The 115,343-nt window shown below is 71.5% G+C and carries 96 protein-coding genes, 3 tRNA genes and 2 pseudogenes (2 of these 101 running past the window's edge); 51 read left to right on the forward strand and 50 right to left on the reverse strand.

The window, feature by feature from the left end:
* The 8 genes from mrdA to H293_RS0102910 form a co-directional block, all read right to left on the reverse strand.
* Positions 1–597 carry the beginning of a penicillin-binding protein 2 gene (gene mrdA / locus H293_RS0102875; RefSeq protein WP_020116373.1) on the reverse strand. It extends 1,653 nt beyond the left edge of the window, so the window shows 597 of its 2,250 coding nt (coding positions 1–597); it begins with the start codon at positions 595–597; its stop codon lies beyond the left edge, outside the window.
* Positions 598–677: 80 nt separating this feature from the next.
* Positions 678–1,355 (reverse strand): rod shape-determining protein MreD, encoded by a 678-nt coding sequence (mreD, locus tag H293_RS0102880; protein ID WP_020116374.1) that lies wholly within the window; start codon positions 1,353–1,355, stop codon positions 678–680.
* 11 nt (positions 1,356–1,366) lie between these two features.
* Positions 1,367–2,314, reverse strand: a complete 948-nt coding sequence (gene mreC, locus H293_RS0102885; protein WP_028807493.1) for a rod shape-determining protein MreC — start codon at positions 2,312–2,314, stop codon at positions 1,367–1,369.
* Between the two features lie 115 nt (positions 2,315–2,429).
* The gene (locus tag H293_RS0102890; RefSeq protein ID WP_004931372.1) at positions 2,430–3,449 is read right to left on the reverse strand and encodes a rod shape-determining protein; all 1,020 of its coding nucleotides are present in this window, start codon (positions 3,447–3,449) and stop codon (positions 2,430–2,432) included.
* Between the two features lie 309 nt (positions 3,450–3,758).
* Positions 3,759–4,172: a nucleoside-diphosphate kinase gene (gene ndk / locus H293_RS0102895; RefSeq protein ID WP_007382017.1), complete on the reverse strand. Its 414-nt coding sequence runs from the start codon at positions 4,170–4,172 to the stop codon at positions 3,759–3,761.
* Positions 4,173–4,236: 64 nt separating this feature from the next.
* Positions 4,237–4,629: a DUF4233 domain-containing protein gene (locus H293_RS0102900; RefSeq protein WP_020116376.1), complete on the reverse strand. Its 393-nt coding sequence runs from the start codon at positions 4,627–4,629 to the stop codon at positions 4,237–4,239.
* A 9-nt stretch (positions 4,630–4,638) separates the two neighbouring features.
* A complete protein-coding gene (gene folC, locus H293_RS0102905; RefSeq protein ID WP_020116377.1) occupies positions 4,639–6,123 on the reverse strand; it encodes a bifunctional tetrahydrofolate synthase/dihydrofolate synthase in 1,485 nt (494 codons plus the stop codon).
* 117 nt (positions 6,124–6,240) lie between these two features.
* Positions 6,241–8,871 (reverse strand): valine--tRNA ligase, encoded by a 2,631-nt coding sequence (locus tag H293_RS0102910; RefSeq protein WP_020116378.1) that lies wholly within the window; start codon positions 8,869–8,871, stop codon positions 6,241–6,243.
* A gap of 136 nt (positions 8,872–9,007) precedes the next feature.
* Here H293_RS0102910 and H293_RS0102915 point away from each other — a divergent pair, with 136 nt between their 5' ends.
* Entirely contained in the window at positions 9,008–10,000 is a 993-nt protein-coding gene (locus H293_RS0102915) for a hypothetical protein (RefSeq protein WP_020116379.1), read from the forward strand.
* Positions 10,001–10,068: 68 nt separating this feature from the next.
* Here H293_RS0102915 and clpX read toward each other — a convergent pair whose 3' ends face one another.
* The 5 genes from clpX to H293_RS0102940 all read right to left on the reverse strand — a co-directional run bounded on the left by clpX (position 10,069) and on the right by H293_RS0102940 (position 14,864).
* Positions 10,069–11,355 (reverse strand): ATP-dependent Clp protease ATP-binding subunit ClpX, encoded by a 1,287-nt coding sequence (gene clpX / locus H293_RS0102920; RefSeq protein ID WP_020116380.1) that lies wholly within the window; start codon positions 11,353–11,355, stop codon positions 10,069–10,071.
* Positions 11,356–11,515: 160 nt separating this feature from the next.
* Entirely contained in the window at positions 11,516–12,196 is a 681-nt protein-coding gene (locus H293_RS0102925; protein ID WP_007382023.1) for an ATP-dependent Clp protease proteolytic subunit, read from the reverse strand.
* Between the two features lie 49 nt (positions 12,197–12,245).
* Positions 12,246–12,854, reverse strand: coding sequence for an ATP-dependent Clp protease proteolytic subunit (locus tag H293_RS0102930; RefSeq protein ID WP_028807494.1), 609 nt, complete (start codon positions 12,852–12,854; stop codon positions 12,246–12,248).
* A 350-nt stretch (positions 12,855–13,204) separates the two neighbouring features.
* Entirely contained in the window at positions 13,205–14,593 is a 1,389-nt protein-coding gene (gene tig / locus H293_RS0102935; RefSeq protein ID WP_020116382.1) for a trigger factor, read from the reverse strand.
* A 194-nt stretch (positions 14,594–14,787) separates the two neighbouring features.
* A tRNA-Pro gene (locus H293_RS0102940) sits at positions 14,788–14,864 on the reverse strand.
* Between the two features lie 628 nt (positions 14,865–15,492).
* Between H293_RS0102940 and H293_RS0102945 the strand changes: the two genes are divergently transcribed.
* Positions 15,493–15,563 (forward strand) — tRNA-Gly (locus H293_RS0102945).
* Positions 15,564–15,617: 54 nt separating this feature from the next.
* Here H293_RS0102945 and H293_RS59815 read toward each other — a convergent pair.
* From H293_RS59815 to H293_RS58305, 3 genes are all read right to left on the reverse strand, one after another.
* Positions 15,618–15,803, reverse strand: a complete 186-nt coding sequence (locus H293_RS59815) for a hypothetical protein (protein WP_020116383.1) — start codon at positions 15,801–15,803, stop codon at positions 15,618–15,620.
* Between the two features lie 67 nt (positions 15,804–15,870).
* On the reverse strand, positions 15,871–16,131 hold the full coding sequence (locus tag H293_RS59820; protein WP_158694387.1) for a site-specific integrase: 261 nt from the start codon (positions 16,129–16,131) through the stop codon (positions 15,871–15,873).
* A gap of 363 nt (positions 16,132–16,494) precedes the next feature.
* Positions 16,495–16,579 (reverse strand) — tRNA-OTHER (locus H293_RS58305).
* A 315-nt stretch (positions 16,580–16,894) separates the two neighbouring features.
* Between H293_RS58305 and H293_RS59705 the strand changes: the two genes are divergently transcribed.
* Positions 16,895–17,227, forward strand: coding sequence for a DUF6083 domain-containing protein (locus H293_RS59705; protein ID WP_259294427.1), 333 nt, complete (start codon positions 16,895–16,897; stop codon positions 17,225–17,227).
* A gap of 936 nt (positions 17,228–18,163) precedes the next feature.
* On the opposite strand, the gene H293_RS0102970 is transcribed toward H293_RS59705, so the two are convergent.
* A complete protein-coding gene (locus H293_RS0102970; RefSeq protein ID WP_028807497.1) occupies positions 18,164–18,358 on the reverse strand; it encodes a hypothetical protein in 195 nt (64 codons plus the stop codon).
* 365 nt (positions 18,359–18,723) lie between these two features.
* On the opposite strand from H293_RS0102970, the gene H293_RS0102975 reads away from it, so the two are divergent.
* Positions 18,724–19,851: an acyltransferase family protein gene (locus H293_RS0102975; protein ID WP_020116388.1), complete on the forward strand. Its 1,128-nt coding sequence runs from the start codon at positions 18,724–18,726 to the stop codon at positions 19,849–19,851.
* On the opposite strand, the gene H293_RS0102980 is transcribed toward H293_RS0102975, so the two are convergent.
* The 3 genes and pseudogenes from H293_RS0102980 to H293_RS0102990 form a co-directional block, all read right to left on the reverse strand.
* On the reverse strand, positions 19,848–20,306 hold the full coding sequence (locus tag H293_RS0102980) for an HD domain-containing protein (RefSeq protein WP_020116389.1): 459 nt from the start codon (positions 20,304–20,306) through the stop codon (positions 19,848–19,850). The genes H293_RS0102975 and H293_RS0102980 overlap by 4 nt on opposite strands.
* A pseudogene (locus H293_RS0102985) lies at positions 20,303–20,755 on the reverse strand (ABC transporter permease); the annotation flags it as partial. The pseudogene H293_RS0102985 and the gene H293_RS0102980, both read right to left, overlap by 4 nt.
* An 18-nt stretch (positions 20,756–20,773) precedes the next feature.
* Positions 20,774–21,955: a PP2C family protein-serine/threonine phosphatase gene (locus H293_RS0102990; RefSeq protein WP_028807498.1), complete on the reverse strand. Its 1,182-nt coding sequence runs from the start codon at positions 21,953–21,955 to the stop codon at positions 20,774–20,776.
* A 168-nt stretch (positions 21,956–22,123) separates the two neighbouring features.
* On the opposite strand from H293_RS0102990, the gene H293_RS0102995 reads away from it, so the two are divergent.
* On the forward strand, positions 22,124–23,353 hold the full coding sequence (locus tag H293_RS0102995) for a GNAT family N-acetyltransferase (protein WP_028807499.1): 1,230 nt from the start codon (positions 22,124–22,126) through the stop codon (positions 23,351–23,353).
* 34 nt (positions 23,354–23,387) lie between these two features.
* Here H293_RS0102995 and H293_RS0103000 read toward each other — a convergent pair whose 3' ends face one another.
* Together H293_RS0103000 and H293_RS0103005 are read right to left on the reverse strand one after the other, a co-directional pair.
* On the reverse strand, positions 23,388–24,197 hold the full coding sequence (locus H293_RS0103000; protein ID WP_020116393.1) for an Fpg/Nei family DNA glycosylase: 810 nt from the start codon (positions 24,195–24,197) through the stop codon (positions 23,388–23,390).
* 207 nt (positions 24,198–24,404) lie between these two features.
* Positions 24,405–24,890 (reverse strand): ribose-5-phosphate isomerase, encoded by a 486-nt coding sequence (locus H293_RS0103005; RefSeq protein WP_020116394.1) that lies wholly within the window; start codon positions 24,888–24,890, stop codon positions 24,405–24,407.
* Between the two features lie 205 nt (positions 24,891–25,095).
* On the opposite strand from H293_RS0103005, the gene H293_RS0103010 reads away from it, so the two are divergent.
* On the forward strand, positions 25,096–26,505 hold the full coding sequence (locus H293_RS0103010; RefSeq protein ID WP_020116395.1) for an amino acid permease: 1,410 nt from the start codon (positions 25,096–25,098) through the stop codon (positions 26,503–26,505).
* Positions 26,506–29,019: 2,514 nt separating this feature from the next.
* Here the strand turns inward: H293_RS0103010 and H293_RS48965 are convergent.
* Positions 29,020–29,790, reverse strand: a pseudogene (locus H293_RS48965) (serine/threonine-protein kinase); the annotation flags it as partial.
* A 239-nt stretch (positions 29,791–30,029) separates the two neighbouring features.
* On the opposite strand from H293_RS48965, the gene H293_RS0103020 reads away from it, so the two are divergent.
* Entirely contained in the window at positions 30,030–30,755 is a 726-nt protein-coding gene (locus tag H293_RS0103020; protein WP_028807500.1) for an LPXTG cell wall anchor domain-containing protein, read from the forward strand.
* Between the two features lie 94 nt (positions 30,756–30,849).
* Positions 30,850–32,127, forward strand: a complete 1,278-nt coding sequence (locus tag H293_RS0103025; RefSeq protein WP_020116398.1) for an FAD-binding oxidoreductase — start codon at positions 30,850–30,852, stop codon at positions 32,125–32,127.
* On the opposite strand, the gene H293_RS0103030 is transcribed toward H293_RS0103025, so the two are convergent.
* On the reverse strand, positions 32,117–32,692 hold the full coding sequence (locus H293_RS0103030; protein WP_020116399.1) for a biotin transporter BioY: 576 nt from the start codon (positions 32,690–32,692) through the stop codon (positions 32,117–32,119). The genes H293_RS0103025 and H293_RS0103030 overlap by 11 nt on opposite strands.
* Before the next feature lie 270 nt (positions 32,693–32,962).
* On the opposite strand from H293_RS0103030, the gene H293_RS61560 reads away from it, so the two are divergent.
* The 8 genes from H293_RS61560 (at position 32,963) to H293_RS0103065 (ending at position 40,889) form a co-directional block, all read left to right on the forward strand.
* Positions 32,963–33,049, forward strand: a complete 87-nt coding sequence (locus tag H293_RS61560) for a putative leader peptide (RefSeq protein ID WP_353963568.1) — start codon at positions 32,963–32,965, stop codon at positions 33,047–33,049.
* Positions 33,050–33,113: 64 nt separating this feature from the next.
* On the forward strand, positions 33,114–34,337 hold the full coding sequence (locus tag H293_RS0103035; protein ID WP_020116400.1) for an ROK family transcriptional regulator: 1,224 nt from the start codon (positions 33,114–33,116) through the stop codon (positions 34,335–34,337).
* 180 nt (positions 34,338–34,517) lie between these two features.
* Entirely contained in the window at positions 34,518–35,585 is a 1,068-nt protein-coding gene (locus H293_RS0103040) for an ABC transporter substrate-binding protein (RefSeq protein ID WP_020116401.1), read from the forward strand.
* Positions 35,582–36,421: an ABC transporter permease gene (locus H293_RS0103045; protein ID WP_020116402.1), complete on the forward strand. Its 840-nt coding sequence runs from the start codon at positions 35,582–35,584 to the stop codon at positions 36,419–36,421. Before H293_RS0103040 ends, H293_RS0103045 begins: the two co-directional genes overlap by 4 nt.
* Entirely contained in the window at positions 36,397–37,122 is a 726-nt protein-coding gene (locus tag H293_RS0103050; RefSeq protein WP_020116403.1) for an ABC transporter ATP-binding protein, read from the forward strand. The genes H293_RS0103045 and H293_RS0103050 overlap by 25 nt, the downstream gene beginning before the upstream one ends.
* Positions 37,119–38,456, forward strand: coding sequence for an LLM class flavin-dependent oxidoreductase (locus H293_RS0103055; RefSeq protein ID WP_020116404.1), 1,338 nt, complete (start codon positions 37,119–37,121; stop codon positions 38,454–38,456). Before H293_RS0103050 ends, H293_RS0103055 begins: the two co-directional genes overlap by 4 nt.
* Positions 38,457–38,470: 14 nt before the next feature.
* The gene (locus tag H293_RS0103060) at positions 38,471–39,367 is read left to right on the forward strand and encodes a TauD/TfdA dioxygenase family protein (protein ID WP_020116405.1); all 897 of its coding nucleotides are present in this window, start codon (positions 38,471–38,473) and stop codon (positions 39,365–39,367) included.
* Positions 39,368–39,479: 112 nt separating this feature from the next.
* A complete protein-coding gene (locus H293_RS0103065; RefSeq protein WP_020116406.1) occupies positions 39,480–40,889 on the forward strand; it encodes an amino acid permease in 1,410 nt (469 codons plus the stop codon).
* Positions 40,890–40,913: 24 nt separating this feature from the next.
* Here the strand turns inward: H293_RS0103065 and H293_RS0103070 are convergent, their stop codons facing one another.
* The 3 genes from H293_RS0103070 to H293_RS0103080 all read right to left on the reverse strand — a co-directional run bounded on the left by H293_RS0103070 (position 40,914) and on the right by H293_RS0103080 (position 43,834).
* Positions 40,914–41,690, reverse strand: a complete 777-nt coding sequence (locus tag H293_RS0103070; RefSeq protein WP_020116407.1) for an SAM-dependent methyltransferase — start codon at positions 41,688–41,690, stop codon at positions 40,914–40,916.
* A gap of 12 nt (positions 41,691–41,702) precedes the next feature.
* A complete protein-coding gene (locus H293_RS0103075) occupies positions 41,703–42,326 on the reverse strand; it encodes a histidine phosphatase family protein (protein ID WP_020116408.1) in 624 nt (207 codons plus the stop codon).
* An 89-nt stretch (positions 42,327–42,415) separates the two neighbouring features.
* On the reverse strand, positions 42,416–43,834 hold the full coding sequence (locus H293_RS0103080; RefSeq protein WP_020116409.1) for an FGGY-family carbohydrate kinase: 1,419 nt from the start codon (positions 43,832–43,834) through the stop codon (positions 42,416–42,418).
* 97 nt (positions 43,835–43,931) lie between these two features.
* On the opposite strand from H293_RS0103080, the gene H293_RS0103085 reads away from it, so the two are divergent.
* Complete coding sequence (locus tag H293_RS0103085; RefSeq protein WP_020116410.1) at positions 43,932–44,975, forward strand: 2-hydroxyacid dehydrogenase; 1,044 nt, start codon at positions 43,932–43,934, stop codon at positions 44,973–44,975.
* A gap of 41 nt (positions 44,976–45,016) precedes the next feature.
* Positions 45,017–46,441, forward strand: coding sequence for an FGGY-family carbohydrate kinase (locus H293_RS0103090; RefSeq protein ID WP_020116411.1), 1,425 nt, complete (start codon positions 45,017–45,019; stop codon positions 46,439–46,441).
* Positions 46,442–46,708: 267 nt separating this feature from the next.
* Here the strand turns inward: H293_RS0103090 and H293_RS0103100 are convergent, their stop codons facing one another.
* Positions 46,709–47,371, reverse strand: coding sequence for a mycothiol-dependent nitroreductase Rv2466c family protein (locus H293_RS0103100; protein ID WP_020116413.1), 663 nt, complete (start codon positions 47,369–47,371; stop codon positions 46,709–46,711).
* Between the two features lie 137 nt (positions 47,372–47,508).
* Here H293_RS0103100 and pepN (H293_RS0103105) point away from each other — a divergent pair, with 137 nt between their 5' ends.
* Together pepN (H293_RS0103105) and H293_RS0103110 are read left to right on the forward strand one after the other, a co-directional pair.
* Entirely contained in the window at positions 47,509–50,124 is a 2,616-nt protein-coding gene (gene pepN, locus H293_RS0103105; protein WP_020116414.1) for an aminopeptidase N, read from the forward strand.
* Positions 50,125–50,330: 206 nt separating this feature from the next.
* Positions 50,331–51,377 (forward strand): hypothetical protein, encoded by a 1,047-nt coding sequence (locus H293_RS0103110; RefSeq protein ID WP_020116415.1) that lies wholly within the window; start codon positions 50,331–50,333, stop codon positions 51,375–51,377.
* Positions 51,378–51,466: 89 nt separating this feature from the next.
* Here the strand turns inward: H293_RS0103110 and H293_RS0103115 are convergent, their stop codons facing one another.
* The gene (locus H293_RS0103115) at positions 51,467–52,651 is read right to left on the reverse strand and encodes a glycosyltransferase (protein WP_020116416.1); all 1,185 of its coding nucleotides are present in this window, start codon (positions 52,649–52,651) and stop codon (positions 51,467–51,469) included.
* A 143-nt stretch (positions 52,652–52,794) separates the two neighbouring features.
* Entirely contained in the window at positions 52,795–53,931 is a 1,137-nt protein-coding gene (locus H293_RS0103120; RefSeq protein WP_020116417.1) for a serine hydrolase domain-containing protein, read from the reverse strand.
* Between the two features lie 287 nt (positions 53,932–54,218).
* Here H293_RS0103120 and H293_RS57040 point away from each other — a divergent pair, with 287 nt between their 5' ends.
* Complete coding sequence (locus H293_RS57040) at positions 54,219–54,383, forward strand: helix-turn-helix domain-containing protein (RefSeq protein ID WP_310591861.1); 165 nt, start codon at positions 54,219–54,221, stop codon at positions 54,381–54,383.
* Here the strand turns inward: H293_RS57040 and H293_RS0103130 are convergent.
* From H293_RS0103130 to H293_RS0103145, 4 genes are all read right to left on the reverse strand, one after another.
* On the reverse strand, positions 54,380–56,161 hold the full coding sequence (locus tag H293_RS0103130) for a TIGR03767 family metallophosphoesterase (RefSeq protein WP_020116419.1): 1,782 nt from the start codon (positions 56,159–56,161) through the stop codon (positions 54,380–54,382). The genes H293_RS57040 and H293_RS0103130 overlap by 4 nt on opposite strands.
* Positions 56,162–56,394: 233 nt before the next feature.
* Complete coding sequence (locus H293_RS0103135; protein ID WP_028807503.1) at positions 56,395–56,841, reverse strand: NUDIX hydrolase; 447 nt, start codon at positions 56,839–56,841, stop codon at positions 56,395–56,397.
* 9 nt (positions 56,842–56,850) lie between these two features.
* Complete coding sequence (locus H293_RS0103140) at positions 56,851–57,732, reverse strand: pyridoxamine 5'-phosphate oxidase family protein (protein WP_020116421.1); 882 nt, start codon at positions 57,730–57,732, stop codon at positions 56,851–56,853.
* A 2-nt stretch (positions 57,733–57,734) separates the two neighbouring features.
* Positions 57,735–58,178: a VOC family protein gene (locus tag H293_RS0103145; RefSeq protein ID WP_020116422.1), complete on the reverse strand. Its 444-nt coding sequence runs from the start codon at positions 58,176–58,178 to the stop codon at positions 57,735–57,737.
* 122 nt (positions 58,179–58,300) lie between these two features.
* Between H293_RS0103145 and H293_RS0103150 the strand changes: the two genes are divergently transcribed.
* Positions 58,301–58,843, forward strand: a complete 543-nt coding sequence (locus tag H293_RS0103150) for a CGNR zinc finger domain-containing protein (protein WP_020116423.1) — start codon at positions 58,301–58,303, stop codon at positions 58,841–58,843.
* A 242-nt stretch (positions 58,844–59,085) separates the two neighbouring features.
* The gene (locus tag H293_RS0103155) at positions 59,086–62,382 is read left to right on the forward strand and encodes a S8 family serine peptidase (protein WP_020116424.1); all 3,297 of its coding nucleotides are present in this window, start codon (positions 59,086–59,088) and stop codon (positions 62,380–62,382) included.
* 73 nt (positions 62,383–62,455) lie between these two features.
* Here H293_RS0103155 and H293_RS53630 read toward each other — a convergent pair whose 3' ends face one another.
* From H293_RS53630 to H293_RS0103175, 4 genes are all read right to left on the reverse strand, one after another.
* Positions 62,456–63,208, reverse strand: a complete 753-nt coding sequence (locus tag H293_RS53630; protein WP_158694388.1) for a hypothetical protein — start codon at positions 63,206–63,208, stop codon at positions 62,456–62,458.
* 2 nt (positions 63,209–63,210) lie between these two features.
* Positions 63,211–63,738, reverse strand: a complete 528-nt coding sequence (locus H293_RS0103165) for an RNA polymerase sigma factor (RefSeq protein ID WP_020116426.1) — start codon at positions 63,736–63,738, stop codon at positions 63,211–63,213.
* A gap of 68 nt (positions 63,739–63,806) precedes the next feature.
* Positions 63,807–64,511, reverse strand: a complete 705-nt coding sequence (locus H293_RS0103170) for a hypothetical protein (RefSeq protein ID WP_020116427.1) — start codon at positions 64,509–64,511, stop codon at positions 63,807–63,809.
* 1 nt (position 64,512) lies between these two features.
* Positions 64,513–65,052, reverse strand: a complete 540-nt coding sequence (locus H293_RS0103175) for a sigma-70 family RNA polymerase sigma factor (RefSeq protein ID WP_020116428.1) — start codon at positions 65,050–65,052, stop codon at positions 64,513–64,515.
* Between the two features lie 984 nt (positions 65,053–66,036).
* Here H293_RS0103175 and H293_RS59830 point away from each other — a divergent pair.
* From H293_RS59830 to H293_RS0103190, 3 genes are all read left to right on the forward strand, one after another.
* A complete protein-coding gene (locus H293_RS59830) occupies positions 66,037–66,162 on the forward strand; it encodes a hypothetical protein (RefSeq protein WP_020116429.1) in 126 nt (41 codons plus the stop codon).
* 39 nt (positions 66,163–66,201) lie between these two features.
* Positions 66,202–66,351, forward strand: coding sequence for a hypothetical protein (locus tag H293_RS58310; RefSeq protein WP_020116430.1), 150 nt, complete (start codon positions 66,202–66,204; stop codon positions 66,349–66,351).
* A 107-nt stretch (positions 66,352–66,458) separates the two neighbouring features.
* Positions 66,459–67,475, forward strand: coding sequence for an aspartate-semialdehyde dehydrogenase (locus tag H293_RS0103190; protein ID WP_020116431.1), 1,017 nt, complete (start codon positions 66,459–66,461; stop codon positions 67,473–67,475).
* Between the two features lie 549 nt (positions 67,476–68,024).
* Here the strand turns inward: H293_RS0103190 and H293_RS0103195 are convergent.
* Entirely contained in the window at positions 68,025–68,498 is a 474-nt protein-coding gene (locus H293_RS0103195) for a DUF1203 domain-containing protein (RefSeq protein ID WP_020116432.1), read from the reverse strand.
* 149 nt (positions 68,499–68,647) lie between these two features.
* Here H293_RS0103195 and pepN (H293_RS0103200) point away from each other — a divergent pair, with 149 nt between their 5' ends.
* Entirely contained in the window at positions 68,648–71,224 is a 2,577-nt protein-coding gene (gene pepN / locus H293_RS0103200) for an aminopeptidase N (RefSeq protein WP_020116433.1), read from the forward strand.
* 162 nt (positions 71,225–71,386) lie between these two features.
* On the opposite strand, the gene H293_RS0103205 is transcribed toward pepN (H293_RS0103200), so the two are convergent.
* The gene (locus tag H293_RS0103205) at positions 71,387–72,634 is read right to left on the reverse strand and encodes a M14 family zinc carboxypeptidase (protein WP_020116434.1); all 1,248 of its coding nucleotides are present in this window, start codon (positions 72,632–72,634) and stop codon (positions 71,387–71,389) included.
* Between the two features lie 314 nt (positions 72,635–72,948).
* Here H293_RS0103205 and H293_RS59835 point away from each other — a divergent pair, with 314 nt between their 5' ends.
* Positions 72,949–74,274 carry a HesA/MoeB/ThiF family protein gene (locus H293_RS59835; protein WP_020116435.1) on the forward strand — a complete coding sequence of 442 codons (1,326 nt, stop codon included), beginning with the start codon at positions 72,949–72,951 and terminating at the stop codon, positions 74,272–74,274.
* Positions 74,271–75,458, forward strand: a complete 1,188-nt coding sequence (locus H293_RS0103215; protein WP_020116436.1) for a hypothetical protein — start codon at positions 74,271–74,273, stop codon at positions 75,456–75,458. The genes H293_RS59835 and H293_RS0103215 overlap by 4 nt, the downstream gene beginning before the upstream one ends.
* On the opposite strand, the gene H293_RS0103220 is transcribed toward H293_RS0103215, so the two are convergent.
* From H293_RS0103220 to H293_RS0103230, 3 genes are all read right to left on the reverse strand, one after another.
* Positions 75,427–76,185, reverse strand: coding sequence for an SDR family NAD(P)-dependent oxidoreductase (locus H293_RS0103220; RefSeq protein ID WP_020116437.1), 759 nt, complete (start codon positions 76,183–76,185; stop codon positions 75,427–75,429). The genes H293_RS0103215 and H293_RS0103220 overlap by 32 nt on opposite strands.
* Before the next feature lie 123 nt (positions 76,186–76,308).
* Positions 76,309–77,652, reverse strand: coding sequence for a sigma-70 family RNA polymerase sigma factor (locus H293_RS0103225; protein WP_020116438.1), 1,344 nt, complete (start codon positions 77,650–77,652; stop codon positions 76,309–76,311).
* Positions 77,653–77,907: 255 nt separating this feature from the next.
* Positions 77,908–78,858 (reverse strand): EamA family transporter, encoded by a 951-nt coding sequence (locus H293_RS0103230; RefSeq protein ID WP_020116439.1) that lies wholly within the window; start codon positions 78,856–78,858, stop codon positions 77,908–77,910.
* A 102-nt stretch (positions 78,859–78,960) separates the two neighbouring features.
* Here H293_RS0103230 and H293_RS0103235 point away from each other — a divergent pair, with 102 nt between their 5' ends.
* Positions 78,961–79,470, forward strand: a complete 510-nt coding sequence (locus tag H293_RS0103235; protein ID WP_020116440.1) for a MarR family winged helix-turn-helix transcriptional regulator — start codon at positions 78,961–78,963, stop codon at positions 79,468–79,470.
* On the opposite strand, the gene H293_RS0103240 is transcribed toward H293_RS0103235, so the two are convergent.
* Positions 79,467–80,915 carry an FAD-dependent monooxygenase gene (locus H293_RS0103240; protein WP_020116441.1) on the reverse strand — a complete coding sequence of 483 codons (1,449 nt, stop codon included), beginning with the start codon at positions 80,913–80,915 and terminating at the stop codon, positions 79,467–79,469. The genes H293_RS0103235 and H293_RS0103240 overlap by 4 nt on opposite strands.
* A gap of 113 nt (positions 80,916–81,028) precedes the next feature.
* On the opposite strand from H293_RS0103240, the gene H293_RS0103245 reads away from it, so the two are divergent.
* Positions 81,029–81,595 carry a TetR/AcrR family transcriptional regulator gene (locus H293_RS0103245; protein ID WP_020116442.1) on the forward strand — a complete coding sequence of 189 codons (567 nt, stop codon included), beginning with the start codon at positions 81,029–81,031 and terminating at the stop codon, positions 81,593–81,595.
* Positions 81,596–81,855: 260 nt separating this feature from the next.
* On the opposite strand, the gene H293_RS0103250 is transcribed toward H293_RS0103245, so the two are convergent.
* The 3 genes from H293_RS0103250 to H293_RS0103260 all read right to left on the reverse strand — a co-directional run bounded on the left by H293_RS0103250 (position 81,856) and on the right by H293_RS0103260 (position 84,501).
* Positions 81,856–82,152, reverse strand: a complete 297-nt coding sequence (locus H293_RS0103250; protein ID WP_020116443.1) for a hypothetical protein — start codon at positions 82,150–82,152, stop codon at positions 81,856–81,858.
* 81 nt (positions 82,153–82,233) lie between these two features.
* Positions 82,234–84,288 (reverse strand): 4-alpha-glucanotransferase, encoded by a 2,055-nt coding sequence (malQ, locus tag H293_RS0103255; protein ID WP_020116444.1) that lies wholly within the window; start codon positions 84,286–84,288, stop codon positions 82,234–82,236.
* Complete coding sequence (locus tag H293_RS0103260) at positions 84,289–84,501, reverse strand: hypothetical protein (protein ID WP_020116445.1); 213 nt, start codon at positions 84,499–84,501, stop codon at positions 84,289–84,291.
* A gap of 211 nt (positions 84,502–84,712) precedes the next feature.
* Between H293_RS0103260 and H293_RS0103265 the strand changes: the two genes are divergently transcribed.
* The 3 genes from H293_RS0103265 to H293_RS0103275 are packed head-to-tail and all read left to right on the forward strand — an operon-like array spanning position 84,713 to position 87,320.
* The gene (locus H293_RS0103265; RefSeq protein ID WP_020116446.1) at positions 84,713–85,246 is read left to right on the forward strand and encodes a PadR family transcriptional regulator; all 534 of its coding nucleotides are present in this window, start codon (positions 84,713–84,715) and stop codon (positions 85,244–85,246) included.
* Complete coding sequence (locus tag H293_RS0103270) at positions 85,243–85,941, forward strand: ABC transporter ATP-binding protein (protein ID WP_020116447.1); 699 nt, start codon at positions 85,243–85,245, stop codon at positions 85,939–85,941. The genes H293_RS0103265 and H293_RS0103270 overlap by 4 nt, the downstream gene beginning before the upstream one ends.
* Positions 85,938–87,320 carry a hypothetical protein gene (locus H293_RS0103275; RefSeq protein ID WP_020116448.1) on the forward strand — a complete coding sequence of 461 codons (1,383 nt, stop codon included), beginning with the start codon at positions 85,938–85,940 and terminating at the stop codon, positions 87,318–87,320. The genes H293_RS0103270 and H293_RS0103275 overlap by 4 nt, the downstream gene beginning before the upstream one ends.
* Positions 87,321–87,410: 90 nt before the next feature.
* On the opposite strand, the gene H293_RS0103280 is transcribed toward H293_RS0103275, so the two are convergent.
* Complete coding sequence (locus tag H293_RS0103280; protein WP_020116449.1) at positions 87,411–87,947, reverse strand: HNH endonuclease; 537 nt, start codon at positions 87,945–87,947, stop codon at positions 87,411–87,413.
* 282 nt (positions 87,948–88,229) lie between these two features.
* On the opposite strand from H293_RS0103280, the gene H293_RS0103285 reads away from it, so the two are divergent.
* The 7 genes from H293_RS0103285 to H293_RS0103315 all read left to right on the forward strand — a co-directional run bounded on the left by H293_RS0103285 (position 88,230) and on the right by H293_RS0103315 (position 96,271).
* On the forward strand, positions 88,230–89,333 hold the full coding sequence (locus H293_RS0103285; protein ID WP_028807505.1) for a mechanosensitive ion channel family protein: 1,104 nt from the start codon (positions 88,230–88,232) through the stop codon (positions 89,331–89,333).
* A 178-nt stretch (positions 89,334–89,511) separates the two neighbouring features.
* Entirely contained in the window at positions 89,512–90,705 is a 1,194-nt protein-coding gene (locus H293_RS0103290; RefSeq protein WP_020116451.1) for an ROK family transcriptional regulator, read from the forward strand.
* Positions 90,706–90,759: 54 nt separating this feature from the next.
* On the forward strand, positions 90,760–92,115 hold the full coding sequence (locus H293_RS0103295; protein WP_020116452.1) for an ABC transporter substrate-binding protein: 1,356 nt from the start codon (positions 90,760–90,762) through the stop codon (positions 92,113–92,115).
* A 2-nt stretch (positions 92,116–92,117) separates the two neighbouring features.
* Positions 92,118–93,059, forward strand: a complete 942-nt coding sequence (locus H293_RS0103300; protein ID WP_020116453.1) for a carbohydrate ABC transporter permease — start codon at positions 92,118–92,120, stop codon at positions 93,057–93,059.
* A gap of 2 nt (positions 93,060–93,061) precedes the next feature.
* Positions 93,062–93,955 (forward strand): carbohydrate ABC transporter permease, encoded by an 894-nt coding sequence (locus H293_RS0103305; protein WP_020116454.1) that lies wholly within the window; start codon positions 93,062–93,064, stop codon positions 93,953–93,955.
* 88 nt (positions 93,956–94,043) lie between these two features.
* Positions 94,044–95,309, forward strand: coding sequence for a 6-phospho-beta-glucosidase (locus H293_RS0103310; protein WP_020116455.1), 1,266 nt, complete (start codon positions 94,044–94,046; stop codon positions 95,307–95,309).
* On the forward strand, positions 95,300–96,271 hold the full coding sequence (locus H293_RS0103315; RefSeq protein WP_020116456.1) for an N-acetylglucosamine kinase: 972 nt from the start codon (positions 95,300–95,302) through the stop codon (positions 96,269–96,271). Before H293_RS0103310 ends, H293_RS0103315 begins: the two co-directional genes overlap by 10 nt.
* On the opposite strand, the gene H293_RS0103320 is transcribed toward H293_RS0103315, so the two are convergent.
* Complete coding sequence (locus H293_RS0103320; protein ID WP_199790129.1) at positions 96,259–96,828, reverse strand: AAA family ATPase; 570 nt, start codon at positions 96,826–96,828, stop codon at positions 96,259–96,261. The genes H293_RS0103315 and H293_RS0103320 overlap by 13 nt on opposite strands.
* A 272-nt stretch (positions 96,829–97,100) precedes the next feature.
* On the opposite strand from H293_RS0103320, the gene H293_RS0103325 reads away from it, so the two are divergent.
* The 7 genes from H293_RS0103325 to H293_RS48975 all read left to right on the forward strand — a co-directional run bounded on the left by H293_RS0103325 (position 97,101) and on the right by H293_RS48975 (position 108,071).
* A complete protein-coding gene (locus H293_RS0103325; RefSeq protein WP_020116458.1) occupies positions 97,101–98,516 on the forward strand; it encodes a hypothetical protein in 1,416 nt (471 codons plus the stop codon).
* A gap of 14 nt (positions 98,517–98,530) precedes the next feature.
* Positions 98,531–99,595, forward strand: coding sequence for a glutamate ABC transporter substrate-binding protein (locus H293_RS0103330; RefSeq protein ID WP_051138053.1), 1,065 nt, complete (start codon positions 98,531–98,533; stop codon positions 99,593–99,595).
* Between the two features lie 56 nt (positions 99,596–99,651).
* A complete protein-coding gene (locus H293_RS0103335) occupies positions 99,652–100,983 on the forward strand; it encodes a hypothetical protein (protein WP_028807508.1) in 1,332 nt (443 codons plus the stop codon).
* Entirely contained in the window at positions 100,980–103,499 is a 2,520-nt protein-coding gene (locus H293_RS0103340) for a serine/threonine-protein kinase (RefSeq protein WP_020116461.1), read from the forward strand. The genes H293_RS0103335 and H293_RS0103340 overlap by 4 nt, the downstream gene beginning before the upstream one ends.
* Positions 103,500–104,819 carry a PP2C family protein-serine/threonine phosphatase gene (locus tag H293_RS0103345; RefSeq protein WP_020116462.1) on the forward strand — a complete coding sequence of 440 codons (1,320 nt, stop codon included), beginning with the start codon at positions 103,500–103,502 and terminating at the stop codon, positions 104,817–104,819.
* Between the two features lie 98 nt (positions 104,820–104,917).
* The gene (locus H293_RS0103350; protein ID WP_020116463.1) at positions 104,918–106,264 is read left to right on the forward strand and encodes a vWA domain-containing protein; all 1,347 of its coding nucleotides are present in this window, start codon (positions 104,918–104,920) and stop codon (positions 106,262–106,264) included.
* A 49-nt stretch (positions 106,265–106,313) separates the two neighbouring features.
* Entirely contained in the window at positions 106,314–108,071 is a 1,758-nt protein-coding gene (locus H293_RS48975; RefSeq protein WP_020116464.1) for an FHA domain-containing protein, read from the forward strand.
* Between the two features lie 23 nt (positions 108,072–108,094).
* Here H293_RS48975 and H293_RS0103365 read toward each other — a convergent pair whose 3' ends face one another.
* Positions 108,095–109,111 carry a methyltransferase domain-containing protein gene (locus tag H293_RS0103365; RefSeq protein ID WP_020116465.1) on the reverse strand — a complete coding sequence of 339 codons (1,017 nt, stop codon included), beginning with the start codon at positions 109,109–109,111 and terminating at the stop codon, positions 108,095–108,097.
* Positions 109,112–109,179: 68 nt separating this feature from the next.
* On the opposite strand from H293_RS0103365, the gene H293_RS0103370 reads away from it, so the two are divergent.
* The 3 genes from H293_RS0103370 to H293_RS0103380 form a co-directional block, all read left to right on the forward strand.
* On the forward strand, positions 109,180–109,593 hold the full coding sequence (locus tag H293_RS0103370) for a globin (RefSeq protein WP_028807510.1): 414 nt from the start codon (positions 109,180–109,182) through the stop codon (positions 109,591–109,593).
* A 217-nt stretch (positions 109,594–109,810) separates the two neighbouring features.
* Positions 109,811–113,005, forward strand: coding sequence for an FtsX-like permease family protein (locus tag H293_RS0103375; protein ID WP_106968249.1), 3,195 nt, complete (start codon positions 109,811–109,813; stop codon positions 113,003–113,005).
* Positions 112,998–115,343, forward strand: the 5' portion of a protein-coding gene (locus H293_RS0103380; RefSeq protein ID WP_020116468.1) for an FtsX-like permease family protein. It continues 435 nt past the right edge of the window; only the first 2,346 of its 2,781 coding nucleotides appear in the window; its start codon is at positions 112,998–113,000; its stop codon lies beyond the right edge, outside the window. The genes H293_RS0103375 and H293_RS0103380 overlap by 8 nt, the downstream gene beginning before the upstream one ends.

Here is a 115,343-nt window from a genome sequence, read left to right on the forward strand (position 1 = left end):
CTTGGTGATCTCCTCGTCGGTGACCGGGGAGAGGTAGCCGAGGACCTGGGCGGTGTTGGCCTTGCCGGGGGCGGCGTAGCGGCGCACGGCCTGCGGCTCGGCGCTGATGCCGGGGAAGTCCTCGGCGCGCTCGCGGATCTGCAGGGCCTGCTTGGGGGTGGCCTCGTCGGTGATGGGGATGGGCTGGTACGGCGAGCCGTTCCAGCAGGGCTGGGGTGTCTTCGCGTCGCAGAGCCGGACCTTGAGCATGACGTCCTTGGCGGACATGCCGAGGACCTTGGCCAGCTTGGTGAGGACGGCCTTGCCGTCGTCCTTCATCTTCAGCAGGTCGGTGCGGGAGGCGGAGACCACGAGCCGGGTCTCGTTGTCCGCCAGGGCCACTCCGCGGGCGTCCAGGATCGAGCCGCGCACGGCGGGCTCGACGACCTGCTGGACGTGGTTCCCGGAGGCTTCCTTGGCGTACGCGTCGCCCTCGCGGATCTGGAGGTACCAGAGGCGGCCGCCGAGGGTGCCGAGGAGGGACAGCACGAGGATCTGGATGACGACGAGTCGGATCTGGACCCGTGGGGTCCGTCCGGTCTCGGGGATATTGGTCACTGCGGCTGCCGCCCCCTCTCAGTGTGTGTCTGTGTCATATCCGGCGAACCTGTGAACGCGGTCCGCCGACTCGCGCGGGGTCACAGCCGCTTGACCCCCTTGATGCGGCCCACCCGCGCGGTACGGGTGCGCGCCTTGGTCTTCAGGCTGCCGAGGCCGCCGCGCTGGCCGCCGATCTTCAGACCCGTGCCCGAGGAGAGCCAGCCCGAGGAGATGTCGGCCGACTTGGCCGCGGAACCGGCCTCGGCGAGCGGGTCGTTGTCGGCGCGGCGGGCGAGCGCCATGATGCCGGGGACGACGAACGGGGCGAGCAGCAGGTCGTACAGGGCGGCGGTGAACAGCAGGCTGGGCAGGCCCACATGACGGGCGGCGGTGTCGCCGACGAGGGCGCCGACCCCGGCGTACAGCAGGGTGGTGCCGATGGCGGCCGCGACCACGACGACCATGGGGCCGGTGGCCGACTTGAGTCTGCCGTTCTCCGGTTTGGCGAGCCCGGCGAGGTAGCCGATGACGCACAGCACCAGGGCGTACCGCCCGGCGGCGTGGTCGGCGGGCGGGGCGAGGTCGGCGAGGAGACCGGCGCAGAAGCCGACGAGGGCGCCGCCGACATGGCCGTAGACGAGAGCCAGGCCGAGGACGGTCAGGAGCAGCAGGTCGGGGACGGCGCCCGGGAGGTGGAGGCGGGCGAGGACGCTCACCTGGAGGACCAGGGCGACCACGATCAGGGCGGAGGACAGCAGGATCCGGTTGACGCGCATGACTACAGCTCCTACTGCTCTTGCTGGATCTGGCCGCCGACCGGCGCATTGGCGGACGGGGTGACGGTGACCGTCACGGTCGGCGTGGGCGTCGGCTTCGGTTTCGCCGGCAGCACCGTGTCGCGCGGATCCTTCTTCGGGACCTGGACGACGATGCCGACGATGTCGAGCTTGCTGTAGCTGACGTACGGCGTGACGTACAGGGTGCGGGTGAGGTCGCCGCTGGAGGGGTCGACGCGGGAGACCACGCCGACCGGGACGCCGGGCACGAACGGCTTGTCGGCCTGGGAGCCGAAGGTGACCAGGCGGTCGCCCTTCTTCACCTCGGCCTTGCCGTTGAGGAGTTCGACGCGCAGCGGGCGGTCGCCCTGTCCGGAGGCGAAGCCGAGCTCGTCGCCGGCCTCCATGCGGGTGCCGACGGTGAAGTCGGGGTCGTTGGCGAGAAGCACGGTGGCGGTGTTGGGGCCGACGGTGGTGACGCGGCCGACCAGTCCGTCGCCGTTGAGGACGGTCATGTCGCGCCGGATGCCGTCGTTGGCGCCGACGTCCACGGTGATGGTCCAGGAGAAGCCCTGGGCCGCTCCTATGGCGATGACCTGGGCGCCCTTGATGCCGTACTGGCCCTCGCCGGCGATCTTCAGCATCTTGTCGAGCTGCTTGAGCCGGCTGGAGTTGCGGTCGTCGCTGCCGAGCCTGGCCTTGAGGGCGGCGTTCTCCTTCTCCAGCTCGGCGAGCCGGTCGTGCCGCTCGCCGGAGTCACGGATGGCGGAGACGGCGTTGCCGACCGGGTCGACCGCGGAGGACACACCGTTCTCGATGGGGCCGAACAGTGCGGCCGCGCCTTGGCGGGCACCGTCGACCGGCGAGTCCTCCCCGCCACGGATGTCCACCGTGATCAGCGCGAACGCGACGGCGATCAGCAGCACCAGGAGCAGCCGGCTCTCTCGTGTGTCCCTCACGTGCGGCGGCCGTGCCCTTCTTATTGAAGTTGCGTTTATGGGAGCTTATGCCTCGATATCAACGATCCGCCGCACGAGAGGAGATCATCCCGTACGGCGGAATCGAAGAGTTACGTCATCTGCGCGGCTGGGCGTCCAGCACCTGCTGGAGCGCCTCGAATTCCTCGACGCACTTCCCCGAGCCGAGCGCCACGCTGTCCAGCGGGTCCTCGGCGATATGGATCGGCATGCCGGTCTCCCGGCGCAGCCGCTCGTCGAGCCCGCGCAGCAGGGCACCGCCGCCGGTGAGGACGATGCCGCGGTCCATGATGTCGCCGGAGAGCTCCGGCGGGCACTTGTCGAGGGTCGTCTTGACGGCGTCGACGATGGCGTTGACGGGCTCCTCGATCGCCTTGCGCACTTCGGCGGCCGAGATGACGACGGTCTTGGGCAGCCCGGAGACGAGGTCCCGGCCGCGGATTTCGGTGTGTTCGTCAGCGTCGAGGTCGTACGCCGAACCGATCGTGATCTTGATCTGTTCGGCCGTCCGCTCACCCAGGAGGAGCGAGTACTCCTTCTTGATGTGCTGGATGATCGCGTTGTCCAGCTCGTCGCCCGCGACGCGGATGGACTGGGCGGTGACGATGCCGCCGAGCGAGATGACCGCGACCTCCGTGGTGCCGCCGCCGATGTCCACCACCATGTTGCCCGTGGCCTCGTGGACCGGCAGGCCGGATCCGATGGCGGCCGCCATGGGCTCCTCGATGATGTGCACCTGGCGGGCGCCGGCCTGGGACGACGCCTCGATGACGGCGCGGCGCTCGACGCCGGTGATGCCCGAGGGGACACACACGACGACGCGCGGCCTCGCGAGATACCGCCGCTTGTGGATCTTCAGGATGAAGTAGCGCAGCATCCGCTCGGTGATCTCGAAGTCGGCGATCACGCCGTCCTTCAGCGGCCGCACGGCAACGATGTTGCCGGGGGTCCGCCCGATCATCTTCTTCGCTTCGGCGCCGACAGCCAGGATTCCACCGGTGTTCGTGTTGATCGCGACGACGGACGGCTCGTTGAGTACGATCCCGCGACCCCTGACGTACACCAGCGTGTTGGCGGTCCCGAGGTCGACAGCCATGTCACGGCCGATGAACGACATTGAGTTCCCCATCAGGATTCGTCTGGCCTTCCTGGGAGCTTTTGAGGGCATTTCAGGTCGGCGAAGTGGGTGCTGTGACGTGAAGGCTTCCATCGTAGACGCGCCTGCACGAACACTGCGCGAGGGTCTTCGCCATTGTCAGCAGATCAAACGCCGCCTCGCTTGTGGAGACGGTCCATAGGGGGCACTCGTTCCCCCGATCGGCACGCATATGCCGAGGGACGGCCGAAAATGTCCGGCCGCCCCAGGTCAGACGCAAGAGCGGGCTGACGCCCCCTCAGAAACTGCCACCAAACCTACGCACGGGACCTATGCGCGCCCGGGGAAGAAGATCTTCACCTCGCGCTCGGCGGACTCCTCCGAGTCGGAGGCGTGGATGAGGTTCTCCCGGACGATGACGCCGAAGTCCCCCCGGATGGAGCCGGGCGCGGCGGCGATCGGGTCGGTCGGACCCGCCAGTTGGCGTACGCCCTCGATGACCCGCTCGCCCTCGACGATCAGCGCGACGACGGGGCCGGAGGCCATGAACTCCACCAGCGGCTCGTAGAAGGGCTTGCCCTTGTGCTCGCCGTAGTGCTGCTCCAGGGTGTCCTGGTCCAGGGTGCGCAGCTCCAGCGCGGTGATCTGCCAGCCGGCCTTGCGCTCGATACGGCTGATGATCTCGCCGGTCAGGCCACGACGGACGGCGTCGGGCTTGAGGAGGACGAGGGTGCGCTGGCTCACGAGGGGCTCCTTGCCTGCTGACATGTGCGGTGGGACGAGATTACAGGGCGTGTCGGCGCGCTCGTCACACAGCGTCAGGTGTAGTGGAGCCCGCCTGGGTGGCCGGGGCGGCCTGATCGGCCTGATCGGCCTGGGCGGCGAATCTCGCCTTCGCCTCGTCGATCTTCCGGCCGTAGTGCACGGAGGCCCACCACAGCGCGGCGAAGATCGCCCCCATGAAGAACATGGTCGGGATGACGAAGCCGGAGGCGATAAGGGCGATCTGGAGCGCCCAGCCGAGGGCGATGCCGCCGGGCCGGGTCACCATTCCGCACAGCGCGAGACACAGGAACATGGCGATCCCGCTGACCGTCCACACCGTGGAGCCGGCCAGGTCGGGGTCCTTCATCGCGACCAGGGCGGCGAAGCCGACGACGAAGAACTCGCCGATGAGGGTCGATGCACAGAGCGTACGCATGGCGGGTGGTCAGCCCCTTCCGAGCAGCAGCCGGGCCTCGCCGACCGTGATGACCGACCCGGTGACCAGCACACCGCCGCCCGCGAACTCGCCGTCCTCCTCGGCCAGCGTGATCGCCTCCTCCAGCGCGTCCGGCAGCCGCGGCTCGACCTGCACGCGCTCCTCGCCGAACACCTCGACGGCGATCGCGGCGAGCTCGTCGGCCTCCATCGCGCGGTGACTGGAGTTCTGGGTGATCACGACCTCGGCGAAGATCGGCTCGAAGGCCTCCAGGAGCCCCCGCACGTTCTTGTCGCCGCTCGCGCCGACCACACCGATCAGCCGGCTGAAGTCGAAGGCCTCGCCGACCGCCTCGGCGGTGGCGCGGGCGCCCGCCGGGTTGTGGGCGGCGTCCAGGACGACGGTCGGGGAACGCCGTACGACTTCGAGGCGGCCCGGGGCGGAGACGGCCGCGAAGGCCTTGCGGACGGTGTCGATGTCGAGGCGGTCCGGGCGCTGGGCACCCACGCCGAAGAACGCCTCCACGGCGGCGAGCGCCACCGCCGCGTTGTGCGCCTGGTACGGGCCGTGCAGCGGCAGGTACACCTCTTCGTACTCACCGCCGAGGCCGCGCAGGGTCAGCAGCTGCCCGCCGACGGCGACCTGCCGGGAGACGACCCCGAACTCCAGCCCCTCGCGCGCGACGGTCGCGTCCACCTCGACGGCCTTCTTCAGCAGGACCTGCGCCGCGTCGACCGGCTGCTGGGCCAGGACGACGACCGCGTCCTGCTTGATGATCCCGGCCTTCTCGACCGCGATCTCCCCGGGGGTCTCGCCGAGCCGGTCGGTGTGGTCCAGGTCGATGGGGGTGACCACGGCGACATCGCCGTCGATGACGTTGGTGGCGTCCCAGGAGCCGCCCATGCCGACTTCGACGACGGCCACGTCGACGGGCGCGTCCGCGAAGGCGGCGTACGCCATGCCGGTCAGCACCTCGAAGAAGGACAGCCGGTACTGCTGCTGCCCGTCGACCATCTCGACGTACGGCTTGATGTCCTCGTACGTCTCGATGAACCGCTCGGCGGAGATCGGGGCGCCGTCCAGGCTGATGCGCTCGGTGACCGACTGGACGTGGGGGCTGGTGTAGCGGCCCGTGCGCAGTTCGAAGGCGCCCAGAAGGGCCTCGATCATGCGGGCCGTCGAGGTCTTGCCGTTCGTCCCCGTGATGTGGATCGAGGGGTACGACCGCTGCGGCTCGCCGAGGACGTCCATCAGGGCGCTGATGCGGCTGACGGAGGGCTCCAGCTTGGTCTCGCCCCAGCGGGTGGCGAGCTCCGCCTCGACCTCGCGCAAAGCCTTGTCGACCTCGGGGTCCTCTGGGCGTGCGGGCACGTCGGCCTCCGGCGGGGCGCCCTGGGTGCGCAGGGTGCGGCTGCCGGCCTCGATGACCGCGAGATCCGGATCGCGGTCGGTCTCGTTCGCGATGATCTCGTCGAAGGGGTCGCTGTCACTCACGGGGCCAGTCTACGGAGGCGAACTGACAGAGTGCCTTCGGTGTGGGGTGGCTGGTGCCGCCTGGCGGGCGCGGGGAGGTTTGTGGCTGGTCGCGCAGTTCCCCGCGCCCTTGGTGGGCTACTGCTGAGGCAGGCCGTCCAGCTGGGCCTGGATCCTCTTGATGTCCTCGTCCGCCTTGGCCAGGCGGCCGCGGATCTTGTCCACCACGTTGTCCGGGGCCTTCGCGAGGAACGCTTCGTTGCCGAGCTTGGCGTTGGCCTGGGCCTTCTCCTTCTCCGCCGCCGCCAGGTCCTTCGCGAGGCGCTTGCGCTCCGCCGCCACGTCGATCGTGCCGGAGAGGTCCAGCGCGACCGTGGCACCGGCGACCGGGAGGGTCGCCGTGGCCGCGAAGGCCTCGCCCTCCGGCTGAAGGCGCAGGAGCTGGCGGATGGCGGCCTCGTGGGCGGCGAGGGGGGTGCCGGTGAGCTCCAGGCGGGCCGGGACCTTCTGGCCGTCCTTGAGGCCCTGGTCCTTGCGGAACCGGCGGACCTCGGTGACGACCCGCTGGACCAGCTCGATCTCGAGTTCGGCGGCCTTGTCGCGGAAGCCGCTGTCGGCCGGCCACTCGCCGACGACCAGGGACTCGCCACCGGTGAGGGTGGTCCACAGGGCGTCCGTGACGAACGGGATGACCGGGTGCAGCAGCCGCAGCGTCACGTCGAGGACCTCGCCGAGGACCCGGCCGGAGACCCTGGCCTGCTCGCCGCCCGCGAAGAAGGTCGTCTTCGACAGCTCGACGTACCAGTCGAAGACCTCGTCCCACGCGAAGTGGTAGAGCGCGTCGGCGAGTTTGGCGAACTGGTAGTCGTCGTAGTACGCGTCGACCTGGGCGACCGTCGTGTTGAGCCGTGACAGGATCCAGCGGTCCGTCGCCGACATCTCGGAGGCGTCCGGCAGCGGGCCCTCGACCGTGGCGCCGTTCATCAGGGCGAAGCGGGTGGCGTTCCAGAGCTTGTTGGTGAAGTTCCGGGAGGCCTTGACCCAGTCCTCGCCGATCGGCACGTCCGCGCCCGGGTTGGCACCGTTGGCGAGGGTGAAGCGCACGGCGTCGGAGCCGTAGGCGTCCATCCAGACCAGCGGGTCGACCGCGTTGGGGTTCGACTTCGACATCTTCTTGCCGAACTCGTCGCGGACCAGGCCGGTCAGCGCGATGGTGTGGAAGGGGGCCTGGCCGTCCATGGCGTAGAGGCCGAACATCATCATCCGGGCGACCCAGAAGAAGATGATGTCGTGGCCGGTCAGCAGGACGTCGGTCGGATAGAACTTCCGCAGGTCCTCGGTCTGTTCGGGCCAGCCGAGCGTGGAGAACGGCCACAGGCCGGAGGAGAACCAGGTGTCCAGGACATCGGAGTCCTGGGTCCAGCCCTCGGCCTCCGTACCGGGCGGCTCCTCGTCGGGTCCGACGCAGACGACCTCGCCGTCGGGGCCGTACCAGATCGGGATGCGGTGGCCCCACCACAGCTGGCGCGAGATGCACCAGTCGTGCATGTTGTCGACCCAGTCGAAGTAGCGCTTCGACATGTCCTCGGGGTGGATCTTGACGCGGCCGTCGCGGACCGCGTCACCGGCGGCCTTGGCGAGCGGGCCGACCTTGACCCACCACTGCAGGGAAAGACGCGGCTCGACCGTGGTCTTGCAGCGCGAGCAGTGGCCGACGGAGTGCATGTAGGGGCGCTTCTCGGCGACGATCCGGCCCTGCTCCTTGAGGGCGCCGACGACCGCCGAGCGGGCCTCGTAGCGGTCCAGGCCGACGAAGGGGCCGTGGACCGTGATGACGCCGTGCTCGTCCATGATCGTCAGGGACGGCAGGTCGTGGCGGCGGCCGATCTCGAAGTCGTTCGGGTCGTGCGCCGGGGTCACCTTGACCGCGCCGGTGCCGAACTCGGGGTCGACGTGGGTGTCGGCGACGACCGGGATGGTGCGGTCGGTGAGCGGGAGCTTGATCCGCTTGCCGATGAGGTGCTGGTAGCGCTCGTCGTCGGGGTGGACGGCGACGGCCGTGTCACCGAGCATCGTCTCCGCGCGCGTGGTCGCGACGACGAGGCTGTCCTCGCCCTCGCCGTAGCGGATGGAGACCAACTCGCCCGCGTCCTCCTGGTATTCCACCTCGATGTCGGAGATGGCCGTCAGACAGCGCGGGCACCAGTTGATGATGCGCTCGGCGCGGTAGATCAGCTCGTCCTCGTAGAGTCGCTTGAAGATGGTGAGGACGGCCTTGGACAGGCCCTCGTCCATCGTGAAGCGCTCACGGCTCCAGTCGACGCCGTCACCGAGGCGCCGCATCTGGCCGAGGATCCGGCCGCCGTACTCCTCCTTCCACTGCCAGACGCGCTCGACGAACTCCTCACGGCCCAGGTCGTGGCGGGACTTGCCCTCCTCGGCGAGCTGCTGCTCGACCTTGTTCTGGGTCGCGATACCGGCGTGGTCCATGCCCGGCAGCCACAGCGCCTCGTAGCCCTGCATGCGCTTGCGGCGCGTGAGGGCGTCCATGAGGGTGTGCTGGAAGGCGTGCCCGAGGTGCAGGCTGCCGGTGACGTTCGGCGGCGGGATGACGATGGTGTACGGGGGTTTGTCGCTCTTCGCGTCGGGAGTGAAGTAACCCTTGTCCACCCAGCGCTCGTACAGCGGCCCCTCTACCTCGGCCGGCGCGTACTGGGTCGGCAGTTCGGTGCTGGGCGCTGTGGGCTGCTGCTGAGCGTTCTCGGTCACGGGGTCAGTTTAGGGGTGTCCCGGGCGTGTCCCGAAACGCGTTTGTTCTGTAACGGTGGGGGCCCCGATGCGGTGTGCCGCCTGTGCCTGAGCCAGGATGTCGGGAACACATAAGCATCTGGAGGGGAACCCAGAGATGAGTCACAACCAGCCGGGCCCGTACGGGCAGCCCCAGCAGCCCGGGCAGCAGCCGCAGCCCGGGCCGTACGGCCAGCCGGGCCCCTACGGCCAGCCGCCGCAGGCGCCCCAGCCCGGCTACGGGTACCCCCAGCAGGCACCGCCGCCCCAGCAGCCGGGACAGCCTCCGCAGCCGGGCTACGGCTACCCGCAGCAGGGTGGCGTTCCTCCGCAGACCCCGCCGTACGGCCAGCCGCAGGCTCCCTACGGTCAGCAGGCCCCGTACGGCCAGCAGCCGCCGTACGGCCAGGCCCCCTACGGCGTCCCGCAGCCCCCGCCGCCGGGCGGCGGCACCGGCAAGAAGATCGGCATCGTCGTCGGCGCGGTGGCGGTCGTGGCCGCGATCGGGGTCGGGGCGTATCTGGTGATCGGCGGGGGCGGGAACGGGGGCGGCGGGTCCGACATCGCGGACGACGGGGCGCACACGCTGACCGCGCCTGCGACCGTCCTCGGCGGGGAGTACAAGAAGGGGTCCGACTCCGCGGCCGCGGGGATGACCGACGACGACATCAAGGACGCGGAGTCCTGGGGTGTGGACAACCCGAAGGACGTCAGCGCGAGTTACACGGCGGGTTCCGGTCTGACCTCGAAGAACCTGACGTTCGCTGGTGTGTACGGCAGCATCGACGACCCGGAGAAGGTCATCGACGCGATGTTCGCCCAGACGAAGTCGGAGGCATCGAAGAGCTCCTCCGAGGGCGAACTCGTCGGCAGTCCCAAGGAGTTCACGCCCGCCGGTTTCAAGAACGGCGTCCTGAAGTGCCAGGAGATCAAGACCACCGAGTCGGGGCAGACCGTGACGATGCCGTTCTGCGTCTGGGCCGATCACAGCACCGTCACCTATGTGCTGTCGTTCGACCTGGCCGGCCTGGCCGCGGGCAAGAGCACCTCCATGGAGGACGCGGCCGCACTGACGGCGAAGCTCCGCGACGACGTGCGCGTCAAGGCCTGACGCCCGCCCGCTCAACACCGAAGGGGCCCCGGTCGGTTGACCGGGGCCCCTTCGCATGTCCGGGACGGCTACGCCGTCTTCTGCTCGCCCGAACCCCGCCCGCGCGCGTCCCTCGGGATGAGCGTCGGGTTCACGTTGGAGTGGACGACGTCCGCCGTGATGACGACGCGGGCCACGTCCTTGCGGGACGGGATCTCGTACATGACGCCCTGGAGGACCTCTTCCATGATGGCGCGCAGGCCGCGCGCGCCGGTCTGGCGGAGGATGGCCTGGTCGGCGATGGCCTCCAGTGCCTCGCGCTCGAAGTCCAGCTCCACGCCGTCGAGTTCGAAGAGGCGCTGGTACTGCTTCACCAGCGCGTTGCGCGGCTCGACCAGGATCTGGAGGAGGGCCTCACGGTCCAGGTTGTGGACGGAGGTGATGACGGGGAGGCGGCCGATGAACTCGGGGATCATGCCGAACTTGACCAGGTCCTCGGGCATGACGTCCTCGAACTGGTCCTTGGCCTCCAGCTCGCGCTTGGAGCGGATCGTCGCCCCGAAGCCGATGCCCTTGGCTCCCGCCCGGGACTCGATGAGCTTCTCCAGGCCCGCGAAGGCACCGCCCACGATGAACAGGACGTTCGTCGTGTCGATCTGGATGAACTCCTGGTGCGGGTGCTTGCGTCCGCCCTGCGGCGGGACCGAGGCGGTGGTGCCCTCAAGGATCTTCAGCAGGGCCTGCTGCACGCCCTCGCCGCTCACGTCCCGAGTGATCGACGGGTTTTCACTCTTCCGCGCGACCTTGTCGATCTCGTCGATGTAGATGATCCCGGTCTCGGCCTTCTTGACGTCGTAGTCGGCCGCCTGGATCAGCTTGAGCAGGATGTTCTCGACGTCCTCGCCGACGTAGCCCGCCTCGGTGAGCGCCGTCGCGTCCGCGATCGCGAACGGGACGTTCAGCATGCGGGCGAGGGTCTGGGCGAGGAGCGTCTTGCCGGAGCCCGTGGGGCCCAGCAGGAGGATGTTGGACTTCGCCAGCTCGATCGCGTCGTCACGGCTGCTGCCGCCGCCGTTCTCGCCGGCCTGGACGCGCTTGTAGTGGTTGTACACCGCCACGGAGAGGGCCTTCTTGGCCGACTCCTGGCCCACCACGTAACCCTCCAGGAACTCGTAGATCTCGCGGGGCTTGGGCAGTTCCTCCCAGCGCACCTCGCTCGTCTCCGCGAGTTCCTCCTCGATGATCTCGTTGCAGAGATCGATGCACTCGTCGCAGATGTACACACCAGGCCCTGCGATGAGCTTCTTGACCTGCTTCTGGCTCTTGCCGCAGAACGAGCACTTGAGCAGATCGCCGCCGTCACCGATGCGTGCCACGGTGTGCTTCCCCTTCGCCTGGGAGACGCCTAGGTCCAGCGGCTCCTGGTGCTGCCTTATGTCCGACGGTACCTTGCCGGGCCCCCCGTTCGGGCCCCCCTTGGCAGGGTTCACTTTGACGTGCACTGTGCCAAGGGGCGGCATATCCTACGGGGCCGCGTCAGCGGACGGCGGCGTTGTTCATCTTCCGGGTGGAGATGATCTGGTCGATCAGGCCGTACGCCAGGGCGTCGTCGGCCGTCAGGATCTTGTCGCGCTCGATGTCCTCGCGGATCTTCTCGATCGGCGTGGTGGAGTGCTTGGCCAGCAGGTCTTCCAGCTGCGCGCGCATCCGGAGGATCTCGTTGGCGGCGATTTCCAGGTCGGAGACCTGACCGCGACCGGTCTCGCTGTACGGCTGGTGGATCAGCACCCGCGCGTTGGGCAGCGCCATGCGCTTGCCGGGCGTACCGGCGGCCAGCAGGATCGCCGCGGCGGAGGCCGCCTGACCCATGCAGACCGTCTGGACGTCGGGCTTCACGAACTGCATCGTGTCGTAGATGGCGGTCAGCGCGGTGAAGGAGCCACCGGGGCTGTTGATGTAGACCGAGATGTCCCGGTCGGGGTCCATCGACTCCAGGCACAGCAGCTGCGCCATGACGTCGTTGGCCGAGGCGTCGTCGATCTGCACGCCGAGGAAGATCACGCGCTCCTCGAAGAGCTTCGCGTACGGGTCGTACTCGCGGATGCCCTGCGAGGTGCGCTCGACGAAGCGGGGGATCACATAGCGGGACTCGGCGCGCGGGCCGGTGTACTCGGCCTCGGTGCGGGCGTAGAGGCCGCTGCCGGGGAAGTCGTTCACTGTCTGTCTCCTAGGGGCTGTGACGGTCGGCTGGGGGGCTCTACGGGGCTCAGGCCCCGGTGCCGCCGCCGCCCGGGATACCGGCGGCCGTGCTGATGACGTCGTCGATGAGGCCGTACTCCTTGGCCTCCTCGGGGTCGAACCAGCGGTCGCGGTCCGAGTCACGGGTGACCTGCTCGACGGTCTGCCCCGTGTGCTGGGCCGTGAGCTCGGCCATGCGCTTCTTGGTGTGCAGCAGCCGCTCGGCGTGGATCTTGATGTCGGAGGCCGAACCGGCCAGACCGGCGGAGGGCTGGTGGATCAGGATCTCGGCGTTCGGGAGGGCGAACCGCTTGCCCGGGGTACCCGCGCTGAGCAGGAACTGGCCCATGGAGGCGGCGAGGCCCATGGCGATCGTCATCACGTCGTTCTTGATGAACTGCATGGTGTCGTAGATCGCCATGCCGGCCGTGATCGAGCCGCCGGGGCTGTTGATGTAGAGGTTGATGTCCTTGTCGGGGTCGGCCGCGGCAAGGAGCAGAAGCTGTGCGGTGATCTTGTTCGCGATGTCGTCGTCGACCGGCTGGCCGAGGAAGATGATCCGCTCGTTGAGCAGCCGGTTGTAGACCTGGTCGCCGAGGCCACCACCGATGGAAGGCTCGCCGGCGGCTGAGGGCATCAGATTCGTCACGTATCCACCTGCTCGTCTTACGACGGCGCCGGGGCCGTCTCACGTGTTCCCGTCCGGGGGCTGGGCAGTTCGAGAAACTTCCCTGCCCTGGTACTCATGGACCCTAACGCGCTGGTCCCCTTGGGGAATCCCGGTAAGGGGGGTGTTCGCCGGGGGCGTAGCGCCGTGGTATCGCCGGTTCGGTGCCGGGCGCGGGCGATTCGCGGCTCGCCGCGCGGTTCGCGGCGCCCTGGGCCGGGTCCTCGGGCCCCATGCCGGAAGGGCCCCGGAGACATGCGTCTCCGGGGCCCTTCGTACAGCGTCCGCCGACGTGCTACGGCGTTCGAGATGCCGTGGGCTCAGCCCTCGGTCTTCTCCTCGGCCTCGGCCGGGGTCTCCTCGGAGGCGGCCTCGACCGTCTCGGCCGTCTCGTCCTCGTCGTCGTCCAGGTCGATGACCTCGCCGTTGGTGTCCTTGACCGTGGCGGCCTCGACCACGACGGCCAGGGCCTTGCCGCGGGCGACCTCGCCGACGAGGAGCGGGACCTGACCGCCCTCGACGACCGCCTGGGCGAACTGGTCGGGGGACATGCCGGAGGAGGCGGCACGGCGCATGAGGTGCTCGGTGAGCTCCTCCTGGTTGACGTTCAGCTTCTCGCGCTTGACGAGCTCGTCGAGCACGAACTGGGTCTTGATGCCCTTGACCGCGGCTTCCTTGGTCTCGGTGTCGAACTCCTCGACCGTCTTGCCCTGGATCTCGAGGTACTTCTCGAGGTCGAGGCCCATCTGGCCGAGCTGGTGGTGCTCCAGGTTGTGCTTGCGGGTGTTGATCTCGTCCTCGAGGAGCTTCTCGGGGACGGGCACCTCGACGAGCTCCAGGAGCTTCTCCAGGACGCGCTCCTGGGCCTGGGTGGCCTGGTCGTACTGCTTCATGTTCTCGAGGCGCTTGCGGCTGTCGGCCTTCAGCTCGTCGAGGGTGTCGAACTCCGAGGCGAGCTGCGCGAACTCGTCGTCCAGCTCGGGCAGTTCGCGGGCGGCGACCTGGGTGACCTTGACGGTGACCTCGGCCTCCTTGCCGGCCGCGGAGCCGCCCTTGAGCTCGGAGGCGAAGGTGGCCTCGCCACCGGCCTCCAGGCCCTTCACGGCGTCGTCGATGCCGTCCAGCAGCTCGCCGGAGCCGATGGTGTAGGAGACGCCGCTGGCGACGCCGTCCTCCAGCACCTCGCCGTCGACCTTGGCCTCCAGGTCGATGGTGACGACGTCGCCGTCCTCGGCGGCGCGCTCGACGGGGGACGTCGAGGCGAAGCGCTCACGGAGCTCGGTCACGGCCTTGTCGACGTCCTCGTCGCTGACCTCGACCGCGTCGACCTCGACCTCGATGCCGGAGTAGTCCGGGATCTCGATGGCGGGGCGGACGTCGACCTCGGCGGTGAAGTTCAGCGTCTCGCCGTCCTTCAGCTCGGTGATGTCGACCTCGGGCTGGCCGAGGACGTCGATCTCGGCCTCGTTGACCGCCTCGGTGTAGAACTTGGGAAGCGCGTCGTTGACGGCCTCCTCCAGCACCGCACCGCGGCCGAACCGCTGGTCGATGACGCGGGCCGGGATCTTGCCCTTCCGGAAGCCCTTCACCGTGACCTGCTGGTTGATCTTCTTGTACGCCGCGTCGAGGCTGTCCTTGAGCTCCTCGAAGGGCACCTCGATGCTGAGCCGAACCCGAGTCGGGTTCAGGGTCTCCACGGCGCTCTTCACGGTTCGGTCTCCTTGGGGGCTGACTTCTTGGTTTCTGCCGGAGCCAGAGCGGCTCCGGCGGATTCGCCGCCCGGAGGACTTCCAGTGGAGATCCAGAGGATGAGGCACACGGGCGTGCAGCTTGCATAGTAACGGCAGCGGCGACACGCCCCAAAGGCGATCACGGACTCGGTCACGCGAGCTGATCGCGCAGGTGGTCGGGGTGGCGGGATTTGAACCCACGGCCTTCCGCTCCCAAAGCGGACGCGCTACCAAGCTGCGCCACACCCCGTCTGGTGCGACACGTAGGGTACATGCCCGCAGGCAGCGGGGCTGCCGCATTTCCCTGGCCGCGGCTCGGGAACGGCCTGACACCGCCCACCTGAGCAGCCTCCGAGCCGTGCGGACCCGACGAAACGAACCCGAACGACACGCGCCGCGGGCGGCCGCCCCGGCACCGACGGACGGCGGGCGGACGCGGTTGCGTACTTCACTTCGCGGCGGGCGCGTCGCACGCCCGCCGCTCGGCCACGGCGGGCGCAGACACGGACACCCAGGCCCGGAGGCCGCCCCGCGGGGGCCGGACCTTGGACGGCATCAGCCTCCGGACCCGCACGAGGTCCCACGGCACGACCCGCGGGCCGACCGCACACGATCCGGTGACAAACCGCTTCCACGGACGTGGCGCACGCCGCCGGCGACACGTCTCGCCTCGGATCCCCCGCACGTCGGCCCAACGGCCGGGGCGCCCTTTCGTGCGCGGGCCGGGGGCGGGGGCGGGTGTGGCCGGTGTGGCGCGAGGGGGGCACGCGTCGCGCGCAGGTCTGTCCGTGAGTCGGACGGAAGGGATGTGCGGCGAGGGGTGACGACCCGGTACGATGCCTTCGTGCCGTCGGTCACCTGACCGCGGCGCGTGCTGTGCGGGCGTAGCTCAATGGTAGAGCCCTAGTCTTCCAAACTAGCTACGCGGGTTCGATTCCCGTCGCCCGCTCTGAACGACGAAGGCCCAGGTCAGGTAGTAAATTTACTACCCCTGGGCCTTCGCTCATTTCCCGAGCCGTTCAGCTCTGCATGCGGACTTTCGATCTTGCTTCTTCTTGGCCTTTTTCGGCTTCGAGGACTTCTTGCGGGCCTGGTTGAAGAGACCGCTCACAGCATCCGCGATCAGCCGGTCACGGTCAGCGCTCGCGTGCTGGTAGATCAGCGCGGCGCGGACGGTGCTGTGGCCCATGCGCGACATCAGCTCCCGCGTGCTGGCCCCGGTCGACGCGGCGAGGGTGTTGCCCGTGTGCCGAAGGTCATGGACGCGTAGGCCCTTGATCCCAGCGATCGAACACGCCTTGTGCAAACACCCGACCGTCGGCGCCGTGTTCGGCGTAGACGTCCAGGTGTGCGCGGATCTCCGGGACAATCGCGGCCGGAATCGCCACGGTGCGTTTGCCCGCCGCACTCTTGGGCGCCTTGATCTCCCGCTGGCCGTTGTTGAGTTCGGCGACGGCCCGGCGGACACGGACGGCCCGATGGTCGAGGTCGACGTCCCGGCGGCGCAGCCCGACCAACTCACCCCAGCGCAGACCAAGTGCCCCTTGGGCCCTGGCCCTGGCCCTGGGGCCGACTCGGCGGGAACGGCCCTTTCTTGGTGGATCGGGAGTATGAGCGGCTTATCCGAGCTATGACTAGCAGGCCCGTACCCCTACAGATCGCGGACTATGAGCGTCGGCTGCGGCGTGAGGCTCATGTCCAGAAGGCGGCGGCGAAGCGCGCTGTACAGCAAGGAAGTACAGCAACCACGGCAACCGTAGCCGTCCGCCACCAGCCTCCCACGGCCGACTGACCTGCCGAGCAGACCTCAGCGACCGCCCCGCCCGCAGGTCGCATCGAGATGAGAGGCCGGCACGGGCCGAGCGGGACGGTGTCGAAGGTGGCCACGGCCCGGATTCGAACCGGGGTTTCCGCGTCGGGGCGAACCCGAGCGCGACGTCTTTGGCCGCTAAACGACTCATGGCCAGGCGGATCGTACCCACTCGGAGGCCGGCGAGCCCGTCACTTTTCGAGGGGTGACGCCTCAGGGCGCCCGCCCAGATCGATCTCATACTGGACCTGGATGGCCATCTGTACCCTTGATCGTCGAATACGTCCAAATCGCGACCTACTCCGATCCAGTCGCATTCGCTCACACTCGAACACATGGGGGCGATAAGGGATCGTGACACGCACGTGTGTCATCGCTGCGGGGTGACGAGCCCCACCGTGCGCGGGCGCGGGCGGATCGATCTCATGGCCAGGTTCTGCGAAGCGTGCTGGAACGTCTTCGCCAACGAGATGGCCGTGGCCGACGGCGCCACCGCTCCACCAAGGCCGGACCCGGATCCCGACGACGTGTCATGGATCGAGCCTCCGACTTGCCCTAGATGCAGCGCATTTGTGCGTATCTATCCGACCACCTACGACCGATGGGTCAGGCTCGCCGCGGTGGAGATGCCCGCCAAGGACGTCCCAGAGCCCTTCCGCTGGCGCCTGATGAAGCTGCCGGACCCGTCCCGCATCACGACCGAGATCGTGGCCGTACGGGCCCGTGGAATCGATCCGCTTCCAGGCGACCTCGTCGTGCCGGCTCACAGCATGATGTGCGTCCCTCAGGGGGGCGAGCCATAGAGCGCGAGGCCGGCTCACAGGCCGCCCGACGTCAAGAGTCTGCGGAATCGTCCCCAGGCCCATTCGGGGGATCCGCGGGCCCGGCGGCTTCGCCCCGACCCGAGGCACAGCCAGGCCCGTGCGTCATCTCGGCCGATCAGGGCGCGGGTGCGCATGTCTCCGATGAGTGCGTAGCCCTCCACCCCCAACGAAAGCATATCGCCTTCGATTCAAAGGAAGGGCACCTTTAAGGAGGGGAAAGAATTTAAAATCTCAGGCAGAAGGCCCCGCCGACCTAGGAAGTTGCCGTTCCGGGCGGGAGTGCGGCAGACTGCGACTTGCGTGCACGACAGCGGTGTTGGGGCAGCGTTCGCGCAACCTTCTGACCTGCGTGGGTGCGGAACAGCACCCACACCATGGCCAGTTGGACAACGACGGCGCTCGGGCGTCGTCGCGCCAAAACAGAACAACGGCACGCCAACGGAACGCTTGCTGACCCTGGAAAGTGGGCAAGCGCCCGATGGCTCCAAGGAAGGCGGCCAGGTGCCTGAGAAGCACGACTCCACCGTTCCCCATCGGACATGGCACCACCATGCCCAATGCGCTGTGGACTGTAGCTACGAGCATGCGCGAAGCGCAAGTGAGACGTCGCCGCGGCTGCCGCGGTGGCCTCAGGTGCTCCGCGACGTGACGAGCCTGGCAGCGGCGGTCTCCCCGATCGTCGCAGCGCTCATCACGAAGAGCTGGTAGCCGGCGGGCATTCGTGCCCCTGCCGTGCCCGATCGGACGGGACACACCGGGCAAGCGCCTAGCAGGTCAGCGGCGAGCCGCATACGCGATCTTCCCAACCAGCTACGCGGGTTCGATTCCCGTCGCCCGCTCCGAGTAGGCCTCCGGCCCGGTCCCCCAGGGGATCGGGCCGGAGGTCTTTCGGCGTGTCCGCCCCGTGTCGCGGGGCTAGAACTGGATCGAGTTGATGGTCTCCGCTATCGAGTCCAGGAAGCGTTGGATGTCGTCGGCCATGCCGGTGGAGGCGAGGAAGAATCCGAAGAGCACCGCGACTACGGCGGGGCCGGCCTTGATGGAGCCTCCCCGCATCAACACCACCAGGATGATCCCCAACAGCAGCACCACTGACAGCGAAATGGCCACAACTGATCACACCCTCGGTCGGTCCCGCTCTCCCGGCCCGGGGACGCGACCCCGCGACCCCCGCCAGAACCATCGTGCCACCAACACGGCCCGCATATGCGGCCGGTGAGGCAACGTTTGGCCATGCCGATACACGCGCCGCACCCCCTGGCCGGTTCCTTTCGGTCTCCGGTCACCGTGTCCGCACATTCCGTCCGCAGGGAATCCGAAGCATCGACACAGTTGTGCGACAGCCATGGTTATGCGGCATTTCAGGGGGATTAATGCTGACAATACAGGCCTGTTGAAGACGGCTCAGAAGTGAACAACCGGCCACGAGACGGCTGGATTTACGGAAACACACAGCCGGGGCTAGGGTGCCTCAGATGTTTCCAGCCGCCGCCGACGCCGTCCCCCGTCCGCGCTCGCCCGAGAGCCCGCAGCCCGTGCCGCCCGGCAGACAGCGCGACGCCTTCTTCGACAACGCCAAGTACCTGGCGATCGTCCTGGTGGCCGTCGCGCACTCCTGGGAGCCGCTCAAGGGCGACAGCCGGATTCTGGAGGGCGTGTACACGGTCGTGTACTCGTTCCACATGCCGGCGTTCATCGTCATCTCCGGCTTCTTCTCGCGCAGTTTCGACATGCGCCCGGACCGGCTGAAGCGGCTCGTCACCGGCGTCGCGGTGCCGTACATCGTCTTCGAGACGGGCTATTCGCTCTTCAAGCGGTACGCCGACCACGACCCCGGCATGGAGATCAGCCTCCTCGATCCGTGGTTCCTGACCTGGTTCCTGGTGGCGCTGTTCATCTGGCGGCTGACCACACCGATCTGGAAGCTGGTGCGGTGGCCGCTGCCGCTCGCGCTCGGCATCGCGATGCTGGCCTCCGTGACCCCGGACATCGGCGACGACCTGGATCTCCAGCGGGTGCTGCAGTTCCTGCCGTACTTCGTGCTGGGCCTGGTCATGAAGCCCGAGCACTTCCGGATGGTGCGCCGGCGCTCGGTGCGGATCGCGGCGGTGCCGGTGTTCGCGGCCGCCCTCGTGGTCGGCTGGTGGGCGGTGCCGCGCATGGACACCGACTGGTTCTACCACCGCAACGCCGTCCAGGAGATGGGCGCGCCCTGGTGGACGGGCCCGGTCATGGTGCTGGCCATGTTCGGCAGTTCGCTGCTGCTGACGGCCTGTTTCTTCGCCTGGGTGCCGGGCCGGCGCATGTGGTTCACCGCGCTCGGCGCGGGCACGCTGTACGGCTATCTGCTGCACGGTTTCCTGATCAAGGGCGCCGGTTTCGCGGGCTGGTTCGACCACGCCTGGCTGCACTGGCCGGCCGGTGAGCTCTTCGTGAGCGCCCTGGCGGCGCTCGCCGTCACCCTGCTGTGCACCGCGCCGGTGCGCCGGGTCTTCCGGTGCGTGATGGAGCCCGACATGAACTGGGCGTTCAAGAAGGACGCTCCCGCCGTGGCCCCGGCGCGCGAGCAGAAGGCTGCGCCTCGCGAGAAGGCCGGCGTCTAGACGGACCCGCGGCTCAGACCGAGAAGAGCACGCATTCCCGCGTACTTCTCGGTCAGTCGTGTGCGGGTCGCCTCGTCGAGGACCGCCAGGCGCGCCGGGTCCGCGTTGTGCGCCAGGTCGGCTTCTTTCACCAGCAACGCGCCCGGGGTCGCCAGAATGCGCCCGGCGTACGCCTCGGGCGGCTCTCCGGCCCGCTTGGTGACGGCGAGCACGATGTCCTTCGTACGGCGGCTCAGCGCGGCCTCGTCGAGCCACCGTGGGGACAGCGCGTCGTCCTCGACGGCGTCGTGCAGCCAGGCCGCCGCGATCTGGTCGTCGTCGCCGCCCCGCGCGCGTACGCCCTCGGCGACGGCCCGCAGGTGTTCGGCGTAGGGCCGGCCGGCCTTGTCGGTCTGGCCCTCGTGTGCGGCGCGGGCGAGGGCCTCGACCTCGGCCAGGGTCAACTCGTCGGTCATTCCTCCAGTGTGTCGCGCCGCAGCGCCGCGCGGGCCGGGAGGCCGGCCGCGGTGAGGCCGAGCGCGATGATCGTGCCCGCGAAGGCGCCGTAGACGAGCGGCGGTATGTACGGCCCCTCCCCCGTCAGCCCGTTCATCATCGGGACGAGGGTGGCGAGCGCGATGGCCGTGCCGAGGACGATTCCGGCGAGGGCGACCAGGAGGGCCTCCCAGCGGATCATGCGCAGCACCTGGCGGCGGGTGGAGCCGATGAGGCGGAGGGTGCCGAGTTCGCGGCGGCGGTCCAGGACGGTCATCACCAGGGTGTTGACGGCGGCGACGGCCGCGAAGCCGCCGAGTACGGCCGCCATCACTGCGTTGGCCCAGGCGTTGAGCTCACGGTCGACGGACTGGGCGGTGGTGTAGTCGGCGCGGTCGAGGACGGTGCCGAGTGCCGTGAGGGTGTGCGCGGTTGTGCTCCACCTTGCCTAGCGCGGCATCGCCTGAGCCGTGGGGCCCTCGCGGCAGATCAGCAGCAGTGCCCGGTCGTCGTTGACGTCCTTCGCCACCGCCTCGATGAGGTGCCAGGCGGCGCCGTGGAAGCCGCCGGCCACATACCGGTCGGCCTCCCCCGTCAGCCGGTCGATGCCCTCGACTATGTCGCGGTCGGACGTCTCCACCAGACCGTCGGTGAAGAGCATCAGGACGTCGCCGGGACGGAGTGATCCCTTGACCGGGTCGAACTGGGCACCGTCGTAGACCCCGAGGAGCGGACCCTCCGCGGCCTTCTCCTCCCAGCGGCCGCTGCCCGCGCTGAGCTGAAGTCCCGGCGGATGACCGGCCGAGTAGAGCTCGTAGTCGCCGGAGTCGAGGTCCAGGACCAGGTGGATGGAGGTCGCGAAGCCCTCGTCCCAGTCCTGGCGGAGCAGATAGCCGTTCGCGGCGGGCAGGAAGGCGTGCGGGGGCAGCGAACCCAGCAGGCCGCCGAACGCCCCGGACAGCAGCAGGGCGCGCGATCCCGCGTCCATGCCCTTGCCGGAGACGTCCGTCAGGACGACCTCCATCGTCCGGCCGCCGTTCGTACGGGCCGCGACCACGAAGTCGCCGGAGAAGGACTGCCCGCCCGCGGGACGCAGTGCCATCTCCCGGTGCCAGCCCTGTGGCAGGTGCGGCAGCTTGCTCTGCACCCGGATGCGTTCGCGCAGGTCGAACAGCATGGTGCCGCCGCGCCGCCAGGGCACCCCGACCCGGCTGCGGAACTGGGCGATCAGCAGGCCGAAGAAGCCGCAGGCGGCCACGACCAGGACCACCCCCGGGGTGACCCGGGACGGTCCCTCGGTGTACGGCCCCAGCTGCACCGACTCCACGATCAGGGCGGTCGCGGCCGCCGCGTACAGGCCGAGCAGGCTCGCCGGGCGCAGCAGCAGGCCGCCGGCGACGATGGGCAGGACCAGCGCGGCCGGTGAGCACCACACCGAGTTCATCAAGGTGACGGCCGTGATCATCGGGACGGTCAGGAGCAGACCGGCGAGCGCGACCCAGTCCGAGCCGTCGCCGCGGAAGTAGTCCACGGCGCTTCTGCGCAGGCCGACGCGGACCCGGTGCCACTGCATCCTCAACCGGGCCGTGAACGTCTCGGCTTCCGCGCGCCGCTCTCGTCCTGCTGCCATTAGTTCGGGACCTTATCCGCCGAACCCCCTGCTTGGCACAGGAGGTACGACTTGTCCCCCGTGCGAGGTCCAACTTCACAGCGGTTCAAGGGCCGTACCCGCCCCGGCTCACGGCGGACCCGGCGTAATTCCCTCGCCCCTCCCGCAACACCCTGGTAGGCATGGTTCATGGGGACAGACTTGCGGGTGCTTCGGCAGGACGACTGGGCCAAGTGGTACGACAGCCTGATCCGCGCCTTCGGCGGGGTTCCGGAGTCGGCCGAGGAGCGGGAGCTGTGGCGTGAGCTCACCGAGCACGACCGCTCCATCGGCGTCTGGGACGGCGAGCAGTGCGTGGGGACGGCGGGGGCGTTCGGCTTCCGGCTGACCGTGCCGGGCGGCGCCTCCGTGCCCGCGGCCGGCGTCACCATGGTCGGCGTGGCCGGCACGCACCGGCGGCGCGGGGTGCTGACCTCGATGATGCGCCGCCAGCTGGACGACGTGCGGTCCTGGGGCGAGCCGCTGGCCGTGCTCACCGCCTCCGAGCCGGTGATCTACGGCCGGTTCGGGTACGGCGTGGGCACCTACCACGTCAACGTCGACATCGACACGACCCGGGTACGACTGTCCGTGCCGCCCGGCACCGACGACGTACGGCTGCGGTACGCGGCGCCCGCCGACGTGCTCGACGCGTGCGAGGCGGTGTACGCCCGGCTCGTGCCCCGGCGGCCCGGGATGGTCGCCCGGATCCCGGGCTGGGAGCGGCTGTGGCTGCTCGACCCGGAGAGCGAGCGGGGCGGTGCCTCGCCGCTGCAGTGCGTGGTCGCGGAGCGGGACGGGGAGGTCGTCGGCTTCGTGCGGTACCGGGTCAAGGCGGACTGGGAGCCGGCCGGACCCAAGGGCACGGTGGTGGTCTCCGACCTGGAGGCGCTGGATCCGGCCACGCACGGCGCGCTGTGGCGGTTCCTGTTCGACCTCGACCTCACCTCACGGATCGACGCCCGGCGGCGGCCGGTCGACGAGGCCTGGCAGTACCTGGTCTCCGACGTCCGCCGCTGCTCGCTGCTGGTGCGGGACTCGCTGCATGTGCGACTGGTGGACGTGGGGGCCGCGCTGGAGGCGCGGACCTATCAGACGCCGGTGGACGTGGTGTTGGAGGTCGAGGACGCCTTCTGCCCCTGGAACACCGGGCGTTGGCGGCTCAGCGGGGACGCGAAGGGCGCGTCGTGCGAGCGTACGACGGAGGCGGCCGATCTCGTCCTGTCCGTACGGGAGTTGGGAGCGGCCTATCTCGGCGGCGTGAGCCTCGCCGCGCTGGCGGGGGCCGGGCTGGTGCGCGAGGTGCGGCACGGGGCGCTGGCCGAGGCGGCGGTGGGGTTCGGGTCGGCGGTGGCGCCCTGGCTGCCGCACGGCTTCTAGGCGACGGCCGTCAGGGCTGCCCTCAGGGCGGCCCTCAGGGTTTCTGGCAGGCCGGGCACCAGAAGAGGTTGCGGGCGGCGAGATCGGCGGTGCGGATCTCGCCGCCACAGATGTGACAGGGCAGGGTGGCCCTGCGGTACACGTAGACCTCGCCGCCGTGGTCGTCGACGCGGGGCGGACGGCCCATCGCCTCCGGGGTGTGCTCGGGGCGGACGGTGTCGATGCGGTTGTTCCGCACGCCCTCGCGCATGAGCTCGACGAGGTCGGCCCAGATCGCGTCCCACTCGGCGGGGGTGATGTCCTTGCCCGCGCGGTACGGGTCGACGCGGTGCCGGAAGAGGACCTCCGCGCGGTAGACGTTGCCCACGCCCGCGATGACCTTCTGGTCCATCAGCAGGGCGGCGATCGTCGTACGGCTGCGGGAGATCCGCCGGTACGCGGCGTGCGGGTCGGCGTCCTCGCGCAGGGGGTCCGGGCCGAGGCGGTCGTGTATCGACTGCTTCTCGGCGGGGGTGATCAGGGCGCAGGTCGTGGGACCGCGCAGGTCGACGTACGCCTCGGTGTTCGCGAGGCGGAGGCGGACCGTGTCGGTGGGCGGGGGTGCGGGGGCCGGACCGAAGGCGACCTTGCCGAAGAGGCCGAGGTGGATATGGACCCAGTCGGTGTCCCGGAAGCCGAGGAAGAGGTGTTTGCCGTGGGCCTCGGTCTGGGTGAGTTCGGAACCGGTGAGGAGGGCGGCGGCGTCGGAGAACTTGCCCTGGGGGCTGGTGACGCGGGGTTCCGTGCCGGTGAAGGCTTCGGCGTAGTCCTGTGCCAGTCGGTGGATCGTGTGCCCCTCAGGCACGGTGGCTCCTCTTGTGCGTGTCGGGGGTGAGCGCCGGGTCTTTCTCGCCCCCGCCGCCCCTGCCCGTCCCATCCTCCAGGGGCGCTGCCCCTTCGACCCCGCAGGGGGCTCCGCTCCCTCCAGGGGCGCGGGGAACTGCGCGACCAGCCCGCACCGGACCCGCACCCGACAGCGAACCCCGCCGCCCGGCCGCCCCGCCGCCGGCGGCTACTGCTGCGGGTGATGCGCCGGGATCTCCGGCAGGTCGCCCGTCGTCTCGTAGGCGGAGAGCATGTCGATGCGGCGCTGGTGGCGCTCGTCACCGGAGAACGGGGTGGCGAGGAAGGTCTCGACGAACTTCGTCGCCTCCTCCGCGGAGTGCATGCGGGCGCCGACCGCGACGACGTTGGCGTTGTTGTGCTGGCGGCCCAGCGACGCGGTCTCCTCGCTCCAGGCGAGGGCCGCCCGGACGCCCTTGACCTTGTTCGCGGCGATCTGCTCGCCGTTGCCGGAGCCGCCGATCACGATGCCGAGGGAGCCGGCGTCGGCGGCGGTGCGCTCGGCGGCGCGGAGGCAGAACGGCGGGTAGTCGTCCTGGGCGTCATAGATGTGGGGGCCGCAGTCGACCACGTCGTGGCCGGCCGCCTTGAGCCAGTCGACGAGGTGGTTCTTGAGTTCGAAGCCCGCATGGTCGGAGCCGAGATACACGCGCATGAGATGAGTGTGACACGGCTGTTTCAGGGCAGCAGCCCCGGGTGTCGGCCAAGAAAACAGTGAACCCGGCAATGGATCCTCAAGGAAACCTCAAGTAACGATCTGGATTCAAAGGTTCACGAATTTCTTTGCCTCCGATTCACTGGACCGGCCCGTACACCGCTCGTACGGGAGCCCCCACACCCGGCACGAAGGAATTCCCCGTATGACTGGTCTCCAAGCCGGACTCAAGAACCGTCACCTCTCGATGATCGCCATCGGCGGTGTCATCGGAGCGGGCCTTTTCGTGGGCTCCAGCTCCGGTATCGCCACCGCCGGACCCGGCATCCTGCTGTCGTACGCCCTCGTCGGCACGCTGGTCGTTCTCGTGATGCGGATGCTCGGAGAGATGTCCGCCGCGAACCCGAACTCCGGCTCCTTCTCGGCGCACGCCGACCGCGCGCTCGGGCGCTGGGCCGGTTTCTCCATCGGCTGGCTGTACTGGTTCTTCTGGGTCGTCGTGCTCGCCGTCGAGGCGACCGCCGGTGCCAAGATCCTCGAAGGGTGGATACCCGCCGTACCGCAGTGGGGGTGGGCGCTGATCGTGATGGTGGTGCTGACCGCCACCAACCTGGTCTCCGTGGGGTCCTACGGCGAGTTCGAGTTCTGGTTCGCCGGGATCAAGGTCGTCGCCATCGGCGCGTTCATCGTCATCGGCCTGCTCGCCGTGTTCGGCGTCCTGCCGGGTGTCGACGCCGACCAGGCGGGGCTCTCCAACCTCACCGACCACGGCGGCTTCCTGCCGCACGGCCCCGGCGCCATCCTCACCGGCGTCCTGCTCGTCGTCTTCTCCTTCATGGGCAGCGAGATCGCCACCCTCGCGGCCGGTGAGTCGGAGGACCCGCAGCGGGCCGTGACCAAGTCGACCAACAGCATCATCTGGCGCATCGCGGTCTTCTACCTGGGATCCATCTTCGTCGTCGTCACCCTGATCCCGTGGGACTCCAAGTCCATCCAGGACACCGGTTCCTACGTCGCCGCGCTCGACTCCCTCGGGATCGCGCACGCCGGTCAGATCATGAACTTCATCGTGCTGACCTCGGTGTTGTCCTGCCTCAACTCCGGCCTCTACACCGCCTCCCGGATGGCCTTCTCGCTCGGCGAGCGGGGAGACGCGCCGAAGGCGTTCGCGCGGGTCAACGGCCGGGGTGTGCCGATGGCCGCGATCCTCGCGTCGGTGGTGTTCGGCTTCGTCGCCGTGTTCTTCAACTACCTCTCCCCCGACAAGATCTTCCTCTTCCTCGTCAACTCCTCCGGTGCGGTCGCCCTGTTCGTGTGGCTGGTCATCTGCTTCTCGCAGCTGCGGATGCGGAAGATCATCCAGGCCGAGGCGCCGGAGAAGCTGGTCGTGAAGATGTGGCTGTACCCGTATCTGACCTGGGCGACGGCCGCGCTGATCGTGTTCGTCCTCGGCTACATGCTGACCGACACGGAGCACGACGGGCGGGAGACCGTGCTGTTGTCGCTGCTCGTCGCGGCGGTGGTGCTGATCATCGCCGTGGTGAAGGAGAAGGTCGGACGCGGGCGGGCGGGTGCCGCGCGGACGGGTGACGTGACGGACAAGGTCTCCGTCTGAACGGATGTGTGAGCAGGGCCCCGTGGCGTGTGCCGCGGGGCCCTTTTCGTGTGCGTTTCCCGTGTGTGCTCACAGGACGGTGAAGCTGTCTTTCACACTCTCGTATGTCTTGAGGGCCTGTGTCTCGATGTCCGGCTGGTACCAGGTGTTGATCTGGTACGACTTGTCGCCCACGTTGAAGCCGAGCAGTTGGGCGTGCCAGGGGACGCCGCCGAGGGTGAAGGTGTACTCCCAGACGACGGCGGGGTGATCGCGGAACGTCGTCTCCTCCAGGCGGATCTTGCGGTAGTCCTGGCCCTGGTGGGCGTTCTGCTCGGAGGTCCTCCAGGTCTCCATCAGGTCCCCTCGGGCGAGGGAGGACTTGGCCGCGAGCTCCTGCTGTCCGTCCGGCGAGGTGTAGTGGACCTCGGCTCCCGTCTTCACGTCCCGCCGCCAGCCGGTGGGGGTCTTCCACGCGAATCCGCCGGCCTCCTCGTGTGCGCCGGGCGGGAGCGAACGGGGGCGGGCGGTGCCCTCGACGGTGGAGGACGGGGTGCCCCCGGGGGTGGAGGCGCCGGGTGCAGAGGAGGAAGCGGAGGCGGAGGCGGACGTGGAGCTGCCCGCCTTGTCGTCACCGGGTGCGCCGGACGTCGTGGCGAGGATGATCGCGACGACGACGGCACCCGCGGCGACCATGCTTCCGGCGGCGACCAGGGCGGTCCGGCGCCGACCCCTGCGGGGGCCGAGGAGTTCGCCCGGGGGTATGCGGTGCGGGTGGGGGCCCAGGATCAGGGCGGGGTCGGGATCGGGGTCCCGGCCGGGGCGGGGTTGTGCGGGGGCACCGGGATCGGTACGGGGGCCGGCGGCGGGTTCGTCGCTGCCGGAGCCGGGGTCGGCGGTACCTCGCGACCCCGATGTGGGGGCGGGACGGGCGAGGTCGGGGTGGTGGGGCCGACGGTGGGTCGGCGGTACCGGACCGACACGGGTGGGAGCGGAGGCCGCGCGCGTGGGGGTGTCCCGGGTCGGCGCGTCCGGCATCGGGAAGTGCTCCGTGGGGACGCCCGCCGCGAGGGAGTCCTGGGTGGGAGCGCTCGCGAGGGGCGTACTGGTCGTGGTGGCACCTGCCCGGAGTACGGCTCCCCCGGAGTTCCCGGGCGGCGTCTCCGACCGAACCTCCGAACGCTCCTCTGAGACAGCCTCGGTGGAGGCACTGGCGCGATGGTCGGCCGACGGCTCGAACGGCTCAGCAGGGACGCCGAGTTCGGAGTTCGCGGCTACGGCCTCGCCGACCGCGTCTGCCGCCTCCGGGGGCGTGCGCTCTGCTCCCGTGCCGTCCGGGGGCGAGGCCAATGATCCCGTCCCGTCCGGAGCCGAGCCCTCCACTCCGGCCACGCCCGGGGCCGAGCCCCCGAACCCCGCCACGTCCGATGCCCTGTGCTCGGAGGCCACGGCATCCGAGGGCTCCGTCCCCTGGGCGGCAGACCGAGCGCCGTCGAACGACGAGCCCGAATCTCCGGCGAGACCCGCCTCCGAGGGCCCATGCCCAGGCGGTACGGCATCCGACGGCTCCACACCCCCGACCACAAACCCGGACTCCGCCGACGCTGAGCCCGAGCCTCCGGCAACACCTGCCCCCGAAAACCCACGCCCAGGCAACACAGCACCCGACGGCTCCGCACCCTCGGCCCCAGACCCAGACCCGTCAACCGCCGAGCCCGAACTCCCGGCACCACCCGCACCCGAAGACCCACGCCCGGGAGGCACGGCATCCGACGGCTCCACACCCTCGGCCACAGAGCGAGATTCCGCCGGGGCGCCACCCGCACCCGAGAGGCCCGGCACCGCATCCTCCACCTCGGCAGGCTCACCCGTAGCCGCCTCGGTCTCCGGCTCCGGCACCCGCGGATCCCGTACCGCCCGTACGACCCGCGTGTCCAGGTCGGCCGGTGTGGGCGGCCCCTGCTCTGTCCGCCGCGCCGGCGGGGCTTCCGACGAGCCCGGTTCGGCATCCGACGTGTCCGTTGACCCGCTGGGCGGCCCCGGTGGAGTACCCGACGCCTCCGGCGGAGTTGCCGCGTCCGGCGACACCGACACGTCCGGCGCGTCTTCCCGCACGTCGCTCGGGGCTCCAGGCGAGTCCGGTGTTCCCGAGCCGTCCGGCGCACCGGGTCCCCCCACAACCCCTGAAGCCCCCGCCGTCTCGGAAGCTTCCGGCCCCCTCGGATCCCTGGGGTCCCTCAGCTCTCCCTGGACCCACGCCGGTGCAGAGGTTCCCGCTCGCTGCGATGTCGATTCCGGTGCCGCCTCCGACCGCCGCGCCCCGTCAGCCTGTCCGGACTCCGCCACCCGCGCAGAGTCCCCCTGTCCTCCAGCCGACGCCTCCCGCCCCGGGCCGGTCCAAGTCCCGGCGCCGGATCCAGCCCCCCGCTCCTCGACCTCCCACTCGTCACCAGCCCCACCGGCATCTCCATCCGACTCCCCCTGCTCCCCCTGTCCCCCCACCCCGACGTCTTCCCCCGCCTCCATCCGCAAAGTCGGCGTAGGCGCCGGGAACGCCACCGTGTGCAGGGCCGATTCCGCCTCGTCCAGGCTCGGGCGTATCGAGGGGTCCTTCTCCAGCAGGGCCGTGAGGATGTCCGTCAACGGGCCCGCAGCCGCGGGGAGTTCCGGCTCCTCGTAGAGGACGGCGTGCAGCGTGGCCAGGGTGGTGTCGCGGGAGAAGGGGGAGCGGCCGCCCAGGGCCGCGCACAGGGTCGCGCCGAGGGACCAGATGTCCGACGGGGGGCCCTGCGGGCGGCCGGAGACCCGCTCGGGGGCCATGTAGTCGGGGGAGCCGACAAGCATGCCGACCATGGTGAGCGCCTTGGCGTCCTGCATCGCGGCGATGCCGAAGTCCGTCAGCACGATCCGGCGGCCGGTGCGGTCGCCGGACTCCACCAGGACGTTCCCGGGCTTGATGTCCCGGTGCAGGACGCCCCGCGCGTGGACCTGGCGCAGGGCCCGCACCAGCCCCAGGCCGAGGAGCGCCGTCTCGCGTGGGCCGAGCGGGCCGTCCTCCACGGTCATCCGTTCCAGGGAGCGGCCCTTGACCAACTCCATGACGATCCACAGGCGTTCGCCCTCGTCCACGACGTCGTAGACCCGTACGACGTTGGGGTGGTCGATCCGGGCCGTGGCCCTGGCCTCGCGCAGGGTCCGTTCACGGCGGGTGCGGGTGTCCTCCGCGTCGAGGCCGTCGATCCGCATCTCCTTGACCGCGACCTGCCGGTCGAGCATTTCGTCGGCGGCCCGCCACACCCGCCCCATTCCCCCCTGGCCGATACTCTCGACCAGGCGATAGCGCCCTGTCACCAGAAGCCCTGGTACTCCGCCGCGCCTCGCATTTCCCGTGTCTCCCGTATTCCCCGGCAATCCGCTGCACCCCCTCAACGATGTCCCGAGTGGAACACAATGGTCACACTTCGCGCCGTACCAGCATAGTGCGGAGAAATCTTGTGGTACCTCTTCAAGTACTGCGAATTCAGGCGCAGCCAAGGGGGGCGAACATGAGTTCTCGTCGTATGACGACCATTGCAGGATCGCTGGTCGCGGCATCTTTCTCGACGGTGATGATCTTTTCCTTCACCGCGAGCGCGGACGAGGGACCCGCCAGCAGCAAGGGGGGAAAGGCCGTTGACGAGGCGCCGGCCGGGGTGAAGCTGACGACGACACTGCCGGAGAAGATCTCCGTCGACAACAGCTCGCAGAAGACCGACCTCACGGCCGGCGTGAAGAACGACGGGAGCAAGGACAGCGGAAAAATCAGGCTCTTGGTCGTCGGTTTCGACGGCATGACGGTCAAAAACGTTCAAGGCTGCTCTCCGATGGAAGAAAAGGATCTGCCGGAGGGCTCGAACAGCGGTTTCGTCTGCCCCATCGACAATCTCGCGGCCGGTAAGTCGAAGTCGTACGCCGTCGACGCCACATTCGATCTCAAGAAGACCGGAAAGATCTGTCTGCCGGTGCAGACCGGCGACGGGAAGAAGACGTTCTGGCAGCAGGGCCCGGTTCCGTTCGGTACGACGAACCCGTCGCCGAACGCCCCGGCCACCCCGCTGCTCCTGGGCACCGACAACAAGCCGGTGGCACCGGGCGGGGACGCCCCGAGCGAGTTGCCGAAGACCGGCGCGGAGCGTGAACTGCTGCCGCTCGGGGCCGCGGGCGCCTCGCTGATGGCGGCGGGCATGGCCGGGCTGTGGTGGTCGCAGCGGCGGCCGCGGCGCACCGTCTGATCCGGAGGGGGGAACCGGCGGAGACCGGCAGAAAACCTGCGAAAGACCGGCTGGAGGCATAACCTGACGGAAGCTGTCAGGTTATGCCTCCAGCATGTCCGGCATGAACAGCTCGATCCACGACGAAGTCACCAGTTTCCAGACCGGGTTCGCCCTGCGCCCCGACCTCGTGTTCCCGGTCCGCTCCCCGGACGACGTGGTCGCCGCCGTGCGCCGCGCGGCCGACGCGCGCCTGCCGGTGACCGTGCTGGCCACCGGACACGGACTGCCCGGCGCGGTGGAGGGCGGCGCGCTCATCAGCACCCGGCACCTGGACCGGGTGACCATCGATCCCGGGACCCGTACCGCCCGTGTCCAGGCGGGTGTCCGCTGGGGGCAGGTGGTCGAGGCCGCCGCGCCGTACGGGCTCGCTCCGCTCAACGGTTCCGCACCGGGCGTCGGTGCCGTGTCGTACACGCTGGGCGGCGGACTCGGCATCCTGGCAAGGGAGTTCGGCTATGCCGCAGACCACGTCCGCTCCCTCGACGTGGTCACCGGGGACGGCCGGCTGCGGCAGGTCACCGAGGGGGACGAGCTGTACTGGGGCCTTCTCGGCGGCGGTCACCGCCTCGGGGTCGTCACCGAGCTGGAGATCGGACTCGTCCCCGTGCGGAGGCTCTACGGCGGTTCGCTCGCCTTCGACGGCCGCGCGGTCGATCCGACGGCCCTGCTGCGGGCGTACGAGGAGTGGACCAGGACCGTACCGGACACGCTGACCTCGTCCTTCGCCGCCGTACCGTATCCGGACCTCCCGGCGCTGCCGCCGCACCTGCGCGGGCGGTACGTCGTCTCGGTCCGGGTCGCGTACACCGGCACCGACGGGGATCGACTCCTCGCCCCGCTGCGGGAGTTCGGCCCGGTTCCGGCGGACTCCCTGCGCGAGATGCCGTATGCCGAGAGCCGCACCATCCACAGCGACCCCGATACCCCGCACAGCTACTACGGGGACAGCGCGGTGCTCGGCGAACTGGACGTGGAGCGGGCCGGTGAGCTGCTCGCACGGACGGGGCCCGGCTCCGGATCCATGGTCGTCGTACAGCTCAACCACCTGGGCGGGGCGCTGGCGCGGCCGGCGCCGAACTCGGTGCCGTACCGCGAAGGGCGTTTCCTGCTACGGCTGTTGACCGGCGGCGGGCGTGAGCAGGCGCGTGCGCTGCTGGACCCGGCCTTCGATCTCCTCGCGCCCGTCACTCTCGGCCGTACCGTCAACTTCGCCTTCGGGGCCGGGGACCGGACCGAAGGGCTGTACGACGCCGAAACACGCGAGAGGCTCGCCGAGTTGGAGTCGCGGTACGACCCGGCGAGCCTCTTCAGGAGGGACGTCAGCGCTTGACGAGCTTCCAGGCGGTGGGCAGCACGCCCATCGCGAGGGCCGCCTTGAGGGCGTCGCCGAGCAGGAAGGGCGTGAGGCCGGCCGCGACGGCGGCGGACAGCGACATGTCGGCGGCGTAGGCGAGGTACGGGACGCCGACCGCGTAGATGATCGCCTCGCCGACCAGCATGGCACCCGCCGTCCGCCACACGTTCCGGTCGGCGCCGCGGCGGGCCAGGGCGCCGACGGCGGCGGAGGCCAGGATCATGCCGAGGATGTAGCCGAAGGAGACGGAGAACCCGGAGGTGCCCTGGGCGAACCACGGGAGCCCGGCGAGGCCGGCCAGCGCGTACAGGGCGAGGGAGGCGACACCGCGGCGGGCGCCGAGGGTCGTGCCGACGAGCAGCGCGGCGAAGGTCTGGCCGGTCACCGGCACCGGGGAGCCCGGCACGGGCACCGAGAGCTGCGCGGCGAGGCCGGTGAGCGCGGCGCCGCCCACCACGAGCGCGACGTCCCGGACGCGGGAGACGGGGATCAGGTCGGCGAGGACCTGGCCGGTGCGGACGGGGGCGACGGCGGTGCTCATGGGGACTCCGCGGGTGTGAACGACAGGGGAACACGGTGACGCTATCCCGGCGCCCTCCGGCCGATCACCGTCAACGGTCGACAAAGCCGGGAACAGGGGCTTGGTGGGCTCCGGACAAAGAGTGTGGGTTACACCCGGTCCGGCGTGACCCATGTCACTGAGGTGAGGTGGCCGGGGCGACAGAGGCCCTGTTCCCACGGCTGTGGGGAATCACCAAACGAACCCTAGTGGTCTGGTCGGATTCACCATTCCTGACCTACCCTTCCAGGCATGGTCGCCCAGTCCCGGTACTTCTCGTCGCGTCGCCACGTCGATCTGCGACGCGTGGGCACGGCTGTCTGTCGCCGTCCGGTGTGAGACGGGTCCCGGCCCGCCTCACCCTCCGAGACGTGTCGGCCCCCGTTACCGAGGACGGTCTTCCATGCCCCGCACCGCGGCACCCCCGGTCCCTGTCCCTTCCACCGCCCGGCGCCGGACGAGCGCCAGCGTCGTCCTGCGGTCCGTGCTGGAGCACGGTCCTGTGGCGCGCAGCACCATCGCCCGGCTGACCGGGCTGTCCCCGGCGTCCGTGACGGACTACTGCTCGCGCTTCACCGAACTCGGCCTGATCCGGGAGTCCGAGACGCCCCGGCGCTCCCAGGGTGTGGGCCGGCCCCATGTGCCCCTGGACCTCGACGAGTCACGGTTCGTCGTGGGCGGGGTCCATGTGGCCGTCCCCTATACGACCGTGGCGCTGCTCGATCTGCGCGGCCGGGTGGTGGCCGTACAGGAGCTCCGGCACGCCGGGACCGACGGCGCCGGTGGCGGTGCCCGTGGCGGTGGCGGTGGCGGCGCCGACGCGATCCTGGCGCGGGCCGCCGACGGGCTCGCCGCGCTCCTCGCCCGGTCCCCGCGGCTGCGCTGCCTGGGTGTCGGCTTCGCGGCCGGCGGCTGGGTGGACCGGGACTCCGGGACCGTCGTCGAGCACCCCCTGCTGGGCTGGCACGAGGTGCCGGTGCGGGACGTGCTCGGCGCCCGGACCGGCCTGCCCGTCCATGTGGACGGCCACGCGCGGGCGTTGGTCAACGCGGAGCGGCTGTTCGGGCGGGCGCGCGGCAGCCGGAGCGTGCTGCACCTGTTCGTCGGCAATGTGGTGGACTCGGCGTTCGCCACCAACGACGAGGTGCATCACGGGCCGCGCTCCCAGGCGGGCGCGATCGCCCATCTCCCGGTGCCGGGCGGCACCGAGCCCTGCGACTGCGGGCGGACCGGATGCCTGCAGGCCGAGCTGAGCGAGCGGACGCTGTGCCGACGGGCCCGGCGGGCGGGGATCGTCGAGGGCGTGAACCCGATGCACGTGGTCGCGGCGGCGGCCGCGGGCGACCCGGTGGCGGCACGGCTGCTGACCGAGCGGGCGGGCGCCGTGGGGCGGGCGGTGCGGCTGCTCCTCGACGTGCTGAACCCGGAGACGGTCGTGGTGACCGAGCTCGGCATCCTGCACCGGGAGGACTGCCTCCGCGCCCTGCGCGAGGGTGTCGGTGACGACCGCGCGGCTTCCGTCATCCCGTCGAGTTTCCCGGATTCCGTCCTTGCCGTGGCGGGTGGTTCGGTGGCGCTCGACGTGCTGTACCGAGATCCGTTGGCCGCGTCACCTGAGGTTATTTAATTCAGAAACTCCGAATGTTGACAGAGGTTCCCCGGGACCGCGAACATCCTGTTCATGAGCCCGAACCTGCACTGTCGCACCCTTTGTTGCTGACACGTTGCCCCGTGTGACGCGCTCATTTCCCCTGCTTGAACGCATTTCTGCGTGACTTTCTCCTGCACTGATTAAGGGAGTTCTCCCATGCCCTATTCCCGCACGTCCGGCATCGACCGGCGGCTCTTCCTCTCCTCGGTCCTCGGCGCCGCGGCCGGTGTCGCCGGCCTCAGCGGCTGCGCGGGCAGCAGTGCCGCCGCGGCCGGCGAGGACGACCTGTCCGCCCCGCTCGCCGCCAAGGTCCCGGCCGGCACGAGCCTGAAGATCGCCTCGTACTCCGGCACCCAGCAACTACAACTGAAACTCGGCAGGTTGGGTGATCCTCCGTTCAAGGTGACGAGCTGGGCCAATATCAGCGCCGGCCCGGATGTCATCAACGCCTTCCGTTCCGGCTCCCTCGACGTCGCCAACAACGCGGGAATCCCGCCGATCCAGGCGCATTTCCAGGGATTCGACGCGAAGATCGTCGCGATCAACATCACCCGCAAGCCGAACTACCTCTTCGCCACCAAGCCCGGCAGCGACATCCGCACGGTCGAGGACTTCAAGGGGAAGAAGCTCGCGTTCTCGCAGGGGCAGGCCCAAGGAGTGGTCCTGCTGCGGGCGTTGAAGAAGGCCGGGCTCGCCTACGACGAGGTGAGGCTGGTCCCGCTCACCAGCAACCAGTTCCTCACGGCCCTGCAGTCCGGCCAGGTGGACGTGGCCCCGCTCGCCAACAGCCAGGCGCCCGCCTACCTCCAGCAGTACGAGGCCAAGGGCGCCCACGCCATCACCACCGACGTGGTCGACCTGCTCAACCTGCTGTGGGCGCCGACCTCCGTGCTGGGCGACCGCGCGAAGGCCGCCGCGGTCGCCGCCTACATCCCGTACTGGGCCAAGGGCCAGGTGTGGACGTACGAGCACCCCGACATCTGGAACGAGGAGTTCTACGTCAAGACGCAGAACCTCACCGCCGCCCAGGCGAAGTCCGTCACCGCGCTCGCCAACAAGCCGCTGTTCCCGCCGAGTTGGGACGAGGCGATCAAGTGGGAGCAGGAGACCGCGGATCTGCTGGCGGAGGGCGGCTTCGTAAAGAAGTTCGACGTGGGCGAGCTGTTCGACCACCGCTTCGAGGGCATCGCCGCGAAGTCCGTACCGGCGGAGTACCAGCGGTGAGCGCCGTGACCACGACGGTCGCCGTCGCCGCCCCCGAGGTGAGCACAGAGGTCCGCAGGCGCCGCCGGCTCTCCCCCGGCCGGCGACTGCCCGCGGCCCGGCTCGTCGGGCCGGTCCTCCTGCTCGCCCTGTGGGCCGCCGCCTCCGCCGCGGGACGCCTCGATCCGGCCGCGGTCCCGGCGCCCTGGACGGTGGTGCGGACCGGCGCCCATCTGTGGACCGCCGGAACGCTGCCCACCGACATCCTGACCTCGCTCGGGCGGGCCGCCTCCGGCTTCGCGATCGGTCTGGGGGCCGGTGTCCTGCTGGCCCTGGCGGCCGGGCTCAGCCGGACCGGCGAGGCGCTGATCGACGGGACGGTGAACCTCAACCGGGCGATCCCCACCCTCGGTCTGATCCCGCTGTTCATCCTCTGGCTGGGCATCGGCGAGTCCTTCAAGGTCGCCATCATCGCGATCGTCGTCTACATCCCGATCTATCTGAACACCCATGCCGCCCTGGCCGGCATCGACCACCGCTACGTCGAACTCGCCGAGGTCCAGGGCCTTTCGAGGTTCGCCTTCGTACGGCAGATCGTCATCCCCGGCGCGCTGCCCGGATTCTTCGTGGGACTCCGGCTCGGTGTCACCGGCTCCTGGCTGGGCCTGGTCGTCCTGGAGCAGATCAACGCCACCAGCGGACTGGGCTACCTGATGTTCCAGGCCCAGAACTACGGCCAGAGCGATGTGATCCTCGTCGGTCTCGTGGTCTACGGCGTCTTCGGCCTGGTCTCCGACAGCGCGGCCCGACTCGTCGAACGGAGGGTGCTGTCATGGCGCCGCACACTGAGCAGCTGACCCGGCCGGCCGTACGACTGCGGGGCCTGACCCGGTCGTTCGGCGGGCGTACGGTCCTCGACGGCGTCGACCTCGACATCCCGGCCGGCCAGTTCGTCGCCCTGCTCGGGCACAGCGGCTCCGGCAAGAGCACGCTGCTGCGGGCGGTGGCAGGGCTGGACCACGAGGTGGTGGGCAGCGGGCAGCTGACCGCCCCCGAACGGGTGTCCGTGGTCTTCCAGGACTCCCGGCTGCTGCCCTGGCGACGGGTGCTGGACAACGTCCTGCTGGGCACCGACGGCGAGGACAGGGGACGGGAGGCACTGGCCGAGGTGGGTCTCGCCGGCCGCGAACGCGCCTGGCCCAACGAACTGTCCGGCGGCGAGGCCCAGCGCGCAGCTCTCGCCCGCTCGCTGGTCCGTGAACCCGAACTCCTGCTGGCCGACGAGCCGTTCGGCGCCCTCGACGCGTTGACGCGCATCAGGATGCACGCGCTGCTGCGGGAGCTGTGGAAACGCCACCAGCCGTCCGTCCTGCTCGTCACCCACGACGTGGACGAGGCGATCGTGCTCGCCGACCGGGTGCTCGTACTCGAAGAGGGCCGTATCGGCCTCGACCTGACCATCGACCGTCCGCACCCGCGTTCCTACCGGGATCCCCTGCTGGGCGAGTACCGCGAACGACTGCTGACCGCGCTCGGCGTCACGGAGGACCACGCATGACCGCACGACGGCTCCACCTCAACGCGTTCCTGATGACCACCGGCCACCACGAGGCCTCCTGGCGGCTGCCCGAGAGCGACCCCTTCGCGCACGTCTCCCTCAACCACTACGTCCACCTCGCCCGGATCGCGGAGCGCGGGACCTTCGACTCGCTCTTCCTCGCCGACGGACCGCAGCTGTGGAGCAGCCTCGCCCAGCGGCCCGCCGGTGCGCTGGAACCCCTCACCCTGCTGACCGCGCTGGCGACGGCCACCGAGCACATCGGACTGATCGCGACCGCCTCCACGTCCTACAACTCGCCCTACAACCTGGCCCGGAAGTTCGCCTCGCTGGACATCATCAGCGGCGGCCGGGCGGGCTGGAACATCGTCACCACGGCCGGCGCGGAGGCCGCCCGCAACTTCGGTCTGGACGCGGAGCCCGCGCACGCCGAGCGGTACGCGAGAGCCGCCGAGTTCCTCGACGTGGCCCTCAAGCTCTGGGACAGCTGGGAGGACGACGCGATCGTCGGCGACAAGGCGGCCGGCGTCTGGGGCGACGACGCGAAGATCCACCCGCCCCGCCACCGGGGGACGTACTTCAGCGTGGAGGGCGCCCTCAACGTGCCCCGCACGCCCCAGGGTTACCCGCTGCTCGTACAGGCGGGTTCCAGTGAGGACGGCAAGGACTTCGCGTCCCGGTACGCGGAGGCCGTGTTCACCGCCCAGCAGACCATCGAGGACGCGCGGGCCTTCTACGCCGACCTCAAGGCACGGACCTCAAGAGCGGGTCGCGACCCCGAGCACATCAAGGTGCTGCCCGGAATCGTCCCCGTCATCGGCGCCACCGAGGCCGAGGCGCTCGCGAGGGAACAGGAACTGGAGGACCACATCGTGCACCGGCACGGCGTGGCGAACCTTGAGCGACTGCTGCAACTGCCCGCAGACACACTGGAGTTGGACAGACAGCTGCCCGCCGACCTGCCGCCCGAGTCCGCCGTCGAGGGTGCCAAGAGCCGCTACACGCTGGTCGTGGAGCTGGCCCGGCGCGACCGGCTCACCGTGCGGCAGCTGATCGGACGGCTCGGCGGCGGGCGCGGTCACCTCACCTTCGCCGGCACACCCGAGCAGGTCGCCGACGCCATCGAGACGTGGTTCACGCAGGGCGCCGCCGACGGCTTCAACATCATGCCCGCGGTGCTCCCCTCGGGTCTGGACGCCTTCGTCGACCACGTCGTCCCGATCCTGCGCGGCCGCGGCCTGCTCCGCACGGAATACGGCCCGCGCCGGACCCTGCGGGAGCGCTACGGCCTTCCCCGCCCCGCCAACCAGCACGTCCAGCCCGCCTACGTCTAGGAAGGACCCTTCCCATGTCCGGTATCGAGATCCGCAAGGTCACCGCGAACATCGGCGCCCAGGTCTTCGGCGTCGACCTCGCCAAGCCGCTCGACGAGGAGACGGCCACGGCTCTCCGTGACGCCCTCAACACCCACAAGGCGCTGGTCTTCAGCGACGTGCACCTCGACGACGAGGGCCAGCAGGCCTTCGCCCGGCACTTCGGCGAACTCACCACCGCCCATCCGACCGTGCCCGCCGTCGACGGCGCCCCGAACGTCCTGCCCGTCGACAGCGAGGGAGGCCGTGCGGCCAACCACTGGCACACCGATGTCACCTTCGTCCTCAACCCGCCCCAGGCCAGCACCCTGCGCAGCCTGACGATCCCGCCGTACGGCGGCGAGACCCTGATCGCCAACTCGGCGGCCGCCTACCGGGATCTGCCGGAACCCCTCAGGCGCCTCGCCGACGACCTGTGGGCCGAGCACACCAACGACTACGACTACGCCGTACCGGAGGAGACGCTGGACGAGGAACAGGCCGCCCGGCGCGCCCAGTTCACCTCGATCAAGTTCCGCACGGCCCACCCCGTGGTCCGCGTCCACCCGCTGACCGGTGAACGGGGGCTGTTCATCGGCGGGTTCGCGCAGCGGATCGTCGGCCTGTCGACGGGTGAGTCCCGCAAGCTCCTCGACCTGCTCCAGTCCTACGTCACCCGCCCGGAGAACCTGCTGCGCCACCGCTGGTCGGAGAACCAGCTCGTCCTGTTCGACAACCGGATCACCCAGCACTACGCCGTCGACAACTACGACGGTCTGCCGCGCCGGCTGCACCGGGTGACCGTCGCCGGGGACGTCCCGGTGGGCATCGAGGGCAAGGAGAGTTACCCGATCCAGGGGGACGCCTCGCACTACACGGCCGTAGCCGCGTAGTCACCGTCCGTCCCGGACGGGTCCGCATCGTGGGCGGTCTCCCCTCTGACCAGGGGAGACCGCCCAGACTGTGGGCGTTTTCGCCCGTCTCACGCACTGGACGAACCCGCCCATGCCCAGCACCACCGTCAAGACCCCACAAGGGTCCGACGCCTCCCTGACCCACGGCCTCAAGCAGCGCCACCTGTCGATGATCGCCCTCGGCGGGGTGATCGGCGCCGGACTGTTCGTCGGCTCCGGCGCGGGGATCGCCGCCGCCGGCCCGTCGATCGTCCTCGCCTACACGCTCTCCGGCCTCCTCGTGATGCTGGTGATGCGGATGCTCGGCGAGCTGTCGGCCGCACACCCCTCCTCCGGCTCCTTCTCCGCGCACGCCGAGCGGGCGTTCGGCCCCTGGGCGGGCTTCACCGTCGGCTGGTCCTTCTGGATCCTGCTGTGCACGGCCGTGGGCCTGGAGGGCATCGGCGCCGCGAAGATCGTGACCGGCTGGCTCCCGGGGACCCCCGAGTGGGCCTGGGTGGCCCTGTTCATGCTGGTCTTCTGCGGCACGAACCTGGCCGCGGTGAAGAACTTCGGCGAGTTCGAGTTCTGGTTCGCGGCCCTCAAGGTGGCCGCGATCGCCCTGTTCCTGATCCTCGGAGTGCTGGCGATCGCCGGCGTCCTGCCCGGTACGGACGCGCCGGGCACCGCGAACCTCACCGGCCGAGGGGGCTTCTTCCCGGGCGGCGGCGAGGGCCTGGTCGTCGGCCTGCTCGCCTCCGTCTTCGCGTACGGCGGCCTGGAGACGGTCACCATCGCGGCCGCCGAGTCCGAGGACCCGGTGCGCGGGGTGGCGAGCGCGGTCCGTACCGCGATGTGGCGCATCGCGCTGTTCTACGTCGGCTCGATGGCGGTCATCGTCACCCTGGTCCCGTGGGACGCGCGGGCGGTCGTGGAGAAGGGGCCGTACGTCGCCGCCCTCGACGAACTGGGCATCCCGGGAGCGGGCCGGCTCATGAACGTGGTCGTCCTCGTCGCCCTCCTCTCCGCGATGAACGCCAACGTCTACGGCTCCTCCCGCATCGCCTACTCCCTGGTCGAGCGGGGCCTCGGCCCCGGCGCCCTGGGCCGCGTCCACGGCGGTGTCCCCCGCCTCGCGGTCCTCGCCTCCAGCGTCTTCGGCTTCGTCTGCGTGGTCCTCAGCCACTGGCGCCCCGACGACGTCTTCTCGTGGCTCCTCAACATGATCGGCGCGGTCATCCTGGTCGTCTGGGCCTTCATCGCCGTATCCCAGCTGCGGCTGCGCCGCGCGCTGGAACGCGAGGCCGCCGAGCGACTGACCGTGCGCATGTGGGCCTTCCCGTACCTGACCTGGGTCGCCCTGGCCGGCATGGCGGCGATCCTCGTCCTGATGGCCCGGGAGCCTGCCACGCGGGTGCAGCTGTACTGGACGGGCGGCCTGACTCTGGTCCTGGCGGGTGCGGGACACGCGTGGCAGAAGGCGCGCGCCGGCCGGCGGGCGGAAGCCCCCGCGAGGACGTGACTCGCGGGGGCTTCCCGGGTTCGGTCAGGCCTTGCGGGCCAGGCCGCCGTGCTGGCCGATCGGGGCCGGGACGGTGTCGCCGTCCGGGCGCCACAGCGGGACCGACACCACGCCCGGGTCCACCAGCTCCAGTCCCTCGAAGAACGCCTCGATCTTGTCCACCGGACGCAGGAAGTAGGGCACCGCGCCGGTCTCGTTGTAGGCGTCCTGGGCGTGCTCGTAGTCCGGGTCGGTGCCGCGGGAGCCGTCGTTGATGCACAGGTAGCTGCCGGAGGGCAGGCCCGCCACCAGCCGGCCGACCAGTTCGCGGGCCAGGTCGTAGTCGCCGACATGGCCGAGGATGCCGCTGAGGATCAGGGCCGTGGGGCGGGTGAGGTCGAGGGTCCGGGAGGCGGCCTCCAGGATCTTCTCCGGCTCGTAGAGCGTCAGGTCCTCGTACGCCGTCTCGCCCTCCGGGGTGGAGGTGAGCAGGGCGCGGGCGTGGGCGAGGACCAGCGGGTCGTTGTCGACGTAGACGATCTTCGATTCGGGGGCGCTGCGCTGGGCGACCTCGTGGGTGTTGTCGACCGTGGGCAGCCCGGTGCCGACGTCCAGGAACTGGCGGACGCCCGCCTCCTCGACGAGGTACCGGATGCTGCGGCCGAGAAAGGCGCGGCTGCTGCGGGCGATCGTGACGATGCCGGGGAAGACGGCCGTGTAGGCGTCGCCGGCCGCTTCGTCGACGGGGTAGTTGTCCTTGCCGCCGAGCCAGTAGTTCCAGATCCGGGCCGAATGCGGCACCGAGGTGTCGATCTCCGTCATGTTCCTATCGTGCTACGACCGGTCCTGCTCGCACGGCACATTGAGGGAGAGAAGTGCGGCGGATCCGTGCTTGTCGAGGCGGAGTTCGGTGATCGCCGCGTTGCGCAACCGCGGGAACACTCTGCGGTACTCCCTGAGCGGGATCGACAGCAGCGCGCACAGCGTCAGCCGGAGCAGGGTGTTGTGGGCTACGACGAGGACGCGCTCGCCGGGGTGGGCGGCGGCGATGCGGCGCAGGGCCGCGGTGCCGCGGGCGGCCGCTTTCAGGGGATCTTCCGCGCCGGGGAAGGGATACGTCACGGGATCCGCGCGGAACGCCTCGGCCGCGTCGGGGACTTCAGCCGCGAACTCCGCGAGGGTACGGCCCTCCACCACCCCGAAGTCGCACTCCCTGAGGCCGGGTTCGCGGTGCGGTGTCACACCCAGGGCGCGCGCGGCGGGTTCGGCGGTGGCGATCGCCCGCGACAGGTTGGACGTCCAGATCGCGTCGGGACGGTGTGCGGCGGCCCAGCGCCCAAGCGCCTGCGCCTGTTCCCGGCCCTCGTCGGTGAGGCCGATGTCGCTCACGCCCGCGTAGCGGTTCTCGGCGTGCCAGATGGTTTGGCCGTGGCGGGTCAGTAGGAGGGTGGTGCTCATGTCTGGGTCCCGTCTTCGAGTGCGGCGCCGTCGTGGCTGGTCGCGCAGTTCCCCGCGCCCCTGAGCAGGTGGGTGTCCAAGCTGGTTTCTCAGTTCAGTCGGTGGTGTGCGAGTGCAGCTACCGGGGCCGGGAGCCAGCCCCTGTTCGTGAGTTCGTCGACGAGGCGGGCGTATGGCTCGGCGAAGAGAGTGGTGCGCTCAAGGTTCGGTACAAGCGTCGTGCGGACGCGGACCATGCGCTCCGCGAGGTCCGGCAAGGGCTTCCCGGTGACGCCGTGGGCCGCCAACGCCGCCATTCCCAGGGCCGGTTCGGTCTGTTCGGGTACGCGGGCCGGGCGGCCGAGGATGTCGGCGCGGAGCTGGTTCCAGTAGGGGCTGCGGGCCGCGCCGCCGGTGAAGGTGAGGGGGCCGTCGAGCGGGGCGCCCAGGTGGTGCAGGTAGTCGAGGCAGAGGCGTTCCGCGAACCCGACGCCCTGGAGGAGCCCGGCCCAGCGGTCGGCGTCGTCGGCGGGGGTGCCGAGGAGGAGGGCGGTGGCGTCCGGCGCGCGGAAGGGGAACCGCTCCCCCCGCGACACCAGCGGGTAGGCCACCGCGCCGGACGGCTCGTACGCGGCCGCCCGTTCGTCCATGGCCCCGGGGTCCAGGTCCGTCGGGAGCGCCCCGGCGCCCACGCTCGACGCCCCGCCGGGCAGCCAGGTGCCGCCCGGCGCGCGGTGGTTGTAGACCACACCGCTCGGGTCCCGCACCGGGTCCGGGGTGGCCCCCTTCAGTACCAGGGTGGTGCCGAGCACCGAGTTCCAGGAACCGTGGCGCAGGGCACCCGCGGCGATCTGGGCCGCGCAGCCGTCGGTCATCCCGGCGACGACGGGCGTGCCGGCCGGGATGCCGGTCGCCTCCGCGGCGGCCGCGCAGACCTCGCCGAGCCGGGTGCCGGGCAGGACGACCTCGGGAAGGTCCAGGGCGACTTCCGGCCAGGCGCCGCGCTCGACGTCGTAGCCCGTCTTGAGCGCGTGGCTGGAGTCGGTGGGCACCGGGCTGCCGATCAGGTGGGCGGTGACGACATCGGGTTGGTGGGTGACCCGGCCGCCCCGGCCGCCGTACTCCCGCGCCAGCCACAGCGCCTTCGGCAGCGCCCACGTGTCCTGGACGGCCAGCCCCGCCTCCCGCAGCCCGGCCGCCTCACCCGCCGCGCGTGCGTCGTCGTACATGAGCGCCGGGCTCGTCGGCCGGCCCTCCGGGTCGGTCAGCAGGACCGTCCCCGACGTCCCGCACACAGCGAGTCCGCCGATCCGTACACCCGACAGGGTGAGAAGCGCGGAACGGGACGCCGTGCGCACCGCCTCCCACCACTCCCCCGGATCCTGCTCGTGCCGCACGCCCTCGCGCATGCCGCCGAGCGGGGCGGAACCCCGTCCCAGCACGGTTCCGTCGGCCGTGACCGCCAGCGCGCGCACGCTCTGGGTGCCGAGGTCGATCCCCAGCCACGCCGTCTCGTTCTCGTCCGTCATCCCTGTCATCGGAGCCTCCCACCCGCACGGGGTCTATGCGTACCCGGGACTCGCGGCTCAACATCGTCTCAGTGAAGCGACGATCCGGAGGTCGACGATGACCCAGAGGACCGATCCCGTACGTGTCGTGGCGGCCGGCGACCACTTCGTCCTGCCGGGGCTGATCGCCGGGGCCGTCGAGGCCGAGCTGGGCGGCATCAGCGCGCAGACGAAGGAGGTGACGCTCGGCTGGCCCCTGGAGCCCTTCGGGCCCGTCTCGGAGGTGACGGAGGCGAGCGACGCAGAGGACGAGCTGATCGAGGCGCTGGACGGCGCGGAGGTCCTCGTCACCCAGATGGGCCCGGTCACCGAGCGGGTGCTGAACGCCGCCGGCAGCCTGCGGCTGGTCGTCGTGTGCCGGGGCGGCCCGGTCAACGTGAACCTCGACGCGGCCAAGGCCCGTGACGTGCGGGTGTGCTTCGCGCCCGGCCGCAACGCCGCCGCCACCGCGGAGTTCACCGTCGGCATGCTGCTGGCCGCCGTGCGCCGCATCCCGCAGGCCCACGACCTCCTTGCCGGACAGGGCAGTTGGGAGGGCGGCGCCGCCTACTACACGTACGAGCACAGCGGCCTGGAGCTGGAGGACCTGCCCGTGGGACTCGTCGGCTACGGCGCCGTCGGCAGCCGGGTCGCCCGCGTGCTGTGCGCCTTCGGGGCGCAGGTGATGGTGTACGACCCCTATGTGCGCGGCGAGATCCACGGGCTGCGCGTGTCCTCCCTCGACCAGCTCCTCACCCGCTCCCGGGTCATCACTCTGCACGCCCGTCTGACCGCCGAGACCCGCGGCCTGATCGGCGCCCGCGAGCTGGCCCTGCTGCCCGAGGGGGCGGTCGTGGTGAACGTGGCCCGCGGCCCCCTGATCGACGAGGGCGCCCTGTGCGACGCCCTCGAAGCCGGCCGGGTGTCGGCGGCGGCCCTCGACACCTACGAGCACGAGCCGCTGCCCACGGACTCCCGGCTGCGCGCCCTGGCCGACCGGGTCGTCCTGACCCCGCACCTCGGCGGGGCGAGCCGCGCGGTGGCCGAGAAGGCGGCGAGGATCGCGGCGGCCGAGGTGGGCCGCTGGGCTCGGGGGGAGCGGTTGGCGCACTGCTTGACGTGACGGTCGTGGTCGGTCGCAGGAGGGCGTAGGAGGGAATCCGTATGTACGTCGGTATCGATGTGGGCACGTCCGTCGTCAAGGCCGCCGCCTTCGACGGCGGGGGCCGTCAACTGGCCGTCGAGTCACGCCCGGTGGAGCTCTCCCTGCACGGCGGGTTCGTCGAGCAGGACATGGACGAGGTCTACGGCGCCGTCGTCGACGTCCTCGGCAAGCTGACCGGGCGGGTGCCGGAGCCGGTGGAGCTGGCCGGGCTGACCGGACAGGGCGACGGGGTGTGGCTGGTCGACGGGGAAGGGCGGCCGGTGCGGTCGGCGATGTCCTGGATGGACGGGCGGGCGCACGAACTGCTCGACCAGTGGCTCGCGGACGGCACGTTCGAGACGGTGTTCCGGCGGACCGGCGGCGCGATGTTCCCGGGCTCGCCGGGACCCTTGCTGGCCTGGCTGGACCGGTACGACCCGAAGTCTCTGGACGCCGCCGCGGCCGCCGTGTACTGCAAGGACATGGTCTTCCAGCGGCTCACGGGGGCCGCGCGGGCGACGACGGACGTGTCGGACGCGTCCATGCCCTTCCTCGACCCGCGGACCCGGTCGTACGACAACCGGGTGGTGGAGCTGTTGGGGCTCACCCATCGCCGGCGGCTGCTGCCGCCCGTCGGGGACCCGATCACCACGGGCGAGGCTCGGGAAGGGCTGCCGTCCGGGACACGGCTCTCGAACGGGCCGTACGACCTGCCGGCCTGTGCGCTGGGGGCCGGGGTCACCGAGCCCGGGGACGGTCTCCTGATCGTGGGGACCTGTCTCGCCGCGCTGGTCGCCACGACCGAGCTCGATCTGAGCGGTGAGCCGGCCGGCCTGTACATCTCCACCGACCGGCACGGGCACCGGCTGCGGGCGATGCCGGCGATGGTCGGGACCGCCGCGCTGGACTGGGTGCTCTCGACGACGGGCGTCACGCACGCGGAGGTGGACGAGCTGCTGGCGTCGACTCCGCCGGGGGCGCACGGGGTGCGGGTGCTGCCGTACTTCGCTCCCTCCGGGGAGCGGGCTCCGTTTGTCGAGCCCCATCTGCGGGCCGAGCTGAGCGGGGTCTCACTGGAGACGACGCCTGCCGATCTGATCCGGGCGACCTGTGAGGGGATCGGGTACGCGGCTCGGCACTGTCTGGAGGCGGCGGGGCTGACGGGCGCTCTCGCGGTGTGCGGCGGGGGGACCCGGAGCCCTGCCTGGATGAAGTTGCTCGCCGATGTCCTCGGGCGGCCGCTCAGGGTTGTGGAGGGGGAGGTGGGGGCCCGGGGGGCGGTGCTGGCTGCGGCCGAGCGGTACGGGGTTTCTCTTGACGCGGGAGTGTGGACCGAACCTACGGACGTTGTTGAGCCGGATCCGGGACGTTCCGCGTATTACGCCAAGGGGTTCCAGGAACATTTGGTGCGGTTGGATGTGGCTCGGGGGGCGGCCGGACGTTAGCTGCGGGTCTCGTCGTGGCTGGTCGCGCAGTTCCCCGCGCCCCTAAGGGGGTTGCAGTTCACGGTGTTCATGCGGTGCTCGAATTGCGGCGGGAGTCTTCAGGAGTTTCGTGCGCTCACTGAGGACGAGCAGAAGTTCGTCCGGGAGCACAAGCCCAGGCACACCCGCCTGGGCTCGTACTTCCGGTGTGCTCGTGAAGGGTGTCTGCGGTATCAGCGGCGCGGGGACCAGAAGGACGGGGGGTCCTTTCCCGAGCCGGAGAAGTGACTACAGGTTGCTGAAGTCGGGGCCCTTGGTGCGGGTGCGCTTGATCTCGTAGAAGCCCGGGACCGAGGCGACCGCCACCGTGCCGTCCCACAGGCGGCCGGCCTCCTCGCCCTTGGGGGCCGGGGTGACGACCGGGCCGAAGAAGGCGATCTGCTCGCCGTCGGAACCGGGGACCGCGATGACCGGGGTGCCGACGTCCTGGCCGACCTTGTCGATGCCCTCCTTGTGGGAGGCGCGCAGCTCGGCGTCGAACTCGAAGTCCTTCTGGTCGAAGTACTCGATCAGGTCGGCGGGCAGGCCGACGTCCGCCAGGGCGCCCTCGACGGCCTCGCGCGTCGGGCCCTGGCCCTCGTTGTGGATACGGGTGCCGAGCGCGGTGTACAGCGGGCCGAGGATGTCGGAGCCGTGCTTCTGCCAGGCCGCGGTGACCACCCGGATCGGCTGCCAGGCCTTGGTCTCAAGGAGTTCGCGGTACTCCTCGGGCAGTTCGTCGATCTTCGGTTCGTTCAGCACCGCCAGGCTCATGATGTGCCAGCGCACCTCGATGTCCCGGACCTTCTCCACCTCCAGGACCCAGCGGGAGGTCATCCAGGCCCAGGGGCACAGCGGGTCGAACCAGAAGTCGACGGGGGTCTTGCCGGAGGCGCTCGCGGTCTCGGACATGAGTCTCCTAGAGAAGTGTTCGTTTCAACCCGCAACACCGGTCGCCGCCCACCCCATTCCCGGCTGACCGATGTCAGGGGCACATGGCAGGATCGGGCCTGTCCGCATGCTGAACACCATCCGAGGGAGCATCGCCCGTGCCCGGTGAGAATCTGTCCCGTGACGAGGCCCGGGAGCGGGCCGCCCTGCTGTCCGTCGACGGGTACGAGGTGTCCCTCGACCTGCGCTCGGCCGTCGGGGACGAGGCCGGGGACGGTCCGCGCACCTTCCGGTCGGTCACCACGATCCGCTTCCGGTGCAACGAGCCGGGGGCCACGAGCTTCGCGGACCTGATCGCACCGAGCGTCACGGCACTCTCGCTGAACGGCCGGGACCTGGACCCCGGCGAGGTCTTCGACGGCTCCCGGATCGCCCTGGAGGACCTGGCCGCCGAGAACGAACTGATCGTGGACGCCCGGTGCGCCTACTCCCGCACCGGCGAGGGCATGCACCGCTTCGTCGACCCCGAGGACGGCGAGGTCTACCTCTACACCCAGTACGAGCCGGCCGACTCCCGCCGCGTCTTCGCGAACTTCGAGCAGCCGGACCTCAAGGCGCCCTTCCGCTTCGAGGTGCGGGCGCCGGAGGGCTGGACGGTGTGGAGCAACGGCGTCGGTTCGGAGCACGACGGGGTCTGGCGGTTCGCGGAGACCAAGCCGATCTCGACGTACATCACGTGTGTGGTGGCCGGTCCCTACCACTACGTGAAGGACTCCTACGAGCGGGTCCTGGAGGACGGCACGCGCCTGGAGATCCCCCTCGGCGCCCTGTGCCGCAAGGGGCTCGCCCCCCACTTCGACTCCGACGACGTCTTCCTCGTCACCAAGCAGGGCCTGGACTTCTTCCACGAGCACTTCGACTACCCGTACCCCTTCGGGAAGTACGACCAGGCGTTCGTGCCCGAGTACAACCTCGGCGCGATGGAGAACCCGGGGCTCGTGACCTTCCGCGAGGAGTACATCTTCCGGGGCAAGGTCACCCGGGCGTCCTACGAGGGCCGGGCCAACGTCATCCTGCACGAGATGGCGCACATGTGGTTCGGCGACCTGGTCACCATGGTGTGGTGGGACGACCTGTGGCTGAAGGAGTCCTTCGCGGACTTCATGGGCACCTTCGCCAACGTCGGCGCGACCCGCTTCACCGACGCCTGGATCACCTTCGCCAACCGCCGCAAGGCCTGGGCCTACCGCGCCGACCAGCTGCCCTCCACGCACCCCATCACCGCCGACATCCGCGACCTCCAGGACGCCAAGCTCAACTTCGACGGCATCACGTACGCCAAGGGCGCCTCCGTACTGAAGCAGCTCGTCGCGTACGTCGGCCAGGACGCGTTCCTGGAGGGCGCGCGGCGCTACTTCAAGCGGCACGCGTACGGCAACACACGGCTCGGTGACCTGCTGTCGGTCCTGGAGGAGACCAGCGGCCGGGACATGAGCGCGTGGGCGCGGTCCTGGCTCCAGACGGCCGGGGTCAACTCCCTCACCCCGCAGGTGCTGCTGAGCCCCGAGGAGCGCATCGACGAGCTGGCGGTCGTGCAGGAGGCGGCTGCCCTTGCCCCGGCGGACCACCCGGAGCTGCGGCCGCACCGGGTCGCGGTCGGGCTGTACCGCCGTACGCCCGAAGGGGCTCTGGAGCGGTACGCGCGTGCCGAGGCGGACGTCGACGGGCCGCGTACGGTCGTGGCGGAGCTGGCCGGTGCCGAGGTGCCGGAGCTCGTGCTGGTCAACGACGACGACCTGACGTACTGCAAGACCCGCTTCGACGCGGGCTCCCTGGAGACCCTGAAGGCGGGGCTCGGCGACCTCACCGACCCGCTGGCCCGCGCCCTGTGCTGGTCGGCGCTGTGGAACATGACGCGGGACGCGCTGCTCCCGGCCAGGGAGTTCGTGGACATCGTGCTGCGCTTCGCGGGCCGCGAGTCCGACATCGGCGTCCTGCAAATGCTGCACGCGTGGGCCGAGTCGGCGCTCGTGCACTACGTGGCGCCGGACTGGCGGGACACGGGCGCGGGGCTGCTCGCCGAGGGGGCCGAGCGGGAGCTGCTCGCCGCCGAGCCGGGCAGCGAGCAGCAGCTGGCCTGGGCGCGGTTCTTCGCGCGGACGGCCGCGGGCCCGGCCGCCTTCGACCTGTTGCAGGGCCTGCTGGACGGCACGGCGGTCATCGAGGGGCTGGACGTCGACCAGGAGCTGCGGTGGGCGTTCCTGCAGCCGCTGGCCGTGTGGGGGGTCGCCGACGAGAAGGCGCTGGCCGCCGAGCTGGCCCGCGACGACACCGCTTCCGGCAAGCGCCACCAGGTCCGCTGCCTGGCCGCCCGGCCCTCCGAGGCCGTCAAGGCGCAGGCGTGGGCGCAGGTCGTGGAGTCCGACGCGCTCTCCAACGCGCTGGTCGAGGCGACGATCGCGGGGTTCGAGCAGCCGTCCCAGCGGACCCTGCTGGAGCCGTACACGCAGAAGTACTTCGCGGCGATCGAGCGGGTCTGGAAGGACCGGTCGATCCAGATCGCGATGAACATCGTCTCGGGGCTGTTCCCCTCCCTCCAGGACTCGCGGGCCACGCTCGACGCGGCCGACGCGTGGCTCGCGGCCCACGAGGACGCGGCGCCGGCGCTGCGCAGGCTGGTGCTGGAGGGGCGGGACGATCTGGCGCGGGCGCTGCGGGGGCAGGAGTGCGACGCGGGGGCCGGCAGCGCCGTCGACCCCGTCAACACCGCATGACCTTTGGCCTGAGCTTGGGCGTCCGGTAGCCGTTACGAAATACGGTCAATAGGAGCCGTAACCCCTGGTCCCACCCGAATGGACCAGGGGTTTTCGCTCCCTACTCGGCACCCGAACACCCGTCCTTTAGTACTGCCTTGTCCATATTTGTCGACGGGCGTGTAACAGCGGTTAGCGGGCGGTCCTGAGGCGGGAACCTCCGCTGCATGAACCACAACACCCCGGTCCCCCCGCTCTCCCCCCGCCCCCTGCGTCACCTCTCCGAGGTGCAGCGCCGTGTCGTGACGGCCGGCCGGCTGCGCGCGACCGGCGTCTCGGTCGCCGAGGCCAACGAGCAGTGCCGGCCCGGCGGCCCCTGGCAGCAGATCCTCCCGGGTGTCTTCCTGCTCCACCCGGGCCCGCCGACCAGCGAGGAGCGGCTGCACGCGGTGCTGATGTACGCGTCACGGGAGCAGAGCGCCGGGGTCCCGACGCAGCCGGGCGCGGAGGAGCCGCACCGCCCCGTGTACGCGGATGCGATGATCACCGGCCTGGCGGCGCTGACCCTGCACGGCTTCAGCTCGACCCCGACGCTGCTCTCCCTGGACCGGATCGACGTCCTGGTCCCGAGGATGCGGCGGCTGCGCTCGACGGGCGGCGCGCGGATCGTCCGCACCTCGGCGCTCCCCGCCGCCGAACAGGTCACCGGCCTCCCGGTCGCCCCGGTGCCGCGCGCCCTCGCCGACGCGGTCACCGAACTGACGGACGCGGGCGCGGTACGCCGGCTGCTGACGGAGGCGGTGCGCGGCGGGCACTGCGAACCGGCCGCGGTCGTCCGGGAGTTGAACAACGCCAAGCTGCTGAGCCGCCCGCACGTGGTGGACGCGGTGGACTCCCTGCTCGCCGAGGGCCGCGCCATCGCGGAGGACCGCCTGTACCGCATGGTCGAGGAGTACGGCCTCCCCGACCCGGTGTGGAACGTCGACCTGAGGCTGCCGGGCGGCCCGCACCTGGGCGGCCTGGACGCGTACTGGCCGGAGCAGGCGGTCGCGGTGGAGCTGGACACCCGCGCTCCCCGTCAGGACGAGGACGCGCTCTGGTCCGAGTACGCCCGCAAGCGCGAGCACCTGGAGCGGCTCGGCATCACGGTCGTCCACATCACCCCGCGCAAGCTCCGGGACGCGATGGAACAGCAGGCGACGGTGGTCCGTACGGCCCTGATGGCCTCCGGCGACCGAGATCCCGCCGCGTATGTCGTGGTGCTGCCCCGGTAGTGACGGACCGGGGCGGGACCAGGAGGGGAGAGGAGGGGCCACGGCACTGGGGAGCCGGGGCCCCTCCTCGCGTCGCGCGCCCGCGGCCGCTAGAGGGGGTCGGGCAGCGCGGGACGGGCGACGCCCGCGGCGGCTCGGTCCAGCAGGGCCGCGTACGACGCGATCATCCTCGTACGGCTGAAGCGTTCGCGGCTCGCCGCGAGGGCCGGGGCGAGGTCGGTTCGGGCATCCGCCGCCCGGGACCAGGCCGCCGCGATCTCCTCCGGGTCCGGGGCCGTGATCAAACCGCGCCCCGCCACGATCGCCGCGCTGTCGCCGACATCGGTCGCCACCGGGACCGCGCCGCACATCATGCCCTCGATCAGGCACAGCGGGGCGGCTTCGCCCCAGGCGGAGGTGAGGGCGACGACGTCCGAGGCGGCGTACAGCGTCTCCATGTCGCGCCGGACACCCAGCAGACGCAGCCCACGGTCCGCGAGGGCCGGGGCCCCTCGGAACGCCGTCGCGATGTCCGTGGTGAGCCCGGGGTTCGCCGCCGTCATGCCCGCCCCGCACATCAGCACCTGCCCGTCGGGAACCCGGCCGAGCCAGGCACGGGCGGCGGCGAGCAGCAGGGGGACGTTCTTCATCGCGTCGTAGCGGGCGGCGAAGACGACCACGGGGGCCGCCTGGTCGATGCCGAGTTCCGTGCGGAGCGCGAGGCGGCGGGCCGCGTCCGGGCGGAAGCGGAAGAGGTCGACGCCGTTGGGGATCACATGGAGGAGCTCGGCGGGGATCCCGGCGGCCCGGTACGCGTCCCTCGTCGACTCGGCGCAGCAGACGCAGGCCACGACCGTGCCGTCGGCGATGGCGGCCTTCAGCTCGTCGAGGGCGTGGCCCTGGTTCTCCGGGTCGGAGCGGTGCAGACAGACCACCACCGGGCGCCGCGGCAGCCCCGCCTGGTTCAGCAGCCCCAGCGGCTGTTCCTTCAGGGACAGGACGACGTCCGCGCCGGCCGTCGCCCGGGCCGTTTCGGCCAGCTCCGGACCGGTGAAGTCGGCCGAAACGCCGGTGCCGCGGAAGGTGCGGTCGAGAGAGGTGACGCCCACCCCGGCCGCGGTGAGCGCCCGGTAGCAGGTGTCGTCCGTCATCCGCTGCCGGGTCGCCTCCCGGTGCACCTCGCCGTACAGGCTCAGCACCCGATGGTGCTGGCCGCCCTCGGTGAGACCCAGAACGATGTCGCTGTGCACGATCCGGGCCCCACCGGAGAAGAAACCCTCGTAGACCGACAGCACTCGCAGCTCGCGTCCCGTACGCACACGACCACCCGCCTTGCACACAAATCGAGCCATCCCCGTGAAGTGCGGGTTAGCCGATATGAGGCGGTACGGACATTACGTCCGGATGAACTGCGTGCTTCGTGTCCGAGTCGGCGCGCCTACTCGCCGCAGAACTCCGCCTCGACCACCGTGTCGGTGTCTCCCGACCAGTCGCCGTTGTAGTTGAAGGCGAGGGAGTGCCGGCCGTCGGCGGTGGTCACGGCCACGGAGGAGGAGCCGTGGATGCCGCCGTTGTGACCCCAGACGTGCACTCCGCAGCTGAGCTTCCGGTCCATGAGACCGAGGCCGTAGCCGGCGTTCGGGAGCCCCTCGACGGGCACCGTGGTCTTCATCTCCTTCAGCTGCTTCGGCGGGAGCAGCCTGCCCTTCAGCAGGGCCGAGTAGAAGCGGTCCAGGTCGGCCGAGTCGGAGATCATCTCGCCCGCCGAGGAGGCCAGCGAGGGGTTCAGCACGGTGACGTCGTACGTCGGTCCCGTCGCCGTCTCCGCCAGCTTGGAGTAGGCCCGGCTGCTGGGCCGGGGCACGGTGACGCGGGTGCCCGGGACCGAGGTGGCGGTCAGGCGCAGCGGGTCGATGATCCGGTGCCGGATCTCCTCGCCGTACGAGCGACCGGTGACCTCCTGGATCACCATGCCCGCCAGTACGTAGTTGGTGTTGGAGTAGTTCCAGGAGGTGCCCGGCGCGAAGTCCGGCTTGTGGGCCATGGCGACCGCGACGAGCTGTCCGGGGCTCTGGGTGTCGTAACGGTGCTTGAAGAAGCCGTCCTTGAGGAAGTACGTGCGCCCGAACGTCTCGTCGGCGGTGTAGTTGAAGATCCCGCTCGTGTGGTTGAGGAGCTGCCGGAGGGTGATCCGGCTGCCGTCGTGGCCGTTGCCGCGGACCACGCCGGGCAGCCACTTCTCCACCGTGTCGTCGAGCGACAGCCGTCCCTCCGCCTCCAGTTGGAGCAGCACGGTGGAGACGAAGGTCTTGGTGATGGAGCCGACGCGGTAGCGGTCGTCCGCCTCGCGCGGGGCATGTGTCCTGATATTGCCCACCCCGGCGGTGGTCGACCAGGTGCCGCGGCCGTCCCTCGCGGTGAGCGTCACCCCGGGCACCCCGTCCTTCACCGCGGCGCGGACGGCCTGCCGGGTGGCCGCATGAGTGTCGGACCCGGCCGCCATCGCCGGGGCGGCGAGGCCGGTCGTGAGTGCCACGGCAGTCGCCCCGACCACCACCGTCGTACGTACGGTCATGTCTTCCCCCTGTTCAGGCACGCCCGGTCGGCGTGATCGGCGGGAGAGACCCCCGCCGGGAGGGGAAGGTTGAGGCCGGTCCGGCCGGTTGGGCGGGATTCAGCTAATTCTTGCGAGGCCCCCCGGCGTTCACGCACGAGAGGAATCGCATCATTGAGGACGCGCCGCGGAGCCGCCGTGTGTCACGTCCGGCGGAGACCGACGACATAGGGCGGCTCGTCGCTCGATCGGGTGATCGATCTCGAACATGCGGTGGCGTCTCGTGCGGGTGTGCACGTTCGGTGCTCGTGAAGTTCGTGGTGCAGGTCAGACTGCTGCCGACGCCCGAGCAGGCAGCGGCACTCGAAGCGACCCTGCACGCCTGCGACGAGGCCGCGAGCCGGGTGAGCAAGGTCGCCTTCGAACGCACCATCACCGCCAGTGACGCCCGTTGTGCAAGCCCGGCGCTTTAGCGATGGGCAGTTGACCCCTTCTTGAGGACCAGCTCCGTGTTCCGGTCCCCCGAGGCGCCGCCGAGCTTGTCGCTGGAGCCGGGGGCGTTGTAGGCGAGTTCGCGGTAGAGGGCCGCGAGGCCGGTCTGGGAGAGGTCGGTGAAGTCGGTGCGGTGGGGGGCCGCGGACTCGACGAGGGTGGTGAAGATCGAGATCGTGCCGTCCTTGTTGTCGGCCAGCTCGATGACCCGGGCGAGGTGCGGGAAGTCGATGTGGGAGGCGGTGGAGATCTCCCAGAAGGAGCGGCCGTCGGGGGCCGAGTGGGCCTTGATCACATTGCGGTGGATGTGACCGTTGACCCAGGCGAGGACGTTGCTGTGGCTGGCCAGGAGGGCGACCACGTCTCCGCCGCCGTAGCGCCGCTCGTCCGGGTGGGCCGGGTCCCGGCGGAGGTTGTCCATCGAGTCGCTGGTGTGGTGGCTGAAGACGACGACGAAGGAGTCCTTGTTCTCCCGCAGCGTCCGGTCCAGCCAGCGCAGCTGCTTGGTGCCGATGGACCCCTGGTAGTGGCCGCCCGGGTCGGTGGTGTCGAGGCTGATGCCCACGACGTCGTCGGCGATGCGGAAGCTGTAGTACTGGGTGCCCGCGTCGAGGTTGGCGGTCGAGTAGCCATGGCCGACCGGGCCCACGCCCCGGTACGCGGGGTCGAGGTGGGCCGTGAGGTAGTCGCGGGCGGTGTAGGGGGCGCGCCGCTCGTCGGGGGTGACCGAGCGCATGTTCCGGGCGTGCGCCTTGAGCAGGTCGCGGAAGTGGTGGCCCTGCGGGTCGTTGGCCTTGCGGATCATGTCCTGGAGCTTCTTCGCCTCGGACGCGGGCAGCGACATCAGCTTCTTGCCGCCGACGGCGTACTCGGCGAGCCAGGAGTCGCCGTGGCCGTAGCAGCCGAGCGGCAGGCTGTCGTGGTTGCCGACCGTGGAGTACCAGGGGATCGAGAGGCCAGGGCTGTTCACCTCCCGTATCGCGGCGGCGAGATAGCCGTGCAGCTGCGGGAAGCCGAGCTGCTTGTCCTGGTCGCGGGTGGTCGAGTCGGGCTGCCAGTACTGCTTGAGGCCGCTGTTCTGGACGCCCTCGTAGTGGCGCGGGTCCCCGGAGTTGGGGGTGATCCGGCCGCCGCTCATGACGGTGAGGAACCAGTCCAGCTCGTGGCGGGAGTTGTTGTCCGTGTTGTCGCCGGTCGTCATGGCGAACTGGAGCGGGGCGCCGGTGACGGGGCCGCCGCGCAGCGCGTTGACCCGCTCGACGAGCGAGATCGCGCCGGGCACGGTGAGCGCCTCCTGGGGCCGCCAGGCGTGCACGTCGGTCGATCGCAGGTACTCCAGCCGCATCGGGTGCTGGCCGTCCATCAGGTGCAGGTCCGTGAACTGCACGAACGCGGCCAGGGAGGTACGCCGGCCGGCCCGCCCGGACTTCGGGGCGGCGAGCTCGGCGCGCACCTTGCGGCTCCAGCCGGGACCGTTACCCAGGCGCCGGTAGCCGGAGCTCGTGCGCGGGGCGGCGACGGAGGCGACGGTGGTGCCGCGGGTGTACGGGGCGAGGGGGACCTCGACCGGGACGGCGGCCTTGTGGACGGTCTGCGCCACGGGTGCCTCGGCGGTACCGGTGGTCGTGGCGGCCTGGCTGTCGGTGGGCCGCAGGGCGTAGCCGACGCCCGCGGAGACGGCGACCGCACCTGCGGCGGCGAGGACGGTGCGACGGTGGACCGCCTGCGTGGTGCTGGCGACAGAGCGTGTGCGCGACATGGCGCGATCTCCCCGAGTGCGAACTGCGTCGGCAGTGGTCGCGGGGTGATCGCGTTCGCGAACAACCCGCTCGCTCTGGATGCTTGGCACCGGGAATGACCTGCGCGTGAACGAGACGGCAACGCGCAACGCCGATCACCGTACGTGGATCTTGGGCCACCCTGCGCGTTCAGGAGCGCTCGTCGAACGGCCCGGGGGCGGTCACTCCGTGTTCATCTTGCGGGGTACGACACCTATTCCACGGGCCGCCCGCCCACCGGCCGCTCCCGCCACAGCCGCAGGCCGAAGTCGACCATGGACACGCGCTTCAGCGCGGGTACCGCGTCCAGGTCGTGCCATGCGGCCATGTCGGTGGAGCCGCCGACCTCGTACCGCAACTCGCCTCCGATGACCCGGGCCTCGTACATGAGCCCCACGTGGTGGCGCTCGACCGTGCGGCCGAAGCGGCTCCGGGACGGGAAGCGCACCGACCGGACCCCGAGCATGCCGGTGACCTCGACGCGGTATCCCGTCTCCTCCGCCACCTCCCGCAGCACGGTGTCGTGGGGGTCCTCGCCGTGCTCCATACCGCCGCCGGGCAACGTCCACTCCGGCAGGCCGTCGTTGAGCCAGCGGGCGAGCAGGATCTGTTCGTCACGGACGCATATGGCGTAGGCCGCCACCCTCAACTTCTTGCGCATACGGGCAAGTTAGCCCGCCGGTACCGGATTGGCCGGTGAGTATTCGGGCGCGGACCAGCGCAGGGGGATCGCCGAGGGGGTCTCGACCACCTCCCGTACGCGGAAGCGGACCCTGCGGTCCTCGCCGTACTCGGTGTGCGCCTCGCCGGTCAGCTGGAGTGCCGTGCCGCTGGTCCAGTCGAGGAACAGCAGGCCGGCCCGGGGGTCCGCGGCGAGGTTGCCGAGGGTGAGGAACATCGAGTTGCCCGGGTAGTCGCGCCAGCTCAGCTCGCCCGGCGAATCGACGCGCACGAAACCGGGGTTGCCGCCCCGGTGACTGATGTCGGCCCCGCCATGGTGCACGGAGGCCAGGAAGAAGGTGTCGGCGGCGGTGACGAACTCGGCCTGCTCGGGGCTCAGTTCGGCGGTGCGTCGGGGTTCGCCCGGTCGGCGGTCCGCCACGATCTCGTACGACTCCCTCCGCTGAAGGTACTTCGGGCAGTTCGCGAAGACCTGGTCGGCCTCGATCGCGAACCCCCGTGCCGTGGGCCCGAGTCGGCCGTTGAGGCGCATACGGCGGCGGGTGCGGGGGTCGAGGGCGATCGTGCCGACGGGCGTGCCGGGGGTGGCGAATGCCGTCGCGAGGGGGTCGGACGGCAGCCAGTCGCCGGTGACCGAGACGCGGTGCGGGCCCGCCGCCCTCACGAAACCCGGCGCCCCGCTGAGCGGGGACGCCCAGACCCGCCCGGTCGAGGGGGCCGCGGCGCCGACGACCAGCAGTGGCTGGAGTTCCAGGAACGCCGCGGCGACGTCCCGGATGCCCTGGCCGACCGAGCGGCCCACGTGATCGGCCTGCTCGCGCACCCCCACCCGGTCCTGCACGGCCCGCGAGCCCTCGTGATAGACGCCCATGATTAGAAGAACCCGCAGGTCGGGGCGGTGCCGGAGGGTGCCGGGGCCTCCTCGGCGCCGCTCGGCACGGAGATCTCCAGGCGGGTGCCGTCGGGGTCGTGGAAGAAGATGCCGCCCGAGCCCGCGCCCTCGCGGTGGGCGACCACGCCCTCGTGGGCGAAGTCCGCGCCGTACGCCCTCAGTGCCTCCTCGTACTCCCTGACCCGCTCGATCGAGTCCGCCTCGAAGGCAAGGTGGTGCAGACCCGCGCGGTCGGGTCCGTAGAGCTGCTCCGCCTGCTGCCAGAGGGTGAGGACGAGGATCTCGCCGTCGCCGAGGAAGGCGTACCGGCGGCCTTCCTCCTTGCCCTCGGCGATCAGCGTGAAGCCGAGGACGTCCCGGTAGAAGGCGAGCGAACGGTCGAGGTCGGTGACGTTCAGGCCGATGTGGCCGGTGCGCAAGGTCACGGCTGTCCCCTTCAGCTTGGCCAACCCGCATGGTTAACCCTTGTGAGTGACTTTAAGGGTTAGAAGCGGCGAGTGCAACCAGTCACGTACGCTTGACCGGTTAGCACGGAAGGGAGCCCCGCATGCCCGCGCCCCGCGATCCCCGCCCGCTCACCGGCGAGCCGCTCGCACTCGATCTGCTCAACACGCGGTGGATGAGCGAGGGGACCCTCCAGGACCTCCTCGCCGACGTCGACGGGCTCGGGGTGTGGCTCGACTCGGCCGGGCTGAGCGGTGACCACACCCCGGACGGCAGGATGCTGCGGCATGTCCGGCAGGCCAGGGAGGCTCTGCGCACGGCGGTGGACGGGTCACTGGAGGAGGCAGCCTCCCTGGTCGACGCGGTGCTGGAGCACGGGCGGGTGCGGGTCACGCTCACCCCCCAGGGCCCGGTCGAGCGACCCGAGTTGGGCGACCCCGACTGGGCGCCCGCCTGGCTCGCCGCCCGCAACTACCTGGAGCTGCTCAGCACCGCGCCGGACCGGATCCGGTCATGCGCCCACGAGTCGTGCGTGCTCCACTTCCTCGACACGTCGAGGAACGGCACCCGGCGCTGGTGCTCGATGGCGACCTGCGGCAACCGCGCGAAGGCGTCCCGCCATTACGCGCGCACCAAGGACGCCTGAAAAGACCGCCCCAAGGGCTCGTAGGGCGAAACGCCCGCTTTCACACGCATCTTCACCGATGCCCCTAAAGGTCATCGCGGGTTTTCCCCATACACCCATATCGATTCGGTCAACTCTCCCTAAACATCCTTCCCATGGGTAAAGCTGGGCGCTCATCCGGGGTCGTAATCCGGATCACCGTGGCCAGGACCGATCGGTCCCGGTCACACGCCTGCTCGTTCCTTTACTCACAAGGGATGCCGATGACCCTCACCCCCCAGAGCGCCCCGATATCGGGCGCGAGACGTGTGGCGCGCATAGCCGCGGCCGCCGGACTGGTCGCCGCGCTCTCCGCGGCGGGGCCGATACCCATGGCCTTCTCCGCGGACACGGGGACCACCCCCGCGGCGTCGGACCCGGGCCTGAAGTCCGCCGACGAGAAGCTCGGTTCGGACGACGCCGACGCGCTCGCCGAGGCCAAGGCCGACGGCGTCAAGAACATCACGCTGATGGTCGCCACCGCCCCCGGCAAGACCGAGCAGGTCGCCGAGGAGCTGGACGCGGTCAAGGGCGGCCTGGTGGGCCTCACGTACGACAAGCTCGGTTACGTCCGGGCCACCGTCCCCACCGCGAAGGCGGACTCGGCCATCGCCGCCGCCGCGAAGCTCTCCTCCGTGCACGGCATCGACGTCAAGCAGGACATCCCGCTGGACGACCCGACGCCGAGCGCCGACACCGCCAAGGGCGCCGCGCACAAGGCCGCGAAGACCTACCCGGCCCCGAGCGCGAAGACGCCCGCCGAGAACCCGTACAACCCGTCCTTCGAGACGGGCGCCGTCGACTTCGTGCAGGAGCACCCGAAGGCGGACGGCCGCGGCGTCACGATCGGCATCCTGGACTCGGGTGTGGACCTCGGCCACCCGGCCCTGCAGAAGACCACCACCGGTGAGCGGAAGATCGTCGACTGGGTGACGTCGACCGACCCGGTCTCCGACGGTGACGCCACCTGGCGGCGGATGAACAACCCCGTCAGCGGCCCGACCTTCACCATCGCGGGCGCCACCTGGAAGGCCCCGGCGGGCTCCTACCAGTTCAACCTGTTCCGCGAGTCGGCCACCACCGGCGGTGACGCCAAGGGCGACGCCAACCGCGACGGCGACACCACCGACGTCTGGGGCGTCCTCTACGACGCGGCCGCCGGAACCGTCCGGGTCGACCTGAACAACAACAACGACTTCTCCGACGACACCCCGATGAAGCCGTACAAGGACGGCTACCAGATCGGGTACTTCGGCACTGACGACCCGTCGACCGACGTCGCCGAGCGCCAGCCGTTCGTCGTCGAGATCCGCAAGGACGTCGTCTACGACGCCGCGGGCAGCAAGGCCGACTACGTCAACATCGGCGTCATCGAGTCCGAGCACGGCACCCACGTCGCCGGCATCACCTCCGCCAACGGCCTGTTCGGCGGGAAGATGAACGGCGCGGCCCCGGGCGCGAAGATCGTCTCGTCCCGTGCCTGCACCTGGTCCGGCGGCTGCACCAACGTCGCGCTCACCGAGGGCATGATCGACCTCGTCACCAAGCGCGGCGTCGACATCGTCAACATGTCCATCGGCGGCCTGCCCGCGCTCAACGACGGCAACAACGCGCGCGCCGAGCTCTACACGCGCCTCATCGACACCTACGGCGTCCAGCTGGTGATCTCCGCGGGCAACTCCGGCCCCGGCGCGAACACCATCGGTGACCCGGGCCTGGCCGACAAGGTCATCTCCGTCGGCGCGACCATCTCCAAGGCGACCTGGGCCGCCAACTACGGCTCGGCCGTGGAGAAGAAGTACGCGATGATGCCCTTCTCCTCGCGCGGTCCGCGTGAGGACGGCGGCTTCACGCCCACCCTGTCCGCCCCCGGTGCGGCCATCAACACCACGCAGACCTGGCTGCCGGGCTCCCCGGTCGCCGAGGCGGGCTACACGCTGCCGGCCGGCTACTCGATGCTCCAGGGCACCTCGATGGCCTCCCCGCAGGCCGCGGGCGCCTCGGCGCTGCTGCTCTCCGCCGCGAAGCAGAAGGGCATCACGCTCACCCCGGCGAACCTGCGCACCGCCCTGACCTCGACCGCCGACCACATCAAGGGTGTGCAGGCGTACGAGGAGGGCGCGGGCCTCATCAACATCGTGGACGCCTGGGACGCGATCAAGGACGGCGCGACCGCCCACGAGTACACCGTCAAGGCGCCGGTCGACACCGCGATCGACCAGTTCCTGAAGACGCCTGGCTTCGGCACCGGCATCTACGACCGTGAGGGCGGCCTGAAGGCCGGCCAGAAGAAGACGTACGACGTCACCATCACCCGTACGTCCGGCGCGGACAAGGCGCTCCGCCACGAGCTGTACTTCGACAACAATGCGGGTGACAGCTTCCGCATCCTCGGCAAGGACGACATCCGGCTCCCGCTGAACCAGCCGGTGACCGTCAAGGTCCAGGCGCAGCCGAAGTCCGCCGGCCTCAAGAGCGCGATCCTGGTCGTCGACGACCCGAGGACCGAGGGTCTCGACCAGCAGATCCTGACCACGGTCGTGGTCTCGGCGCCGGTGAAGTACACCTACACCGCGTCGAACACCGTCCAGCGCAACAGCACGCAGTCGTACTTCGTGACCGTCCCCGAGGGCGCCAAGTCCCTCGAGGTCGCGATCGGCGGGCTCAAGGACAAGAGCCAGACCCGCTTCATCGCCATCCACCCCTACGGCGTCCCGGTCGACAACACCGGCACCCCGTACTGCTACAACAACTACCTCGACGGCAACGGCTGCAAGCCCGACGTGCGTTCGTACGCGGACCCGCAGGCCGGTGTCTGGGAGATCGAGGTCGAGTCGCGCCGTACGTCGCCGCTGCTCGACAACCCGTACAAGCTGGACGTCGCCGTCTACGGCGCGGTCTTCGACCCGGAGACCGTGACCGTCCCCGAGGCCAAGGTCGGCACCCCGGCCACCGCCTCCTGGAAGGTGACGAACAACTTCGCCGCCCTCGACGGCAAGCTCGTCGGCGGTCCGCTCGGTTCGGCCAAGTCGGCCCGCCCGTCCATCGCCGAGGGTGCCACCCAGACCACCACGGTCGAGGTGCCCGCGGGCGCCAAGTCGCTCGACGTGGTCATCGGCAACGTCTCCGACGCGGCCGCCGACCTCGACCTGGTCGTCTACGCCCCCGACGGCAGCGAGGCCGGCACCTCGGCCGACGGCGACTCGGAGGAGGCCGTCTCGGTCGCCGACCCGGCCGCCGGCACCTACACCATCTCGGTCATCGGCTACTCGGTCCCCTCCGGTTCCACCGCGTACGACTACCAGGACGTGTTCTTCTCCGGCGCCCTGGGCACCGTCACCGTCGACGACACCGCAGCCGTCAAGCTCGGCACCGGCGACTCGACGAACGTCTCCGCGAACGTCACCGCCCTGGCGGCCGCTCCGGAGGGCCGTGAGTTCTTCGGCCAGGTCCAGCTGGTCAACGCCCTTGGCACGGCCGCGGGCATCGGCAGCGTGACGATCGAGAAGGTCACGCCGTAACGGCTGTACGGCATTAAAGGGGGCGGGCGTTCCCATGGAACGCCCGCCCCTCTCCGTTCTCCATCCGCGGGTGTCAGGCCCCGCCCTCGCAGGTCAGACCCCGCGCGGCGGGCAGCGCCCGCTCGATCCGCAGGCGCCCCTCCTCCAGGGCGTCCTGGGCGGCACCGGTCCGGTCCTCGGCGTACGACGGATCGCCCGCGCGGTAGGTGTCGGGCCCCTCGCCCGGCAGACTGGAGACCAGGACCAGCATGCGAGCCCCGCTCCGGTAGTACGCCGGTACGTTCGCACCCTGGTCGACGAAGGTGATCGACCGCTCCCCGCTCGCCGGCTTGTAGTAACGCTCCACGTCCAGCACCACCCGGTACCGGTCGTCGCCGCCCGCCGCCTCGACCCTTTCCACCGTGCCCTCGACGACCGTGCTGGAGCAGGCGATGAGCCCCTCGACGGTGAGCAGGGCCTGGGGCCCATCGCCCTCGACCCCGTTGTGGGCGACGAGATACGCCGCCCCCGTCCCCAGCGACGCAACGGCCACGGCCGCCGCGAGAGCCACGAGCCCCAGACGCCCACGCCACCACCGACGCACGGGGACGGGTTCCGGCATGGGGACGGACTCCGGCATGGACACGGCTGTCGGCACCTCCTCGGGCGCACACCGCTCCGCGGCCGCACGGGCCAGCCCGTCCCCGATCCGCCGAAGCTGCTCCCGTACGGCGGCCATGTCCCGTTCCGCCGCCCCGTACCCCTGTGTCTCCCGCGTGCCGTCCGGCCCCGGCCGGGGTGCGGGTTCGCCCAGCAGGACCGCCATCAGCTCGTCGTGCTTCTCCACCGTCACACCGTCTCTTCCACGTGCAGCCGGTCACGCAGGTGCTTCGCCGCGGCGTACAGCCTGCTCTTGACCGTTCCCAAGGGGATCCCGAGCTGTTCGGCGATCTGCGGGACCGAGAGATCCGCGTAATAGCGCAGGATCAGGACCTGTCGCTGCGCGCCCGGCAAGGCGTCGAGCCCTTCGGCGACGGCGAGCGCCTGGAGGCTGTTCTCCGTGTCGTCCCGGACGCGTTCGTCCGGCGTACCGAGCAGGGAGAGCCGCTCGCTGACGCGCTCCTGCCGGTGTTTGGCGCGGTGCCAGTCCACCGCGAGGTTCGAGGCCACCACCGCGGCCCAGGCGCCCAGGTCACGCGGCGGGTCGTCGCCGCGGGCCCGGCGTTCCAGCAAACGCAGCCGCACCTGTTGGAGCCCGTCCTGGAGGTCGTCCTGAGGGACCCCGCCGAGAGCCAGGACGGCGCGGACCCGGTCGGCCTGCGCCGCGTCCAGCGGGTCCGCGCCTGCCTCCGTGCCGCCAGGTCCCCTGATCTGCACCCGCGTTCTCCCTCATCCGTCACCCGTGTCTCTCCTATGACGTGGGAACATCGCAGATCGTTCGATCCTCATCCGCAGGTGAGCCGCCGTGACTCCGGCAGCGAGGCCTGGATCCAGGCCCGTTCACGGGTGACCTGCTGCTCCCCGACCACCCAGTGGTCGGGCACGGCATCGCCCTGCAGGACCCCGAACAGCACCGGGTCGCCCTTGCGCAGGCCGTCGACGAAGGTGTCGTCGACGACGTACGTCAGCTGTTTCGGGCCCTTCACGTCCTGCTTGTAGTAGCGGACCACGTCCACGGTGATCCGCAACTGCACCTGGTCCGAGAGGCGTTCGACCGAGGTGACCTTGCCCTCGACGACCAGGCGGGTGCAAGCGAGATAGTGCGGGCTGCCGAAGCGGGCGGCATCGGCGTCCACCTGGGACTTGTCGCTGGCGCTGCTGCCGGCGTCCGCGCTGTCGTTGCCGCCCGTCGCGATCAGCCAGCCGAGCCCGGTGACCACGGAGGCCACCGCGGCGACGGCGAGGGTGCCGTAGGCGATCCGGGGGGCCCAGCGCCGGGCCCGTGCGGGACGTACCGGAGCGGGTCGTGGCGCGGGGCGCGGCTCCTGCGCCAACGCGTCTGCGATGAGGCCCAGTTGCTCGCGCAGCAGGGCGATGTCGGCGGTGGCCTCGCGGTGTTCGGCGCGAAGGGCGTCGTCCGCCTCGTCGGGCAGCGTTTCGCCGGTCAGCGCCGCCAACAGCGCGTCGACGTCCCGGTGTTCGGCGGTCATGTCACACCACCTCGTCCTCGTGCAGACGGGCGCGCAGCGCGCGGACCGCCGTGTGCAGCCTGCTCTTGACCGTGCCCTCCGGGACGCCGAGTTCCTGGGCGATGTCCCGCACCGGTAGATCGGCGTAGAAACGCAGGACGAGGACCTGGCGCTGCTGGTCGGGCAGCTCGTCCAGTCCCTGGGCGACGGCGAGCGAGAGCACGCTGGTGTCCTCGCCGGAGGGGTGTTCCAACTGGCGCAGGGAGGCGAGGCGTTCGCCGATGCGCTCCTGCCGGCGCTTGGCGCGGTGCCAGTCCATGGCGAGGTTGGAGGCGACCACGGCCGCCCACGCGGAGACGTCGCGCGGCGCCTCGTACCCCTTGGCCGCCCGCTCCAGCAACCGCAGGCGGACCTGCTGCACCCCGTCCGGCAGGTCCGCCTGCGGTACACCGCCGAGCGCGAGCACGGCTCGTACCCGACGTTCCTGGGCCGCGTCGAGCGGGTCGTCGGGCCCGTCATGGACGCCGTCCCGCTGGCCGCGGCGGGCCTTTCTGCGCAGCACGGCTCCCCCTCTCCTCGCCGCGTTTCCTCTATGACGCCGGTCCGGGCGGAAACGTTCGGCCCGATTCCCGGAATTGTTTTTGAAGCCTGGCATCCTGGCCGGCTGCCGCATCGGCAGCCGCTCCGTCACGTCCTTGAGCGCCTTGGTGCGGGACTCGGCGAAGTCCCGGATGATCTGTTGCTGCGGCACCGAACTTCCCACCCGCAGCCATGGAGTTGTGGCCCGTGCCCGGGTGAGCGCTTAGTCCAGCTGGGCCGGACCGCATGTCTGCTTGTCCTGCGGATGCGCGACGTTGTGCCGGTGAACGGCCTTCGACCGGGCTACGGCCTCATTCCAGATCCACCGGCACCGCCCCCCGCTCCACGCTCAGCGCCGCCCGGGCGTGGCCGACACCCGCAACCGGTGGGCGAAGCGGGCATGCCCCGCCCCCCTCATCGCCTGATGCAGCCCTGGCCGCCATGTCCTCACCTCCCACCCGTGCCGTTGTTCCGGTGATGCACCCCTACTGGGAAACGACCGTATGAGCGAGGTCCGTACACCTGCCCGCACATCCCGCCACTACCACCCCCGCCAGCGATCATGAGCACACACGTTTGCGCCGGCGGCTGGACGCGGCTGCTGCTGCTGCCCGAGGATGGCGTCCCGCCGAGTGGTGTAGGCGATCAAGTCGGGGGAATCTGCAGGTCGCGGCCCGAATCGCCCCAGCCGGAGACCTTATTGGGGCTCGCCGGGCCGGGACCAGCGGCGATCGCGCGACGAACCGCAGCGGCATGTACCGGACGGCCTCGAAGCGGAGGCGACGGACCGTGATCGGCTACACCATAACGGGGGACACGACCTGCCCGAGGAGCAGGCGCCGCTGTTCACCGGCCCGACCTCGCGCGGCGACGACGAGCACCTGAGCGCGTGGTCCCTGAACCATCCCTACGGCCAGTCGACGACCATCGCCGACACACCGGCCGGCGGCGCCCCACCCTCGGGCCGGTGTGGGTCGACCCCGGCGGCGGCTGCTTCCTCACCGTCCGTGCCGCCGAGGACACGAAGTGGCGTCTGGAGCCGGTCTCGCTCAGCGCGGTCCCCGTGCTGAGCGCGCGGACGCCGCGTGGCTGATAGGGAGTCGTACGTCACACCGGCCCCGAGGCCGGGCTGGTGGTCGTCGGGACGGCCCTGATCCATGTCCTCGAACTGGACGAAAACCTCTTCCCGCACCGGAAACTCACCGCTTCTTCCGGCCTATACCACATATCGATCCTCCACGTCCGGTGCCTCGGCGAGTGGACCCTCGAACTGCACCCCTGACCCGCATGGTGTCCCATCCCTCGGGCAAAGGATTGGACACACCGGCCGGTAGGAGCCGCATGATGGAAACGTCCAGGCCACGCACCCGCCATGTAGAAGGAGTCGTCGTGAAGGTAGGAATCGTCGGAGCCACCGGACAGGTCGGCACGGTCATGCGCGGGATCCTCAAGGAGCGGAACTTCCCGGTCACGGAGCTGCGCCTGTTCGCCTCCGCGCGCTCGGCGGGCTCGGTCCTGGACGGCGTGACGGTGGAGGACGCGGCGACGGCCGACTACACCGGCCTGGACATCGTGCTGTTCTCGGCGGGCGGCGCGACCTCGAAGGCGCTGGCCGAGAAGGTCGCCTCGCAGGGCGCGGTCGTGATCGACAACTCCTCCGCCTGGCGCAAGGACCCCGAGGTCCCCCTGGTCGTCTCCGAGGTGAACCCGCACGCGATCGCGGACCGCCCCAAGGGCATCATCGCCAACCCGAACTGCACCACCATGGCCGCGATGCCGGTCCTGAAGGTGCTGGACACGGAGGCGGGCCTTGAGACGCTGATCGCCACCACCTACCAGGCGGTGTCCGGCTCGGGCCTCGCGGGCGTGGCGGAGCTGCACGGCCAGGTGCAGAAGGTCGCCGCCGACGCGGACAAGCTGACCCACGACGGCGGGGCGGTCGACTTCCCCGAGCCGCAGGTCTACAAGCGCCCCATCGCCTTCAACGTTCTCCCCTTCGCGGGCAACCTCGTCGAGGACGGCCTGAACGAGACCGACGAGGAGCAGAAGCTCCGCAACGAGTCCCGCAAGATCCTCGAGCTCCCCGAGCTGAAGGTCTCCGGCACCTGTGTGCGCGTCCCGGTCTTCTCCGGGCACTCCCTCCAGGTCAACGCCCGCTTCGCCCGCCCGATCTCCCCGGAGCGCGCGACGGAAATCCTGGCGGGCGCCCCCGGCGTCACCCTCTCGGACATCCCGACCCCGCTGCAGGCCGCCGGCCAGGACGCCTCCTTCGTCGGCCGCATCCGCCGCGACGAGACGGTCGACAACGGCCTGGCCCTGTTCATCTCCAACGACAACCTCCGCAAGGGCGCCGCGCTGAACGCGGTCCAGATCGCGGAGCTGGTGGCGGCGGAGCTCAAGGGCTGACGCCTGTCGGACTCATCGGGCGGGCTGCCGGAAACGGCACCTGCCTGCCGGGGCGAGCGCGTCGCCGGGGTGCCCCCGCGCAATACCGTCGGCGCGCCCCGGCCGGGCCGCGCGGGCCGAGACGGCGCCTTCCGCAAGGACCCGGAGCGCGACGCGGTGCGGGGTGCGCCCGGCTGCCGGAAACGGGCGTCTGCCGCCGGGGCAAGCACATCGCCGGGGTGCCCCCGCGCAGGACCGTCGGTGCGCCTCGGCCGGGCCGCGCGGGCCGAGACGGCGCCTTCCGCAAGGACCCGGAGCGCGACGCGGTGCGGCGTGCGCCCGGCTGCCGGAAACGGGCGTCTGACGCCGGGGCAAGCACATCGCCTGGGTACTCCCGCGCAGGACCGTCGGCGCGAGTCGAGGCGGCGTCCTCGCACAAGGCCCCAGAGCGCGACGCGGTGCACCGTGTGCCCGGCTGCCGGGCCGCGCGGGAGCCGTACGCCCCTGCACGCCAGGCGTCCCGGGCGGCCGGTGGGGCCGACGCGGCCGGCCCGACTCCGGACGGGCGCCCTACGGTCTGCGCACCTCATAGAGGAAACAGCCGTACTCGACGGCCCGGACGTGGACGAGCGCCACGGACGGGTCGTCGAACGCGTTTCGGAAGGCGTCGTCGCCGAGAGCCTCGACCAGCTCGCCGCCGAGGATGCGCCCGTCGGCGGAGTAGCGGCGGACGGTCCGGTGCGCGTTGGCGAAGGGGTACCCGTCGCGCCCGTCAGGACCCGCGCACTCGTCGGCGTGGATGAACACGGGCCCCTGCTCGTCGTACGCCCCGGGCTCGGCACCGGTCCCGGCCGCCCAGCGGCGCAGGGGCGCGTAGGAGACGAGCGCGATCCGCTCACCGGGCCGACTGCGGCGCAGACAGCAGCGGAGCGGGGCACCGCCCTCCTCGTCCGGGAAGGGGGCCAGGGGGCGGCCGGCGTCGTCGGCGGTGCGGAGTTCCTTGAGGGCGGCGGAGTCCACGGGCCGTGCGGTGTAGGTCGTCATGGGACCAGGCTGGCGCGGCCGAACACGGATGACCGGCGGGAATCGGACGGGGCGTCCCGAATCCGCAGGGTAATCCCCCGATCCGTGGGAGACAGTTCGTGGAAGGATGACCGAACCGCCGAACCTACACATAACGAGGAGATGACCGCGTGCCTGGCACAAACCTGACTCGCGACGAAGCTCAGCAGCGGGCGAAGCTGCTGAGCGTCGAGTCCTACGAGATCGATCTCGACCTCTCCGGCGCGCAGGAGGGCGGTACCTACCGGTCCGTGACCACGGTGCGCTTCGACGTGGCCGAGAACGGGGCGGAGTCCTTCATCGACCTCGTCGCTCCCACCGTTCACGAGGTCACGCTGAACGGGGACCCGCTCGACCCGGCGGAGGTCTTCAAGGACTCCCGGATCGCGCTGCCCGGCCTGCTGGAGGGCCGCAACATCCTGCGGGTCGTCGCCGACGCCGCGTACACCAACACCGGTGAGGGCCTGCACCGCTTCGTCGACCCGGTCGACGAGCAGGCGTACCTCTACACGCAGTTCGAGGTGCCGGACGCCCGCCGCGTGTTCGCCTCCTTCGAGCAGCCGGACCTGAAGGCCACCTTCCAGTTCACCGTGAAGGCGCCGACCGGCTGGACGGTCATCTCCAACTCCCCGACTCCGGAGCCGAAGGACGACGTCTGGGTCTTCGAGCCGACCCCGCGGATCTCGTCGTACATCACGGCCCTGATCGTCGGCCCGTACCACTCCGTGCACAGCGTGTACGAGAAGGACGGCCAGTCCGTGCCGCTGGGCATCTACTGTCGTCCCTCGCTCGCCGAGCACCTCGACTCGGACGCCATCTTCGAGGTGACCCGGCAGGGCTTCGAGTGGTTCCAGGAGAAGTTCGACTACGCGTACCCGTTCAAGAAGTACGACCAGCTGTTCGTGCCCGAGTTCAACGCGGGCGCGATGGAGAACGCGGGTGCCGTCACCATCCGCGACCAGTACGTCTTCCGGTCCAAGGTGACCGACGCCGCGTACGAGATGCGCGCCGAGACCATCCTGCACGAGCTGGCCCACATGTGGTTCGGCGACCTCGTGACCATGGAGTGGTGGAACGACCTGTGGCTGAACGAGTCGTTCGCCACCTACACCTCCATCGCCTGCCAGGCGTACGCCCCGGACAGCCGGTGGCCGCACTCCTGGACCACCTTCGCCAACTCCATGAAGACGTGGGCGTACCGCCAGGACCAGCTGCCGTCGACGCACCCGATCATGGCGGAGATCCGCGACCTGGACGACGTGCTGGTCAACTTCGACGGCATCACGTACGCCAAGGGTGCCTCCGTTCTCAAGCAGCTCGTCGCCTACGTCGGCATGGACGAGTTCTTCGGCGGGGTGCAGGCGTACTTCAAGCGCCACGCGTTCGGCAACACCCGGCTGTCCGACCTGCTGGGCGCGCTGGAGGAGACCTCCGGCCGGGACCTCGGCACCTGGTCGCAGAAGTGGCTGCAGACGGCCGGCATCAACATCCTGCGCCCGGAGATCGAGACGGACGGCAACGGTGTCATCACCTCCTTCGCCATCCGCCAGGAGGCCCCGGCGCTCCCCGCCGGCGCGAAGGGCGAGCCGACCCTCCGGCCGCACCGCATCGCCGTCGGCCTGTACGAACTCGACGACGACAGCGGCAAGCTGGTGCGCGACGAGCGCGTGGAGCTGGACGTCGACGGCGAGCTGACGGCCGTACCGCAGCTGGTCGGCAAGCGCCGTCCGGCGGTCGTGCTCCTCAACGACGACGACCTGTCGTACGCCAAGGTCCGCCTCGACGAGCAGTCGCTGGCCTTCGTGACCGAGCACCTGGGCGACTTCGAGTCGTCGCTGCCGCGCGCGCTGTGCTGGGCGTCGGCGTGGGACATGACGCGGGACGCGGAACTCGCGACCCGCGACTACCTCTCCCTCGTCCTCTCCGGTATCGGCAAGGAGTCCGACATCGGTGTCGTGCAGTCGCTGCACCGGCAGGTGAAGCTGGCGATCGAGCTGTATGCCGCCCCCACCGCCCGCGAGGCCCTGCTGACCCGCTGGACCGACGCCACGCTGGCCCACCTGCGGTCCGCGGCGGCCGGCAGCGACCACCAGCTGGCGTGGGCGCGGGCGTTCGCGGCGACGGCCCGTACGCCGGAGCAGCTGGACCTCCTGGAGGGGCTGCTCGACGGCTCCCAGGTCATCGAGGGCCTGGCCGTCGACACCGAGCTGCGCTGGGCGTTCGTGCAGCGGCTGGCCTCCGTTGGCCGCTACGACGAGTCGGAGATCGCCGCCGAGTACGAGCGGGACAGGACCGCGGCGGGTGAGCGCCACGCGGCGACCGCCCGTGCCTCGCGGCCGACCGCGGAGGCGAAGGCGGAGGCCTGGGCGCAGGTCGTCGAGTCCGACAAGCTGCCCAACGCCGTCCAGGAGGCCGTCATCGGCGGCTTCGTCCAGACCGACCAGCGCGAGCTGCTGGCGCCGTACACGGACCGGTACTTCGAGGTGATCAAGGACATCTGGGAGTCCCGCTCGCACGAGATCGCCCAGCAGATCGCGGTCGGCCTCTATCCCTCGCTCCAGGTCTCCCGGGAGACCCTGGACCGGACGGACGCCTGGCTGGCCGCGGCGGAGCCGAACGCGGCCCTGCGCCGGCTCGTCTCCGAGTCCCGCGCGGGCGTGGAGCGCGCGCTGAAGGCACAGGCGGCGGACTCGCTGGCGGACCAGTAGGACCCGGCGGGAGGCGGACGGCTCCGGTCGTCCACCTCCCGCCCCGTGCAGGCAGTGCCGGGGGTGCAGGCGTCCCGACGCACCGCCCGGGCCGTGCTCACCATCGTCCGCATGCGCAGGCGGACCGAGTCCAGCGCGGACCGAGTCCAGCGCGGGCCCGCTTCAACCACCCGCGCACACCAGCCGGGCCGTGTTCAGCATCGTCCGCACGTGCAGCCCGGTCTGCGCGGCCACCGGCACCCATCGCAGGTCGTACGTCTTCTCCAGCTCCTGGCTCCACTCGCGCACCAGGTCGTCGAGGATCTCGACGGTCCGGGGGTCGGTGCGGGCCAGGGCGCGGCTCGCCATCGCCGCCACCCTGAGCGGGATACGGCGGGCGGAGATCCCCCGGCTGGCGAAGTGGCCGTGGAACCGACCGGGTTCCTCCGCCGCCCAGCTCGCGACGATCGACGGCGCCACGTCGAGGAGCTCCCGTGCGGCGACCCGCAGCGGCGCCAGATCCTCCGGTACGGCCGTGTCGATCCGTGTCCCGAGGACGGCCGCGAGTTCCCGGGTGCGGCCCAGCAGCACCTCCCCCAGCCGGGCGGCCTCGCGGTCCGGGTCGGTGACCGGCCGGGCGTCGCTCACCGAGGGCACGGCCCAGGCGGGGGTCTCGATCAGGGTGGTCAGGGTGCCATGGCGGCGCGGATGGAGCCAGGTACTCTCGGCGACGTACCCGCTCGGGTCGCGTTCGCCCTCGCCGTGGCCGTCGGGCAGCACCAGGACGCCGGGCGCGTCGAGCCGCCAGTCGGGGCCGTCGACGGGGTGCCGGTCGACCGGGACGCGCAGGTGCGCGGCGGTCTCACGGAAGGCGGCCGCGGCGCCGGGCAGCGCCCGCGTCATCATCACGAAGGCACCGCCGAACTCGATGCCGTGCAGGGTGAACTGGGCGACGGGCCGCAACTCGTCGAGGAGCCGGACGAGCGCGGCCGACTCGGGGAGCGGTTTCCCGGGAGGCACGGGCAGCGACTCCGGCTGACGGGCGAACGCGGGCCGGTAGAAGTGCCGGTGACACTCCGTCAGCGAGGGCTCCGGCTCCTCCGGCTGCCAGCCGTGCGCGAGGTGCGCCCCGTCGGGGTCGAGGCAGAGCAGGAAGTGCCAGGTGCAGCCGAGGGGTTCGAGCAGCCGGGGCCTGCGGGCGAACAGGGCGGCGAGCCGCAACGCCGAGGCGCCGCCCACGGGTTCGTTGGCGTGCGCGCCCGCGACGGCGAGGATGTGGCGCTCGCCGTGCCCGGCGGACAGCAGCCACAGCGGGCGCCCGGCCCGGCTCTGTCCGACCTGGCTCAGCCGCAGCAGGCCGGGGGCGGCGCGGACCAGCGTGCGGGCCCTTCGCTCCAGTTCGTCGACTGCCGGATAGAGCGAAGTCCGCACGCCGGTCCTCCCACGCTGGTGATCAGATCAAGCACCCTGGGAATTACTGTCCCCAGTGGTCTCTTTCTTGTCCAGCGGGCGAATCACGATCTTGACGGCATGTGAGCTCCTCTCAGCTGCCGCCGTTGCCACCGCTGTCCCCCGTGGTCTCCTTCTTGTCCAAGGGGCGGATCACGATCTTTGTCGGCATCTCAACTCCTCGTCTTCGTACAGGATTTGACCTTTCCGAAGCGATCGCTGACCGCTCTTGTCAAGGCTGTGCCGAGGGAGTCAGAGTGTCAAGGAGGTGTACGTGTGACGGGCAGGGGGCCCTGATGACGGAGGCGGCGGCGGTGACGGTCGAGGCGTTCCGGCGGCCCCGGATCAAGCCCGAGCACCGCGCCTACCGCACGGTCGACGGCAACGTGCGCGTCGGCAGCGTGATCCACGGCATCGGCGCGGAGATCGCGGACCCGCAGGGCTGGGTGTGGACGCTCGTCGAGGCGATGGACGGGACGCGGGGGCCGTCGGAGGTGGTCGCCGAGGTCCTGCGCGGGCACCCGGAGCTGTCCGGCGCGGACGCCCGCCAGGCGATGGCGGACCTGCTGGCCGCCGGTTTCGTGGACGACGCGGAGGCGCCCGTGCCGGTGCCGTCCCGCGAACAGGACCGCTACAGCCGGGGCGTCCCGCTGCTCCGCTGGATGGACCTCACCCCTCGCGCCAGCCCCTGGGACGCCCAGCTCCGCCTGCGCGCGGCCCGGGTCCTGCTGATCGGAGTCGGCGGCACGGGCGGCCACGCGGCCCAGGCCCTGGTCGCCTCCGGCGTGGGCCACCTCCACTGCGTCGACCCGGACGTGGTCGAACTCTCCAACCTCAACCGCCAGCCCCTGTACCGCGAGTCCGACCTCGGCCGGCCGAAGGTGGAGGCGGCGGTGGCAACCCTGCGGGCGCTCAACTCGGACGTGACGGTGACCGGGGAGCGGAGGGAGGTGTCGGGCCAGGAGGAGTTGACGGAGCTGCTGGCCGGACCACGGCGGGCGGAACGGCTGCCATGCCCGGCACGACCGCCGGGGGCCACCGGCCGGGGCTCCGGCGGCGGGGGCCACCGGAGCCTTGACGCGGGCCCCGGACATACCTGCGCGCCCGCCGGCACCGAGGCCGAGCCGCCCGCCGCGACCGAAGCCGGCCCGCAGACGCTCGCGCGGCCGGCGTCCTCCTCCCCCTACGACCTCCTCGTCCTCGCCGCCGACCGCCCCGACGCGATCCGCCGGTGGACCAACCGGGCCTGTCTGGCGGCCGGGCTGCCGTGGGTCGACGCCGGATACCGGGGGCCTCTCGTGACCGCCGGGGTGTACGTGCCCGGTCAGGGGGCCTGCTGGGAATGCCTGCGGGACGGGGAGTTCGCCCGGCGCGATCTGCGGCTCGGGCCCGGGCAGGACCCGGAGACCGCCTCACCGCGGATGCCGTGGAACCCGGCGAGTGCCGTCACCGCCGGGCTCTCGGGAGCACTGCTCGCACATGCCGCCCTCGCCCTGCTGACCGGGATCCCCGCGATGGAGCCGGGCTTCCGCTTCGGGGTGAACCTCATGCTCCCCGGCGACCCCGTCCACCAGCGCACCCCCCGCCACCTGGACTGCCCGGCGTGCGGGGAGCGTGCGTGAACCGGGTACGGCTGCACGCGCTGGACTCCCGCCCCGACGGTGACGAGTGGATCGTGGGCCGCAGGGCCACCGGCCGGTTCGTCGCCCTGCCGGAGGTGGGCAAGCAGGCCCTCGATCTGCTCGACCAGGGCCTGCCCCCGGCCGAGGTCGGCGAACGGCTCCGCACCCGGACCGGCGACGACATCGACGTACCGGACTTCGTGGAGGCCCTGCTGGGACTCGGGTTCGTGGCGGAGGTCGACGGCCGCGCGATCGACCAGGAGCCGCCCCCGGCCCCGACGTTGGCGTGGATACGGCCCCCTCAGGTGCGCTGGCTGCTCAGCCCCGCCGTTCCCGTGGCCCTCGCCGCCCTGATCGCGGTCACCCTGTTCACCCGGCCCCCCGTGCCGCTCGACTACCGGACCCTGCTGTGGAGCGCGCACGGCAGCGCGGTCGTCGCCCTGGGCGCGGCCGTCGGCTGGAGCCTGCTGCTGCTCCACGAGTGCGCCCATCTGCTGACCGCCCGCGCGACCGGGGTGGCGGGGCGGATACGGCTCGGCACGCGGCTGCAGTTCCTGGTGATGCAGACGGACATCAGCGGGATCGAACTCGCCCCGCGCCGCCACCGGTTGACCGCCTACCTCGCCGGCATCGCGACCAACCTCACGGCCGCGTCCCTGGCCGCCCTCGCCGCGGGCGCGACCACCGGCACACCCCGCCGCGTCCTCGCCGCCGTGACCCTGCTCGCGCTGCTCCCCCTGCCCTTCCAGCTCATGGTCTTCATGCGCACCGACCTGTACTTCGTCCTCCAGGACCTGACCCGCTGCCGCGACCTGTTCGGGGACGGGGCGGCGTACACGAGGTACCGGGCCCGGCGGCTGCTGCGGCGCCGGAGCCGTCGTACCGACGAGCCGGACCCCAGCCTCGGACTGCCCGCGCACGAACGACGGGCCGTCCGCGCCTACAGCGTGGTGCTGGTCGTCGGCACCACGCTGTGTCTCGCCTTCTTCGCCGCCGTCACCCTGCCCGCGGACGTCACGCTCCTCGCCCGCGCGGTGGCCAAGTCGGTCGCCGCGGAGTCGACTTGGGACCGGCTGGACGGGATCGCCGTCGTCGTCACGCTCGGCGGCCTGCACGCCCTGTGGCTGCGCACCTGGTGGCGGGGCCGTCGGATCAGACGGACACCATCCCGCCCGTCACGTTGACGAACGTGCCGGTGATGCCGCCCGCCTGGTCGGAGGCGAGGAACACCGCGGTGGCGGCGATCTCGGCGAGCGTGGGGTTGCGGCGGGTCATGCGCATCCCGGCGAGCTGGTCGACGATGCCCTGGACGGCGCTCTCGTCGATCGCCGGGTTGACCGCGGAGAGCTTCTCCACGGTGAACGTCTCCGGCACCCCGGCCGCCCACAGGCCCACCGCCCGCACCCCGCGTGGCCCGAGCTCGATGGCCAGGTTGCGCACGAGCGTGTCGATCGCCCCGTCCGCCGGACCTGTGCCGCCCATCATCGGACTGCCGTGCGCGGAACCGCTGTTGAGGGCGAGGATCACACCCGAGCCGCGCGCGGCCATCCGGCGTCCGGCGGCGCGGGCGGTGAGGAAGTTGGCCCGCAGGCCGTCGGCGACCGGCCTCATGAAGTCGTCGACCGCCATGTCGGTCAGCGGCGCGCCCTGCACATCGCCGCGCGTGACCAGGTTGATCGAGATGTCGATGTCCCCGACCTGCTCGGCGTGCGCCTCCACGGCCGCCTCGTCCAGCGCGTCCACGACGGCGACCTCGGCGTCCTTGATGTCGGCGGCCACCGCCTCCAGGGTCGTGCGGGTACGGCCGACGAGGTGGACCCTCGCGCCCTGCCCGGCGAAGGCCCGGGCGACGGCCCCGCCGATGGAACCGCCGGCGCCGTAGACGATCGCGGTCTTGTCGGTGAGCAGCATGGTGACTCCTTCGAAGTGGTGCGTACGTGACATCCATGCAGACGTACGGCTCCGCGGATGCTCATCGGTCGCCGCTCGTGGGTCGGTCGCCGCTCGTCGGTCGTTTCGCTGCTCATCGGCCGGTCACAGCCGCAGGGGCAGTCCGAACGCGGGGAAGAGGTGCGGCTCGAAGGAGGTGATCTCCGCGATGCGGTCGCCGTGGCCGTGGTCGGTGAAACGCAGGACGTCAAGGACCTGGGCCCGGTAGACGCTCGTATCCGGCCTGCGGACGTAGTGCGCCGCCGCCTGCTGGCCGTTGGCCCGGGTGGGCAGGCTGCGCCAGTGCCCGAGGAACATCGGGGAGGCGGGATCGAGGCTGACCCGCACGAAGTCGATGATGGCGTCCCGGCCGACAAACCAGAACGGGTTCGGCGGCATGGTGAGGGTGACGTCCTCGGTGAGCAGCTCGGCCATCGCCGCGAAGTCGAGGCGTCCGACGGCGGCCATGTACCGGTCCAGTACGGCCTGTTGGGCCTCCGTGGGCACGGTGGCCCGCCAGTCCGAGCGCTCCCGGGGCAGGTGTGCGCGCAGGGTGGGCCGGGCCCGCTGGAGTGCGCTGTTGACGGAGGCCACGCTGGTCTCCAGGGCCTCGGCGGTCTCGGCGGCGGTCATCCCGAGGGCGTCGCGCAGGACGAGCGCGGCCCGTTGGCGCGGGGGCAGATGCTGGATCGCGGCGAGGAGGACGAGCTCCAGGGTCTCGCGGGAGACCGCGGCCGACTCGGGCTGCTCGTGCTCCTCGGTGAGGGGCGTCTCGTCGTCCGGGTAGGGCTGCAACCAGGTGATGCGGCTGGGCGGTTCCCCCTCGCCGTGGTTCATCCCCGGCACCGGTTCGTACCGCTGCGGGCGGCGCGCGGTCCGCCTCAGCAGATCCAGGCTGGTGTTGGTGGCGATCCGGTACAGCCAGGTCCGCGCGCTCGCCCGCCCCTGAAATCCGTCCCGCGCCCGCCAGGCCCGCAGGAAGGTCTCCTGCACCAGGTCCTCGGACTCGTCGTAGGACCCCGTCATGCGGTAGCAGTGCACCTGGATCTCGCGGCGGTACTGCTCGGTGAGGGCGCCGAACTCCGTTTCGGTGAGGTGCGTGACGGGGGCGGCTTCGGGGAGTTGCGTAACGGGGTCGGCTGTGACGGAATCCCCGGCGGCGGCCTGGGTGGTGTCGCGCACCGTACGGGCCACCCGCCTCAACCGCGCGACCGATTCCGACAGTTCGGTGACGGTCGAGTAGAGGGCGTCCACGGGCTGCGGCGCCAGCTGCCCCGCCCGGCGCCCGATGTCGTCGATGAGGCCCTGCACGGTGAGGCCCTGGGGCTGCCGCCGTTCCCGGTAGGCCTTCTGCCGGCAGGCGGCGGAACAGTAGACGGAGCCGCGTCCGGTGCGGCCGGCTCGCGCGGCGAGCGGCTTCCCGCACACCGCGCAGACGTCTGTGGCCACGTGCGCCTCCGGGAGTTTCGTAACGCGGTATCGGAGTGACGGTGTCGGAGTGACGTTACAACGCCCCCGCGGCGCGTGGGCCCGCTATCGGCGGGGCGTCGGAAGCACCCGGTCCGCAGACACCTCGCGGCGCTCCCGCCCGCCAGAACCGAACGCCGACCGGACGGGCCGCCGCACCCCCAACTGCCCCACCACCGTCGCACCGAAAGCCAGCACCATCCCCGCCAACTGCACCGACGTCAGCGCCTGCCCCAGCTACCGGCGCGCCAGAAGAAACCGCAGATCCGCAGACACCTCGCCATGCTCCCGCCCGCCAGAACCGAACGCCGACCGGGCAGGCCGCCGCACCCCCAACTGCCCCACCACCGTCGCACCGAAAGCCAGCACCATCCCCGCCAACTGCACCGGCGTCAGCGTCTGGCCGAGGGCCGCCCAGCCGACGACCGCGGCGGTCAGCGGGGACAGCGGGCCGAGGAAGGTGACCTGGGTGGCGGTCAGGCGGCCGATGCCGCGGAACCAGAGCCAGTACGCCACCGCCGTGTTCGCCAGCGCGAGGTAGAGGTAGCCGCCGACCGCGCGCCCGTCGAGCGCGGGCGGGGCGCCCTCGACGAGGAGGGCGAGCGGCGCGATGAGCAGGCCGCCCGCGGTGAGCTGCCAGGCGGTGAGGGCGAGCGGGCCGACGCCCTCGGGGCGGCCCCAGCGCTTGGTCAGCACGGTACCGGCGGACATGGAGGCGGTGGCCGCGAGCGCCGCGAGCGCACCGACGGCGTCGAGTGCCCCGGCCGTCTTGAGCACGACCAGGCTGACGCCGAACGCGGCGACGAGTCCGGTGAGCACACTCCGGGCGGTGGGCCGCTGCCCCAGCAGGGCGGCCGACAGCCCGAGGACGATCAGCGGTCCCACCGAGCCGACCACCGCGGCCATCCCGCCCGGCAGCCGGTACGCCGACAGGAACAGCAGCGGGAAGAAGGCCCCGATGTTCAGCGCCCCGAGCACGGCCGCCTTCCCCCACCAGACACCGCGCGGCAGCACCCGGGCGAGGCCGAGCAGCACGAGCCCCGCGGGCAGCGCACGCATCATGCCGGTGAACAGCGGCCGGTCGGCGGGGAGGAACTCGGTGGTGACGGCGTAGGTGGTGCCCCAGGAGACGGGGGCGAGGGCGGTGAGAAGGATGGTGGCGGGGCGGTTGGTGGTCGGCTTCCTCATGACTCCCTCTCTACTGGCTTACGAGAAAGTAGCTTACTCCTGAGCTACTTTTCCGCAAGCCACTTTCTTGCGGGCGAGCCGAAGCCTGCGGATACTCGGAGCATGAGTGCACAGCGCAAGGACGCCGTCGACGCGATCATCGAGCAGTGGGCAACCGTGCGGCCCGACCTCGACACCAGGGCCATGGAGGTCTTCGGGCGCATCTACCGCCTCTCCCGCGCCATGGGCGACCGCGTGGAGAAGGTGTACGCCCCCTACGGCATCTCCCGCGGCGAGTTCGACGTCCTCGCCACCCTCCGCCGCGCCGGCGAGCCCTACACCCTCTCCCCTCGCCAGCTCTCCTCGACCCTGATGCTCACGACCGGCGGCATGACGGGCCGCCTCGACAAACTGGAACGCGCCGCCCTCCTGCGCCGCTCCCCCGACCCCCACGACCGCCGGGGCCTCCAGGTGACCCTGACGGAGAAGGGGCTGGCCGTCATCGACGAGGCGGTGGCAGCGGGCCTGGCCGCCCAGACGGCGGCCCTGTCCCCCCTCGACGACGAACAGGCCGACCAACTGGCCGACCTGTTGCGGACGTTGCTCGCGGGCACCCAGGACTCAGAGCACTAACGGCCCACCCGGGCGGCCAGCTCCGCCCCCACCACCCCGGTGTCCGCCTCGTCCGCCGCCCACGCCACGTACCCGTCGGGCCGCACCAGGACGGTCGTACGGCGGGAGGTCGCCCAGCGCTCCACGGCGAGGCGGTCCTTGTGGGCGCCCCAGTCGCCGTAGGCCTCCGGCTGGGGGGTGATCAGGACGAACCTGCCGCCGCGCAGGGACTCGTAGAGGCGGCCGCCTTCCGCGAGGGACACGTCGGGGACGCGGGTGCCGGTCAGGGGGTGGGAGCCGCGGGGGGCTGCGTACCGGTAGCCGATGCCGGTGAGTTGGCCGAGCATGCGGCGGCGGGCCGGGCCGACGTGGTCGAGGGCGGTGGTGAGGGCGGCGCGCAGGGCCAGTTCCCAGGGACGCTTGGCCATCGCGAGGCGGACGATGCCGCCGCTGCTGCGGAGGACGGCCTTGCCGACGGGGTGGCGTTCGGACTGGTAGGTGTCCAGGAGTTCGGGGCCCGCGTGACCGCCCGCCACCTGGGCCAGCTTCCAGCTCAGGTTCGCCGCGTCCTGGAGGCCGGTGTTCATGCCCTGGCCGCCGGCCGGGGTGTGGACATGGGCGGCGTCGCCGGCCAGGAAGACCCGGCCCACCCGGTAGGCGGGGGCCTGGCGTTCGTCGCTGTGGAAGCGGGACATCCAGCGGGCGTCGTGCATCCCGAAGTCGCGGCCCAGGGCGAGACGGGTGACCTCCTTGATCTCGTCGAGGTCGAGGGGCTCGCTGTCGGGGAGGTCGCGGGCGCGGTTCCACGCGATGACCCGGTGGTAGCCGTCGCCGAAGGGGGCGATGAAGGCGAAGGCGTCACCCACGGCGTTGACGGTGAGCAGGGTCTCGGGCTGCTCGGCGAGGCGGACGTCCGCCAGGACCACCGAGCGGATCACCGAACGGCCGGGGAAGGGCAGCCCGATCGCGTCGCGTACGGCGCTGCGCATGCCGTCGGCCCCCACGAGGTACTCGGCGCGCAGCGGCTCCAGGACCCCGTCCGGCCCCCTCACCTGCACCGTCACGCCGTTCTCGTCCTGGGACAGACCCGCCACCTCGGTCTCGTACCGGAAGTCGACGCCCGCCTCCACCGCCCGCCGCTCCAGGACCTTCTCGACCTCGTACTGCGGCAGGACCAGGAGGTGGTGGAAACGGGAAGGGAGGGTGTCCAGGCCGATGGTCAGGTCGCCGAACAGGCCCAGCTTGTCCAGGCGCTGTCCTGCCGCCTCCAGGCCGTCGGCGAGACCGCGGGCATCGAGCTGTTCGAGGGTGCGGGCGTGCAGGACGAAGGCGCGGGAGAGGTTGCTGATCCGGTGCGGGCGCCTCTCGACGACGGTGACGGGGACGCCGGCGGTGGCCAGGTCACCGGCCAGCAGCAGCCCGGTGGGGCCGGAACCGACGACGATCACGGTGGGGGTGCCGTTCATGGTGGCCTCCTGTTGCCAACACTTGTTTGCCAACACTTGTTGACGAAGGTAGCGCCACCCCGGCACAGCGTCAACACTTGTTGGCCAACAGTTGTTGACCTACGATTGTCAGCATGAACGAAACACCCCGCCGCCGCTCCGACGACACCCGCGACGCGATCCTCGCCGCGGCCCGCGAGCGCTTCGCCGCCGACGGCTACGAGCGGGCCACCATCCGCGCCATCGCCAAGGACGCGCGCATCGATCCGTCCATGGTGATGCGCTACTACGGCAACAAGGAGGGCCTGTTCGCGGCGGCCGTCTCCGTGGACCTGAGACTGCCGGAGCCCGGCTCACTGCCCCGGCACGACATCGGCCGCGCACTCGTGTCGCACTTCCTCGACCTCTGGGAGGAGAACGAGGTGCTCACCGCGCTGCTGCGGGTCGGCGCGACCAATCAGGCGGGGGCGGAGCGGATGCAGGGCATCTTCCGGGACCAGGTGATGCCGGTGGCCCTGCGGGTGTGTCCGGACCCGGAGCAGGCTCCCGCGCGGGCCGCGCTGGCTGCCACGCAATTGCTGGGGCTCGCGCTGACCCGGTACGTCCTGCGGTTCCCGCCGACCGTGGCGCTGGCGCGCGAGGAGATCGTGGCCTGGCTGGCGCCCACGGTGCAGCGCTACCTCACCGCGCCGAGCCCCTGAGCACGCGCCGGGGCGCCGGCCTCGCCCACGTACGGCTGATACAGCTGACGCGCGTACGTACGGCGGGACCGGCGCCCCGGAAAGACGAAGCCTGCGCCCCGAGAAAGGCGCGCTCAGCGCCCCGGGAAAAGCCGAGGCCAGCGCCTATCACCGGCCCCGGAAGGCAAGCTCAGCGCCCCGAGACGCCGAGCTCAGCGGTCTCGACAAGGCAAGGCCGACGCCCGGAGAAAGCCGAGCTCGGCGCCCCGGAAGGGGTGGGGTCAGGCCTTCGAGCCGGCCTTGGCCTCGGCCTCGGCGGGCTTGGTCCTGATGTTGCGGCTGGTCACCCGGTGCTCTTCCTTGGACTTGTCCAGGACCATCACCAGACCGGCGATGACCCCGAACAGCACGAGCGGGGCCACGACGAAGAGGCCCAGCGTCTCGATGACGCTCAGGCCCGTGCCGGGGTCGTCGCCGTCGTCGCGGGTCAGCGCGGAGGCGGGGGACGACATGAGCAGCATCATCAGCGTCGTACCGGCCACCAGGGCGCCGGCGCGCAGGGCGTTCTTCTTGTCCACGGAGTCAAAGTATCCAACGGCGGTTCGGGCCGCGCGTCCGGGGTGCCGTATGAGGCGCCCCCGGTCCGTGGGCGCCCGCCCCTACGGTGCCCGCAGCACCTCCACCAAGGCGTGCAGGCGGGCCGAGGCCGCCAGGTCCTCCAGCGTCATCGCCCGCCCCTCCCCGTCCGCGATCGGCAGCCGCCAGTTCGGATACTGGTCCCACGTCCCCGGCAGGTTCTGCGGCCGGCGGTCCCCCACCGTGTCCGGCAGCCAGATCCCGACCATGCGGGCCGGAGTGTTCAGCAGGTACCGGTGCACGGCCTGGATCTGGGCCTCCTCGGTGGAGGGGTCGGCGCCGCCGCCGGTGCCGTGCAGCAGCCCGAGCCGGGCCAGCAGCTCCAGCCACTCCCCCGTGTCCGCGGCGGCCTCAGCGCGTTCCTCGTCCAGCGGCCGGGTCAGCAGGCCGAGCCCGTCGCGGAGTTCGACGTGTTCGCCGGTGAGTCGTGAGGCGGTGGGCGGCAGGTCGTGCGTGGTCGCCGTCGCCAGACAGTCCGCGCGCCACCGCTCGGGCGGCAGCGGGCGTCCGTCGCCCTCCCAGTCCCGCTCGAACCACAGCACCGACGTCCCCAGCACTCCCCGCTCGCGCAGCGCCTCCCGCACACCGGGCTCGACCGTGCCGAGGTCCTCGCCGATCACCAGCGCCCCGGCCCGCGAGGCCTCCAGGACGAGCACGGCGAGCATCGCCTCCGCGTCGTAGCGGACGTAGGTGCCCTCCGTCGGTGGCTGCCCCTGCGGGACCCACCACAGCCGGAACAGGCCCATGACGTGGTCGATGCGCAGCGCGCCGGCGTAACGGAAGAGGGCCCGCAGCAGCTGCCGGTACGGCGCGTAGCCGGACTCCGCCAGCCGGTCCGGGCGCCACGGCGGCAGGCCCCAGTCCTGGCCGCGGGCGTTGAAGGCGTCCGGAGGCGCTCCCACGGACATCCCGGCCGCGAAGTACGCCTGCTGGGCCCACGCGTCCGCGCCCTCGGGATGGACGCCCACCGCGAGGTCGTGGACGACGCCCACCGGCATGCCCGCCTCCCGCGCGGTGCGCTGGGCCGCGCCGAGCTGGCTCTCGGTGAGCCAGGCGAGGCGGCTGAAGAAGTCGACGCGGTCCATCAGCTCACCGCGGGCGCGGGCCGTCTCGGCGGAGCGCGGGTCGCGCAGGCCGGGGGGCCAGCCGCGCCAGTCCGAGCCGTGCGCCTCGGCCAGCGCGCACCAGGTCGCGTGGTCCTCCAGCGCCTGGCCGCCCTCGGCGAGATAGTCGGCGTAGGCGGCGCGGCGGCCGGGCCCGAGCGGGACCTCGCGGACGAGTTCGAGCGCCTCCCGCTTCAGCTCCCACACCGCGTCCCGGTCGATCAGCACGCCCTTCTCCAGCACGGATTCCCGCAGCCGACCGGCCCGCTCGCGCAGGGCCCGCAGCCGCTCGGAGTCGGCGATCTGGGCGTACTCGGGGATGTCCTCGATCCGCAGGTGCACCGGGTCGGGGAAGCGGCGCGAGGACGGCCGGTAGGGGGACGGGTCGGTGGGGGCACCGGGCACGGCCGCGTGCAGCGGGTTGACCTGGACGAAGCCGGCGCCGAGCGCACGCCCCGCCCAGGAGGTCAGTTCGGCGAGGTCGCCGAGGTCGCCCATGCCCCAGGAGCGGTGCGAGAGCAGGGAGTAGAGCTGGACGAGGAGGCCGTACGACCGCCCGGGCGGCGCGGGCAGGCGCGGCGGGGCCACGATCAGGTGGGCGTCGGCGGTGCGGCCGTCGGGCGCGGCGGCGGTCAACCGGTGGACGCCGGGCGGGAGTTGGTCGGCGGCGGCACGGGTCTCTCCCTGTTCGGTGGTGATGTGCAGCCGGGTGCCCTCGGGCAGGTCGGCGACGAAGGCGGGCGGGCTGCCGCTCCAGCACACCACCGTGGGCGGCAGCAGGCGCGCGCGCAGTTCGCGTTCCCGGGCCGCGAGGGCGGCGGCCGGGTCGCCGGCGTCGACTCCGAGGGCGGCCAGGGTCAGGGTGACGGCGGTGGCGGAGGCGGCGACCGTACGGTCCGGGGAGGGTCGGTAGGACGTGGCGATGCCGTACGACTCGGCGAGCCGGGACAGCTCCGGACCGGGGGGCGCCACCATCTACGGCTCCAGGTATGCGTCGGACTCGCTGGTCAGGGCGGCGGCGTCGGCGAGCGGCGGCTCGCTGGTGAGGGGCTCGGCGTCGGGCAGGGGTGGTTCGCTGGTGAGCGGGGTCTCGGAGCAGGCGCCCTCGGCGCTGAAGACACAGAAGTACTCAGCGGGCGCCTCGGGTTTGGACAGGGCCGGGAGCAGAAGGGGTGCCGATGCGGCCACGGGGGCCTCCTTGTCGAGTACGACGACGGGGGTTACCGCAGCCCTACCCACAGGACGCGACGACAGACGTACCAGAGGGGAGAACGTGCTTTTCGTCATGTTCCGTTGCTCCGTCACTCCCGTCCACCGATCGTCCCCCGGCCGTCCGTGGAACACCATCTCGGCTGATCACTATTCACTCAGTACATGTACGTGATGCATACTGATCGCCATGAGCATCCGCCACATCCTGCTGGGGCTGCTCGCCGGAGGGCCGAGCCATGGCTACGACCTCAAGCGACGCCACGACGAACGTTTCCCCGAGGCCCGTCCACTGGCCTACGGGCAGGTCTACACGACCCTCCAGCGCCTGGTCCGGGACGGTCTCGCCGAGGTCGAGGGCACGGACTCCGACGGCGGCCCCGAGCGCACCAGGTACCGCTCGACGGAGGCCGGCGCGCGTGAACTGGCCGAGTGGGCCGGGCAGATCGCCCCGCCCGCGCCCTTCGTGACCAACGAGATCTTCGCCAAGGTCGTCGTCTCGATCCTGTCCGGCGGCGACCCGGACACCTATCTGCGGGCCCAGCGCGCAGCCCACATGGCGCGGATGCGGGAGCTCACGGCGGTCAAGACCGCCAAGGGGGCCGACCTCGCGACCGTGCTCTCGGCGGACTACGCCCTCAACCACCTCGACGCCGATCTCCGCTGGATGACCACCACGGCGGCCCGGCTCACCACTTTGACCGCGGAGGTCGACTCGGCATGAACACCAAGGGGGACATCACGGTGCCACTTCTCGAAGGGCGGGGGCTCGTCAAGGCGTACGGCCCGACGGAGGCCCTGCGCGGCGCCTCGGTCCGGCTGGACGCCGGCGAGATCCTCGCCGTCACCGGCACCAGCGGCAGCGGGAAGTCGACGCTGCTGCACTGCCTTGCCGGGATCGCCGGGCCGGACGAGGGTTCGGTGTCCTACGGCGGCGAGCGCCTCGACCGCCTGCCCGAGAAGCGGCTGAGCGAGCTGCGCCGCACGGAGTTCGGCGTGGTCTTCCAGTTCGGGCAGCTCATCCCCGAGCTGACGGCGGTCGACAACGTGGCGCTGCCTCTGCTGCTCGCGGGCCTGACCCGCGCCGACGCCCACACGCGGGCCGGGGAGTGGCTGGAGCGTTTCGGAGTGCGCGGCCAGGCCGGGCTGCGGCCCGGCGAGATGAGCGGCGGCCAGGCCCAGCGGACCGCGCTGGCCCGCGCCCTGATCACCGGACCGAAGATCGTCTTCGCGGACGAGCCGACCGGCGCGCTGGACTCCCTGGCGAGCGAGCAGGTCATGACTGCCCTGGTCCACACGGCCCGCGAGTCGGGCACCGCGGTCCTGCTGATCACCCATGACGCCCAGGTGGCCGCGTACGCGGACCGCGAGGTGCGGATGGCCGACGGGGCCGTCGTTCCGGTCGGAGTGACGGCATGAGCGCCGGTCCGAAGGCACGTCTGGGTGCCGATCTGCGGATGGCCTGGCTGCTGACCCGCGGTTCCGACCGGCGGGAGTGGTGGCGGATCGGGCTCACTGCCGGCGGGGCGGCGCTCGCGACGGGGATCGGGCTGGCGATCGTCGCGCTGAACTCCCTGGACGGGTACTACTCCGTGTCCTTCGGGGACGGACTGCTCGACTCCGCGAGCGACCGGCGGAACGTGAGTGTCGTCATGGCGCTGCTGCTCGTGCCGGTGCTCGGGTTCCTCGGGCAGTGCGCGCGCATCGGCGCGGTGCACCGGGACCGGCGGCTGGCCGCGCTGCGGCTGGCGGGGGCCGGTGCGTGGCAGGTGCGGCGGATCGCGGCACTGGAGTCGGGACCGGCCTGCCTGGCGGGCTCGCTGACCGCCACGGCCCCCGGCGTGCCGCTGCTGCTGCACCTGTGGGCCCGGCCCACCGCGCTCGCCTGGGCCGGGTTCGCCCTGGTCGCCGTGGCCGTACCGGTGCTGGGCGCGGCCGTGAGCGTGCTGTCGCTGCGACACGTGGTGGCCTCACCGCTGGGCTGGGTGCGGCGGGTACGGCCCGTGTGGGGTCCGGGGCGGGCCCTGCGGGCGGTGAGCGCGCTGCTCGGGGTCGCGGGGCTGCTCCTCGGCCTGTCGACGTTCACCGGCGGCCCGGTCCGCCTCGCCCTCGGCCCGCCCGCGCTGTTCGTCGTCGTCCTGCTCGTCGGGGCCGCGACGGTGTCCCTGGCCGGTACGGCGGCCCGGCGGCTGGGCGGGGTCCTGGCGTCCCGCGCCCAGAGCCCGGCGCTGCTGATCGCGGCCGAGCGGCTGCGGGAGGACCCGTGGGCGGCGGCCCGCACGCATGCCGCGGTGCTGCTGGTGACGGTCGTGGGGGCGGGCTTCGTGGGCGTGCGCCAGGTACTGCTGGAGACCCTGCACACCATGCGCCGCGAGGGGACGCTGTCGACGGACCTGGGGTACTACACGACCGGCATCGACCTGACGGCCGCCGCGATCCTCGTCGCCCTCGCTCTGACCTTGACGGGGCTCGCCGTGGGCACCGTGGAGTCACTCGCCACCCGACGCCGGGGCCTGGCCGCCCAGGTCGCCGCCGGGGTGCCCCAACGGGTACTGGCCAGGGCGCTGCTCCTGGAGACCGCGCTGCCGCTGGCTCCCGCGGTCGCGGTGGCGGGCGTGGGCGGTACGGCGATCGGCTTCTGGTACGCCTCGCTGGCCTCGCACCGGTCGGGCACGGTCCTGCCGTACGCCGCTCTCCTGGTCCCGCTCGCGGTGTACGCGGCCTGTCTGCTGGCCGCCGCCACCTCTCTGCCGCTGCTGCGCCGCTCGGTCCGCCCGGCGGAACTCAGGCACAGCTGACGCGCTGCTCTTCCGGTCCCGGAGGCACGGGGGACCTCCGGGACCGGATCCGAGCCGCCGTGTGCGGCAACACGAAGGCCCGGATCGTCGTCAGGCTGAGATGCCGTCGATCCGGGCCATGGCGTCCTCCGCGCCGTACGGTTGCAAGTACGGCAGCCAGCGCGGGTCCCTGTGGCCGGTGCCGATGATGCGCCAGGCCAGACCGGTGGGCGGAGCGGGTTTGTGGCGCAGCCGCCAGCCGATTTCGAACAGATGTCGGTCGGCCTTCACGTGGTTGCACCGGCGGCAGGACGCCACCACGTTGTCCCAGACGTGCTTGCCCCCGCGGCTGCGCGGGATGACGTGGTCGACGCTGGTTGCGACGCCACCGCAGTACATGCACCGGCCCCCGTCGCGGGCGAAGAGCGCCCTGCGGGTGAGAGGAACGGGCCCCCGATAGGGAACCCGGACGAATCGCTTGAGCCGGACCACGCTGGGTGCGGGGACTGTGACGGTCGCGCTGTGCATGAAGGCGCCGGATTCCTCAAGGGAGACCGCTTTGTTCTCCAGGACGAGGACGAGCGCGCGGCGGAGCGGTACGACGCCGAGGGGCTCGTACGACGCGTTGAGTACCAGGACATGCGGCACGGATGCCTCCTTGGGCGTCGGCGGCGCGTGGCTCGCGCCGGGACGAACTGAGGTCAGTCTCCCCTCTCGGCCGGGAGAAACGCCACCATGTCCCGGTAACGGGCTGGGAGTGTTTTCGACCACACCTTTCTTCATCCCCAGGTGAGAGCCGTCTGTCCCCCGAACATTGCAACGATCCACACACGATGCACCGCTAGTGTGGTGAGCCTGCTTTACCGGTGACCTTTTCGTGACCTTGACCGCCGTACCGGAAGGCAGACGCAGCACCTGGAGGTACCTGCCGTGTCCTTGTCCGCCGTCCTACTGGCCGCGAGTCCGTCGCCGTCACCGTCCCCCTCGGAGACGTCGACGCCGGCCGTGCCGAGTCTCCAGGACGCCCAGGAGAGCGCGACCAACGCCGCGAGCTGGGTGGAGCAGAACTGGTCGACCTGGCTGGCGATCGGTCTGCGGGTCCTGCTGATCCTGGTGATCGCCGGGGTGCTGAGAATGGTCGTGCGGCGGGCCATCACCAAGCTGATCGACCGGATGAACCGCACCGCCCAGGCGGTCGACGGCACCTCTATCGGCGGTCTGCTCGTCAACAACGAGCGCCGTCACCAGCGCTCCCAGGCGATCGGCTCGGTGCTGCGTTCGGTGGCCAGCTTCGCCATCCTGGGCACCGCGGCCCTGATGATCCTCGGTGCCTTCGAGATCAACCTGGCCCCGCTGCTGGCGTCGGCCGGTGTCGCGGGTGTGGCGATCGGTTTCGGCGCCCGCAACCTCGTCACGGACTTCCTCTCCGGGGTCTTCATGATCCTGGAGGACCAGTACGGCGTGGGCGACACCATCGACGCGGGCGTGGCCTCCGGCGAGGTCATCGAGGTCGGCCTCCGGGTGACCAAGCTGCGCGGTGACAGCGGTGAGATCTGGTACGTCCGCAACGGCGAGGTCAAGCGCATCGGCAACCTCTCCCAGGGCTGGGCGACGGCCGGCGTCGACGTGACCGTGAGGGCCTCCGAGGACCTCGACAAGGTCAAGCGGGTGCTGGGCGAGGTCGCCGAGAAGATGAGCAAGGAAGAGCCCTGGAACGAGCTCCTGTGGAGCCCGATCGAGGTCCTCGGCCTGGACAGCGTCCTGCTGGACTCCATGGTCGTGCGGGTCTCCGCCAAGACGATGCCCGGCAAGTCCCTCACGGTCGAGCGCGAGCTGCGCTGGCGCATCAAGCGCGCCTTCGACGCGGCGGACATCCGCATCGTCGGCGGCGCGACCGTCCCCGCCGACGGGGAGCCCGACGACCCGGCCGCTACGGTCGCGGCCCCGTCGGTCTTCTCCAACTCCGACTCCCCGCAGCACGCGGCGGCCTCCCCGCTCGTGTCGACCCCGGCCCAGCGCCCGACGCCGAAGTAGGGCGCCCCTCCCGCGAGACCGCCCCCGCAGGTAACGACTCCGTTTCCTGCGGGGGCGGTTTGTCGTTCCCCTCTTGACGGAAGGGTGGTCCAGACCTATGTTCCGTGCATCCGATAGGAAACCTTCCTAACAGTCACCGGACAGTACAGTCGTCCGGCAGTCACGGAGAGGGGCACCCATGGCAGGCACACCACGCACACTCCGCGCCATGAACGACCGTGCCGCGCTCGACCTCCTGCTGGAGCACGGCCCCCTTTCCCGTACGCGGATCGGCAAGCTCACCGGCCTCTCCAAGCCGACCGCGTCCCAGCTCCTGGCCCGCCTGGAGGCCTCGGGGCTCGTCCTCGCCACCGGCACCAGCGAGGGCAGGCCGGGCCCCAACGCCCAGCTCTACGAGGTCGACCCGAGCGCCGCGTACGCCGCCGGGCTCGACGTCACCCCCGAGCGGATCCTCGCCTCGGTCGCCGACATCACCGGCCGCGAGGTGGGCTCCTTCGAACTGCCGACCCCGGGACGCCGACCCGCCCAGCCCGTCGTACGGCAGGTCACCGACGCCCTCGACGGCGCGGTGAAGGCGGCGGGGCTCGCCCGCGGCGACGTCCACCGGCTCGTCATCGGCACCCCGGGCGCCTTCGACCCGGGCACGGGCCGGCTGCGCTACGCCTCCCACCTCCCCGGCTGGCACACCCCGACCCTCCTCGACGAACTCGCCGCCGCGCTGCCGATGCCGGTCGAGTACGAGAACGACGTCAACCTCGTCGCCGTGGCCGAACAGCGGCTGGGGGCGGCCCGCGGACACGAGGACTTCGTGCTGCTGTGGAACGAGGGCGGCCTCGGTGCCGCCCTGGTCCTCGGCGGACGGCTGCACCGCGGCTGGACCGGCGGCGCGGGAGAGGTGGGTTTCCTGCCGGTTCCCGGAGCGCCTCTGGTGCGGCAGGTGACCAAGGCCAACAGCGGCGGCTATCAGGAGCTCGCCGGTTCCCAGGCCATCCCCCAGCTCGCCCGTGAGCTCGGCATGACGGACATCCCCTCGGGACCGTACGCCGACGTCGCCGCCGCCCTCGTCGAGCGGGCCGCCACCGAGGACACCGTCCTGGGCCGGCTGCTCCTGGAGACCTACGCCACCCGTCTGGCCACCGGTCTCGCCTCCCTCGTCTCCGTCCTCGACCCCGAACTCGTCGTCCTCAGCGGTGCCTCGCTCACCGCCGGCGGCGACACCCTGCGCGCCCTCGTCCAGGCCGAGCTGGAGGAACTGGCAGCCTCCCGACCCCGGCTGGTCGTCGGCGCCGTCCATGAACACCCCGTGCTGCGCGGCGCGCTGGAGAGCGCGCTGGCGGCCACCCGCGACGAGGTCTTCGACACCTCGCGCTGACCCCCGTACTCCCCCACACCCTCATCTCACCGCCCGTCCCTGGGAGACCCCGTCATGCGCACAGCCCTCTCCTCCGCCATACCCTCGTCCGCCCGAAAAGCGGCGTTTGCCCTGACCGTGTCCGCCGTGCTCGTCACCACCGCCTGTACCGGCCAGTCCTCCTCCGGCGCCGACGACGACGCGTCGAAGGAGACCACCATCAACTTCTGGCACGCCTGGAGCGCGGACTCCGAGGTGGCGGGGGTGAAGGCACTCGTCGCCGGCTTCGAGAAGGCGCACCCCAACATCCACGTCAACGTCGTCGGCAACATGACCGACGACAAGATCAACCAGGCGCTGCGCACGGGCGGCGGCAAGGCCCCGGACGTCATCTCGTCGTTCACCACGAACAACGTCGGCAAGTTCTGCTCCTCGGGGGCGCTGGTCGACCTCAACCCGTTCTTCAAGAAGTCGTCGATCGACCCGGACACCACCTTCCCGGCCGCGATGAACCAGTACACGCAGTTCGACGGCGACCGCTGTGCCGCGCCGCTCCTGGGCGACGCCTACGGGCTCTACTACAACAAGACCGCCTTCGAGAAGGCCGGCATCACCGCGCCGCCGAAGACCTGGACCGAGTTCGAGGCCGACGCCAAGAAGCTGACGATCGCCCAGGGCGACTCGTACAAGCAGCTCGGGTTCATGCCGGACTACCACGGCTGGGAGACCACCACCGAGCACTACATGGGCCAGTTCTCGCCCACCTACTTCGACAAGGCGGGCAAGTCCACGGTCGCCACCGACCCGGCCGTCGCCGCCGCCTTCACCCTCCAGAAGAAGCTCGTCGACGACCTCGGCGGCTACCGGAAGCTGGAGAGGTACCGCGCGGGACTCGGCGACGAGTGGGGCCCCAAGCACCCCTTCCAGACCGGCCAGGTCGCCATGCAGCTCGACGGCGAGTGGCGGCTCGGCATGGCCGTGGACGCCAAGCCCGGCTTCGACATCGGCGTCGCCCCGCTGCCCGTCCCCGACGACCAGGCCGACCAGTACGGCAAGGGATACATCACCGGCACCATCGCCGGCATCGCCGCCAACAGCACCAAGCAGAACGCGGCCTGGGAGTTCCTGAAGTACATCACCACGGACACGGACGCGGTGGTCGGCTTCTCCAACGCCATCCACAACGTGCCCTCGACGCTCGCGGCCCTGAAGTCCCCGAAGCTGAAGTACGACCCGCGCTTCAAGACCTTCCTCGACATCGCCGCGAACCCGAACTCGACGACCGCCCCCTCCTCGATCAACGGCGGTGTCTACCTCACCACCGTCCAGGAGCTCGGCTACGACTACGAGAGCGGCAAGGTCACCGACCTCAAGAAGGGCCTCGCCGCCGCGGCCAAGCAGATCGACACGGACATCGCGCAGGCGAAGTAGCGATGAGTACCGTCACTCTGGCGTCGAAGCGCCGCAGGTCGGCGCTTCGCACGGCCGCCTTCATGTCACCCTGGCTGATCGGCTTCACGGTCTTCTTCGCCTATCCGCTGCTGTCGACCGTCTACTTCTCGTTCATGCACTACGACGGCTTCAAGCCGCCGACCTGGAGCGGGACGAAGAACTGGACCTACGTCTTCGAGCACTACCCCTTCTTCTGGCCCGCCCTGCGCAACACCCTGTGGCTGGTCGTGGTGATGGTGTCCCTCCGGGTCGTCTTCGGCCTCGGGGTCGGTCTGCTCATCACGAAGATCAAGACGGGCACGGGGGTCTTCCGGACACTGTTCTACCTCCCCTACCTGGCCCCGCCCGTCGCCGCCACCATGGCCTTCGCCTTCCTGCTCAACCCCGGTACGGGACCGGTCAACTCGATCCTGGAGAAGGTCGGCATCCCGGCCCCCGGCTGGTTCAACGACCCCACCTGGTCGAAGCCGGCCCTCACCCTGCTCGCCCTGTGGGGCATCGGCGACCTGATGGTCATCTTCATGGCCGCGCTGCTGGATGTGCCGCAGGAGCAGTACGAGGCCGCCGAGCTGGACGGGGCCTCGGCGTGGCAGCGGTTCCGGTTCGTCACCCTTCCCAACATCTCGCCGATCGTGATGTTCGCCGTGGTCACCGGTGTGATCCAGACGATGCAGTACTACACACAGCCGCTCATCGCGGGGAAGGTCGCCTCGGGGGTGATCCAGGGCGCGGGCACGCAGTTCGAGCCCGGTTACCCGGACAAGTCGACGCTGACCCTTCCCCAGCTCGTCTACAACCTCGGCTTCCAGCGCTTCGACTACGGCTCCGCGTGTGTCGTCGCCCTCGTCCTCTTCGCCCTGTCGATGGTGTTCACCGCGTTCCTGATGCGGCGCCGGGGCGGTCTCATCCAGGCAGGTGACTGACCATGACCCAAGTACTGGACCGGCCGGTGGAGTTGAAGACGCCGGCCTCGCCCGCCGAGCGCACCGCCCGCCGCAAGGCCCTGCTGGAGTGGGTGGCGATCCACTCGCTCGGCATCGCCGCCGCGCTCTTCTTCACCCTCCCCTTCGTGTTCGTGTTCCTGACCTCGCTGATGAGCGACACCCAGGCCCTCAGCCGCGATCTGATCCCGCACACCTGGGAGTGGGGCAACTACAAGCGCGTCTTCGACACCCCGGGTTTCCTGACCTGGTGGCGCAACACGCTGGTCTACGCGGGACTGGGAACAGTCCTTACGGTCGTGTCGTCGATCCCGGTGGCGTACGCGCTCGCCAAGTTCCGCTTCCGGGGCCGCAATCTCTCCCTGATGCTGGTCATCTCGATGATGATGCTGCCGCCCCAGGTGGTCATCATCCCGATGTACCTGTTCTGGGCGAAGCAGCTCGGACTGTCCGGCACCCTGTGGCCGCTGATCATCCCGATGGCGTTCGGGGACGCGTTCTCGATCTTCCTGCTCAGGCAGTTCCTGATGACGATCCCCAACGAGTACGTGGACGCGGCCAAGGTCGACGGCTGCGGCGATCTGCGCACCCTGCTGAAGGTCGTCGTCCCCATGGCGAAGCCCGGGATCGCGGCCGTGGCCCTGTTCCAGTTCTTCTACGCCTGGAACGACTACTTCGGCCCGCAGATCTACGCCTCGGAGAACCAGAACGCCTGGACGCTGAGCTACGGCCTGGAGTCCTTCAAGGGCATGCACCACACCGACTGGAACCTCACCATGGCCGCGACCGTGCTGGTCATGGCCCCCGTGATCCTCGTGTTCTTCTTCGCGCAGAAGGCGTTCGTCGAGGGCGTCACGCTGACCGGAGTGAAGGGTTAACCACGTATGCGACATCTCCCCGGGGGCAACCCCCGGTCCCCCGGCCGATGATCACCGCTCCCCACGCCCGGAAGCGAGGCAACCTTCAGTGAAACTCACCGTGGTCGGCGGCGGCTCGACCTACACCCCCGAACTCATCGACGGCTTCGCCCGCCTGCGCGACACCCTGCCCGTCGAGGAACTCGTCCTCGTCGACCCGGCCGCCGAGCGCCTGGAGCTGGTCGGCGGTCTCGCCCGGCGCATCTTCGCCAAGCAGGGCCACGACGGTCGTATCGTCACCACGTCCGACCTGGACGCGGGCGTGGACGGCGCCGACGCCGTGCTCCTGCAACTCCGCGTCGGCGGCCAGGCCGCTCGTCAGCAGGACGAGACCTGGCCGCTGGAGTGCGGCTGCGTCGGCCAGGAGACGACCGGTGCCGGAGGCCTCGCCAAGGCGCTGCGCACGGTCCCGGTGGTCCTCGACATCGCCGAACGGGTCCGCCGGACCAACCCGCACGCCTGGATCATCGACTTCACCAACCCGGTCGGGATCGTCACCCGCGCCCTGCTGCAGGCCGGGCACAAGGCGGTCGGGCTGTGCAACGTGGCGATCGGCTTCCAGCGGAAGTTCGCCGGACTGCTCGGCGTCACGCCCGCCGACGTCCACCTCGACCACGTGGGCCTCAACCACCTCACCTGGGAGACCGGGGTACGGCTCGGCGGGCCCGAGGGCGAGGACGTCCTGCCCAAGCTGCTCACCGGGCATGGCGACACGATCGCCGCCGACCTGCACCTGCCGCGCCCGCTCCTCGACCGCCTCGGCGTGGTCCCGTCGTACTACCTGCGCTACTTCTACGCGCACGACGAGGTCGTACGGGAGCTCGGCACCAAGCCGTCCCGAGCCGCCGAAGTGGCGGCCATGGAACGTGAGTTGCTCCAGATGTACGGCGATCCGGCCCTGGACGAGAAGCCGGAGCTGCTCGCGAAGCGGGGCGGCGCCTACTACTCGGAGGCGGCCGTGGACCTCGCCGCCGGACTGCTCGGCGGGGGCGGCAGCCCCTACCAGGTGGTCAACACCCTGAACCGGGGCACGCTGCCCTTCCTGCCCGGCGACGCGGTGATCGAGGTGCAGGCGGCGGTGGGTCCCAACGGGCCCACCCCGCTGGCGGTGCCGGCCGTGGACCCGCTGTTCGCGGGGCTGATGGCACAGGTGACGGCGTACGAGGACCTGGCGCTGGCGGCGGCTCTGCGGGGCGGCCGGGACCGGGTCTTCAAGGCGCTGCTCGCGCATCCCCTCGTCGGCCAGTACGCGTACGCCGAGGGCCTCACCGACCGACTGATCGCACACAACCGGGAGCATCTCGCGTGGGCCTGACCGCATGCGTCCTCGCCGTCGACGCGGGCAACAGCAAGACCGATGTCGCGGTCGTGGCGGCCGACGGAGACGTCCTCGCCACGGCCCGCGGCGGCGGGTTCCGGCCGCCGGTGGTGGGCGTCGAGGCGGCGGTGGACACCGTCGCCGACGCGGTCGGGCGGGCCTTCGCCGCCGCCGGGGTGAGCTCCGTGGAGCACGTCTCGGCGTGCCTCGCCAACGCCGACTTCCCGGTCGAGGAGCGGCAGTTGGCCGCCGCGCTGCACACGCGCGCGTGGGGAGCGGACGTGGAGGTCCGCAACGACACCTTCGCGATCCTGCGGGCCGGGATCACCGAACCGCGCGGGGTCGCCGTGGTGTGCGGCGCGGGCATCAACTGCGTCGGCATGCGCCCCGACGGCCGTACCGCACGCTTCCCCGCGCTCGGCCGGATCTCCGGCGACTGGGGCGGCGGCTGGGGCCTCGCCGAGGAGGCCCTGTGGCACGCCGCCCGCGCGGAGGACGGGCGGGGCGTCGACACCGACCTCGCGCGGGTGCTCCCGCGGCACTTCGGGCTGGCGTCCATGTACGCCCTCATCGAGGCCCTGCACCTGGAGGAGATCGCCCCGGCCCGCCGCCACGAACTGACCCCGGTGCTCTTCGCCGCGGCCGCCGCCGGGGACCCCGTGGCCCGCTCGCTCGTCGACCGCCTCGCCGACGAGGTGGTGTCCATGGCGACGGTGGCCCTGACCCGCCTCGACCTCCTCGACGAGGAGACCCCGGTCCTGCTCGGCGGCAGCGTCCTGGCCGCCCGGCACCCCCGACTCGACGACGGGGTGCGCGAACTCCTGGCGGCCCGCGCCCCGAAGGCCGTGCCCCAGGTGGTGACGGCGCGTCCGGTCCTGGGCGCCGCGCTCCTCGGCCTGGACCGGGCGGGGGCGTCCCCGCAGGTGCAGGAGAGGGTGCGGGCCTACTACGAGGCCTGAGCGAGCACCGCGTCGGCCACCTCGGAGACGGTCATGCCGTTTCCGACGTCGACGCGGGGCAGTCCCAGCCGGTCGACGGCCTCCACCATGAGCTCCTGGTACCGCACGCTCCGGGCCAGGAACTTGTCCATCAGCGCGCGCTCCTCCTCGGACGCCTCGTCGTAGCGCCCGCCCGCACGGATCCGGGCGCGTACGACGTCCTCGCCGGCGGTGAGCCATACGGCGGCCGTGTGCGGGGCGTCCAGCGTGGCGACCCGCTCCGGCCACAGCGCGGAGCCCTCCAGGACCAGGCCGGGTCCGCCGGCGTGCGCCTCGACCAACTCCTCGATGCGGGGCCAGAGCCGCTCGTAGTGGGCCAGGACCGACTCGATCAACTCGTCGACGCCGAGCGTCGCGTAGTGGTCGGCCACACGCGGCGGCACCTCCCGCTCCGGCGTGCGCCAGGGCCGCCCCGGGTGTCTCGCCAGCAGGTCCGTCGAGCGCTGCGTGCAGCCGAGGCGTTCGGCGACCGCTCCCGCCACCGTGGACTTACCGGTATTCGACGTTCCGCCGATCATCACCACTCGCACCCCGCGCACGACGGCGACCCTACGCGCCCCAGGGGGGGAACCGAACCGATTCCGGGGGCGTATTCATGGGCAAGGGGTGGTGCAGAACGCGGAGCCGCCGACGGGCGCTCCGCTGCGATCCGATCAAGATCGAGTGAAGCCCGGTGCGGATGTCGGTCCCGGCAGCGATACTTGCGGCGAGGGATGACCATGGGGGAGGTCAAACAGTGACACACCCGCCGAAGAGCAGTGCGGCGCCACCGGGTTCCGGGGTGCCCACGATGCCGGCCGTGCCGCCGCAGCCGGGCCCTGCGGCCCCGGCCCCGCAGGCACCCCCGCCGGCCACCGCGCCGGACCGGGCACCCGCTCGTCGTACGGCCTTCGCGGAGGGTTTCGACCAGCTGCGCGCGGCCGCCACCACCGAGCCGGGCCGGCTGCGCATCATCGGTGCGGCGCTCGCCCTGCTCGTCGTCCTCTTCGGCACGGTGACCGCCTGGCAGACCAACGACCGGGCCGCCGCCGCGGACGACGTGCTGCACAAGAGCCAGCCGCTCAGCAGCGCCGCCGCCGACATCTACCGCTACCTGGCCGACGCCAACACCGCGGCCTCCAGCGCCTTCCTCGCCGGCGGCCAGGAGACGGCCCATTCCCGCGAGCTGTACGAGAAGGACATCGACCTGGCCGCGGCCGGTCTGGTCAGGGCGGCCTCGAACTCCGACCCGGACTCCCCCGCCGCGAGGACCGTGGCCGAGCTCAACACCCTGCTGCCGGAGTACAAGGGCCTCGTGGAGCGGGCCCGTACGTACAACCGTCAGGGCTTCCCGGTCGGCGGCGCGTATCTGCGCTACGCCAACGAGAAGATGCAGGACCAGATGCTCCCGAAGGCGCAGAACCTCTACACGAGCGAGAACCAGCGGCTGCGCGCCGACTACGCCGACGCCACGCCCTACCCGTGGGCCGCGATCGGTCTCGGCGTCCTGGCGCTCGCCGGGCTCGCCTGGGCCCAGCACCGCAACTACCGGCGCACCAACCGGGTCCTCAACCACGGCCTGGTCGCGGCCACCGCGACGGCGACCGTGGTGCTGCTGTGGCTGGTCGTCGGGCACACCGTCGCGCGCGCGGGCCTCAACGACTCCTACGACCACGGAGTGCGCTCGCTCAACGTCCTGCACGACGCCCGGATCGCCTCCCTGAAGGCGCGCGGCAACGAGAACCTCACGCTCGTGGCCCGCGGCGCCGAGACGGTCACCAAGAAGAACGCCCAGGGCGTGGACGTCACCTACGACGCCTACGACTACGACTTCGACAAGGACATGGACACCCTCGGCAAGGGCCTGGCCCAGGCGTCGAAGCTCGCCGACGACAGCAGCGGCAAGCAGCCGGTGACCGCGGCCGAGGGCAACATGGCGGTGTGGAAGCAGCGCCACAGCGCGGCCCGCGAGCAGGACGACAACGGCAACTACGAAGAGGCACTGCTGCGGGTCATAGGACCCAAGGGCGCCACGGGCGAGTGCTTCGACAGCGTCGACGACAACCTCGCCAAGGCCCTGACGCACGAGGAGGCCGAGTTCCGGCGCTCGGCCGGGGACGGTCTTGGCGCGATGACCGGCCTGTCGGCGGGCGCCGCCGTGCTGGCCGTCCTGGGCGCGGCCGGCGCGGTGCTGGGCATCGGGCGCAGGCTGTCGGAGTACCGGTGAGAGGGGGCGCGACGATGCGGATGCGTGGACGGGTGCGGACCGGCCTCAAGGGCTGGGGCGGTGTCGGGGCGATGGCCGCCGTCTGCGCCCTGGCGTTCGCCTTCGTGCTGCTGCTGCCGCTGACCCGGTCGAGCGGCGACGGCGCCGCGGCCACCGGCGGCCCGGGCCTGACCCGTGCCGAGCAGGCGGCGGACGACAACCCGTGCGACAACCCGGCGATCAAGACGCACCCGGAGGAGCAGACACTGTCCCCGTCGAGCGCGGACGGCACGACGATAGACAAGATCAAGGCCCGCGAGGGCGCGAAGCGCAAGCTGATCGTCGGCGTCGACCAGAACAGCTACCGCTGGGGCTACCGCAACCCCAACGGCGGACCGCAGGCCGACCTGGAGGGCTTCGACATCGACCTGGTGCACCGGATCGCGCAGGACATCCTCGGTGACCCGAACGCCGTGCAGTTCAAGGCGATCCCCACCAACCAGCGCATCCCGGCCATCCAGAAGGGCCGGGTCGACATGGTCGTGCGCACGATGACGATCAACTGCAAGCGCCTGGCCGACGTGGCGTTCTCCGCGCCGTACTTCAAGACCGGCCAGCAGGTCCTCGCCCCCAAGTCCTCGGGCATCAAGGGCTACGACGGCACACTGGCGCACAAGAAGATCTGCACGGCTGAGGGTTCGACCGCCTTCAGCCAGCTGGACGAGGACAAGAAGGCGGGGAGGCTCGTCGCCTCCGCGGACCTCAGGACCACCGTCCCCAGTCAACTCGACTGTCTCGTCAGGCTCCAGCTCGGTGAGGTCGACGCCGTGGTCACCGACGGCGCGCTCGCCGCGAGCCAGGCCGCCCAGGACCCCACGGTCGAACTGAAGGGCTCGCCCTTCACCACCGAGTACTACGGCGTGGCGATGAAGAGCGACGCCGACGATCTGGTACGCCGGGTCAACCAGATCCTGGTGGACTACCGCAAGGACACCACCGACGGCTGGCAGGCGTCGTACGACAGGTGGCTGTCGGCCACACTGAACGAGAGCTCGGCGAAGTCGGAGCCGCCGCCACCGAAGTACCTGCGCAAGAGCTGACGCACCGTCACAATCAGACAACCACCCAGCAACCCTTCAGCAGCGAGAGGTGATCGATGGGCGTCACGGGACCCCCTGGGCCGGTGATGGACCGGGACGAGGTGGACCGTGCGCTGGCGCGGCTCGGCGCGGAGCACGAGGCGATCGAGACCTCGCTCCTCGCCCTTCAGGACCACGCGGGCCGCAGGCTCCTGGAAGGCGCCGAGCTCACCGGGGTCACCAAGGAGCGCTGGGAGTCCGCCGACGCGTCGATCACCCTGCTGTGGGCGTACTTCGACGCGTACGCGGACGCGCTGCACTCCGCCCGTGAGATCCGCTCCCGCCGCCGCTGGTCCAGCCGCGAGGACCTGGTGGAGCTGACCGAGCTGCTGCGCGGCGAGTCGGTCACGGTCGCGGGCTCGGCGACCGCCACGGCCAACGCGCCCACCCTGCACGGCAATTCGGGCAAACTCAGCGAGCGGTTCTCGCTGGTGACGCTCGTGGAGCGGATGAACGAGCTGTACGCGACGAGCCTGGACATGGTCGTCGCCGCCGACGCGGTCTGGTCCGCACTGCCCGCCCGGATAGACCTGTTGTCCGCCGAACTCCAGCGCACCCGCCGGCTCGCGCACTCCGTCGGCGTACGCCCCGGGGAGCACCCGTCCGGGGACGACCTGGAGCGCATCACCCGCACCCTCACCTCGCTGCGCGAGCAGGTGATCTCCGACCCGCTCGCCTTCTGGCAGCCCACGCCGGGCAGTTCGGCCCCCGGCGGCGGCAAGCCGGACACCACGGCGTACGACCGTGAGGCGCGCGCCCTGGAGGACGTGCGCCGGGAGATCGACGCGGTGCTCACGGTCCGGCAGGACGCCGAGGCCCGGCTGGTCAAGCTGCGGGACGTGCTCTCCCGCGCGGACCGCACGCTCGCCGAGGCCCGCATCGCGCGCGGCGAGGTCCTCGCGAAGATCGCGGCCACCGAGGTCCCGGTCGTCAGCGGACCGCCGACCGCGCTCCAGGAGCAGCTGGCGACAGCCGCCGAGTACCGCAGACACGCCCAGTGGCACCGCCTGTCCCCGCTCCTGGAGTCCCTGGAGCAGAAGGCGGAGGACGAACTGCTGCGCGCCCGTGAGTCGTTGACCGCGGTCACCGCCCCGCTCGCGGTCCGCGCGGAGCTGCGGGGCAGGCTCGACGCGTACAAGGCGAAGGTCGCCCGGCACGGCCTGGCCGAGGACCCGTTCCTGATCGAGCGGTACGACGCGGCCCGGCGGATGCTGTGGAGCGCGCCCTGCGACCTGCGGGTCGCCGAACAGACCGTGCTGCGCTACCAGCACGCGGTCGCCGAAGTGCTGGGCGCCCCACGGGTGCCGCAGAGCGGGCCCGAGGACCGTAGGGGGGAGTCGTCGTCATGAGTCAGGAACAGCAGCCCTGCCAGCGGCCCGGCTGCGACGGGACGTACGAGGACATGGGCGGCGGCGAGCTGTACTGCGACACCTGCGGCCTGGCGCCGGTCGTCGGGGGCAGCGGCCGGGCCGGCTCGGTGCCCAGCGGCACCGCCGGCGGCAGGGACTCGCAGGACAGCGGCAGCGCGCCCGCCACCGGCCGCGGTTCCGCGCGGACGTCCTCGCACTCGTCGAAGTCACGGCGCTCGGTGTCGGGACGGCTCTCGCGCTCGGTCTCCGGGAAGTCCACGGGCCGTTCGGTGTCGGTGCGCGGCTCCGGCTCGACCGCCGGTTCGACCGGGCGCGGCCGGCTCGGCGCGGGGCTCGTCGAGGTGCCCGGGGTGCCGCGGCCCGACCCGCGCGTGATGGTCCTGGAGAATCCCGAGGTGCCCGAGCGCAAGCGGTTCTGCTCGCGCTCCGACTGCGGTGCCCCGGTGGGACGCTCACGCGGGGACCACAAGGGACGCACGGAGGGCTTCTGCACCAAGTGCGGCCACCCGTACTCGTTCGTCCCGAAGCTGAAGTCCGGCGACATCGTGCACGGCCAGTACGAGGTCGCGGGCTGCCTCGCGCACGGCGGTCTGGGCTGGGTCTATCTCGCCGTGGACCGCGCGGTGTCCGACCGCTGGGTGGTCCTCAAGGGCCTGCTGGACACCGGCGACCAGGACGCGATGGCCGCCGCGATCTCCGAGCGGCGCTTCCTCGCGGAGATCGAGCACGCCAACATCGTGCGGATCTACAACTTCGTGGAGCACCTCGACCAGCGCACCGGCTCGCTCGACGGCTACATCGTCATGGAGTACGTCGGCGGCAAGTCGCTGAAGGAGATCGCCAACGGCCGCCGTTCGGCCGACGGCAAGCGGGACCCGCTGCCGGTGGAGCAGGCGTGCGCCTACGGCATCGAGGCCCTGGAGGCGCTCGGTCACCTGCACAGCCGCAACCTCCTGTACTGCGACTTCAAGGTCGACAACGCGATCCAGACCGAGGACCAGCTCAAGCTGATCGACATGGGCGCGGTGCGCAGGATGGACGACGAGGAGTCGGCCATCTACGGCACGGTGGGCTACCAGGCGCCGGAGGTCGCGGACGTGGGCCCCTCGGTCGCCTCCGACCTGTACACGGTCGGCCGCACCCTGGCCGTGCTGACCTTCGACTTCCAGGGCTACACCAACGTCTTCGTCGACTCGCTCCCCGACCCCGACAACATCGAGGTCTTCCGCCGGTACGAGTCCTTCTACCGGCTGCTGGTCCGCGCGACCGACCCCGACCCGGCCCGCCGTTTCGCCTCCGCGCAGGAGATGTCGGAACAGCTGACGGGTGTCCTGCGCGAGGTCGTCTCGCTGCAGACGGGCCGCGCCAGACCCGCCCTGTCGACCCTCTTCGGCCCCGAAGTGCGGGTCACGGACACGGAGTTGTTCCCGAAGCTGGACGGGGAGGTGTCGCGCCTCGGGGGACGGGTGCTGCCTGCCCGTAAGACCGCCAATGCGGGCAGCGCGGGTGCCGAGCGCCCGGGCGGCGGAGCCCTCGGTACCCCTCAGACTCTCGTCAAGCCGGTCAACGCTCCCGTCGCCTCCCTCGCGCTTCCCGTCCCCCACGTCGACCCCTCCGACCCCAACGCCGGCTTCCTCGCCGGGCTCATGACCACCGCGCCCGCCGAGCTGCTCGGTGCCCTCGCGGCCGCGCCGGCCCCGTCGGCGGAGTCACGGCTCAGGCAGGTCCGCGCCTGGCTGGAGAACGGCGACGCGCACACCGCGGACGAGGCGCTGCGCCGCCTTGAGGACGAACGGCCCGACGACTGGCGGGTGGTCTGGTACCGGGGCGTGGCCGCCCTGGTGACCGGCGACCACGAGGCCGCCGCGCTCGCCTTCGACGCGATCTACGACGCCTTCCCCGGCGAACCCGCCCCCAAGCTCGCCCTCGGCCTGTGCGCGGAGGTGCTCGGCCAGCTCGACAACGCCGCCGAGTACTACCGCCTGGTCTGGTCGACCGACCCCAGCTATGTGAGCGCCGCGTTCGGCCTCGCGCGCGTGCAACTGGCGACCGGGGACCGCCGTAGCGCGGTGCGGACGCTGGAGTCGGTGCCGGAGTCCTCCATCCACTACACCGGTGCCCGGGTGGCGGCCGTCCGCGCGCGGCTGCGTGGCCGCGCCGCGACCGCGGGCGACGTACCCTTCCTGGACGACCTGACCGCCGCCGCCGGGCAGGTCGAGGCGCTGGACGCGTACGGACTGGATCCGGCGCGTCGCGAGCAGTTGTCGGCCGAGGTGCTGGGCGCGGCCCTGGACTGGATACTCTCCGGTGGCCAGGACTCCGTCGCCCCCGCCACCGGGGCACGGGCACTGCTCGGCAGCGGACTGGACGAGCGAGGACTGCGCTTCGGCCTGGAGCGTTCGTACCGCGCGCTGGCCCGGCTCGCGCAGGGCGGCGAGGAGAGGATCTACCTGGTGGAACGAGCCAACCGTTACCGCCCCCGGACGTGGGTGTAGTTGATGTCGCAGATGCCCCAGCAGACCGCCCTTTCGAGGTGCCCGAGCTGCGAGGAACCCGTCGAGTCGGGCGACCGTTTCTGCGGTGCGTGCGGATACGACCTGTCCGCCGTCCCGGCACGGCCGGACGACAGCCCGACCGTCGCCCTGAACGGCGCACCCCCGGGCGGCCCCTGGCCGCAGGCCCCGCACCCCCCGGCGGAGCTCCACCTGCCGACCGACCTGCGGGCCTCCGCGTCGGGCGAGCACGAACTGCCGCCGGTGCCGCCCCCGTCGGGGCCGGTGCTCGGGTCGCCGGTCTCCCCCGCCTCCGGCGTGCGCTTCGACCGGCCGCCGGAGCCCGACGAGTACCCCCTGCAGGCACCGGACCCGCGCGTGGCCGGACCGGCCACCCCTGCCGAAGGAACCAAGGTGTGCGTGGCCTGCCGCGCGGGCCGCGTCGACGACGACGGCTACTGCGAGAACTGCGGGCACGCCCAGCCGCGTGAGCGCGACCACATGGAGCAGGAACTCGGTCCGATCGCCGCCGTCAGCGACCGCGGCCTGCGCCACCACCGCAACGAGGACGCCTTCACCCTCGGCACCAGCGTGCTGCCCGACGGCTCACCGGCGACCTTCGCGGTCGTCTGCGACGGCGTGTCCTCCGCGACCCGACCCGACGACGCCTCCCTGGCCGCCTCACGGGCCGCGGCCGACGCGCTGCTGGCCGCGCTGCCGCAGGGCACCCACCCCCAGCAGGCCCTGCACGAGGCGATCGTCGCCGCCTCCCGCGCGGTCAACTCGCTCGCCGGGGAACCCGCCACGGCCCGCGAGCACCAGCCGCACCAGAACGCCCCCGCGTGCACGATCGTCGGCTCGGTCGTCACCCCGAGCCTGCTGGTCGTCGGCTGGGTCGGCGACAGCCGCGTCTACTGGGTGCCCACGGACCGCAGTTCACCCCCGGCCCGGCTCACCGAGGACGACTCCTGGGCCGCGCAGATGGTCGCCGCGGGCCTGATGAACGAGGCCGAGGCGTACGCCGACGAGCGCGCCCACGCGATCACCGGCTGGCTCGGCGCGGACGCCTACGAACTCGACCCGCACACCGCTTCCTTCAAGCCGGACCGGCCTGGTGTGGTGGTGGTGTGCACCGACGGTCTGTGGAACTACGCGGAGGCGGCCGACGAGATGGCCCAGGCCGTGCCGGCCGACGCCGCCGCGCGCCCGCTGCACACCGCCCGGGTACTGGTCGGTCACGCTCTGGACGGCGGGGGCCACGACAACGTAACAGTGGCCGTCGTGCCGTTCCCGACCCCCGTGCAGGGGGCAGGATCGGCCTGAGGCCGTACACGGGGAGGCCTCGGCGGACCGGAGGGGACCGGTCCGCGATCAGTCATCGCCCCATGGATGTGGGGTTCGCGAGGGGGATTTGAGTAGGCATGGCCAATTTCTCGAAGTCGAACGTGCCGCAGTTCGCGATGGACGTCTACCAGAACGAGTACCTGCCCGAGGGCGGCCGCGAGGTCAACGCGATCGTCACGGTGACCTCGACCGGCGGCGGCACGATCGGAAGCTCGGTCGGTGCCCCGCACCTCTGGTCGGCGGGACAGGGCCCCTCGGCCGCGGTCGCGATCATGGTCGACTGCTCGGGCTCCATGGACTACCCGCCGACCAAGATGCGCAACGCCCGCGACGCCACGGCCGCCGCGATCGACACCCTGCGCGACGGTGTGCACTTCGCGGTGATCGGCGGCACCCACGTGGCCAAGGAGGTGTATCCGGGGGACGGTCGCCTCGCGGTCGCCGACGCCACCACCCGCGACCAGGCCAAACAGGCCCTGCGCAGGCTCAGCGCGGGCGGCGGTACGGCCATCGGGACCTGGCTGCGCCTCGCCGACCGCCTGCTGTCCTCGGCGGACGTCGCCATCCGCCACGGCATCCTGCTCACCGACGGGCGCAACGAGCACGAGGCGCCGGAGGACCTCAAGGCCTCCCTCGACTCCTGCGCGGGGCGTTTCACCTGCGACGCCCGGGGCGTGGGCACCGACTGGGAAGTGAAAGAAGTCACAGGGATCGCCTCCGCCCTGCTCGGGACCGCCGACATCGTCGCCGACCCGGCCGCCCTCGCCGCCGACTTCACGCAGATGATGGAGACGGCCATGGGCAAGGAGGTCGCGGACGTCGCCCTGCGCGTGTGGACTCCGGTGGGCACCACCATCAAGTTCGTCAAGCAGGTCGCGCCCACCGTCGAGGAGCTCACCGACCGCCGCACCGAGGCCGGTCCGCGGGCCGGGGACTACCCCACCGGCTCCTGGGGAGACGAGTCCCGTGACTACCACGTCTGCGTCGAGGTCCCGGCCGCGAACATCGGCCAGGAGATGCTCGCCGCCCGGGTCTCGCTGGTCGTCCCGCAGCCCGACGGCACCCCGCAGAACCTGGGCGCACAGGGTCTCGTCAGGGCCGTGTGGACCGACGACATGGTCGCCTCGACGTCGATCAACCCCCAGGTCGCCCACTACACCGGCCAGGCCGAACTGGCACAGGCCATCCAACAAGGGCTCGATCTCCGCAAAGCGGGCGATATCGATGGAGCAACGGCCAAACTGGGCCGGGCCGTTCAGCTCGCGAGCGACTCCGGGAACGCCGATACTGCGAAACTCCTTTCGAAGGTGGTCGACGTGGTCGATGCCACGACAGGTACTGTGCGACTGAAGGCGAAGGTCGAGGAGGCCGACGAGATGACTCTCGAGACCCGGTCGACAAAGACTGTTCGTGTAAAGAAGTAGACAGTTTCCGACGTAGAAGTTCCCTGATCCGAGAGGGGGAAGCGCCGACATGCCGACCTGCCCGAACGGACACCAGTCGGGTTCCGACGACTGGTGCGAGGTCTGCGGTCACCGCATGGCCGGTGCCGTACCTCCACCCCCTCCGCCGCCGCCCGGTCCGGGTGGAGGCGGCTACGGCTTCCCGCCGCCCGGCGGTCCCGGGGGCCAGCCCGGGGGACGTCCCCCTCTGTCCTCCGTACCGGACCCCGAACCGGAGCTCTGCCCGCAGTGCCGTACGCCCCGTGAGGGCGGTGCGCCCTTCTGCGAGGAGTGCCGGTGGAACTTCCTGACGAACACGGCGACCTCGTACACCCCGGCCGCCCCGCGCCCGCCGGCCGGCTCCGGCGGCCCGCCCTCGCACTTCCAGCAGCAGGCGGGACCCGGTCCGTCCTTCGGCGGCGGCGGTGACTCGTACGAGTACCAGGGCTCGCGCCCGTCCCAGGTGAACCGCCCCGCAGAACCGATCCCCTTCGGCTCGGAGCCGTCGGGCCGCTCGGGTCCGGGCGGTCCCGGTGGTGGTCCTGGCGGTCCTGGTGGTCTGCAGGGCTTCCCCGGTGACCCGTCCCGCCCCGGCCCGGGTGGTCCCGGCGGCCCTGGTTCCTCCGGTCCTTCCGGTTTCCCGGGCGGCCCTGGCGCGCCCGGCGGTCCCGGCCCGTCCGGTTACCCCGGCGGTCCCGGTTACCCCGGCGGTCCCGGTCAGTCCGGCCCCGGTGGTCAGCAGGGCTTCCCGGGTGACCCCGGACGTCCCGGTGCACCCAACCCCTCCGGTTACCCGAACGGCCCCGGCGGACCCGGTGGCCCCGGTGGCCCCGGTCCTTCCGGTTTCCCCAATCAGTCCGGTCCTGGTGGCCCCGGCGGTTACGGCTACCCGCAGCCCGGCTCGCCCCAGGCGCCTTCCGGTCCCGGCGGCCCCCAGGGCTTCGGCGGCCCGCCCACCCAGCCCGGCCCGGGCGGCCCCGGTGCCCCGCAGGGCTTCCCCGGTGACCCGTCCCGCCCCGGCCCGGGTGGTCCCGGCGGTCCGCCGCACTTCGGTGCGGACCCCTCCCGCCCGGTCCCGCCGCCCCCGGGCCCGACCCCGCCCGCCGGCCCCGGCGGCACGAGCGGTGCCCCGCAGGGCTTCCAGGCGCAGGGCGCCTCGGCCCCGCCCGCCTTCCCGCAGGAGACCAACCGGCCCCAGCAGGGCGGTGCGCCCTTCGGTGGCGGCGGCGCCGACGACTGGGTCATCTCCCCGCCGTCCTCCACCGCCCCCGGAGGTCCCGGTGGTCCCGGCAACAACCCCGGTCCCGGCGGCTACGGCTACCCGCAGCCCGGCGCCACCCAGGCCCCGCCCGCACCCCCCGGCCCGTCCTTCCCGCAGCAGCCGGCGACCTGGACGGCGACCATCGGTCCGGACCGCGACTACTTCATGGCGATGATGCAGCGCTCCGGTCCCGAGGCCGCGGGCCTGAACCTGCCCGCGTACTCCCCCGAGCAGCAGCGCACCCTCACCGGCAACCAGCTCACCATCGGCCGCCGCCGGCACTCCACCGGTGACACCCCCGACGTCGACCTGTCGGTGCCGCCGGAGGACCCGGGCGTCTCGCACCAGCACGCGGTGCTGGTCCAGCAGCCGGACGGCTCCTGGGCGGTCGTCGACCAGAACTCGACGAACGGCACCACGGTCAACGGCGCCGAGGAGCCCATCACGCCGTTCGTGCCGGTGCCGCTCCAGGACGGCGACCGGGTGCATGTCGGCGCCTGGACGACGATCACGATCCGCCGCGGTTAGCCGTCACGGCTGAGAACGGCACGTCACCGGAGGGGCCACGTACACGGTCCCTCCGGGTCGTCCAGCCACGCCCACTCCCGGTCCCCGCTGACCGTGATGCCGTACCGCTCACGGCGCGGCTGCCCCTCCCGCTCCCACAGCTCGTACGCCTCCCGCGGTTCGAGGCTGCCGCGGGTCAGGGCCAGCAGGAACCGGAACAGCTCGCTCTCCCGGGCCCGGCGCGGAAGAGCGTCCAGGTCGGCGGGCCCCTCGTCCGGCCGGTCCGCGCCACGCAACGGCACGAAGTAGGCGGGCGTGTGCAGGAACCGCCCCTCGGCGTGCCCGGCGTCCCGCACGGTCAGGACGATCAGGCCGGTGGCGAGCGGGCTCAGGATGCGTGCCCCGGGGCGGCACTGGGCGAGCCAGGCGGTCGGGACCGAGGCCAGGGTGCAGGTGGCGATGATCCGGTCGAAGGGGGCGCGTTCGGGCACCCCGCGCGCGCCGTCGCCGGTGACGACGACGGGGTGGTACCCGGCGGCGGCCAGATGCCTGCGCGCCGCCTCGGTGATCTCCGCTTCCAGGTCGACGGTGGTGACGCGGTCGTCGCCGAGCCGGTGTGCGAGCAGGGCCGCGTTGTAGCCGGTGCCGGCGCCGATCTCCAGGACCCGGTCGCCGTCCCGTACCCGCAGCTCGGCCAGCATCATCGCCATCAGCGAGGGCTGGCTGCTGGAGGAGACCAGTTCGCCGTCGCGCAGCCGGGTGGCCAGCGGGGCGTCGGCGTAGGCCCCGCGGACCCACTTCTCCCGGGTGCGCGGGTCCGGGCTCTCGCCCCAGCGCCGCTCGTAGCCGCCCTCCCCCACTCTCGAATGCGCTCGAGCGGGGGGACCCCCACCGCCGACGTAGTAGTAGGGCACGAACAGGTGCCGGGGCACCGCCTCGAAGGCCGCCCGCCATCCCGGGTCGGCGGCCCAGGCCCCGCTCGCGTCGATCTCCCGCACCAGCGCGGCCCGCGCGGCGGCGGCGAGTTCGGCGAGGTCCCTGTCGAGAGCGTGCGCGCCCATACCTCCACTCTGCACCCTGCGCGCAGGAGGTCCTAAGCCTTGAGTCCTGGTCCACCCCGTCTGAGACCATGGTTGACGTGAAAGAGATCCGGCGCGGCACGCTTCAGACGCAGACCTTCTACGAGCAGGTCGGCGGGGAGGAGACCTTCCGCCGCCTCGTCCACCGTTTCTACGAGGGGGTGGCCGAGGACCCCATCCTGCGGCCCATGTACCCCGAGGAGGACCTCGGCCCGGCCGAGGAGCGCCTCACGCTGTTCCTGATGCAGTACTGGGGCGGCCCCACCACGTACAGCGACAACCGCGGTCACCCCCGGCTGCGCATGCGGCACGCTCCCTTCGTCGTCAACCGTGAGGCGCACGACGCGTGGCTGCGGCACATGCGGGACGCCGTCGACGAACTCGGCCTGTCCGAGGAGCACGAGACACAGCTGTGGAACTACCTGACGTACGCGGCCGCTTCGATGGTGAACACCGCAGAGTGATGACCGGCGACTGATCTCCGCCGACTGATCACCCCTCAGTGACTGCCGGTCACTGATTGCCGGATTCCGGTCACGCGGGACCGGATTGCGGTCACAATCCGGTCAAGCCCGGGCTACAAGCGCTTACCCGTGACCGTCCCCTCTGACATCCTCGCCGGAGATCTGGCACGACACGGCGGGGGGCCGGGTGACGGGGTTCGGGGGAATCGCGCGTTTCGTGTTCCTGCGTGCGCGGGCGCACCGGCTGCTGATCGCCGCCGCGTTGCTCACGGTCCTGCTCACCACGGCGGTCCTCGCGACCCTGACCGCCTACTCCGGCGCGATCGGTGACGCGGCCCTGCGCCACTCCCTCGACGACCCGCGCAACGCCGCCGACACCGTGCTGGTCGTCAAGGCCGACGTACCCGAGGACCGCCGTAAGGCCGCCGACACCGCCGTACGCAAGGTGGCGCGGCAGACCTTCGACGGACTGCCGGTGAGCGTGCGGACGTTCCTGCGGTCCGGCCCGTACGCGCTGCCGCGCTCGCTGCAGCCCGAGTCGGCGCGGTCCGGGGACCCGGACCTGACCCACTTCGCGGCCCTGGACCGCAGCCGGCTGCGGCTGGTCGCGGGGCGGCTGCCCCGGCCGGCCGGGGGGCTGGTCGAGGTGGCGCTCCCGCAGACCGCCGCCCGCGCCCTCCACCTCGGCCCCGGCGCCCGTTTCACCCTGGCCGACCGGCTGCGCGGCCCGGCGGTGCGGGTCACGGTGACCGGCCTGTACCGGCCGGTCCGCACGGACGACTCGTACTGGCTCCTCGACGACCTGCACGGGCGGGGCATCAACAAGCTCGACTTCACGACGTACGGCCCCTTGCTCGCCGATCCCGCGGTCCTGACCGACGGGAGGGTGAGCGTCGGGACGTCGGGGTGGGTGGCCAGGGCCGACTTCGCCACGGTGACGACCGCGCGCTCGGACGTGCTGCGGAAGTCGGCCGTCGCGGGGAACGCGGCGCTGCGCAAGGAGTCCTCCCTCGGCGGTGCCACGACCGCCTCGACCTCGCTGCCCGAGGTCCTCGACCGCACCGACCGCTCCCTGCTCGTCTCCCGCTCGACCCTGCTGATCGTCGCCCTGCAACTGGTGCTCCTCGCGGGCTGCGCGCTGCTGCTGGTGGCGGGGCTGCTGAGCAGCGAGCGCACCGGCGAGAGCCGACTGCTGCTGGCCCGCGGCTCCTCGCGGGCCCGGATCGCGGGCCTCGCCGCCCTGGAGGGGGCACTGCTCGCGGTGCCCGCGCTGCTGTCCGCGCCGCTGCTGGCGGCTCCCCTGACCCGGATGCTGGCCGGGCGGGGACCGCTGGCCCGGATCGGGCTGCACCTGGAGGTGCCGTCGGGCGGGCGGCCCGCGGTGTGGCTGGTGGCGGGGGCGGTGGCGTTCGGGTGTGCGCTGGCGGTGACCCTGCCCGCGCTGACCTCGTCGTTCGCGCGCGGCCGGGCCCGGGCGCTGCCCGGTGCGGTGCGCTCGGGGGCGGACCTGGGGCTGCTGGCCGTGGCCGGGGTGGCGTACTTCCAGCTCAGCCGTCAGACCTCCGGAGCCGTGTCCGACGACACCTCCGGCACGCTGGGTGTGGATCCGCTGCTGGTGGCGGCGCCCGCGCTCGCGCTGCTGGCCGGGACCGTCCTGACGCTGCGGCTGCTGCCGCCGCTGGCCCGGCTCGCCGAACACCGGGCGACCGGCGGGCGCGGGCTGACCGCGGCCCTGGCGGGCTGGCAGATCGCCCGCCGCCCCATGCGCGGGGCGGGCCCGGTGCTGCTGCTGGTCCTCGCGATGGCGCTGGGCATGCTGGCGATCGGACAGGCCGCCTCCTGGAACCGTTCGCAGTCCGACCAGGCGGACTTCCGGGCCGGCGCACCGGTGCGGGTGCTCGCCCCCGGGAACGCGGGTCCCGGCCGCACCGAGCAGTACGCGGCCGTCGCGGGCGTACGGCAGACCGCCCCCGCCGCCCGGTCCGAACTGCCCCTGTCCGGCAGCCGGTCGGCGACCGTGCTGGCACTGGACACCTCGCGCGCCACCATGCTGATCCGTCCCGACCTGCACTCCGGACCCTTCCTCCGGGGTCTGGGCCCCAACGGCGCGGTCGCGGGGGTGAAGGTGCCCACGGACACGGCCCGGCTACGGCTGACGGCGACCCTGCGCAGCTCCGTCCCGAGCACGACGGGACAGGTCGCCGTCACCCTGGTGGACGCCTACGGCACCCCCTACCGGCTCCCGGCCGGCCAACTCTCCGCCGACGGCCGGCCCCACCCGCTGGACGTCTATGTGTCCGGGGGCCCGCTGACCCTCACCACCCTGGAACTGGTCGTCACCGTCCCGAGCGGCAAGGCCGACCGACAGCGCCTCACCGTCACCGAGTTGACGACCACGGACACCGAAGGGACGGTACGGCGGCTCGCGTCGCCGACCGACTGGGGGGCCGGCTCGCGGACCGACGGGGTGGGTTCCACACCGGACCCCAAGACCAAACCCACCACACCGCGCCTGAGTTCGGGACCCGGGGGGCTGAGCGTGGACTACGGCACCGGGTTCATCCCGGGGGACGACGTCTGGAGCTCGGGGTCGCTGACGGTCCGTCTCAAGGCACCGCAGCCGAAGGCCGTCGGGATCAAGGCCGTCGCCACCGAGAGCTTCCTCGCCTCGACGGGCGCGGCCGTCGGGGACAGCCTGGACGTGCCGCTGAACGGAGAGACGGTACCGGTGCGGATCGTGCGCGCTATACGGGAGTTGCCCACCGTCTCGGACGACGGCGGGGCCCTGTTGATCGATCTGCGGACCGTGAACCGGGAGTTGCAGGAGGAGTCCGGCCGCGCTGTGGAGCCGACCGAATGGTGGCTGTCGACGGAGCCGGGCGCGTCGGACAGGGTCGCGGCGGCGCTGCGGGCCCGGCCCGACATGGACCCCGCGCAGGTCGTGGTACGGGACGAACTCGCCGGGCAGCTGCGCGACGACCCGTTCGGCACGGGCCCCGAGGCCGCGTTCGCCGCGGCGTCCGCGGTGGCGGCGGCGCTGGCCGCGGTCGGGTTCGCGGTGAGCGCGGCGGGGTCGCTGCGGGAGCGCGGCGCCGAGTTCGCCGTACTGCGCGCCCTGGGGGCCCCGAGGCGCCGGCTGGCCCGCGCGGTCGCCGTGGAACAGGGCGTCCTGGTGGTGCTCGCGCTGCTGGTGGGCGCGCTGCTGGGCACGGCGTTGACCCGGGCGGTGGTGCCGCTGATCGTGCTGACGGACGAGGCGACCAGACCGGTCCCGCGAGTCCTGGTCCAGCTCCCGCTCCCGCAGGCGGCCGCGCTGCTGGCGGCGGTGGCCGTCGTCCCGCTCCTGGTGACGGCGGCGCTGGCGCTGCGGCGGGCGGATCCGGCGCGGGCGCTGCGTGAGGGGGGTGAGTGAGGTGAGGTTCTTCCGGAAGACCGAGCCGGAGGTCTCCGGCCAGACCGTGCCCTGGGTGCGCACCCGGCTGCGGACCGCGCCCGGCACCGCCTTCTGGCTCGCCCTGCTGGTCGCGCTCACGGCGTGCCTCGCGGCCGCGTTCCCCCGGGGGGTCGACCGCTACGAGGACTCCGGACTGCGCCGGGCCGCCGAGCGGGCCCGCCCCGACCGGACCAGCGTCGAGGTGCACGCCCCGCCGCCGTCCGTGATGCTCACGCCCCACGAGCGGGAGGAGGTCCTGCGCCCCCGCCTGCTGGCCCGGCAGTACGCCGAGGTCCGCGCCGAGGTCCCGCGCGCGCTCGTCCTCGACCCGGGCCAGTCGACGTACGGCGTGCGCACGACCCTGGACATCCCGGTGCCGGACCCGTGGCTGCCGAGGCCGACCGGCAAGCCCGCGGAGGTGACCCTGGTCGCCCAGGCGGGCCTCGGCGCCCATGCCTCGATCGCCCGGGGACGGCTGCCGCGCGCGGACGAGGACGTGACCGCCGCGGCACCGGAGCTGGAGGCCGCGGTCACCGTGGAGACCGCCAAGTCCCTCCACATCAAGGTCGGTTCGGTGATCCACCTGCCCGCCACCGGCCGCACCCTCCCCGTCCGGATCACGGGCCTCGTCACCCCGCACGACCCCAAGGGCGCCTACTGGTCCACCGTGTCCATCCTGCGCACCCCGGCCCTGGTCCGCGAGCCCGCGCCGTCCGTGGACATGCACTGGCTCGGCGCCCTGCTCATCGATCCCGAGGGGGCCCCGGTCCTGCTGGCCACCCCGGGACGCCCGGAACGCTACTGGCAGTTGGCGCCCTCCGAGAAGACACTCCGGGCCCGCGACATCCCGGCCCTGCGGTCCGCGCTCGCCTCCCTGGAGGCCGGTCCGGTGCTGCGGAAGGTGCGCCTGAAGATCGACGGTCCGGTGACCGAGCTGACGCAGATCACCGGCCGGACCGAGATCCTCACCGACCTCGACGAGGTACTCATCGCCTACGACCGGTCCCGCGAGTCGATCGCCCCGCTGGTCGCGGTCGCCGCGGTCGGCACCGGCACGGTCGCCGCCGTCGTGCTCCTGATGGCGGGCGGACTCACCGCCGACCGCCGCCGCAGCGAACTCGCCCTGCTGCGGGCCCGGGGCGCCTCCCTGCGGGGCCTGACGGCCCGCCTGTTCGCCGAGACGGCGGTCATCGCCGTCCCGGCGGGCGCCCTGGGTCTGGCCGCCGCGCTGGTCGCGGTCCCCGAGGGCCGCTTCCGGTACGCGATGGCGGCCGCCGTGGCGGTCACCGCCGTCACCTGCGCGGCCCTCCCCCTGCGCGCGGCGGCCGCCCACCGCGTGGTCCGCGTCCACACCGGCCGCGAGGACATCTCCGCCGTACGACCGTCCCGGCGCCGTACGGTCGCCGAGCTGACCCTGCTGGTGCTGGCGGCCGCGGCGGTGGAGTCGCTGCGCCGGCGCGGCACGTCGGGCGCTTCCGACGACCTCGTCTCCCTGGCACCGGTGCTGGTGGGCGTGATCGCCGCCCTGCTCCTGGTCCGCCTGTACCCGCTTCCGCTGCGCGGCCTGGCCCGCCCGGCCGCCCGCCTGCGCGGTGCCCTCGCCCATCTGTCCCTGGCCCGCGCGGGCCGCACCTCGGCCTCCGCCGTCCTGCCCCTCCTCGCCCTGCTGACCGCCCTGACCACGGCGGCCTTCGGCGGCTCGGTCCTCGCGGGCGTGCAGGAGGCCCGCGACCACGCGTCCCTCCTCGCGGTCGGCGCCGACGCGCGCGTGGAGACGGCGACACCGCTCCCGACGGGACTGCCGGAGCGGCTGCGCAGGTCACCGGGGGTGAGCGACCTGTCCGCGGTGAGCGTCGTCTCCGACGCGAAGCCGGAGAACGGAGCCCAGTCGCTGCCGCTGGCCGGGGTGCGCCCCGCGGACTACGCGGCCCTGTCGTCCCGGACGGACATCGGCGCCTTCGAGGCGGCCCGCTTGCCGGACGGGCCCTCTGGCGGCACGACCCCGGCCCTGGCCTCCACGGCCACCGCCCGGACGTACGGCACCCGTCCCTTCCCGGTCCTCCTCCCGGACGGCAGCTCGCTCACCGTCCGCATCACCACCGTCCTGGACCGCACGCCGGCGGTGCCGGGCCCGGACTTCCTGATCGTGAACCGCGAGGCACTGAGCCCGGCGCTGGCGCGGCCGACGACCCTGCTGCTGACGGGGAAGGGCCTGGACGGGGCCGCGCTGCGGAAGGCGGCCCCCAAGGCGGCGGCCGTGCACCTGAGGTCCGAGGAACGGAAGCGCTACGCCGACTCCCCTCTCCAGACCGGCGCG

Origin of the sequence: Streptomyces canus 299MFChir4.1 (genome assembly GCF_000383615.1) — a bacterium.
GTDB lineage: Bacteria > Actinomycetota > Actinomycetes > Streptomycetales > Streptomycetaceae > Streptomyces > Streptomyces canus_C.

Excerpts from the sequence above, each read along its gene's own strand:
- mreD (WP_020116374.1), bottom strand. The coding sequence starts at position 1,355 with ATGCGCGTCAACCGGATCCTGCTGTCCTCCGCCCTGATCGTGGTCGCC.
- H293_RS0102890 (WP_004931372.1), bottom strand. The coding sequence starts at position 3,449 with ATGTCGTTCATCGGCCGTGACATGGCTGTCGACCTCGGGACCGCCAAC.
- H293_RS0102900 (WP_020116376.1), bottom strand. The coding sequence starts at position 4,629 with ATGCGTACGCTCTGTGCATCGACCCTCATCGGCGAGTTCTTCGTCGTC.
- H293_RS0102915 (WP_020116379.1), top strand. The coding sequence starts at position 9,008 with ATGAGTCACAACCAGCCGGGCCCGTACGGGCAGCCCCAGCAGCCCGGG.
- H293_RS0102930 (WP_028807494.1), bottom strand. The coding sequence starts at position 12,854 with ATGCCCTCAGCCGCCGGCGAGCCTTCCATCGGTGGTGGCCTCGGCGAC.
- H293_RS59815 (WP_020116383.1), bottom strand. The coding sequence starts at position 15,803 with ATGGGCCACAGCACCGTCCGCGCCGCGCTGATCTACCAGCACGCGAGC.
- H293_RS59705 (WP_259294427.1), top strand. The coding sequence starts at position 16,895 with ATGGCCGTGGCCGACGGCGCCACCGCTCCACCAAGGCCGGACCCGGAT.
- H293_RS0102975 (WP_020116388.1), top strand. The coding sequence starts at position 18,724 with ATGTTTCCAGCCGCCGCCGACGCCGTCCCCCGTCCGCGCTCGCCCGAG.
- H293_RS0102980 (WP_020116389.1), bottom strand. The coding sequence starts at position 20,306 with ATGACCGACGAGTTGACCCTGGCCGAGGTCGAGGCCCTCGCCCGCGCC.
- H293_RS0102990 (WP_028807498.1), bottom strand. The coding sequence starts at position 21,955 with ATGGCAGCAGGACGAGAGCGGCGCGCGGAAGCCGAGACGTTCACGGCC.
- H293_RS0102995 (WP_028807499.1), top strand. The coding sequence starts at position 22,124 with ATGGGGACAGACTTGCGGGTGCTTCGGCAGGACGACTGGGCCAAGTGG.
- H293_RS0103005 (WP_020116394.1), bottom strand. The coding sequence starts at position 24,890 with ATGCGCGTGTATCTCGGCTCCGACCATGCGGGCTTCGAACTCAAGAAC.
- H293_RS0103010 (WP_020116395.1), top strand. The coding sequence starts at position 25,096 with ATGACTGGTCTCCAAGCCGGACTCAAGAACCGTCACCTCTCGATGATC.
- H293_RS0103020 (WP_028807500.1), top strand. The coding sequence starts at position 30,030 with ATGAGTTCTCGTCGTATGACGACCATTGCAGGATCGCTGGTCGCGGCA.
- H293_RS0103025 (WP_020116398.1), top strand. The coding sequence starts at position 30,850 with ATGTCCGGCATGAACAGCTCGATCCACGACGAAGTCACCAGTTTCCAG.
- H293_RS0103030 (WP_020116399.1), bottom strand. The coding sequence starts at position 32,692 with ATGAGCACCGCCGTCGCCCCCGTCCGCACCGGCCAGGTCCTCGCCGAC.
- H293_RS61560 (WP_353963568.1), top strand. The coding sequence starts at position 32,963 with ATGGTCGCCCAGTCCCGGTACTTCTCGTCGCGTCGCCACGTCGATCTG.
- H293_RS0103035 (WP_020116400.1), top strand. The coding sequence starts at position 33,114 with ATGCCCCGCACCGCGGCACCCCCGGTCCCTGTCCCTTCCACCGCCCGG.
- H293_RS0103040 (WP_020116401.1), top strand. The coding sequence starts at position 34,518 with ATGCCCTATTCCCGCACGTCCGGCATCGACCGGCGGCTCTTCCTCTCC.
- H293_RS0103050 (WP_020116403.1), top strand. The coding sequence starts at position 36,397 with ATGGCGCCGCACACTGAGCAGCTGACCCGGCCGGCCGTACGACTGCGG.
- H293_RS0103055 (WP_020116404.1), top strand. The coding sequence starts at position 37,119 with ATGACCGCACGACGGCTCCACCTCAACGCGTTCCTGATGACCACCGGC.
- H293_RS0103060 (WP_020116405.1), top strand. The coding sequence starts at position 38,471 with ATGTCCGGTATCGAGATCCGCAAGGTCACCGCGAACATCGGCGCCCAG.
- H293_RS0103065 (WP_020116406.1), top strand. The coding sequence starts at position 39,480 with ATGCCCAGCACCACCGTCAAGACCCCACAAGGGTCCGACGCCTCCCTG.
- H293_RS0103070 (WP_020116407.1), bottom strand. The coding sequence starts at position 41,690 with ATGACGGAGATCGACACCTCGGTGCCGCATTCGGCCCGGATCTGGAAC.
- H293_RS0103075 (WP_020116408.1), bottom strand. The coding sequence starts at position 42,326 with ATGAGCACCACCCTCCTACTGACCCGCCACGGCCAAACCATCTGGCAC.
- H293_RS0103080 (WP_020116409.1), bottom strand. The coding sequence starts at position 43,834 with ATGACGGACGAGAACGAGACGGCGTGGCTGGGGATCGACCTCGGCACC.
- H293_RS0103085 (WP_020116410.1), top strand. The coding sequence starts at position 43,932 with ATGACCCAGAGGACCGATCCCGTACGTGTCGTGGCGGCCGGCGACCAC.
- H293_RS0103090 (WP_020116411.1), top strand. The coding sequence starts at position 45,017 with ATGTACGTCGGTATCGATGTGGGCACGTCCGTCGTCAAGGCCGCCGCC.
- H293_RS0103100 (WP_020116413.1), bottom strand. The coding sequence starts at position 47,371 with ATGTCCGAGACCGCGAGCGCCTCCGGCAAGACCCCCGTCGACTTCTGG.
- H293_RS0103110 (WP_020116415.1), top strand. The coding sequence starts at position 50,331 with ATGAACCACAACACCCCGGTCCCCCCGCTCTCCCCCCGCCCCCTGCGT.
- H293_RS0103120 (WP_020116417.1), bottom strand. The coding sequence starts at position 53,931 with ATGACCGTACGTACGACGGTGGTGGTCGGGGCGACTGCCGTGGCACTC.
- H293_RS0103130 (WP_020116419.1), bottom strand. The coding sequence starts at position 56,161 with ATGTCGCGCACACGCTCTGTCGCCAGCACCACGCAGGCGGTCCACCGT.
- H293_RS0103135 (WP_028807503.1), bottom strand. The coding sequence starts at position 56,841 with ATGCGCAAGAAGTTGAGGGTGGCGGCCTACGCCATATGCGTCCGTGAC.
- H293_RS0103140 (WP_020116421.1), bottom strand. The coding sequence starts at position 57,732 with ATGGGCGTCTATCACGAGGGCTCGCGGGCCGTGCAGGACCGGGTGGGG.
- H293_RS0103150 (WP_020116423.1), top strand. The coding sequence starts at position 58,301 with ATGCCCGCGCCCCGCGATCCCCGCCCGCTCACCGGCGAGCCGCTCGCA.
- H293_RS0103155 (WP_020116424.1), top strand. The coding sequence starts at position 59,086 with ATGACCCTCACCCCCCAGAGCGCCCCGATATCGGGCGCGAGACGTGTG.
- H293_RS0103170 (WP_020116427.1), bottom strand. The coding sequence starts at position 64,511 with ATGACCGCCGAACACCGGGACGTCGACGCGCTGTTGGCGGCGCTGACC.
- H293_RS0103195 (WP_020116432.1), bottom strand. The coding sequence starts at position 68,498 with ATGACGACCTACACCGCACGGCCCGTGGACTCCGCCGCCCTCAAGGAA.
- H293_RS59835 (WP_020116435.1), top strand. The coding sequence starts at position 72,949 with ATGACGGAGGCGGCGGCGGTGACGGTCGAGGCGTTCCGGCGGCCCCGG.
- H293_RS0103220 (WP_020116437.1), bottom strand. The coding sequence starts at position 76,185 with ATGCTGCTCACCGACAAGACCGCGATCGTCTACGGCGCCGGCGGTTCC.
- H293_RS0103230 (WP_020116439.1), bottom strand. The coding sequence starts at position 78,858 with ATGAGGAAGCCGACCACCAACCGCCCCGCCACCATCCTTCTCACCGCC.
- H293_RS0103235 (WP_020116440.1), top strand. The coding sequence starts at position 78,961 with ATGAGTGCACAGCGCAAGGACGCCGTCGACGCGATCATCGAGCAGTGG.
- H293_RS0103240 (WP_020116441.1), bottom strand. The coding sequence starts at position 80,915 with ATGAACGGCACCCCCACCGTGATCGTCGTCGGTTCCGGCCCCACCGGG.
- H293_RS0103245 (WP_020116442.1), top strand. The coding sequence starts at position 81,029 with ATGAACGAAACACCCCGCCGCCGCTCCGACGACACCCGCGACGCGATC.
- malQ (WP_020116444.1), bottom strand. The coding sequence starts at position 84,288 with ATGGTGGCGCCCCCCGGTCCGGAGCTGTCCCGGCTCGCCGAGTCGTAC.
- H293_RS0103265 (WP_020116446.1), top strand. The coding sequence starts at position 84,713 with ATGAGCATCCGCCACATCCTGCTGGGGCTGCTCGCCGGAGGGCCGAGC.
- H293_RS0103270 (WP_020116447.1), top strand. The coding sequence starts at position 85,243 with ATGAACACCAAGGGGGACATCACGGTGCCACTTCTCGAAGGGCGGGGG.
- H293_RS0103275 (WP_020116448.1), top strand. The coding sequence starts at position 85,938 with ATGAGCGCCGGTCCGAAGGCACGTCTGGGTGCCGATCTGCGGATGGCC.
- H293_RS0103290 (WP_020116451.1), top strand. The coding sequence starts at position 89,512 with ATGGCAGGCACACCACGCACACTCCGCGCCATGAACGACCGTGCCGCG.
- H293_RS0103295 (WP_020116452.1), top strand. The coding sequence starts at position 90,760 with ATGCGCACAGCCCTCTCCTCCGCCATACCCTCGTCCGCCCGAAAAGCG.
- H293_RS0103300 (WP_020116453.1), top strand. The coding sequence starts at position 92,118 with ATGAGTACCGTCACTCTGGCGTCGAAGCGCCGCAGGTCGGCGCTTCGC.
- H293_RS0103305 (WP_020116454.1), top strand. The coding sequence starts at position 93,062 with ATGACCCAAGTACTGGACCGGCCGGTGGAGTTGAAGACGCCGGCCTCG.
- H293_RS0103320 (WP_199790129.1), bottom strand. The coding sequence starts at position 96,828 with ATGATCGGCGGAACGTCGAATACCGGTAAGTCCACGGTGGCGGGAGCG.
- H293_RS0103325 (WP_020116458.1), top strand. The coding sequence starts at position 97,101 with ATGCCGGCCGTGCCGCCGCAGCCGGGCCCTGCGGCCCCGGCCCCGCAG.
- H293_RS0103330 (WP_051138053.1), top strand. The coding sequence starts at position 98,531 with ATGCGGATGCGTGGACGGGTGCGGACCGGCCTCAAGGGCTGGGGCGGT.
- H293_RS0103335 (WP_028807508.1), top strand. The coding sequence starts at position 99,652 with ATGGGCGTCACGGGACCCCCTGGGCCGGTGATGGACCGGGACGAGGTG.
- H293_RS0103340 (WP_020116461.1), top strand. The coding sequence starts at position 100,980 with ATGAGTCAGGAACAGCAGCCCTGCCAGCGGCCCGGCTGCGACGGGACG.
- H293_RS0103350 (WP_020116463.1), top strand. The coding sequence starts at position 104,918 with ATGGCCAATTTCTCGAAGTCGAACGTGCCGCAGTTCGCGATGGACGTC.
- H293_RS48975 (WP_020116464.1), top strand. The coding sequence starts at position 106,314 with ATGCCGACCTGCCCGAACGGACACCAGTCGGGTTCCGACGACTGGTGC.
- H293_RS0103365 (WP_020116465.1), bottom strand. The coding sequence starts at position 109,111 with ATGGGCGCGCACGCTCTCGACAGGGACCTCGCCGAACTCGCCGCCGCC.
- H293_RS0103370 (WP_028807510.1), top strand. The coding sequence starts at position 109,180 with ATGGTTGACGTGAAAGAGATCCGGCGCGGCACGCTTCAGACGCAGACC.